This window comes from Curtobacterium sp. MCPF17_003 (assembly GCF_003224385.1).
Classification (GTDB): domain Bacteria; phylum Actinomycetota; class Actinomycetes; order Actinomycetales; family Microbacteriaceae; genus Curtobacterium; species Curtobacterium flaccumfaciens.
The window spans coordinates 172314-286363 of the sequence record NZ_QKLC01000002.1; the positions used below are offsets into that span (position 1 = coordinate 172314).

Annotated in this window: 103 protein-coding genes, 1 tRNA gene and 1 other RNA gene (2 of these 105 cut by a window edge); 33 read left to right on the forward strand and 72 right to left on the reverse strand. The window is 71.2% G+C overall.

Going from position 1 to position 114050, the window contains the following annotated elements; genetic code table 11:
* A protein-coding gene (locus DEJ30_RS03445; protein WP_027465832.1) for a hemolysin family protein crosses the window boundary here: on the forward strand, positions 1-135 show its 3' portion. 903 nt of this gene lie to the left of the window's left edge; only the last 135 of its 1038 coding nucleotides appear in the window; its start codon lies off the left edge, out of view; the stop codon is at positions 133-135.
* Between the two features lie 97 nt (positions 136-232).
* Here DEJ30_RS03445 and DEJ30_RS03450 read toward each other — a convergent pair whose 3' ends face one another.
* Positions 233-1672 (reverse strand): GuaB1 family IMP dehydrogenase-related protein, encoded by a 1440-nt coding sequence (locus tag DEJ30_RS03450; protein ID WP_110859154.1) that lies wholly within the window; start codon positions 1670-1672, stop codon positions 233-235.
* A 177-nt stretch (positions 1673-1849) separates the two neighbouring features.
* Here DEJ30_RS03450 and DEJ30_RS03455 point away from each other — a divergent pair, with 177 nt between their 5' ends.
* Positions 1850-5623: a multifunctional oxoglutarate decarboxylase/oxoglutarate dehydrogenase thiamine pyrophosphate-binding subunit/dihydrolipoyllysine-residue succinyltransferase subunit gene (locus DEJ30_RS03455; RefSeq protein WP_181419985.1), complete on the forward strand. Its 3774-nt coding sequence runs from the start codon at positions 1850-1852 to the stop codon at positions 5621-5623.
* Positions 5624-5702: 79 nt separating this feature from the next.
* Here DEJ30_RS03455 and DEJ30_RS03460 read toward each other — a convergent pair whose 3' ends face one another.
* Positions 5703-6143, reverse strand: a complete 441-nt coding sequence (locus tag DEJ30_RS03460) for a GNAT family N-acetyltransferase (RefSeq protein ID WP_110859058.1) — start codon at positions 6141-6143, stop codon at positions 5703-5705.
* 115 nt (positions 6144-6258) lie between these two features.
* On the opposite strand from DEJ30_RS03460, the gene DEJ30_RS03465 reads away from it, so the two are divergent.
* Together DEJ30_RS03465 and DEJ30_RS03470 are read left to right on the forward strand one after the other, a co-directional pair.
* On the forward strand, positions 6259-6840 hold the full coding sequence (locus DEJ30_RS03465) for a hypothetical protein (protein ID WP_110859059.1): 582 nt from the start codon (positions 6259-6261) through the stop codon (positions 6838-6840).
* A 56-nt stretch (positions 6841-6896) separates the two neighbouring features.
* Positions 6897-8345 (forward strand): LamG-like jellyroll fold domain-containing protein, encoded by a 1449-nt coding sequence (locus DEJ30_RS03470; RefSeq protein WP_110859060.1) that lies wholly within the window; start codon positions 6897-6899, stop codon positions 8343-8345.
* 6 nt (positions 8346-8351) lie between these two features.
* Here the strand turns inward: DEJ30_RS03470 and DEJ30_RS03475 are convergent, their stop codons facing one another.
* Both DEJ30_RS03475 and DEJ30_RS03480 read right to left on the reverse strand, forming a co-directional pair.
* The gene (locus DEJ30_RS03475; RefSeq protein WP_027465838.1) at positions 8352-8594 is read right to left on the reverse strand and encodes a zf-HC2 domain-containing protein; all 243 of its coding nucleotides are present in this window, start codon (positions 8592-8594) and stop codon (positions 8352-8354) included.
* A complete protein-coding gene (locus DEJ30_RS03480) occupies positions 8591-9388 on the reverse strand; it encodes a sigma-70 family RNA polymerase sigma factor (protein ID WP_375231864.1) in 798 nt (265 codons plus the stop codon). Before DEJ30_RS03480 ends, DEJ30_RS03475 begins: the two co-directional genes overlap by 4 nt.
* Positions 9389-9523: 135 nt before the next feature.
* Here DEJ30_RS03480 and aroA (DEJ30_RS03485) point away from each other — a divergent pair, with 135 nt between their 5' ends.
* From aroA (DEJ30_RS03485) to hisN, 4 genes are all read left to right on the forward strand, one after another.
* Complete coding sequence (gene aroA, locus DEJ30_RS03485; protein ID WP_110859062.1) at positions 9524-10909, forward strand: 3-phosphoshikimate 1-carboxyvinyltransferase; 1386 nt, start codon at positions 9524-9526, stop codon at positions 10907-10909.
* Positions 10910-10912: 3 nt separating this feature from the next.
* Positions 10913-11959 carry a ribosome small subunit-dependent GTPase A gene (gene rsgA, locus DEJ30_RS03490; RefSeq protein WP_110859063.1) on the forward strand — a complete coding sequence of 349 codons (1047 nt, stop codon included), beginning with the start codon at positions 10913-10915 and terminating at the stop codon, positions 11957-11959.
* A 257-nt stretch (positions 11960-12216) separates the two neighbouring features.
* Positions 12217-13389 carry a hypothetical protein gene (locus DEJ30_RS03495; protein ID WP_146238487.1) on the forward strand — a complete coding sequence of 391 codons (1173 nt, stop codon included), beginning with the start codon at positions 12217-12219 and terminating at the stop codon, positions 13387-13389.
* Between the two features lie 19 nt (positions 13390-13408).
* On the forward strand, positions 13409-14197 hold the full coding sequence (gene hisN / locus DEJ30_RS03500; protein ID WP_110859065.1) for a histidinol-phosphatase: 789 nt from the start codon (positions 13409-13411) through the stop codon (positions 14195-14197).
* Between the two features lie 17 nt (positions 14198-14214).
* Here hisN and DEJ30_RS03505 read toward each other — a convergent pair whose 3' ends face one another.
* A complete protein-coding gene (locus DEJ30_RS03505; RefSeq protein ID WP_110859066.1) occupies positions 14215-15774 on the reverse strand; it encodes an MFS transporter in 1560 nt (519 codons plus the stop codon).
* Positions 15775-16298: 524 nt separating this feature from the next.
* Between DEJ30_RS03505 and DEJ30_RS18595 the strand changes: the two genes are divergently transcribed.
* The 5 genes from DEJ30_RS18595 (at position 16299) to DEJ30_RS03530 (ending at position 24908) form a co-directional block, all read left to right on the forward strand.
* Entirely contained in the window at positions 16299-18998 is a 2700-nt protein-coding gene (locus DEJ30_RS18595) for a LuxR family transcriptional regulator (RefSeq protein ID WP_110859067.1), read from the forward strand.
* Between the two features lie 421 nt (positions 18999-19419).
* Positions 19420-21234, forward strand: a complete 1815-nt coding sequence (gene glmS, locus DEJ30_RS03515; RefSeq protein WP_110859068.1) for a glutamine--fructose-6-phosphate transaminase (isomerizing) — start codon at positions 19420-19422, stop codon at positions 21232-21234.
* A 163-nt stretch (positions 21235-21397) separates the two neighbouring features.
* Complete coding sequence (locus tag DEJ30_RS03520; RefSeq protein ID WP_181419986.1) at positions 21398-22111, forward strand: M50 family metallopeptidase; 714 nt, start codon at positions 21398-21400, stop codon at positions 22109-22111.
* Between the two features lie 88 nt (positions 22112-22199).
* Entirely contained in the window at positions 22200-23585 is a 1386-nt protein-coding gene (locus DEJ30_RS03525) for an O-acetylhomoserine aminocarboxypropyltransferase/cysteine synthase family protein (protein ID WP_110859070.1), read from the forward strand.
* Positions 23586-24908: an LLM class flavin-dependent oxidoreductase gene (locus tag DEJ30_RS03530; protein ID WP_110859071.1), complete on the forward strand. Its 1323-nt coding sequence runs from the start codon at positions 23586-23588 to the stop codon at positions 24906-24908. It begins immediately after the preceding gene.
* A gap of 16 nt (positions 24909-24924) precedes the next feature.
* On the opposite strand, the gene DEJ30_RS03535 is transcribed toward DEJ30_RS03530, so the two are convergent.
* From DEJ30_RS03535 to DEJ30_RS03565, 7 genes are all read right to left on the reverse strand, one after another.
* Positions 24925-25806, reverse strand: coding sequence for a hypothetical protein (locus tag DEJ30_RS03535; protein ID WP_110859072.1), 882 nt, complete (start codon positions 25804-25806; stop codon positions 24925-24927).
* Between the two features lie 161 nt (positions 25807-25967).
* Positions 25968-26344, reverse strand: a transfer-messenger RNA (tmRNA) gene (gene ssrA, locus DEJ30_RS03540).
* 95 nt (positions 26345-26439) lie between these two features.
* Positions 26440-26916, reverse strand: a complete 477-nt coding sequence (gene smpB, locus DEJ30_RS03545; RefSeq protein WP_027465851.1) for an SsrA-binding protein SmpB — start codon at positions 26914-26916, stop codon at positions 26440-26442.
* Positions 26917-27047: 131 nt separating this feature from the next.
* Positions 27048-27962: a permease-like cell division protein FtsX gene (ftsX, locus tag DEJ30_RS03550; protein WP_027465852.1), complete on the reverse strand. Its 915-nt coding sequence runs from the start codon at positions 27960-27962 to the stop codon at positions 27048-27050.
* Positions 27959-28714, reverse strand: a complete 756-nt coding sequence (ftsE, locus tag DEJ30_RS03555; protein ID WP_017888215.1) for a cell division ATP-binding protein FtsE — start codon at positions 28712-28714, stop codon at positions 27959-27961. Before ftsE ends, ftsX begins: the two co-directional genes overlap by 4 nt.
* A gap of 61 nt (positions 28715-28775) precedes the next feature.
* Positions 28776-29885 (reverse strand): peptide chain release factor 2, encoded by a 1110-nt coding sequence (gene prfB / locus DEJ30_RS03560; RefSeq protein ID WP_071244840.1) that lies wholly within the window; start codon positions 29883-29885, stop codon positions 28776-28778.
* 138 nt (positions 29886-30023) lie between these two features.
* On the reverse strand, positions 30024-30518 hold the full coding sequence (locus DEJ30_RS03565) for a GNAT family N-acetyltransferase (protein ID WP_220032925.1): 495 nt from the start codon (positions 30516-30518) through the stop codon (positions 30024-30026).
* A gap of 58 nt (positions 30519-30576) precedes the next feature.
* Between DEJ30_RS03565 and DEJ30_RS03570 the strand changes: the two genes are divergently transcribed.
* A complete protein-coding gene (locus tag DEJ30_RS03570) occupies positions 30577-31212 on the forward strand; it encodes a hypothetical protein (RefSeq protein WP_110859074.1) in 636 nt (211 codons plus the stop codon).
* Here the strand turns inward: DEJ30_RS03570 and DEJ30_RS03575 are convergent.
* From DEJ30_RS03575 to DEJ30_RS03585, 4 genes are all read right to left on the reverse strand, one after another.
* On the reverse strand, positions 31205-31690 hold the full coding sequence (locus DEJ30_RS03575; protein ID WP_110859075.1) for a hypothetical protein: 486 nt from the start codon (positions 31688-31690) through the stop codon (positions 31205-31207). The genes DEJ30_RS03570 and DEJ30_RS03575 overlap by 8 nt on opposite strands.
* A 2-nt stretch (positions 31691-31692) precedes the next feature.
* Complete coding sequence (locus tag DEJ30_RS17745; protein ID WP_111090468.1) at positions 31693-31890, reverse strand: hypothetical protein; 198 nt, start codon at positions 31888-31890, stop codon at positions 31693-31695.
* 197 nt (positions 31891-32087) lie between these two features.
* Entirely contained in the window at positions 32088-32270 is a 183-nt protein-coding gene (locus tag DEJ30_RS03580) for a hypothetical protein (RefSeq protein ID WP_110859076.1), read from the reverse strand.
* Positions 32271-32285: 15 nt separating this feature from the next.
* Positions 32286-33467, reverse strand: coding sequence for a cysteine desulfurase family protein (locus tag DEJ30_RS03585; protein WP_110859077.1), 1182 nt, complete (start codon positions 33465-33467; stop codon positions 32286-32288).
* 59 nt (positions 33468-33526) lie between these two features.
* Here DEJ30_RS03585 and DEJ30_RS03590 point away from each other — a divergent pair, with 59 nt between their 5' ends.
* The 3 genes from DEJ30_RS03590 to glgB all read left to right on the forward strand — a co-directional run bounded on the left by DEJ30_RS03590 (position 33527) and on the right by glgB (position 40341).
* Positions 33527-35635, forward strand: a complete 2109-nt coding sequence (locus DEJ30_RS03590; RefSeq protein WP_110859078.1) for a glycogen-debranching protein — start codon at positions 33527-33529, stop codon at positions 35633-35635.
* 174 nt (positions 35636-35809) lie between these two features.
* Positions 35810-37810, forward strand: coding sequence for an alpha-1,4-glucan--maltose-1-phosphate maltosyltransferase (locus tag DEJ30_RS03595; RefSeq protein WP_181419987.1), 2001 nt, complete (start codon positions 35810-35812; stop codon positions 37808-37810).
* Complete coding sequence (glgB, locus tag DEJ30_RS03600) at positions 37807-40341, forward strand: 1,4-alpha-glucan branching protein GlgB (RefSeq protein ID WP_110859079.1); 2535 nt, start codon at positions 37807-37809, stop codon at positions 40339-40341. The genes DEJ30_RS03595 and glgB overlap by 4 nt, the downstream gene beginning before the upstream one ends.
* Before the next feature lie 212 nt (positions 40342-40553).
* Here the strand turns inward: glgB and DEJ30_RS03605 are convergent, their stop codons facing one another.
* Both DEJ30_RS03605 and DEJ30_RS03610 read right to left on the reverse strand, forming a co-directional pair.
* Complete coding sequence (locus DEJ30_RS03605; protein WP_110859080.1) at positions 40554-41564, reverse strand: tetratricopeptide repeat protein; 1011 nt, start codon at positions 41562-41564, stop codon at positions 40554-40556.
* Entirely contained in the window at positions 41561-43303 is a 1743-nt protein-coding gene (locus tag DEJ30_RS03610) for a hypothetical protein (RefSeq protein ID WP_110859081.1), read from the reverse strand. The genes DEJ30_RS03605 and DEJ30_RS03610 overlap by 4 nt, the downstream gene beginning before the upstream one ends.
* A gap of 182 nt (positions 43304-43485) precedes the next feature.
* On the opposite strand from DEJ30_RS03610, the gene DEJ30_RS03615 reads away from it, so the two are divergent.
* A complete protein-coding gene (locus DEJ30_RS03615; protein WP_181419988.1) occupies positions 43486-45327 on the forward strand; it encodes a hypothetical protein in 1842 nt (613 codons plus the stop codon).
* Between the two features lie 86 nt (positions 45328-45413).
* Here DEJ30_RS03615 and DEJ30_RS03620 read toward each other — a convergent pair whose 3' ends face one another.
* From DEJ30_RS03620 to DEJ30_RS03665, 10 genes are all read right to left on the reverse strand, one after another.
* Positions 45414-46151, reverse strand: a complete 738-nt coding sequence (locus tag DEJ30_RS03620; RefSeq protein ID WP_110859082.1) for an alpha/beta hydrolase — start codon at positions 46149-46151, stop codon at positions 45414-45416.
* Complete coding sequence (locus tag DEJ30_RS03625) at positions 46148-46450, reverse strand: hypothetical protein (protein ID WP_110859083.1); 303 nt, start codon at positions 46448-46450, stop codon at positions 46148-46150. Before DEJ30_RS03625 ends, DEJ30_RS03620 begins: the two co-directional genes overlap by 4 nt.
* A gap of 12 nt (positions 46451-46462) precedes the next feature.
* Positions 46463-47362 carry a lytic transglycosylase domain-containing protein gene (locus tag DEJ30_RS18480; protein ID WP_258369801.1) on the reverse strand — a complete coding sequence of 300 codons (900 nt, stop codon included), beginning with the start codon at positions 47360-47362 and terminating at the stop codon, positions 46463-46465.
* Between the two features lie 147 nt (positions 47363-47509).
* Positions 47510-48058 (reverse strand): DivIVA domain-containing protein, encoded by a 549-nt coding sequence (locus DEJ30_RS03635; protein ID WP_071406375.1) that lies wholly within the window; start codon positions 48056-48058, stop codon positions 47510-47512.
* Between the two features lie 76 nt (positions 48059-48134).
* Entirely contained in the window at positions 48135-49079 is a 945-nt protein-coding gene (locus DEJ30_RS03640) for a phosphatidate cytidylyltransferase (RefSeq protein ID WP_110859157.1), read from the reverse strand.
* Between the two features lie 65 nt (positions 49080-49144).
* Positions 49145-49699, reverse strand: a complete 555-nt coding sequence (gene frr, locus DEJ30_RS03645; RefSeq protein ID WP_110859084.1) for a ribosome recycling factor — start codon at positions 49697-49699, stop codon at positions 49145-49147.
* Positions 49700-49745: 46 nt separating this feature from the next.
* Positions 49746-50465, reverse strand: coding sequence for a UMP kinase (gene pyrH, locus DEJ30_RS03650; protein WP_110859085.1), 720 nt, complete (start codon positions 50463-50465; stop codon positions 49746-49748).
* Between the two features lie 127 nt (positions 50466-50592).
* A complete protein-coding gene (tsf, locus tag DEJ30_RS03655) occupies positions 50593-51420 on the reverse strand; it encodes a translation elongation factor Ts (RefSeq protein WP_110859086.1) in 828 nt (275 codons plus the stop codon).
* Between the two features lie 87 nt (positions 51421-51507).
* Entirely contained in the window at positions 51508-52425 is a 918-nt protein-coding gene (rpsB, locus tag DEJ30_RS03660; RefSeq protein WP_027465874.1) for a 30S ribosomal protein S2, read from the reverse strand.
* Positions 52426-52747: 322 nt separating this feature from the next.
* Complete coding sequence (locus DEJ30_RS03665) at positions 52748-54190, reverse strand: sugar porter family MFS transporter (RefSeq protein ID WP_258369802.1); 1443 nt, start codon at positions 54188-54190, stop codon at positions 52748-52750.
* 335 nt (positions 54191-54525) lie between these two features.
* Here DEJ30_RS03665 and DEJ30_RS03670 point away from each other — a divergent pair, with 335 nt between their 5' ends.
* The gene (locus tag DEJ30_RS03670) at positions 54526-55083 is read left to right on the forward strand and encodes a murein hydrolase activator EnvC (protein WP_181419989.1); all 558 of its coding nucleotides are present in this window, start codon (positions 54526-54528) and stop codon (positions 55081-55083) included.
* Between the two features lie 33 nt (positions 55084-55116).
* On the opposite strand, the gene DEJ30_RS03675 is transcribed toward DEJ30_RS03670, so the two are convergent.
* The 9 genes from DEJ30_RS03675 to rplS all read right to left on the reverse strand — a co-directional run bounded on the left by DEJ30_RS03675 (position 55117) and on the right by rplS (position 62134).
* Positions 55117-56049: a tyrosine recombinase XerC gene (locus DEJ30_RS03675; RefSeq protein WP_258369803.1), complete on the reverse strand. Its 933-nt coding sequence runs from the start codon at positions 56047-56049 to the stop codon at positions 55117-55119.
* Positions 56050-56074: 25 nt separating this feature from the next.
* On the reverse strand, positions 56075-57313 hold the full coding sequence (gene dprA / locus DEJ30_RS03680; RefSeq protein ID WP_110859090.1) for a DNA-processing protein DprA: 1239 nt from the start codon (positions 57311-57313) through the stop codon (positions 56075-56077).
* Positions 57310-58833 carry a YifB family Mg chelatase-like AAA ATPase gene (locus DEJ30_RS03685; protein ID WP_110859091.1) on the reverse strand — a complete coding sequence of 508 codons (1524 nt, stop codon included), beginning with the start codon at positions 58831-58833 and terminating at the stop codon, positions 57310-57312. The genes dprA and DEJ30_RS03685 overlap by 4 nt, the downstream gene beginning before the upstream one ends.
* A complete protein-coding gene (locus DEJ30_RS03690) occupies positions 58830-59219 on the reverse strand; it encodes a YraN family protein (protein WP_110859092.1) in 390 nt (129 codons plus the stop codon). Before DEJ30_RS03690 ends, DEJ30_RS03685 begins: the two co-directional genes overlap by 4 nt.
* Before the next feature lie 151 nt (positions 59220-59370).
* Positions 59371-59721 (reverse strand): Lsr2 family protein, encoded by a 351-nt coding sequence (locus DEJ30_RS03695; RefSeq protein WP_017888250.1) that lies wholly within the window; start codon positions 59719-59721, stop codon positions 59371-59373.
* Positions 59722-59838: 117 nt separating this feature from the next.
* The gene (locus DEJ30_RS03700) at positions 59839-60162 is read right to left on the reverse strand and encodes a DUF2469 family protein (RefSeq protein WP_017888251.1); all 324 of its coding nucleotides are present in this window, start codon (positions 60160-60162) and stop codon (positions 59839-59841) included.
* Positions 60163-60207: 45 nt separating this feature from the next.
* Positions 60208-60915 (reverse strand): ribonuclease HII, encoded by a 708-nt coding sequence (locus DEJ30_RS03705; RefSeq protein ID WP_110859093.1) that lies wholly within the window; start codon positions 60913-60915, stop codon positions 60208-60210.
* Positions 60912-61655, reverse strand: a complete 744-nt coding sequence (gene lepB / locus DEJ30_RS03710) for a signal peptidase I (protein ID WP_110859094.1) — start codon at positions 61653-61655, stop codon at positions 60912-60914. The genes DEJ30_RS03705 and lepB overlap by 4 nt, the downstream gene beginning before the upstream one ends.
* Before the next feature lie 122 nt (positions 61656-61777).
* Positions 61778-62134 (reverse strand): 50S ribosomal protein L19, encoded by a 357-nt coding sequence (rplS, locus tag DEJ30_RS03715; protein ID WP_017888254.1) that lies wholly within the window; start codon positions 62132-62134, stop codon positions 61778-61780.
* 168 nt (positions 62135-62302) lie between these two features.
* Between rplS and map the strand changes: the two genes are divergently transcribed.
* Entirely contained in the window at positions 62303-63094 is a 792-nt protein-coding gene (gene map / locus DEJ30_RS03720; protein ID WP_110859095.1) for a type I methionyl aminopeptidase, read from the forward strand.
* A 149-nt stretch (positions 63095-63243) separates the two neighbouring features.
* Here map and trmD read toward each other — a convergent pair whose 3' ends face one another.
* From trmD to aroA (DEJ30_RS03760), 8 genes are all read right to left on the reverse strand, one after another.
* On the reverse strand, positions 63244-63936 hold the full coding sequence (gene trmD / locus DEJ30_RS03725) for a tRNA (guanosine(37)-N1)-methyltransferase TrmD (RefSeq protein ID WP_110859096.1): 693 nt from the start codon (positions 63934-63936) through the stop codon (positions 63244-63246).
* Positions 63937-63941: 5 nt separating this feature from the next.
* Positions 63942-64487: a ribosome maturation factor RimM gene (gene rimM / locus DEJ30_RS03730; protein WP_171907871.1), complete on the reverse strand. Its 546-nt coding sequence runs from the start codon at positions 64485-64487 to the stop codon at positions 63942-63944.
* 19 nt (positions 64488-64506) lie between these two features.
* Positions 64507-64743 carry an RNA-binding protein gene (locus DEJ30_RS03735; protein ID WP_017888258.1) on the reverse strand — a complete coding sequence of 79 codons (237 nt, stop codon included), beginning with the start codon at positions 64741-64743 and terminating at the stop codon, positions 64507-64509.
* A gap of 3 nt (positions 64744-64746) precedes the next feature.
* The gene (rpsP, locus tag DEJ30_RS03740) at positions 64747-65160 is read right to left on the reverse strand and encodes a 30S ribosomal protein S16 (RefSeq protein WP_027465884.1); all 414 of its coding nucleotides are present in this window, start codon (positions 65158-65160) and stop codon (positions 64747-64749) included.
* Positions 65161-65324: 164 nt separating this feature from the next.
* Positions 65325-67460, reverse strand: a complete 2136-nt coding sequence (locus DEJ30_RS03745; protein ID WP_110859097.1) for an FAD-dependent oxidoreductase — start codon at positions 67458-67460, stop codon at positions 65325-65327.
* A 4-nt stretch (positions 67461-67464) separates the two neighbouring features.
* A complete protein-coding gene (locus DEJ30_RS03750; protein WP_110859098.1) occupies positions 67465-68310 on the reverse strand; it encodes an SDR family oxidoreductase in 846 nt (281 codons plus the stop codon).
* Positions 68311-68398: 88 nt separating this feature from the next.
* A complete protein-coding gene (locus tag DEJ30_RS03755; protein ID WP_110859099.1) occupies positions 68399-69577 on the reverse strand; it encodes an acyl-CoA dehydrogenase family protein in 1179 nt (392 codons plus the stop codon).
* Positions 69574-72879, reverse strand: coding sequence for a 3-phosphoshikimate 1-carboxyvinyltransferase (aroA, locus tag DEJ30_RS03760; RefSeq protein ID WP_110859100.1), 3306 nt, complete (start codon positions 72877-72879; stop codon positions 69574-69576). The genes DEJ30_RS03755 and aroA (DEJ30_RS03760) overlap by 4 nt, the downstream gene beginning before the upstream one ends.
* A 119-nt stretch (positions 72880-72998) precedes the next feature.
* Between aroA (DEJ30_RS03760) and DEJ30_RS03765 the strand changes: the two genes are divergently transcribed.
* The 3 genes from DEJ30_RS03765 (at position 72999) to DEJ30_RS03775 (ending at position 76909) form a co-directional block, all read left to right on the forward strand.
* A complete protein-coding gene (locus tag DEJ30_RS03765) occupies positions 72999-74138 on the forward strand; it encodes a glutamate--cysteine ligase (protein ID WP_220032927.1) in 1140 nt (379 codons plus the stop codon).
* 291 nt (positions 74139-74429) lie between these two features.
* A complete protein-coding gene (locus tag DEJ30_RS03770) occupies positions 74430-75533 on the forward strand; it encodes a tetratricopeptide repeat protein (protein WP_146238488.1) in 1104 nt (367 codons plus the stop codon).
* 128 nt (positions 75534-75661) lie between these two features.
* Positions 75662-76909: a 26S protease regulatory subunit gene (locus DEJ30_RS03775; protein ID WP_110859102.1), complete on the forward strand. Its 1248-nt coding sequence runs from the start codon at positions 75662-75664 to the stop codon at positions 76907-76909.
* Between the two features lie 74 nt (positions 76910-76983).
* On the opposite strand, the gene ffh is transcribed toward DEJ30_RS03775, so the two are convergent.
* Entirely contained in the window at positions 76984-78534 is a 1551-nt protein-coding gene (ffh, locus tag DEJ30_RS03780; RefSeq protein WP_110859103.1) for a signal recognition particle protein, read from the reverse strand.
* Positions 78535-78700: 166 nt separating this feature from the next.
* On the opposite strand from ffh, the gene lipB reads away from it, so the two are divergent.
* A complete protein-coding gene (gene lipB / locus DEJ30_RS03785) occupies positions 78701-79432 on the forward strand; it encodes a lipoyl(octanoyl) transferase LipB (RefSeq protein WP_110859104.1) in 732 nt (243 codons plus the stop codon).
* Positions 79429-80412 carry a lipoyl synthase gene (gene lipA / locus DEJ30_RS03790; RefSeq protein ID WP_110859105.1) on the forward strand — a complete coding sequence of 328 codons (984 nt, stop codon included), beginning with the start codon at positions 79429-79431 and terminating at the stop codon, positions 80410-80412. Before lipB ends, lipA begins: the two co-directional genes overlap by 4 nt.
* Positions 80413-80594: 182 nt before the next feature.
* On the opposite strand, the gene DEJ30_RS03795 is transcribed toward lipA, so the two are convergent.
* Positions 80595-81620, reverse strand: a complete 1026-nt coding sequence (locus DEJ30_RS03795) for a TerC family protein (RefSeq protein WP_110859106.1) — start codon at positions 81618-81620, stop codon at positions 80595-80597.
* 217 nt (positions 81621-81837) lie between these two features.
* On the opposite strand from DEJ30_RS03795, the gene ftsY reads away from it, so the two are divergent.
* Positions 81838-82707 carry a signal recognition particle-docking protein FtsY gene (gene ftsY, locus DEJ30_RS03800; protein WP_110859107.1) on the forward strand — a complete coding sequence of 290 codons (870 nt, stop codon included), beginning with the start codon at positions 81838-81840 and terminating at the stop codon, positions 82705-82707.
* A gap of 83 nt (positions 82708-82790) precedes the next feature.
* On the forward strand, positions 82791-82949 hold the full coding sequence (locus DEJ30_RS18040) for a hypothetical protein (RefSeq protein WP_171907827.1): 159 nt from the start codon (positions 82791-82793) through the stop codon (positions 82947-82949).
* A gap of 98 nt (positions 82950-83047) precedes the next feature.
* Here DEJ30_RS18040 and DEJ30_RS03805 read toward each other — a convergent pair whose 3' ends face one another.
* From DEJ30_RS03805 to DEJ30_RS03835, 7 genes are all read right to left on the reverse strand, one after another.
* Positions 83048-86773, reverse strand: coding sequence for an AAA family ATPase (locus DEJ30_RS03805; RefSeq protein WP_110859108.1), 3726 nt, complete (start codon positions 86771-86773; stop codon positions 83048-83050).
* Positions 86774-86804: 31 nt separating this feature from the next.
* Positions 86805-87776: a bifunctional DNA-formamidopyrimidine glycosylase/DNA-(apurinic or apyrimidinic site) lyase gene (mutM, locus tag DEJ30_RS03810; protein WP_110859109.1), complete on the reverse strand. Its 972-nt coding sequence runs from the start codon at positions 87774-87776 to the stop codon at positions 86805-86807.
* Between the two features lie 4 nt (positions 87777-87780).
* Positions 87781-88506, reverse strand: coding sequence for a ribonuclease III (gene rnc, locus DEJ30_RS03815; RefSeq protein WP_220032926.1), 726 nt, complete (start codon positions 88504-88506; stop codon positions 87781-87783).
* 13 nt (positions 88507-88519) lie between these two features.
* Positions 88520-88723 (reverse strand): 50S ribosomal protein L32, encoded by a 204-nt coding sequence (rpmF, locus tag DEJ30_RS03820; RefSeq protein ID WP_017888273.1) that lies wholly within the window; start codon positions 88721-88723, stop codon positions 88520-88522.
* Positions 88724-88778: 55 nt separating this feature from the next.
* Positions 88779-89351 (reverse strand): DUF177 domain-containing protein, encoded by a 573-nt coding sequence (locus DEJ30_RS03825; protein WP_110859110.1) that lies wholly within the window; start codon positions 89349-89351, stop codon positions 88779-88781.
* A 116-nt stretch (positions 89352-89467) separates the two neighbouring features.
* On the reverse strand, positions 89468-89953 hold the full coding sequence (coaD, locus tag DEJ30_RS03830; protein ID WP_110859111.1) for a pantetheine-phosphate adenylyltransferase: 486 nt from the start codon (positions 89951-89953) through the stop codon (positions 89468-89470).
* Positions 89954-89991: 38 nt separating this feature from the next.
* Positions 89992-92220, reverse strand: a complete 2229-nt coding sequence (locus tag DEJ30_RS03835; RefSeq protein ID WP_258369804.1) for an ATP-dependent DNA helicase RecG — start codon at positions 92218-92220, stop codon at positions 89992-89994.
* 97 nt (positions 92221-92317) lie between these two features.
* On the opposite strand from DEJ30_RS03835, the gene DEJ30_RS03840 reads away from it, so the two are divergent.
* On the forward strand, positions 92318-92878 hold the full coding sequence (locus DEJ30_RS03840) for an RsmD family RNA methyltransferase (RefSeq protein ID WP_110859112.1): 561 nt from the start codon (positions 92318-92320) through the stop codon (positions 92876-92878).
* Between the two features lie 93 nt (positions 92879-92971).
* On the opposite strand, the gene thiL is transcribed toward DEJ30_RS03840, so the two are convergent.
* The gene (thiL, locus tag DEJ30_RS03845) at positions 92972-93967 is read right to left on the reverse strand and encodes a thiamine-phosphate kinase (protein ID WP_110859113.1); all 996 of its coding nucleotides are present in this window, start codon (positions 93965-93967) and stop codon (positions 92972-92974) included.
* 24 nt (positions 93968-93991) lie between these two features.
* Between thiL and DEJ30_RS03850 the strand changes: the two genes are divergently transcribed.
* Complete coding sequence (locus tag DEJ30_RS03850; protein WP_110859114.1) at positions 93992-94477, forward strand: DUF3515 family protein; 486 nt, start codon at positions 93992-93994, stop codon at positions 94475-94477.
* 106 nt (positions 94478-94583) lie between these two features.
* Here DEJ30_RS03850 and DEJ30_RS03855 read toward each other — a convergent pair whose 3' ends face one another.
* From DEJ30_RS03855 to leuC, 6 genes are all read right to left on the reverse strand, one after another.
* Positions 94584-95666, reverse strand: a complete 1083-nt coding sequence (locus DEJ30_RS03855; protein ID WP_071244873.1) for a D-alanine--D-alanine ligase family protein — start codon at positions 95664-95666, stop codon at positions 94584-94586.
* Positions 95667-95725: 59 nt separating this feature from the next.
* Entirely contained in the window at positions 95726-96739 is a 1014-nt protein-coding gene (locus tag DEJ30_RS03860) for an NAD(P)H-dependent glycerol-3-phosphate dehydrogenase (protein ID WP_110859161.1), read from the reverse strand.
* A gap of 79 nt (positions 96740-96818) precedes the next feature.
* On the reverse strand, positions 96819-97643 hold the full coding sequence (locus DEJ30_RS03865; RefSeq protein WP_110859115.1) for a 1-acyl-sn-glycerol-3-phosphate acyltransferase: 825 nt from the start codon (positions 97641-97643) through the stop codon (positions 96819-96821).
* Positions 97644-97648: 5 nt separating this feature from the next.
* Positions 97649-99016 carry a UDP-N-acetylglucosamine 1-carboxyvinyltransferase gene (murA, locus tag DEJ30_RS03870; protein ID WP_110859116.1) on the reverse strand — a complete coding sequence of 456 codons (1368 nt, stop codon included), beginning with the start codon at positions 99014-99016 and terminating at the stop codon, positions 97649-97651.
* Entirely contained in the window at positions 99016-99612 is a 597-nt protein-coding gene (leuD, locus tag DEJ30_RS03875; protein ID WP_110859117.1) for a 3-isopropylmalate dehydratase small subunit, read from the reverse strand. The genes murA and leuD overlap by 1 nt, the downstream gene beginning before the upstream one ends.
* Positions 99612-101069: a 3-isopropylmalate dehydratase large subunit gene (leuC, locus tag DEJ30_RS03880; RefSeq protein ID WP_110859118.1), complete on the reverse strand. Its 1458-nt coding sequence runs from the start codon at positions 101067-101069 to the stop codon at positions 99612-99614. Before leuC ends, leuD begins: the two co-directional genes overlap by 1 nt.
* A gap of 180 nt (positions 101070-101249) precedes the next feature.
* Here leuC and DEJ30_RS03885 point away from each other — a divergent pair, with 180 nt between their 5' ends.
* Complete coding sequence (locus DEJ30_RS03885) at positions 101250-102317, forward strand: FUSC family protein (protein WP_110859119.1); 1068 nt, start codon at positions 101250-101252, stop codon at positions 102315-102317.
* Positions 102318-102599: 282 nt separating this feature from the next.
* On the opposite strand, the gene DEJ30_RS03890 is transcribed toward DEJ30_RS03885, so the two are convergent.
* The 4 genes from DEJ30_RS03890 to DEJ30_RS03905 all read right to left on the reverse strand — a co-directional run bounded on the left by DEJ30_RS03890 (position 102600) and on the right by DEJ30_RS03905 (position 104216).
* Entirely contained in the window at positions 102600-103205 is a 606-nt protein-coding gene (locus DEJ30_RS03890) for a histidine phosphatase family protein (protein ID WP_027465908.1), read from the reverse strand.
* Positions 103202-103591: a fluoride efflux transporter CrcB gene (gene crcB / locus DEJ30_RS03895; RefSeq protein WP_110859120.1), complete on the reverse strand. Its 390-nt coding sequence runs from the start codon at positions 103589-103591 to the stop codon at positions 103202-103204. The genes DEJ30_RS03890 and crcB overlap by 4 nt, the downstream gene beginning before the upstream one ends.
* Positions 103588-104034 carry a CrcB family protein gene (locus DEJ30_RS03900; RefSeq protein WP_110859121.1) on the reverse strand — a complete coding sequence of 149 codons (447 nt, stop codon included), beginning with the start codon at positions 104032-104034 and terminating at the stop codon, positions 103588-103590. Before DEJ30_RS03900 ends, crcB begins: the two co-directional genes overlap by 4 nt.
* Before the next feature lie 106 nt (positions 104035-104140).
* Positions 104141-104216, reverse strand: a tRNA-Glu gene (locus DEJ30_RS03905).
* A 103-nt stretch (positions 104217-104319) separates the two neighbouring features.
* On the opposite strand from DEJ30_RS03905, the gene DEJ30_RS03910 reads away from it, so the two are divergent.
* Positions 104320-105225, forward strand: coding sequence for a DUF72 domain-containing protein (locus tag DEJ30_RS03910; RefSeq protein WP_110859122.1), 906 nt, complete (start codon positions 104320-104322; stop codon positions 105223-105225).
* A 110-nt stretch (positions 105226-105335) separates the two neighbouring features.
* On the opposite strand, the gene DEJ30_RS03915 is transcribed toward DEJ30_RS03910, so the two are convergent.
* The 6 genes from DEJ30_RS03915 to DEJ30_RS03940 all read right to left on the reverse strand — a co-directional run bounded on the left by DEJ30_RS03915 (position 105336) and on the right by DEJ30_RS03940 (position 110842).
* The gene (locus DEJ30_RS03915) at positions 105336-105971 is read right to left on the reverse strand and encodes an MBL fold metallo-hydrolase (protein WP_110859123.1); all 636 of its coding nucleotides are present in this window, start codon (positions 105969-105971) and stop codon (positions 105336-105338) included.
* Positions 105972-105981: 10 nt separating this feature from the next.
* Positions 105982-106998, reverse strand: a complete 1017-nt coding sequence (locus DEJ30_RS03920) for a LacI family DNA-binding transcriptional regulator (RefSeq protein ID WP_110859124.1) — start codon at positions 106996-106998, stop codon at positions 105982-105984.
* 21 nt (positions 106999-107019) lie between these two features.
* Positions 107020-107517, reverse strand: a complete 498-nt coding sequence (locus DEJ30_RS18045; RefSeq protein WP_181419990.1) for a hypothetical protein — start codon at positions 107515-107517, stop codon at positions 107020-107022.
* Between the two features lie 5 nt (positions 107518-107522).
* Positions 107523-108359 (reverse strand): carbohydrate ABC transporter permease, encoded by an 837-nt coding sequence (locus DEJ30_RS03930; protein WP_375231865.1) that lies wholly within the window; start codon positions 108357-108359, stop codon positions 107523-107525.
* A 71-nt stretch (positions 108360-108430) separates the two neighbouring features.
* The gene (locus DEJ30_RS03935; protein WP_110859126.1) at positions 108431-109456 is read right to left on the reverse strand and encodes a carbohydrate ABC transporter permease; all 1026 of its coding nucleotides are present in this window, start codon (positions 109454-109456) and stop codon (positions 108431-108433) included.
* A gap of 108 nt (positions 109457-109564) precedes the next feature.
* A complete protein-coding gene (locus tag DEJ30_RS03940; protein WP_110859127.1) occupies positions 109565-110842 on the reverse strand; it encodes an ABC transporter substrate-binding protein in 1278 nt (425 codons plus the stop codon).
* 295 nt (positions 110843-111137) lie between these two features.
* Here DEJ30_RS03940 and DEJ30_RS03945 point away from each other — a divergent pair, with 295 nt between their 5' ends.
* A complete protein-coding gene (locus DEJ30_RS03945) occupies positions 111138-112466 on the forward strand; it encodes a glycosyltransferase (RefSeq protein ID WP_110859128.1) in 1329 nt (442 codons plus the stop codon).
* Positions 112467-112551: 85 nt separating this feature from the next.
* Here DEJ30_RS03945 and DEJ30_RS03950 read toward each other — a convergent pair whose 3' ends face one another.
* The gene (locus tag DEJ30_RS03950) at positions 112552-113862 is read right to left on the reverse strand and encodes a glycosyltransferase family 2 protein (RefSeq protein ID WP_110859129.1); all 1311 of its coding nucleotides are present in this window, start codon (positions 113860-113862) and stop codon (positions 112552-112554) included.
* A 157-nt stretch (positions 113863-114019) separates the two neighbouring features.
* Between DEJ30_RS03950 and DEJ30_RS18050 the strand changes: the two genes are divergently transcribed.
* Positions 114020-114050, forward strand: the beginning of a protein-coding gene (locus DEJ30_RS18050; protein ID WP_181419991.1) for a hypothetical protein. The gene runs 143 nt beyond the window's last position; the window shows 31 of its 174 coding nt (coding positions 1-31); it begins with the start codon at positions 114020-114022; its stop codon lies off the right edge, out of view.

Genomic DNA, 114050 nt, shown 5'->3' on the forward strand with positions numbered 1-114050 from the left:
GCGACCATGCGGGCCGCGGGGCGCCACGTGGCCCGCGCCTTCGACGCGGACGGCCGCACGATCGGCGTGCTGTTCCTCGAGGACATCCTCGAAGAACTGGTGGGCGAGGTCGAGGACGCGACCCGACGCCGGTAGACGCACCGGCAGGACGGACGGGAGGCACGGGGCCAGCTGGCACCGTGCCTCCCGTCCGTTCGTGGTCGCGACCAGGGCGACGCGCGCCCCGCCCGCGCTACCAGCTGACGGGCAGGGGCTTGCCTTCCTCGTACCCGGCGGCGGACTGGATGCCGACCAGCGCACGCTCGGAGAACTCGGCGAGGGACGACGCACCCGCGTAGGTCGCGGAGCTGCGGACGCCGGTGGTGATCATGTCGAGCAGGTCCTCGACGCTCGGGCGCTCCGGGTCGAGGTAGATCGTCGACGACGAGATCCCCTCGGCGAAGAGCGCCTTGCGGGCACGCTCGTACGGGTCGAGCCGCTCGAACCGCTCACGCACGGCCTTGGCCGAGGCCATGCCCCAGCTCTCCTTGTACGCCTTGCCCGCGGCGTCACGACGCAGGACGCCGGGGGCCTCGAGCGTGCCGGCGAACCACGAGCCGATCATGACGGCGGACGCCCCTGCTGCCAGCGCGAGGGCGACGTCGCGCGGGTAGCGCACCCCGCCGTCCGCCCAGACGTGCGCGCCGAGGGAGCGGGCCGCCGCGGCGGTCTCGAGCACGGCGGAGAACTGCGGACGACCGACGGCCGTCATCATGCGGGTGGTGCACATGGCGCCCGGGCCGACGCCGACCTTGATGATGTCCGCTCCGGCTCCGACCAGGTGCGCGACGGCGTCGGCGGTGACGACGTTGCCGGCGACGAGCGGGATGCCGAGCTGCAGCGACGCGACCGTGCGGAGCGCGCGGAGCATGCCGTCCTGGTGGCCGTGCGCGGTGTCGAGGACCAGGACGTCCACGCCCGCGGCTGCCAGCGCCTTCGCCTTGGCTGCGACGTCGCCGTTGATGCCGAGCGCGGCGGCGACCCGGAGCCGCCCGGAACCATCGACGGCGGGCGTGTAGATGTCGGAGCGGATCGCGCTCGTCTGGCTCGTGGTGCCGACGACGCGGCCGTGCCGCACCACCGGCGCGAAGTCGACCTCGGCGGCCGAGAGCACGTCGTAGACGTGCCGGGGCGTGCCGGCGTCCTCGGCGTCGATCGCGGTCGAGGCGCCGTGCAGCAGGTCACCGAGGACGGCGTCGGGGCCGGCGGTGCCGAGGCGGGTCGCGGGCACGCAGCCGAGGTACTCCCCGTCGGCGTCGCGGACGACCACACCACGGCCGGCCACCGGCAGGAGCTGCTCGAGGGCCTCGGCGACGGTGGTCTGCGCGCCCATGTCGTAGGCGGTGTCGAAGTCGACCGGCTGGTCCTTCACCCAGCGGATCGCGGCGTCGAGGTCCTGCAGGTGCATGTCCTGCGGCAGCACGCCCAGACCACCGCGGCGGGCCAGGGTGGCGGCGAGCCGGGGGCCGGTGACAGAGTTCATGTTGGCGCTGACGATCGGGATCGTGGCACCGCTGCCGTCGTTCGCCGCGAGGTCGACGTCGAAGCGGCTCGTCACGCCGGAACGGCTCGGGACGAGGAAGACGTCGGAGTAGGTCAGGTCGTGCGTCGGCCGCGTCTCGTAGAACCTCATGCGCTCCACTGTACGGCTCCCGTCAGGGCCCCGACCGGGTGCTCGGGGGCTGCCGACTCGCGTCGCGGCTGACACGGAACGGACATGTCGGAGCGGCTAGGCTTGGCACCTGTGCGGCGCAGGGTTGCTCCGCACGACACACACGAGCATCTATCGACGGAGAGTGGGCGATCGGCTGTGTCGAGCCATCTGACCGGAACGGACGAGACCGCGGGCGAATTCGGGGCGAACGAGTGGCTCGTCGACGAGCTCTACGAGCAGTTCGTCGCGGACAAGGAGTCGGTCGACAAGTCCTGGTGGCCGGTCCTCGAGAGCTACCACCGCACGCAGGTCGGTGACGCTCCGGCTCCCGCGGCTCCGGCGGGGTCCCCCGCGCAGCAGGCAGCGGCTGCGCAGCAGGCACCGAGCCAGCAGCAGTCCTCGACGCAGCAGCCGGCCACCGGGGACACCCCGGGCGAAGCCAAGCCGGGCCCGATCCAGGCGAAGACCACCTCGCGCCAGCCGGCACCGCAGCCGATCCCGGCCGAGGCGAACGACGCCGCCGACGACCACGAGGAGACCCACGAGGACGTGGCGACCCCGCTCCGGGGCATGGCGAAGACGCTGGCGTCGAACATGGACGCCTCGCTGACGGTCCCGACCGCGACGAGCGTCCGGACCATCCCGGCGAAGCTGATGATCGACAACCGGATCGTCATCAACAACCACCTGCGACGCGCCCGCGGCGGCAAGATCTCCTTCACGCACCTGATCGGGTGGGCGATGGTGCAGGCGCTCAAGGACTTCCCGAGCCAGAACGTCTTCTACGAGGAGCGCGACGGCAAGCCGTTCGTCGTCGCCCCGGCGCACGTGAACCTCGGCATCGCGATCGACGTCCCGAAGAAGGACGGCACCCGCTCGCTCCTGGTGCCGAGCATCAAGCGCGCGGAGACCCTGACGTTCGGCCAGTTCCTCTCCGCCTACGAAGACCTCGTCAGGCGTGCCCGCGACAACAAACTCACCCCGGCGGACTTCCAGGGCACGACGATCTCGCTCACCAACCCGGGTGGCATCGGCACCGTGCACTCGGTCCCCCGCCTGACGAAGGGGCAGGGCTCGATCATCGGTGCCGGCGCCCTGGAGTACCCGGCGCAGTTCCAGGGCTCGGCGTCGAAGACCCTGGTCGAGCTCGGCATCGGCAAGACCATCACGCTGACGAGCACCTACGACCACCGCGTCATCCAGGGCGCCGGTTCGGGCGAGTACCTCAAGCACGTGCACGAGCGCCTGATCGGCGAGCACGGCTTCTACGACGGCATCTTCGCCGCGCTCCGGATCCCCTACAAGCCGATCCAATGGGCGAACGACATCAACGTCGACCTGGCGCACCGGGTGAACAAGACCGCCCGCGTGCAGGAGCTCATCAACAGCTTCCGAGTCCGTGGGCACCTGATGGCCGACATCGACCCGCTCGAGTACCGCCAGCGCACGCACCCGGACCTCGAGATCGAGAGCCACGGGCTGACCTTCTGGGACCTCGACCGCGAGTTCGTCACCGGCGGGCTCGCCGGCACCACCTCGGCACCGCTGCGCGACGTCCTCGGGATCCTGCGCGACGCCTACTGCCGCACGGTCGGCATCGAGTACATGCACATCCAGGACCCGGAACAGCGTCGCTGGGTGCAGGAGCGCATCGAGGTGCCGTACTCGAAGCCCTCGAAGGAAGAACAGCTCCGCGTCCTCGGCAAGCTCAACGAGGCCGAGGCGTTCGAGACCTTCCTGCAGACCAAGTACGTCGGCCAGAAGCGCTTCTCGCTCGAGGGCGGCGAGTCCACCATCGCCTTCCTCGACACCTTGATCCAACACGCCGCCGGAGCCGGGCTGGCCGAGGTCGCGATCGGCATGGCCCACCGTGGCCGCCTGAACGTGCTGACGAACATCGCCGGCAAGACCTACGGGCAGATCTTCCGTGAGTTCGAGGGGTCTTCGCTGCCGGGCACGGTGTCCGGTCAGGGCTCCGGCGACGTGAAGTACCACGTCGGCACCGAGGGCGTGTTCCGCACGTCCGACGGCTCGAGCATCCCGGTGACGATCGCCGCGAACCCGTCGCACCTCGAAGCCGTCGACGGCGTGCTCGAGGGCATCGTCCGCGCCAAGCAGGACCGCGAGGCCCCCGGTAGCTTCGGTGTGCTCCCCGTGCTCGTGCACGGCGACGCGGCGATGGCCGGCCAGGGTGTGGTCGTCGAGACGCTGCAGATGTCGCAGCTCCGCGGCTACCGCACCGGCGGCACGGTCCACCTCGTCATCAACAACCAGGTCGGGTTCACCACCCCGCCCGAGTCGGCGCGCAGCTCGGTGTACTCCACCGACGTCGCGAAGACGATCCAGGCGCCGATCTTCCACGTGAACGGTGACGACCCCGAGGCCGTCGCCCGGGTCGCCGAACTCGCCTTCGCGTACCGCGAGGAGTTCCACCGCGACGTCGTGATCGACCTGATCTGCTACCGCCGTCGTGGGCACAACGAGGGCGACGACCCCTCGATGACGCAGCCGCTGATGTACAACCTCATCGAGGCGAAGCGCTCCGTCCGCACGCTGTACACCGAGGCCCTCGTCGGCCGTGGCGACATCACGCAAGAGGAGTACGACGAGGCGCACCGCGACTTCCAGGACCGCCTGGAACGCGCCTTCGCCGAGACGCACGAGGCGCAGACCGGCACCATCCCGGTCATCGAGGTCGACGACGACGGCGCGGTGCAGGGTCTCGAACGCCCGGCCGCGCAGCGCGACGACTCCGAGGTCGAGGTGCACGAGACCGCCGTGTCCGAGGAGCTCGTCCGAGCGATCGGCGACGCGCACAGCAACCCGCCCGCCGGGTTCTCCATCCACCCGAAGCTGCAGCAGCTGTTGACCAAGCGCACCGAGATGACGCGCAACGGCGGCATCGACTGGGCGATGGCCGAGCTCATGGCGATCGGGTCGATCCTGGTCGAGGGCAAGCCCGTCCGCCTCGCCGGACAGGACGCCCGACGTGGCACGTTCGTCCAACGTCAGTCGGTGTTCCACGACCGGGTGAACGGCCAGGAATGGCTGCCGCTGTCGAACCTCACCGAGGACCAGGCCCGGTTCTACGTGTACGACTCGCTGCTGAGCGAGTACGCGGCGATGGCGTTCGAGTACGGCTACTCGGTGGAGCGCCCCGAGTCGCTCGTGCTCTGGGAGGCGCAGTTCGGCGACTTCGCGAACGGCGCCCAGATCGTCATCGACGAGTTCATCTCGTCCGCCGAGCAGAAGTGGGGGCAGCGCTCCGGCCTCGTCCTGCTGCTGCCGCACGGGTACGAGGGCCAGGGGCCAGACCACTCGTCGGCGCGCATCGAGCGCTACCTGCAGCTGTGCGCCGAGGACAACATGATCGTCGCGCGCCCGTCGACCCCGGCGTCGTACTTCCACCTGCTCCGCCGTCAGGCCTGGGCCCGTCCGCAGAAGCCGCTCATCGTGTTCTCGCCGAAGGCGATGCTCCGGCTCCGCCAGGCGACGAGCGCGGTCGAGGACTTCACGACCGGTACCTTCGAGCCCGTGCTGGACGACGCACGGATCACCGACAAGGGTGCCGTGCGCCGCGTCGTGCTGCACTCCGGCAAGGTGCACCACGACCTGCGCGCCGAGGTCGACAAGCGCGGCATCACCGACGTCGCACTGGTCCGCCTCGAGCAGCTCGCCCCGCTCCCCCTCGACCGCATCCTCGAGGTTCTGGCGGGCTACCCGGACGCCGACGTCGTGTGGGCGCAGGAGGAACCGGAGAACCAGGGCGCCTGGCCGTTCGTCTGCATGAACCTGTCGCCGCACCTGGGCGGCCGGCAGCTGTCTGTGGCGGCCCGCTCGGCGAGTGCCGCACCGGCCACGGGTTCCTCGAAGCGCTCCGCGCAAGAGGCCACCGAGGTCATCAACACCGCGTTGAGCGCATCGGCCTAGCCACGAGGAAGCGCCCCGTGCAGGAGTCCGAGGGACTCCGGCACGGGGCGCTTCGACGTTCGCGCGGAAGGCGGCGGCGCTACGCGATCTTCGTGTACCGCACCCCGGCGTCGTGGTACCCGCGCTTCTGGTAGAAGCGGTGCGCGCTGTCGGTGGCGGCCGCACTGACGGCGCTGAGGCGACGCGCTCCCTGCTCGACCGCCCATGCCTCGAACGTGCCGATGAGCGCCGAACCGGTGCCGAGCCTCCTGGCCGTGTCGTCGACGACCAGCAGCAGCAGCTGCGCCGTCGGCTCGTCGCTCGCGTACGCCCAGGTGACCTGGGCACCGGCGACGGCGACCACGCGACCGTCGTCACCCCGCACCACCCAGGTCCGGTGGCCGGCTTCGGGTGTGAGTCGAGCGAGGCGCGCACGCATCGACGCATCGTCGACGTCGTGACCGAGCAGACGGACGAGGGCGGCGACGTCGGCGACGTCCGTGTCGGACCAGGTGGAGGTCGACTCGACGGAGAGGGTCATGTCGGCCAACCTACCCGTGCGTTCGGTCGTGTTGCGACGGGGTTCCGTTGCAACTGATATTCATATACCCTGTTTGCATATCACCCGCCGGGTGATCCCGACCGACAGGACAGCCATGCACATCACCTCCCGCCACGGCCGCACCGCAGCCTGGATCGCGTTCCCGCTCGCCGTCGTCGCCAGCGGCGCACTCATCGCCGCGGCCTCGTACGCCGCCTTCTCGAGCAGCACCGACAACGCCGCGAACAGCTGGCGCACCGGTGCCGTCTCGCTCACCGACGACGACCAGGGCCTCGCGATGTTCGACGTCGACGACCTGGTGCCCGGGTCCGCCGGCTCCAACTGCATCACCGTCACGGCGAACACCACCAACGCCTCGACCGTGAAGCTCTACGCCGCAGACGCGGCCGACGCCGACTCCCTCGCTGAGCACGTCGGGCTGACCGTCGAGCGCGGCAGCCTCGGCACCGCGGGCGACTGCAGCACCTTCACCACGGGGACGACCGTGCACGACGGCACGCTCGCCGGTCTGATGGAACTCGAGTCGTTCGGCACCGGGGTCGATGCGTGGCAGCCCACCACGGGGACGACGAGCACGACCTACCGCTTCAGCTACGACCTGGGCGAGGGCGCGCCGAACACGGTTCAGTCGTCCGAGGCCGGCACCACGTTCGTGTGGGAAGCGCAGACCGACTGATCCCCGTCCCCATCCCGATCCCTCCCGCCCGACCCGACCGAACCGAGGAGCAGCCGATGTCCACCGCCACCCACCGACACGTCCGGTGCACCGGCGACGTACCACGGCTGCTCCTCGCGGTCGCGTCGCGCACGGTCCTGTGGTCCGTGCTGCTGCTCGCCGTCTGGGCCGCACTGCCGGCATCCCTCGGCTGGCACGTCACGACGGTGGTCTCGGATTCGATGGCCCCGGGCATCCGGACCGGTGACGTCGTCGCCGCCATGCCCGCCGGTCCCGATGCCGTCGATCCCGGTCGCGTGCTGCTCGTCGACGACCCCGATCACGCCGAGCGGCTCCGGCTCCACCGGCTGGAGCGCATCGAGCAGGACGGCCGCCTGCGGCTCCGGGGTGACGCGAACCCGACCGCGGACCGGACGGCGGTCATGCCCGAGGCCGTCCTCGGCGTCGGCGTGCTGCGCTTCCCCGGCATCGGGCTCCCGACCGTGTGGTCACGGCAGCAGTCCTGGGTGCCGATCGGCATCGCCGTCGTGGCGGCGCTCGCGCTCGTGCGGGCGGCACGGGCCGATCGCGACATCACCGCTGGCCGACCCTGTCGACGGTGTGGGACGCCGCGTTGGGACCTCGGCACGGCTGCCCTGACGCCCGGCACCGGAGCACCCGTGTCCGGAGCAGGGGGTACCGGCGCTCCGGACGTCGCGGCGAGCCTTTCGCTGTCCGTCGTCGCCGCGGTCACCGTCCTGACCATCGCACTCGCCGCCGGCTCTGCAGGGGCGGGGTTCAGCGGCACCACGGCGACCGCCACGACCCTCGGCACCGGTACGTTCCCGTGCTTCCACGAACCCGCTCCCGCCGGCAGCCAGCTGGCGTGGGACTTCGCCGAGAAACAGGGCGACATCGTGCAGGACAGCAGCGGACACGGCGCGGACGGACGCTTCGTCGGCGACGCGTCACGTGTCGACGGAAGCTGCGCGGCGAACCCGTGGAGCACCTACCCGGGCGCGGGCACCGACGACTACGCCGTCACCGACCGGCCCACCACCGGACCGCAGGTCTTCTCACTCGAGGTGTGGTTCCGGTCCGCCGATCCCGCGGGCGGCCGGGTGTTCGGCTTCACGTCCGACACCGCCCCCGCATCGACCTACCGCGACCGGCACCTGTACATCGACTCCGGCGGCGGCCTGCGCTTCGGCGTGCAGGGCGCCGGCAACCTCTTCAACTTCACGGTCGGCGGCGGTGACGTCGCGGACGGCGAGTGGCACCACGCCGTGGCGACGTTCGAGTCACGATCGATGACCCTCTACGTCGACGGCCAGCGCAAGGAGCGACGAACCGATGCCGTCGCCGCTCGGCAGTACGACGGACACTGGCGCACCGGCCGCGGAACCCTGGTCGGCTGGCCCGACTCGGGGAACTTCGGGTTCACGGGCGACATCGACTCGGCAACCGTCTACGACCGTGTCCTCGACGCCGAGACCGTCGCAGCCCGGTTCACCGCCGGCCGCTGACACCGGTCAGTGCGTGGCCTGCTCCACCCGGATGCGCGCGAGGATCTCGCTGCGCAGCTGGTCGGGAGCGGTCTCCTTGCAGGCGCGTCGCACGGTCTCCATGAGCACGACGCCGACGCGGTGCTCGGTCTGGCAGTCCTCGCACCCGTCCATGTGCTCGCGGATGTCCGCGGCGTCCTCGTGCCGGAGCTCGTCGTGCAGGAACTCCTCGAGCTCGGCCTTCGCCTTCGAGCAGTCGCAGCCGCTCATCGTGCGTCCTTCCGTCCGGTGCGACCCGTGGCCGCGATTGCCTTCGTCGTCTGTGCCGCGCCTCGGCCCCGTCCACGCATCGTCGCCGTCGACGCTGCGTCCGGGACGATGCCGGTCTCACGGGCGTGGTCCGCCAGGAGCCCACGGAGGAGCCGGCGGCCACGGTGGAGGCGGCTCATGACCGTCCCCACGGGGGTCTTCATGATGTCGGCGATCTCCTGGTACGAGAAGCCTTCGACATCGGCGAAGTACACGGCCATCCGGAAGTCCTCCGGGATGGCCTGCAGTGCGTCCTTCACGGCGGAGGACGGCAGGTGGTCGATCGCGTCGGCCTCGGCGGACCGGGCGGAGATCGACTGGGTGACGCTCTCCGCTCCGCCGAGCTGCCAGTCCTCGAGCTCGTCGATGGTGCCCTGGTACGGGTTCCGCTGGTTCTTGCGGTACGTGTTGATGAACGTGTTCGTGAGGATCCGGTACAGCCAGGCCTTCAGGTTCGTGCCCTGCTTGAACTGGCGGAACGCGGCGAAGGCCTTGACGAACGTCTCCTGCACCAGGTCCGACGCGTCGGCCGGGTTGCGGGTCATCCGCATGGCCGCGCCGTAGAGCTGGTCCATGAAGGGCAGCGCCTGGTCCTCGAACAGGGACCGCAGCTCCCCCTCGGAGACGGTCTTCGCGTCCACCGGCTCGTCTGCGGCGTCGTCGAGGGCTTCGTGCTCCTCTTCGACGGCGTCGAGCTGCACCTCGGTCTCGTCGACCAGGTGGTGCGGAGCTGCCTGCGGTTCGTCGGTCGTCATCGCCGCCAAGTCTAGGCCGAGCGTGCCGAGCGTCGTCGGCACCGCGGTCAGCACGGTTGCCGTGCCGGTCCGCTCTCGTGCGAGTGTTGCTGTCGCCACTGATCCTCCCGGTGCGTTCAGTACCCTGGTGAACCGATGGCAGACACGATGCATTCCCACAGCGGGGCCCAGCCCGCCGACCCCTGGATCGCCCCGGTCGCAGGGGGTCCGCTGCGCGGTGACGTCGCGCTGCCCGGGTCGAAGTCGCTGACGAACCGGGAGCTCGTGCTCGCGGCCCTCGCGGACGGCCCCTCGACGATCCGGCTCCCGCTGCACTCCCGTGACTCGGCGCTGATGATCGCGGGCCTCCGTGCGCTCGGCGTCGGCATCGAGGAGCTCGAGCCGGCGGCCGGCACCGCCCCGAACCCCTACGGTCCGGACCTCCGGATCACGCCCGCCCCGATGCACGGCGACGTCCGCCTGGACTGCGGGCTGGCCGGCACCGTGATGCGCTTCCTGCCACCGCTCGCCGCCCTGGCCGTCGGGCCCGTCACGGTCGACGGCGACCCCTACGCCCGCAAGCGGCCGATGCACGCCATCGTGCAGGGACTCGTGGACCTCGGTGTCGACGTCACGGACGACGGCGGCGGGTCGATGCCGTTCTCGTTCACCGGCACCGGCTCGGTCCGCGGTGGGGCCCTGACGATCGACGCGTCGGCGTCCTCGCAGTTCGTCTCCGGGCTGCTGCTGTCGGCGCCCCGCTTCGACGAGGGCCTGCACCTCACCCACGTGGGCGAACGCCTGCCGAGCATGCCGCACATCGAGATGACCGTCGCGACGCTCCGCGCCCGCGGCGTCCGGGTCGACGAGCCGTCGGTCGGCGAGTGGGTCGTGCACCCCGGCCCGATCGGCGCGCGTGACGTCACGATCGAGCCCGACCTGTCGAACGCGGCGCCGTTCGCCGTCGCCGCGCTCGTCGCCGGCGGCACGGTGCGCATCCGCACCTGGCCCACCGAGACGACGCAGGTCGGTGCCGACCTCGAGACGCTCCTGCCCCTGTGGGGGGCGAGCGTGGTCCGTGACGGTGACGACCTGGTCGTCGACGGCGGCGTCGGGATCCGGGGTGGGGCCTCCTTGCCGGGTCTCGAACTCGACCTGAGCCGCGGCGGCGAACTGGCCCCGGCGCTCGTCGCGCTGGCCGCGCTGGCGGACGGCCCGAGCGAGATCACCGGGATCGGCCACCTGCGGGGGCACGAAACGGACCGCCTGGCCGCGCTGGCGGCGGACCTCAACCGGTCTGGAGGCGCGGTGCACGAACTCGACGACGGCCTGCGGATCGAGCCGGCGCCGCTCCACGGCAGCGCCTGGGGCGCGTACGACGACCACCGGATGGCGACCGCCGGGGCGATCGTGGGCCTCGTCGTCGACGGCGTCGCCGTCGACGACATCGGGTCGACCGCGAAGACGCTGCCGCAGTTCCCGGAGCTGTGGGCGGCGCTCGTGGCGTCCTCGGTGGCCGCGGCACCGGTGAGTGGGGACTGACGCATGAGCTGGTGGGACGACACCGACGGTGACGACTCCGACGCGGACGAGCCGTACGGGCAGTACGACGAGTCGAGCGTGCGGGTGCGGCCGAACCCGAAGGGCAACCGGCCGCGCACGAAGACCCGGCCGACGTACGACGACGCCCCCGTGGGGTGGGTGACGAACGTCGACCGCGGGCGGTTCGGCGTGCTGATCGACGACCACGTCATCACGGCGACGAAGGCCCGCGAGCTCGGCAAGAAGTCCGTCGTCACCGGCGACCACGTGTCGCTCGTCGGGGACGTCTCGGGCGACCCCGGGTCGCTGGCACGAATCGTGAAGGTCGCCGAACGCACCACACTGCTGCGACGGAGCGCCGACGACTCCGACGAGGTCGAGCGCGTCATCGTGGCGAACGCCGACCAGATGCTCATCGTGGTGGCCGCCGCCGACCCCGAGCCGCGCACCCGCCTGATCGACCGGTACCTGGTGGCCGCGTTCGACGCCGGCCTCGACCCGATCCTCTGCATCACGAAGACCGACCTCGCCGACCCCGCTGCGTTCCTGGCGCACTTCGCGTGCCTCTCCTTACGGATCGTGACGAGCCGCTCGGACGACGTCCCGTTCGAGGCGCTGCACGAGCTGCTCGACGACAAGGTGACCGTGACCGTCGGGCACTCCGGTGTGGGCAAGTCGACCCTGGTGAACGCCCTGACCGGGTCGACGCGCGCGATCGGCGTCGTGAACTCGGTGACCGGTCGGGGGCGGCACACGTCGTCGTCGTCGATCGCGCTGCGGGTCCGCGACGGCGGGTGGATCATCGACACGCCCGGTGTGCGGTCGTTCGGCCTCGGGCACGTCGACCCCGCGAACGTCTTCCGGGCGTTCGCGTCGCACGCCGTGCCGGTGCTGCCCGCGCGGGACGGCATCCCGCTGGCGCAGGCGCACGACTGGGAGATCGTCGACCGGGTGCAGGACGGGGAGCTGGGGCCGACCGGTGTCGAGCGGCTCGACTCGTTCCGGGCGCTGCTGACCGGGATGGGCGCGTCCGACCCCGGTTCCGAGTAGCGCGCGGTGCGGTGATGCCGGCCGGTCGGCGGCCGGTCGGCGGCTGGTCGGCGGCTGGTCGCAACACCCCGCGGTGCGTGCGGCGAGTGGTCACGAACTGTCGGCTGGGGGTGCGGCAACCGACAGTTCGTGACCACTCGAGCGTCGGCGCGCGGTGAGTCGTGACCACTCCGGTTCCCGCGCAACCTCGCACCGGACGGCGCCTCGGCACCGGGCCGCCGTCGACAAGCACGCATCGGGGTTGTACAGTTGCGGTCGTGTCTGAAGTTGCAAAGTACAACTTTGCGCCGACCCCCGCTGTCGACGCCCCGTCCCCGAGCACGACGACGACGTCGCACGCGCACCACTCCCCCACCCACAAGTCCCCCCGGCCCACGAAGCCGCAGCGCTCCGACAGCGTCGTGCGCCCCGCCGGCCTCGGTCGCGTGCTGCTGACCTTCGCCTCGCACATCCTCGTGCCGCTGTTCCTGGCCGCCGGCATGGGCCTGGCGTACCTCGGCGCGTTCCACGCCCCGGCACCGCAGGAACTGCCCGTCGGCATCGTCGGTCAGGGCGCGGCCACCCAGGTGTTCGCCCAGACCGTGACCGACCAGTCCGACGGGGCCCTCGTGGCCCACGTCGTCGGCTCGACGAAGGCGGCCGAGCAGCAGGTGCGCGACCGCGACCTCGCCGCGGTGTACGCGCCGACGGCGACGGGTGCCACGCTCTACGTCTCGACCGCCGCGTCGGAGACGACCGCGAGCGCCGCGCAGAAGGTGTTCCTGCCGATCGCCTACGACCAGCACGTGCCGTTCCGGGTCGTCGACGTCGTGCCCACGGGCGACCAGGACACCACCGGCCAAGGGCTGTTCTTCCTGCTCGTCGCCCTGAGCGTCGGCGGGTACGCGTCCGCGATCGCCGTGGCCTCGGTCGCGACGAAGCTCCGTGCCGTGTGGACCGCGGTCATCGGGCTCGCCACCGCGGGGGTAGTCGCCGGCATCGGCGTGATCGTCGCCGGACCGATCTACGGCGTCATCACCACCCACCACTGGCAGGTGTTCCTGTTCGCCTGGCTCTACGACGCGATCATCGTCGCGCTCGGCGTCGGGCTGCACCCCGTGCTCGGACGGTGGACCACCCCGATCCTCACGATGCTGTTCGTGATGCTGAACTTCACGTCGTCCGGCGGGATCTTCCAGCCGGCCTTCCAGCCCGGGTTCTTCGCCGCCCTGCACACCTTCTGGAGCGGTGCCGCGTGGCTGCAGGCCGCACAGGACCTGCAGTACTTCCCGGACGCCTCGCTCGGCCGGTCGTCGCTCGTGCTCGCCCTCTGGCTGGCCGCCGCGCTCCTGCTCTGCGTCGTCGTGCACGGGCTCGTCGCCCGCCGGACCCGCATCGCCCGCGAGCGCGAGGCCACCCGGCTCGAGGAAGAAGAGGTCGTCGCCGCGTAGCGACGGTAGGTTGGGCGACGTGGACCTCAGCGCCGACCTGGACTTCGCCCGCTCCCTCGCCGACACCGCCGACGCGATCAGCCTCGAGCGCTTCCGTGCCGCCGACCTGCACGTGACGAAGAAGGCCGACAGCACGCACGTCACCGACGCCGACCAGGCCGTCGAACGGGCCCTGCGCGCGCGACTCGCCGCCGAGCGACCGGACGACGCGTTCCTCGGCGAGGAGACGACGGCGGACACCGGGGCCGAGGCCGTCAGCGAAGGGCACCGCCAGTGGGTGGTCGACCCGATCGACGGCACCGCCAACTACCTGCGTGGTGTGCCGGTGTGGGCGACCCTCATCGCACTCGCGGTCGACGGCCGCCCGGTGCTCGGCGTCGTCAGCGCTCCCGCCCTCGGCAAGCGCTGGTGGGCGGCCGAGGGCTCCGGCGCGTTCTCGCTGGACGGGCCGCTCCGGGTCTCCGGGGTGTCCGAGCTCGCCGACGCGAGCCTCAGCTACAACAGCATCCAGCAGTGGGACGACGACGACCGCCTCGAGCCGCTCGTCGACCTGTCGCGCCGGGTCTGGCGAACCCGGGCCTACGGCGACATGTGGTCGTACATGATGGTGGCCGAGGGCGTCCTCGACGTCGCCGGCGAACCGGACCTGAAGCCGTGGGACATCGCGGCCCTCGTCCCCATCGTGGAAGAGGCCGGCGGCCGCTTCACCTCGCTCGACGGTGACCCCGGGCCGTGGCACGGCAGCGCCCTCGCCTCGAACGGCCTGGTCCACGACGCCGTCGTCGAGGTCATCCGCCGCGACGCCTGAGCACGGTCGGCGGGCGATCAGCCGCGCTCGGCGGGACCCGACGCCTCGGTCTGCTCGGCGGACCCCGCAGCCGAGCTGGAGTGCTCGGACTCACCGTCGGAACGCCGCGCCGCGCGCCGACGCGCCACCAGGTCCGCACCGGCCAGCACCAGCGCCAGCGCCATCAGCGACACCGTGAACGTCGTGCCACTGCGGAACGCGTCGTGGTACGCGTCGAGACGCCCGCCCGACCCGCCGGATCCCGACCCCGCCGCCTCGCTCCGCACGATGCCGTAGAAGATGCTCGTCGCGACCGCGGTGCCGATCGCGGTGCCGACACGCTGTCCGAGCTGCTGCATCGAACCCGCCACCCCGGACTGTTCGACCGGGATCTCGGCCAGGGTCAGGGTCTGGTTCGGCGACACCACGAACCCGCCACCCAGTCCGCCCACCAGGAACGCACCGGCCATCGCCCACGGGGTGACCTCCGGAGGGGTGGCGACGGCGGCGACCATGAGCAGCAGGAAGCCGACGACGACCATCCCGAGCCCGGCGACGACCAGCGCCCGCCCGACCCGGTCGACGATCCGTCCGCCGATGTAGGAACCCACGGCACTCGTCGCGGCGAAGGGGATGCTCACCATGCCGGCGAACAGCGGTGCGAGCCCGAGGCCCTCCTGCAGGTACAGCGTCACCATGAGGAACGACGCCGGCAGGGCCGCGAAGTAGACGGCGACGATCGACAGCCCGTTGCGGTACGACGACAGCCGGAACAGCTCGAAGTGCACCACGGGCGACTTGCCCTGCCGCTTGAACCGCTGCTCCCAGAGCACGAACAGCACGAGGAACACCGCGAAGCCGACGAGCCAGAACCAGCGGGTCGCGGAACCACCGCCGCCGCTGGTCAGCACGAACGGCAGCATCAGGGTGATGATGGCGGCACCGAGCAGCAGGATGCCGACGACGTCCAGTTCGCGGTCCTGCGCCTTCCCCTGGGCACCTCTCGGCAGCAGGCGGACGGCGAAGAGCAGTGCGGCGATCCCGAGGGGCACGTTCATCCAGAACAGCAGCCGCCAGCCGGACTCCTCGCCGCCGATCGCGATGAGGCCACCGCCGATGGTCGGCCCGAGGGCGGTGGAGATGCCGATCATCGCCCCGAACAGTCCGAACGCGCGGCCCCGCTCCGGCCCGCGGAACAGCTGCTGCACGAGTCCGATGACCTGGGGCATCTGGATCCCGGCGGCGAAGCCCTGCAGGATCCGGGTGACGATCAGGACCTGGATGTTCGGTGCGACCGCGCACAGCAGGCTCGATCCGGTGAACGCGCTGAGCCCCACGATGAACATGACGCGCCGGCTCTTCAGGTCCCCGAGCCGACCCGCGGGCACGAGGGCGAGGCCGAACGCCAGCGCGTACCCCGCCACGATGAGCTGGAGCGACGAGCTGGTGGCCCCGAGCGACTGCTCGATCGAGGGCAGCCCGACGTTCACCTTGGACAGGTCGAGGATCGTCAGGGCCGCGACCGCCACGCACACGGCGAAGGCACGCCACCGGGTGCGGTCATCGAGGCGGGCGTCGGTCGGTTCGGCGTTGGACATCCCGTCCGTGCTACACCTGCGACGACGAACGAGGTCCGGACAGACCTGTACCCCGGTTCCGTCCGGCGGACCCGGATCGGGGTGCAGAGGGCGGGTGTCACACCCCCTCGTGGCCCCCCGTACTGGGGGCACCGTTCTGGACATCTGCTCGCCGGAGTCCGCTCGGCGGGCCGGTACCTGAGTTATCGTGCTCCAGACGGCAGGTCACGTGATGCTCTCGGATTCCCTAGATCCGGACGGCGGAACAGACCGGTCGTGTTCGTCCGAAGACCCTAACCCGAGGGGTGATACAGACGATGACATCATCGTTCCCGAGCGGAACCGAGTGCACCCACACTCGTCGACCGCATCCAATCCACGACAGTTCCGGCGCGCGCTCAGTCGCCGCCGCTCGTCCGCACTCCGCCACGGTCACCCGCCGTGCAGCAGTCCGGTCCGCCTCCGTGCGCCCCGTCGCAGCGACCCCCGTGTTCGCCGACGCCCTCCTCGCAGCATCCACCTCCGGACCCGGAGGCCGGTGAGTCATGGCACTCACCGGTCGACGTCTCGAGGTCGACCGGATCGCGACCCTCGCAGTGCTCCCACGGGAGTCCGCGATGGTCGTGGTCGGCGACCCTGGTTCCGGACGCAGCAGCGTCCTCGACGCGGTCTCGAACCGCGTTTCCCTCCCCGTCGTCCGGGTCGGTGTCAACGGGAGTGAATCCCGCTGGCCACTGGCCGGGGTGACCTCCCTGTTCACCGCGCTCGACGACCCCCGAGCGACCGCGCACATCGCCCACCTGCTGCAGGCAGGCGGGACCGCGGCCGCCGTGACGGCCGGGCTGGCGGCGGCGCACGACTTCCTCGACGCCGTGCACGCCCTGACCCTCCCGCCGACGCTCGTCCTCATCGACGACCTCGACCGGATGGACACGGAGAGCCAGGAACTCATCGCGTTCCTCGCCGGACGACTCGCGGGCACCGCCCTGCGCGTCGTGGCGACGGTCCGCTCGGTGCCGTCGGACGGTCCGCTCGCGGCCCTGCCGACCCTGCGCATCGAACCGCTGCCGTCGGACGAGGCCCTGGTCCTCGCCCGGGCCATGGCACCGGCCGAGGCGAACGACGGCGTCCTCGCCGTCCTCGCCGAGGAGACCGGTGGCAACCCCGGCGCGCTCCGCGAACAGCTCGCGGTGCTCACCCGGGAGCAACTCACCGGTGCGGAGCCGATCGTGCTCCCGCTCCGACCCACTCCGATGACCGAGGCCATCGCGGCACTCGCACTCGGGCCCGCCGCGGGACGCGATCTGGACGTCCTCGCGAAGCTCGCCCTGGTGCCCGTCGCGAAGACCACGGCGTGGGACCGGGACGAGCTGGACGACCTGGTCGGGGCCGGTCTCGCGACCGTCCGCGGACAGAGCGTCACCGTCCGGCACCCGCTGGTCCGTTCCGCGCTCTACTGGCGGATGCCCGCCCGTGACCGTCGTGCGGCACACGCCGAGCTGGCCACGGCGAGCGCGGAGAGCGACCCGCGGTCGGCCGCGTGGCACCGGAGCTTCGTCGACGACGTCCCCGACGTGGTCGCACTGCTCCAGGCTGCACGGTCGTACGTCGTGGACGGCAACGTGCACGCTGCGATCGCGCTGACCGAGCGTGCCCTGCACGTCGGTGGCGGGACCGAGGACGAGCACGTCGCGCTCCTCGGGGTCGCGGAGGCCATGCTCGGCAAGCGCTTGCTCGGCTTCGCCGCGCGGTACCTCGCGGCGCTCCGTCCGTTCCGGACGACGCCGGACGAGGTCCGCCGGCTCCGGCTGCAGTACTCGGCCGAGTACCTCAGCGGTGACGCCGTGCACGCGGACGAGCTGCTCGTCCCCGTCGACGCGACCGACCCGGCGGAGGTGGACGCCGTCGCCGGTCTGATGGCCATGGTGGCGTGCTTCCGTGCCGAGGCGTGGGAGCTCGACCAGGCGAAGGATCTGCTGCACCGGATCGAACCGCTCGAGGGGTCGGCGTCCGCGCACACCCTCGAGATCGCGACGACCGCGCGGGAGCTCATCGCTGCCGTGGACGGCGTGCTGCCGCCCGACACGGAGCTGCACGACGGGCTCGCGACGTCGGAGCTCGTGGCGATGTCCGACCCGGCCCTGCTGCTGCTCGCCCACGCGCTGAGCATCGGCGAGCGCTACCGGAGCGCGCGACGGGTGTTCGCACTCGTGCTCGCCCGGGGGCAGGAGACCGCAGCGGTGTGGACCGAGGCGGCGCGCTACCTGACGGCCGAGAACGAGGTGCGCTCCGGCAACTTCCGGCAGGCGCTCCGCGCGATCGACGTGTGGGAGTCCGGTTCGTCCGTCGCCGAGCGGTTGCGTGAGCCCTCCCGGGCGATCGCCGTCGCGTGGCGGCACTTCGCCGAGGGCCGTTCCGCCGAGGCGCTCGACGTCGTGGACCGGTGCCTCGAGCACCGTTCGACGAGTCGGCTCTGGGGTGCGACGGCGAAGCTGCACGCGCTCCGCGGCAAGGTCCTGCTGCTCGACGGCCGCCTCGACGAGGCAGCCACCGCGCTCGAGGCCGCCGACGCCATCGGTCGGTCGCTCCGGAACCCCGCGGTGCTCCGGCACCTCGGTGACCTGGTCGAGGCGTACGTGCGTCTCGGACGGATCGACGACGCGCGGGCGATCACGGCCCGTCTGGCGGCGGACCACCATGCCCGTCCCGGGCGCTGGGGTGCCCTCGTGCTGGCGCGGAGCCTCGCGCTCGTCGCCGACGACACCACCCGCGAGACGGCTCGTCGCCGTGCGCTGGAGCTGTTCCAGCCGCACGACTCGCAGTACGAGCGGGCTCGCACGTTCGCGGCGCTGGCCGCGGTCGGCAACCCGGCTGAGCGTCCGCGCCTCGGTGCGGCGGCGGCGGCGGCGTACGAGGCGGCCGGCCTGCGTCGACCGCTGGTGACGCCGGCGCCGGCTGCGGCGATGCCGCAGTTCGGCACGGGCTCGTCGTCGATCCGGTCCGCACCGGTGCTCTCGCCGGCGTTCCCGGGGACGCCGCGCAGCGCCCCCGACGCGTCGGCGGTGCTCACGTCGCTGACCGCCGAGGAGCGTGCGGTGGTGCAGAAGGTCACCGAGGGCTACCGCAACCGCGAGATCGCCTCGTCGCTGTTCATGTCGCAGCGCACGGTGGAGCTGCGGCTCACGCAGATCTACCGCAAGGTCGGCGCGCGGTCGCGATCGCACCTGGTCGCGCTCCTCACGTAGGAGACGCACCACAGGACGGAGGGGAGGCCCGGTACCAGCTGGTACCGGGCCTCCCGTCCGTCGTCCCTCGCTTGGTGCGCCGGCGGTTGCGGGAGTCCGCACGCGACCGCAGCGCGGTGTGCCCCCGCACGCGGGGAACCGCAAGAGCGTCCGACGGGTGTTGCCGTGTGGTCGGCGGCGGGTGAGGCTTCTCCTGCACCGACCGCCGTGCCCCTCCCCCGGGGGCCAGCCCGCGGTACCTCGTCCGGTACCCGAACCCCTCGGCCCAACGACACCGACGTCCGTCCTCGCCTGATCCGAGGACGGGCGTCGGTTCCCGGGCCGGGAGGCCCCGGACGCGCGGCAGACCCGACGGCGGTCGGTGCCGCACCAGTCCCACCTCCCCGTTCCACCCACCCTCGTTCCCCCGAAGGGACAGCCGATGTGCGGCATCATCGCGGCCCGCGTGTCTGACGACGCGACCCCCTACCTGCTCGACGGACTCGAACGACTCGAGTACCGCGGGTACGACTCCGCCGGCATCGCCGTCCGGACGGCCGCCGGCCGCACCGAGACGATCCGCTCGGTCTCCCGCGTCGGCGACCTGCGCACCCTCGTCGCTGCACGCTCCGGTGACGCGCTCACCGGCGTCGGCATCGGCCACACCCGCTGGGCCACGCACGGTGCCGTGCGTGAGGCGAACGCGCACCCGCACGCCGACTGCACCGGCCGGATCTCGATCGTGCACAACGGCATCATCGAGAACGCGGACCGGCTGCGGCAGACGCTCGAGGCGCAGGGCCACCGCTTCCGGTCCGACGTCGACTCCGAGGTCATCGCGCACCTGGTCGAGCGGGCCCTCGCGGTCGACCCGGACCTGATGCTCGCGGTGCAGATCGCGACGGCGCAGCTCGAGGGCTCCTGGGCGATCGTGGTCCTGGACGCCCGGGACGGCCGCATGGTCGTGGCGGCGGACCGTTCGCCGCTCGTCGTCGCCCGCTCCGGCCGTGGTGACTTCGTGGCGAGCGACATCGGCGCGATCGCCGAGTGGTGCGAGACGTTCGTGGCGCTGCGCGACGGCGACGTCGTCGAGCTCGGTGAGGCCTGGACGTGGTCGTCCGACGGCATCACGGTGCCCGTGCCGTTCCCCACGCCGTCCCCGTTCGCCGCCGCCGCGCTCGACCTCGGCGACCACACCGACCACATGGCGAAGGAGATCGACGAGCAGGCCGACGTCGTCGCCACGATCCTGGACCGGGTGGCCCGGCGCACCGCCGACGGCAGCATGTGGGTGGGTCTCGGCCTGGCCGGCTTCCACCGGCTGGCGATCGTCGCCTGCGGCACGTCGTTGAACGCCGGTCAGGTGATCGCGACCGCACTGCGCGGGATCGGCGGGGTGCCGACCGACATCGTCGTCGCGAGCGAGGCCGAACAGGCCGTGCTCGGTCCGGGCACCCTGGTCGTCGCGATCAGCCAGTCCGGTGAGACCGCGGACGTGCTCCGCGCCCTGGACCGGTTCGAGGACCGCCACCCGGTGCTCGCACTGACGAACAACATGCACTCCTCGCTCGCCCGACGGGCCGACGCCGTGCTCGACTGCCACGCCGGCCCGGAGATCGGGGTCGCCGCCACGAAGACGTTCACGGCGCAGGTCGTCGTCGGCGTCGCGGCGATGATCTCCGCGATGGTGGCCTCCGGCCGCATCGAACCGTCACGCGCGCAGGTGCTCGTCGACGAGCTGCTCGACCTGCCGGCCCGGATCGAGCACGCTGCGCGGGTGTCCGCCGAGCGGATGCCGCTGCTGGTGTCGAGCGTCAAGGAGGCGACGGGCTTCCTCTTCCTCGGCCGCGGCGCCGGGTTGCCGTACGCCGCCGAGGGCGCCCTGAAGCTCAAGGAGCTCAGCTACCGTTGGGCCGAGGCGTACCCCGCCGGCGAACTCAAGCACGGGCCGCTCGCGCTGGTGGACGACGGCACCCCGGTGGTCGTCATCGACCACGGCGAGCCGAAGATCCAGTCGGCGATCGCCGAGGTCCGGGCCCGCGGTGGCTTCGTCATCACGATCGGCGGCGAGACCGCGGACATCCCCGCGCTCGGCCGCCGTGGCACCGGCGACCTGGCCTGGGGCGCGATGACCGCGCCCTGGGGGCCGCTCGAGGCCGTCGTGCCGCTGCAGATGCTCGCGCGGGAACTGGCCCTGCAGCTCGGGTGCGACGTCGACAAACCCCGGAACCTCGCGAAGTCGGTGACGGTCGAATAGCCGGGCGCCGACGCGTGAACCGTCTGACGGTGTTCCTCGCCGTCCTCACCGCCCTGGCGATCACCGGCACCGTGGTCCTGGTCACGGTGGTGCTGACGACGCCCGTGCTCCCCTGACGCCGATCCCGCAGGGTCTTCCTGGGCGGGGCTGCGATGCTGGTCCCTTGACCACAGCAGCCCCGCCCCTCGTCTTCGTCGCGCTCCTCGTCGGCGCCGTCCTGCCGTTCGTGCCGTTCGTCGGCCGGGTGGCCCGCATCGCGGCGACCATCGCGCACGAGGTCGGTCACGCGATCGTCGTCGTGCCGTTCGGCGGGCGGATCCAGCGGATCGAGCTGCACCCGGACGGGTCCGGCGAGGCCTGGGTCCAGCTCGGCCGGGTGCCCGGCGGTGTCCGGTGGCTCGTCCGGATCCTGAACCTGTACGCCGGCTACAGCGCACCCCTGTGGGCGGGGGTGCTCCTGGTGACGGGGGTGCTGCACGGCGCACGGTGGCTGCCCGTGGTGGTGCTCGCGGTCATCGGGCTCGTCGCGCTGGCGTTCGTCCGGAACTGGTTCGGCCTGCTCGTCGTGCTCGGCTTCGACGCGCTCGCCCTGTGGGTGGCCGTGCGCCCGTCCGAGACGACCGTCCTGGTGGTCGCCGCCGTCGGGGCCTTCTTCGTCGTCGACGGCCTGCGCTCGGTGGTGCAGGTCGGGCGCTGGCTGGTCACCGGCGCCCGGGTGCAGACCGACTTCCACATCGCCGCAGCCGAGATGCGGGTGCCGGCGTCCCTGTGGTTCGTGCTGTTCGTCGCCGTGAACGCCGTCGCGGTGTGGCTGGCGCGCGAGCCGCTGCTCCAGGTCTGGGACACCGTCGTCACCGGGGTCGGCGCGCTCGTCTGAGGCTGCGCTCGCGTAACCGGGGGCCGCAATCGCCTGTCCGCGCCGAGGGGCTGCGAGGCTACCGCCAGATGACCCCCGGAGGTGTCCCATGGCGACCGACGACCACGGCTTCGCGACCGAGCAGGTACACGGCGGCTTCGTGCCCGACGCCGGGCACGGCGCCCGGGTCCCCGCGATCCACATGTCCTCCGGGTTCCTGTTCGACGACTTCGACCAGGCCCGCGACCGCTTCGCCGACACCGACGACGGCTACACCTACACGCGCCTCGGCAACCCCACGAACGCCGACGTCGAGCGTCGCGTGGCGCTGCTCGAACGCGGTGTCGCAGCGATCCTGGTCGGCAGCGGTCAGGCAGCGGCCACCGTGGCGTTCCTCGGCCTGCTGCAGGCCGGCGACCACGTCGTCAGCGCCCGGAGCATCTACGAGGGCACCCGCGGCCTGCTGCTGCAGAACCTCGGCCGGCTCGGCATCGAGGTCGACTTCGTCGCCGACGCCCGCGACCTCGACGCCTGGGCCGCCGCGGTCCGACCGAACACGAAGGCGTTCTTCGCCGAGACGATCCCGAACCCGAAGAACGACGTCCTCGACATCACCGGCGTCGCCGAGACCGCGCACCGCGCCGGCGTCCCGCTGATCGTCGACAACACCCTGGCCACGCCGTACCTGGTGCGCCCGGTCGAGCACGGTGCGGACATCGTCGTGCACTCGGCGTCGAAGTTCCTGTCCGGCCACGGTGCCGGACTCGGCGGCGTGGTCGTCGACGGCGGCCGGTTCGACTGGACCGCGGCCCCCGAGCGCTGGACGCACCTGACCAGCCCCGAACGGTCCCTCGGCGGCGAGAGCTACGTCGAGCGGTACGGCAACCGGGCGTTCGCCGTGTTCGCCCGCGACGTCGTCGCCGCACGCATCGGTCCGGCGCCGTCCCCGTTCAACGCGTTCCTGCTCCGCCAGGGCATCGAGACGCTGTCGCTGCGGGTGGAACGCCACTGCGCGAACGCGCTGGCCGTGGCGTCCTGGCTGGACCAGCAGCCGGAGGTGACGAGCGTCGACCACGCGGGCCTGGCCTCCAGTCCGTTCCACGACCTCGCCCAGCGCTACCTGCCCCGCGGGGCCGGGTCCGTCTTCGCCTTCACGCTCGCCGGTGGCGAAGCCGCCGCGCGGGCGTTCATCGACGCCGTGCAGCTGTTCAGCCGGATGACCCACCTGGGCGACGTGCGCTCCCTGATCCTGCACCCGGCCACCACCACGCACGTCGGCCGCACGCCGGAGGAGCGAGCTGAGCAGGGGATCAGCGACGGCTTGATCCGCCTGTCGGTCGGCATCGAGGACGTCGCGGACCTGCTCCGCGACCTGGAACGCGGGTTCGCCGCGGTGCGGTCCTCAGACGCCGCCGCCGGCCTGGAGGCGCGTGGAGCGTCGGACGCGCAACGCACAGCGGTCGGTGGGCCGGCCCTCGACCGGCAGGAGCGCTGAATGGCCGGGCTGCAGCACTTCGGGTACTTCTTCTCGCGCGGCTTCGGCCCCCAGGCGTGGGGGCGGTCCGACTGGGACTGGGGCCACGACTGGACGAAGCCGGACCTGTACCAACAGTCCGTCCGGACGCTCGAGCAGGCCGGCATGGACCTGGTCATCGCCGAGGACGCCGTCTCGCTCGGCTCCCCCGCGACCCTCGACCTGCGCATCCGGCAGGCGTACGGCGGCCCGAAGCACGACCCCCTCCTGCTCGCCCCGTACCTGTTCGCCGCCACCTCGCACATCGGCATCGCGCCGACCGTCAACGCGGGCATCACCCCGCCGTACCTGGCGGCACGGCAGTTCGCGACCCTGGCGCACCTGTCCTCGGACCGGCTGGGCATCAACGTCGTCACCGACGTCGGCAGCGCACGCCACGCCGGCCTGCCGCCGCTGCCGCACGACCAGGCGTACGACCGCGCCGAGGAGTGGATCACCCTGCTCCGCCGGCTCTGGCACTCGTGGGGCGACGCGTACGTCGGCGCACCGGACTCCTGGCACTTCGCGGACGGCGACGCCCTCGACGCGTTCCACCACGAGGGCGCCCACTTCACCGCTGACGGTCCGCTCAACGCCCTGCCGTTGGCGTCGGACCCCGTGGTCGTCTCCCCCGGTGGCTCGGGCCGGGGGCTCGCGTTCGCCGGCACCCACTCGGACGTGCAGCTCGCGCTCGCGCCGCTGTCCGCCGCCGCGGTGACGGACTACCGCGCCCGGGTGATCGCGGCAGCCGAGGCCGCAGGGCGGTCCACTGCGGACCTGCGGATCCTGTTCGTGCTCAAGCCCGTGATCGTGTCCTCGCCGGAGGAGGCCGACCGCATCGTCGCGGCGTCCGAGCACCCCACCGACGACGCGCTGCGTGCGGCGGCGGTCGCGTGGTCGAGCGACTCCGAGACCGACCTGCTCGCGCTCGACCTGGACGCCCCGGTGCCCGACGGGACCTTCGGTGAGCACGTCTCGGCCGGCACGATCCGCGGGCTGCTCGGGGACACCCCGGACGCACCGCTGCGGGAGCTGCTCACCCGCAAGGCGCGGCAGGGGCGGATCGCGTCGGGCTCGGGGTCCGGATCGCGGTCCGGGTTCGTCGGGACCGCGGACGAGTTCGCGGACTTCATCGAGGAACTCGGCAGCGACGCCGACAACGACGGGATCATCTTCTCGGGCGACCTGCACCCGGTGCAGATCCACCGGATGTTCGGCGACCTGGTGCCCGTGCTGCGGCGCCGCGGGCTGCTGCGACGGGAGTACGGCGCCGGAGGGATCCGGGGGAACCTGTTCGACTTCTAGCGGGAGCGGCTGCGAGCTACTTCTTCTTCTTGGACTTCTTCTTCCCGTCGTCGTCCTTCTTCTTGGACTTCTTCTTGTCGTCGTCCTTCTTCTTGGACTTCTTCTTGTCGTCGTCCTTCTTCTTGGACTTCTCCTTCTTCCCGTCGCCGTCCTGCTTCGACGTCGCCTTGCTCGCACCCGCCGGCAGCGGCAGGACGGCCGACACAGCCTCCGGCTCCGCCTGCGCGGCGTCAGCGTCAGCGTCAGCGTCAGCGTCAGCGTCAGCGTCAGCGGACGCAGGCTCGTTCTCGGGCGACTCCACCCCGTCGATCGGCTCGACGACCACGGCCGACCCGGTGTCCAGCTCGACGTCGACCGCGTGCTCCTCGAGCACCGGCGCCAGGGCGTCGGCGACCCGTTCGACCGTCAGCACCGCGTCCGCCTCGGCGAGCCGGAGCAGGGCCTGCGCGGCCCGCACCCGGGTGGTCGCCTTGCGCGCGAGGACGTCCGACCGCGCCCCCTCGAGGAACGTGCGCAGCTCGCGTTCCACGGCGGAGCGTCCGCGCGGGGCAGCGCGGTCGAGCCGATCGAGTTCCCCGGCGACCCCGGAGACGTCGTCGGCGACGTGCTCGTGGCGGACCGACTCGACGAGCGCGGCGATGGCGGACGCGGCACGTTCGACCCCGGCCGAACGCTGGTCGAGCACGACGAGCATCTCGACCACCGAGCCGTACGTGACGGTCTCGAGCCGCACCGGTTCGGCACCGCGACCGCGCACGACCAGGCGGGCGTCGGGGTTCGGCAGCCAGGCCGCGAGGGCCGCGACCGTGGCGACGGAGCCCACGATCCGCTCGTACTCGCTGAGCACCACTCGTTCCTGCTCCCGCAGACGGACACGGATCGCGATCTCCTGCACCACGTGCTGACCTCTCGTTCGGGTTCGACGCGAGCGTGTTCTGCGCGCCTGCTCCGGAGCGTAGTCCTCGGACGTGGCGGAACAGCGAACGCCCCGGCACTGTCCAGGGACGGTGCCGGGGCGTTCAGGTGGCGCAGCGTGACAGCGGTTCGTCGTTCGGCGAATGGTGGAGATGGGGGGAATCGAACCCCCGTCCATCGCTGCAATTCGACGTCTTCTACGGGCGTATCCGGATAGTTCGTTCTGCTCGGCCCCGTCCTTTGCTACCGGCTTCTAGGACGACGGGCCCAGTCTCAGTGCAAGTCCCGCACGGCCCTGAGGCGCAACCGTGCAGCAAGTCCTCTGGATGACGCCGGTATCAGGTTAGAAGACGATCACCTGGCCGACGGACTTCATGTGCTGGGCTGCTTACGCAGCGAGAGCGAAGTCAGTGCGCTTGGAATTGGCACTTGTTGTTTTCCACGGATCGTTAACGAGATAACCGTGGGTCCTCGGCCCGCTTCCCGTCGGCACACAGGCAATGTCGAAACCGATCATCCCCATGCGGGCCGGACGTGCGAGCCGCTGTCACGCTGTTGAGTTGCCAATGCCCCTGTCGGAGCAGTCCCTCAGTCTAGCCGAGGAGATACGTCGGCGCTACTCGCCGACGCGGTTCCGGGTGCGCATGGCCCGCTCGGCCTCACGCTTGTCGGTCTTCTCGCGCAGCGCCTGGCGCTTGTCGAACTCGCGCTTGCCCTTCGCGACAGCGATCTCGATCTTGGCCCGACCGTCGTGGAAGTAGATCTGCAGCGGCACGAGCGTGTACCCGCCCTGGGCCGTCTTGTGCGAGATCTTCACGATCTGCTGCTTGTGCAGGAGCAGCTTGCGCTTCCGTCGGGGCGAGTGGTTGTTCCACGTGCCCTCGGTGTACTCCGGGATGTGCACGGCGTCGATCCACGCTTCGCCACCGTCGATGTAGGCGTACCCGTCCACCAGGGACGCCCGCCCCATCCGCAGGGACTTCACCTCGGTGCCGGACAGGACCATGCCCGCTTCGTACGTGTCCTCGATGAGGTAGTCGTGCCGGGCGCGACGGTTCGTCGCGACGATCTTCTCCCCGCGTTCCTTCGCCATGACGACTCCTCTCGATGGTGACCGGTGCAGTGTGCTGCGTGGGTCTTCCCGCGCAGCCCTACAGACTACTCAACACGAAGCGGGCGGCGCACCTTCCCGGCGCGCCGCCCGTTCGCGGATGCTGTGCTGGGTCAGACCTTCAGGTACCGGCGGATGGCGATCGACGCCGACGCCGCGGCGAGGAGCACGCCGATCACGATCACCGCCGGGACCACGATGGCCGCGTCCCCCATGCCGATGAACGCCGTGCCGGTGAAGCGCTCCGCCAGGAAGTTCCGGACGAAGAACCAGACCACGGCGGTGATCGCGCCACCGGCCAGGACGGCTCCGATGGCGGCGGCGATCACCCCCTCGAGCACGAACGGTGTCTGGATGAACCGGTTCGACGCACCGACGAGCCGCATGATGCCGAGCTCTCGCCGTCGACTGAACGCCGACAGACGGATCGTCGTCGCGATGAGCAGCACCGCCGCCACGAGCATGAGGGCCGCGATGCCGATCGCCGTGTACGACGAGGCGTTGAGCAGGTTGAAGATCGGCTGCAGGTACCCGCGTTGGTCGACGACGCTCTGCACGCCGGCGACCTTCGACAGGCTCTCGACCAGGACGTCGGCCTGCGAGGGGTTCTTCAAGTTCACCCAGAAGGTCTCGTTCAGGTACTCCGGCTTGACGAACTCCGTCGCGGCCGAGTCCTTGAACTGCTCCTTGAACCGGGTGAAGGCCTGGTCCTGGTTCTCGTAGTAGGTCTTCTCGATGTACGGCTTGAGCGTCGACGAGTCGAGCTGCGCCTGGACCTGCTCGCGCTGGTCCGCGGTGGCCTTCGCGCCGGTGCAGTTGCCCGTGGTGTCGGTGTCGGTGCACAGGTAGACGGCGACCTGCGCCCGGTCGTACCAGTACCCCTTCATCTGGTTGATCTGCATCTGGAGCAGGATCGCCGTGCCGACGAAGGTCAGGGAGATGAAGGTCACGAGGACGACGGAGACGACCATCGACGCATTGCGCCGCAGGCCCGAGCCGACCTCGGACATGACGAGCCCGAGCCTCATCGGATGAGCCCCGGGATCGTCTGGATGCCGGTGGTGTTGGACACGGTGCCTCGCTGGATCGGGACGGCCTGGGTCTGGTAGCCGCCGGACTGCTCGTCGCGCAGGACGGTGCCGTTCGAGAGCTCGATGACCCGACGCTGCATCTGGTTCACGATGCTGGCGTCGTGCGTCGCCATCAGCACGGTGGTGCCTCCCTGGTTGATGCGTTCGAGGAGCGCCATGATGCCGGCGGAGGTGGTGGGGTCCAGGTTTCCGGTGGGCTCGTCGGCCAACAGGATCGCCGGCTTGTTCACGACGGCGCGGGCGATGGCCACACGCTGCTGCTCACCACCGGAGAGTTCGTGCGGCATGCGGGTGGCCTTGCCGGCGAGCCCGACGAGCTTCAGCACGTCGGTCACGGCCTCGCTGATGAAGCCCTTGCTCTTGCCGATGACCTGCAGCGAGAACGCCACGTTGTCGAACACGTTCTTGTTCGGCAGCAGACGGAAGTCCTGGAAGACCACACCGAGGTTGCGGCGGAAGTACGGGACCTTCCGCGATGCCAGGGACCCGAGGCGCTGCCCGAGCACGTGGATCTGCCCACTGGTGGGCTTCTCCTCCTTGAGCACGAGGCGCAGGAAGCTGGACTTGCCGGAACCGGACGCGCCCACGAGGAACACGAACTCGCCCTTGAGGATCTCGAGGGTGAGGTTGTCGAGCGCCGGACTCGGGTTGCCCGAGTAGACCTTGGTGACCTGGTCGAATTTGATCATGACCGGATCAGGGTAGGTCGCCCCGCTTGGAAAGCAAGCGAGGCGCGCGGCTCACGAACCCCTACTCGGCGGCGGATTGCTTGCGCCAGCGGATGCCCGCGTTGATGAAGCCGTCCAGATCACCGTCGAACACGGCTGAGGGGTTGTTCACCTCGTGCTCCGTCCGGAGGTCCTTGACCATCTGGTACGGCGCCAGCACGTAGGAGCGGATCTGGTCGCCCCAGCTCGCCGTGATGTTGCCGGCGAGTTCCTTCTTCTTCGCGTTCTCCTCTTCCTTCTTCAGGAGGAGCAGGCGCGACTGCAGCACGCGCATGGCGGCAGCACGGTTCTGGATCTGCGACTTCTCGTTCTGCATCGAGACGACGGTGCCGGTCGGGATGTGCGTCAGGCGCACCGCGGAGTCAGTCGTGTTGACGGACTGCCCGCCGGGGCCCGACGAGCGGAACACGTCGACGCGGATGTCGTTCTCGGGGATGTCGATGACGGCGGTCTCCGGCATGAGCGGGATGACCTCGACCGCGGCGAAGGACGTCTGGCGCTTGCCTGCGGCACCGAACGGCGACATCCGCACCAGGCGGTGGGTGCCGGCCTCGACCGACAGCGTGCCGAACGCGTGCGGGGCGTCGATCTCGAACGTCGCGGACTTGATGCCCGCTTCTTCGGCGTACGAGGTGTCCATCACGGTGGTCTTGAAGTTGTGCTGCTCGGCGTACCGCAGGTACATGCGGAGGAGCATCTCGGCGAAGTCCGCCGCGTCGACACCGCCCGCGCCGGCACGGATCGTGATGACCGCGGGACGGTCGTCGTACTCGCCGTCCAGGAGCGTCTGCACCTCGAAGTCGCCGATCATCTTCTGGATCGCCTTGAGCTCGGCGAGGGCTTCGTCGGCGGACTCCTGGTCGTCACCCTCGTTCGCCATCTCGACCAGCACCTCGAGGTCGTCGATGCGCTGCTCGGTGTCGGTGATCTTCTTCAGCTCCGACTGGCGGTGCGAGAGCGCGCTCGTCACCTGCTGCGCGTGGTCGACGTCGTCCCAGAGGTCCTGGGCCCCGGCCTGCTCGCTGAGGTCGGCGATCTCACGCTGCAGGCGGTCGACGTCGACCACCGAGCGGATGTTGCCGAAGGTCTCGCGAAGGGCGGAGAGCTGCTCGGTGAAGTCCAGTTCGACCATGGTCATCGATCCTACCGGCGCGAGTCCGACTCGGCCGACCGGGAGGCCCGGTGTCGGTCCGTCCCGCTGGTCGCGGTCTTCCCCCACGCGCCCTGCACCCCCGCTCCGTCCCCGCAGCACCGGATGACCGGCGCTTCGTCATCCGGGCCTCCGGTGCGACCTGGCGATGGCGTACCGTCGCAGCCGCACGCCTCCGCGGCGCTCGGTCGACAGCAGGACGGCGTCGTAGTGCTCCAACACCCCGATGGAGCCGTCGTTGTCATCGCGGCAGACGGCGATCACCGGGTCGATCCCGACGCGCGATGCGTGCGCGAGCACCTGGCCCAGCGCCCACGTCGCCACGCCTCGGCCCCTCGCCGACGGGCGGATCCCGTACCCGACGTGGCCGAACCGCTGCACGCCGTCCGCGTCTCCCGGAGCCCGGAGTGCGATCCCGCCCAGGACGCGGCCGTCCTCGACGATCCACCAGAGCGCTCCGGGTCTGGCGTGCAGTCGTCCGACCCAGGTGCGGAACCCGTCCTCGTCGCCGACGTCGTCGTGGGCGGTGATCCCGAAACCGTCCTCGTGCACGCCCGGCCCCCACTCGGCATGCGCTTCGGCCCACGCCTCGTACAACGCCGTCTGCGGTCTCACCAACTCGAGCATGTCCAAGTATCACAACGAAGCGGGTCGGTACGTCAGGACCAGAACCATGACCAGCCCCGCAACCGACCCAGCCGGAGCCGATCGATGGGCAGCCGCCGCCCGGCTCGCCGACGGCCAGAGCGACGACGGGTTCCACCGTCGCCGGACGCGCGTGTTCGTGTGGGTGGGGGCACTCGTCCTGGTCTCGTGGGCGGTCGGGGTGGTCCTGGCGCTGGTGCTGGTGCCGGCCACCGGGAGCAACCACGCGAGTGGCGGCGGTGGCGTGCAGCTGCTCCTCCAGCTCCTGCTGTTGCTGCTCGGGCTGGTCGTCGGCATCGTCGGTTTCGTGTGGGCGTACCGCTCCGGTCACTACGTCACTCGCTGGCGATCGGTGAGCAGCCCGCTCTCGCGCGCTGAGCAGCGGTCGGTGCGGCGTCAGATCGCCGGCAAGGAGCCGGTCGACGACGAGCACGCGGACATCGTCACCGCGGTCGCCGTGCAGAACCGTCGAGCCACGCTCGGCATCCTGCCGATCTTCGGCGCCCTGATGCTGTTCGCCGCGTCGACAGCGGTGAGCACGGACAGCGTGGCCATCAAGCTGCTCGAGCTCGTCGCGTCGCTCGCGTTCGTGGTCGGGCTCGTGCAACTCGCCTTCCAGTACCGGCGTGCCGGGCGCTTTCTCTCGGAGCGGCCGCTCAGCTGACGCCGTCCGCAACACTCGGCCGTCGGCGGCGTCGGCGCCTCAGGGCCAGCAGGAGAATGACCAACGACGCGGCTCCCCCGAGGAAGACCCCCGCTCCGATCCACGTCGTGACGAACGTGCCGTGCCCGAAGAGCGCGTTGATGAGCATGCCGAGCCCCACTGCCACAGCCGTGAGCAAGCCCGCGCAGGTCGGTTCGAGCCACGGAGGCGACAGGAGCGACCGTCGGTCGACCGGCAGGCCGCGGTCCAGTCGAGCGCGCGCAGCTTTCTCGCGGTCCTGGATCGCGATCCCGATCGTCGGTCCCCAGAACGCCACCGTCGCCTGGCTGCCGTCGGGATCGACCAGGATCAGGATCGCCATCGTCGCCACCGCGCCGCTGAGGTACCACCAGGGGAAGACCCGACGGATCGGGACGGCCCAGCGGCTGTCCGGCCGGGTGCCGTTCCGAGGGTGGCGCTCACCGCTGTTGGTGGCCATGGTCAGCGCTCCCGGCGCAGCCCTCGGATGAGCAGAGCGGTGCACACCAGCATCGTGCCGGAGAGGAGCATCGCGGCCCCGAGGACGGCAGTCGGTGTCCTTCCTGCGGCCACGAGCAGGACGATCCCGATGAGAGCGAGCGGATCACCGACGAGCAGGCCCACCAGGTCGGCGCTGCCCTCTGGTCTCGGAGTGGTCACGAGATCAAGCTACTGGCGCGCACGTGCGAGCTTCGCTTCGAACGCCGCAGCGATCTCGTCGTTCCACTCGGTCGAGCGGTACCAGTTGTCGTCCCGCGGCGGTCTGACGCGCGCTGGACGGCGGACGTCCCCTGCGTCGTGTACGTCGTCCTGCCCCAGCACCACGAGCAGCAGTATGCCCTGGAAGGGGACCGGCGTCAGCGTCGCAGCCGAGATCGCCGGTGTCCCACCCAGGCACTGACCAGGACGACGACCGCGCAGACGAGGGTGACGAACCCGAAGGGCCGGGATCCCGCCTGGGCGAACAGCGCGACCGAGACCCCGAAGAACACGATGCCGAGCAGGGCGAAGACGACCCACACGGCGGACGAGCGAAGCATGCCCGGAGTCAACCACTACCGCCCGAGCAGCGGCTCCCTCGATGCCATCCCCGCGGCACCGGCCCGTGCGACGGCATCCGGCAGCGCCGCCAGGAACGCGTCGACGTCGGCATCGGTCGTCGTGTGGCCGAGCGTGATCCGGAGCGCACCACGGGCGTCCTGCTCCGACAGCCCCATCGCGAGCAGCACGTGCGACGCCTCGGGCACACCGGCCTGGCACGCCGATCCGGTCGAGACCGCGACCCCGGCGGCGTCGAGCAGGAACAGGAGCGAGTCGCCCTCGCACCCGGGGAACGTGAAGTGCGCGTTGCCCGGCAGCCGGTCGACGGGGTCCCCCATCAGCACCGCTGACGGCACGGCTGCACGGACCCCGGCGATCAGCCGGTCCCGCAGGGCGACGAGCGACGGGTGCGGCATCGGCTCGGCGACGACCGCGCTGGCCGCCACGCCGAAGGCCGCAGCCGCCGGGGCGTCCTGCGTGCCGCTCCGCACCTGCCGCTGCTGCCCACCACCGTGGATGAGGGGCTCGACGGTGGCCTTCCGTCCGAGCACGAGCGCACCGATCCCGACGGGCCCACCGACCTTGTGCGCGGAGACGCTGAGCGCGTCGAGGCCGGACCCGGCGAACGACACCGGCACCTGCCCGTAGGCGGCGACCGCGTCGCTGTGCACGGGCACGCCGGAGGCGTGCGCGAGCTCGACGATCCGTGACACAGGCTGGATGGTGCCCACCTCGTTGTTCGCCCACAGGAACGTGACCAGGGCGACGTCCGAGGCGTCGGCGAGCCGCGCCTCCAGTCCGGCGAGGTCGACGCGACCCTGCGCGTCCAACGGGACCACGTCGATGACGGCGCCCTCGTGCGTCTCCAGCCAGGTCAAGGTGTCGACGGTGGCGTGGTGCTCGCCACCCGGGACGACGATGCGGGGCCGCCGGCGGTCGCGCTGGCGAGCCCAGAACAGGCCCTTCACGGCGAGGTTGATGCTCTCGGTGCCGCCGGAGGTGAACACGACCTCCACCGGGTCGGCGTCGAGCGAGCGGGCGACGGCGGCGCGGCCGTCCTCGAGCAGCATCTTGGCGCGCTGACCGGCGCTGTGGATGGACGACGGGTTGCCGACGGTGCCCAGGGCATCGGTGAAGGCGGCGAGCGCCTCCGGCAGGATCGGCGTCGTCGCGGCGTGGTCGAGGTAGACCGACAAATGCACCCCCTGGATCGAGCAGTGTCCAGGATACGCGCCGGTCCTCGTACCCTTGTCGCGTGCACGAGACAGCGATCGACCTCACACCGGGGTTCTCCCTGGGCGGGACCGTCCCCCGGTTCACCCTGCGGTCCGCGACGGCGACGGGCGTCGTCCTGGTCGTGGCGAGCGCGGGAAGCGCCGACGGCGCGGACGGTGCCGACCGCACCGACGGCGGGCCGACCCGGCACCCGCTCGAGCGGGTGCCGGACACGGACGTGTGGACCGGCGAGGTCCCCGGGATCATGCCCGGCGACCGCTACCACCTGCTCGTCGACGGGCCGGTCGGGCCGCGACACGAGTTCGACCCGACGCGTCCGCTGCTCGACCCGTACGCGCGGGGCATCCTGCCGACCGGCGACGAAGAAGCGGCCGGTCCCCGCTGGACCAGCGTGGTCGTCGACGACGCCTTCGACTGGGGCGGCGTCGTGAAGCCGCAGGTCCCGCTCGACCGCGCTGTCGTGTACGAGGCGAACGTCCGCACCCTGACGGCAGCGAACCCGCACCTGCCGCAGCACCTGCGCGGCACGTACGCCGGGGTCGCCCACGAGACCACGATCGCGCACCTGCACCGCATCGGCGTCACCACGCTCGAGCTGCTGCCCGTGCAGGCGTTCGACACCGAGCGGTGGCTCCGCGACGCCGGTCGTCAGAACGCCTGGGGCTACAACACGCTCGGTTTCTTCGCCCCGCACGCCGCGCACGCCTCGGCGCCTGCGCAGCAGGAGGGCGCCGACGCCGTCCTGCGCGAGTTCAAGGGCATGGTCCGGCTGCTGCACGAGGCCGGCATCCAGGTCGTCCTGGACGTCGTCTACAACCACACCGCGGAAGAGGGCCTGGGTGGTCCGACGACGAGCCTGCGTGGCATCGACGGTGCGAACCGCTACCGCTGGGCGCAGACCGACCCGCCCCGCCGGGACACGTACTACGACACCACCGGGTGCGGGAACACGCTCGACACCTCGGTCGAGGCGACGGCGGACCTCGTCGTCGACAGCCTGGTGTACTGGGCGCGCGAGGTGCAGGTCGACGGGTTCCGCTTCGACCTGATGGCCGCCCTCGCCCGCGACGGCGAGCACCGGTTCGACCCGTCGCACCCACTGCTCGAGCGCATCCGGAACCACCCCGACCTGCAGGACACCCTGATGATCGCCGAGCCGTGGGACGTCGGCCCGGACGGCTGGAAGACCGGGGCGTTCGGCGCGGCCGGCCAGCGCACGAGCGAGTGGAACGACGGGTTCCGCAACACGGTCCGCCAGTTCTGGCTCACCGACATCGCCGAGGAGCGCCGCACCGGCCTGCCGCAGACCGGGATCGGCGCGCTCGCCGGAGCCCTGACCGGCTCGCGTCACGTCTTCGGCGCCGACCGCGGCCCGCTGGCGAGCGTCAACTTCGTCACCGCGCACGACGGCTTCACCCTGCTCGACCTGGTGTCGTACGACGGCAAGCACAACGAGGCCAACGGCGAGGACAACCGTGACGGCTCGAACGACAACCGCTCGTTCAACCACGGCATCGAGGGTGACACCGCCGACCGCGGGGTCCGCGCCGCGCGTGGTCGGTCGATGCGCAACCTGCTGGCGACCCTGATGCTGTCCGCCGGGGTGCCGATGCTCACCGCCGGTGACGAGCGGAGCCGCACGCAGCACGGCAACAACAACGCCTACGTGGTGTCCGACGACCTGACCCCGGTGGACTGGTCCGACGACGAGGACGCCGAGGCGATGACCGAGGCCGTCGCCGCGCTGGCCCGGTTCCGGCAGGCGCACCCGTCGCTCCGACCCACCCGCTTCGGCGTCGAGGGGCAGGAGACCCCGGGGGCCTCGCGGATGTCCTGGTACGGACCCGACGGGCACCCGATGACGATCGAGGGCTGGGACCAGCCGGTGCACCGCGCCCTGCAGTACTTCGTCGAGTCGACGCCCGAACACGAGCCCTTCGACCGCGTCCTGGTGGTGGTGCACGGCAGCGGCCGCACCCGCGACCTGACCCTGCCGGTGCGCGAGGACGTCCTCGGGTACCGGCTGGCCTGGTCGAGCGAGAAGCACCGCGACCACGAGCGCCTCCGACCTGCCGGGCAGGTCTTCACCGCCTACGGCCCCGGCATCCACCTGTTCGAGGTGGCGTAGCGCCGAGCAGTCGGGTGCGGCCCGGCGCCGCGACCGGCCGACGGACGGGAGGCCCGTGGCGGCTCCGCCACGGGCCTGGCGTCCGGTCCTCCACAGGCTCCACGGCGCGCCCGGCCCGCCACAGCGGGCCGATTCCGGGGAACGCGGAGCCGCCCGCCGGGTAGCGTCGCTTCCGTGGCCACCGCAGACCGACCCCGCCGCCCGAAGATCGGGCGCATCCCGATCACCGAGCTCGCCCCGAGGACGCCGAACGGCTTCCCCGGCAAGGCATTCGACGGCGAGGTGATCACGTTCGGTGCAACCGTCTTCCGAGAAGGACACGGCATCATCGGCGCAGACCTCGTCCTCGAACGCCCAGACGGTGGAACCCGCACCGTCCCCATGACCCTCGGTGCCCCCGGCACCGACCGCTACGAAGCCACGGTGCAGGTCGACCACGTCGGCGTCTGGACCTGGCACGTCGAGTCGTACTCCGACGACTGGGCGAGCTGGCTGCACGGCGCACGCCTGAAGATCGCGGCCAGTGTCGACACCGAGGCGACCCTGCTCGACGGCGCCGTGCTGCTCGACCGGCTGGCCGAGGAGACCGACTCCCCCGCCGCCACCCGTGCCGCCGCGCGCGTCCGTGACACCGACCTCGACCCGGCCGAACGCCTGGCCGCCGTCGACGACCCGCGCATCGTCGCCGAGGTCGAGGAAGCACCGCTCACCTCGCTCCGCACGCACTCCGCCACCCAGCTGCTCGACGTCGAACGCACCCGCGCCGGCGTCGGTGCCTGGTACGAGTTCTTCCCCCGCTCAGAAGGCGCGAAGAAGAACCCCGACGGCTCCTGGAAGAGCGGCGACTTCCGCACCGCGGCCCGCCGTCTGCCCGCCGTCGCCCGGATGGGCTTCGACGTCATCTACCTGCCGCCGATCCACCCCATCGGCACCACCGCCCGCAAGGGGCCGAACAACACCCTCACGCCCGGGCCGAACGACCCCGGCAGTCCCTGGGCGATCGGCTCTCCCGAGGGCGGGCACGACGCGATCCACCCCGACCTCGGCACCGAGGACGACTTCCGCGGCTTCGTCGAGACGGCGAAGAACACCGGCATGGAAGTGGCGCTCGACTTCGCACTGCAGTGCTCCCCCGACCATCCCTGGGTCACCCAGCACCCGGAGTGGTTCACACAGCGTGCCGACGGCTCCATCGCGACCGCCGAGAACCCGCCGAAGCGCTACCAGGACATCTACCCGATCCAGTTCGACACCGACCCCGAGGGCCTGGTCACCGAGGTCGAGCGCGTGCTGCGCCACTGGATCGACTTCGGCATCCGGATCTTCCGCGTCGACAACCCACACACCAAGCCGCTCTGGTTCTGGGAGCGGGTCATCCGTGAGATCCGCGACGAGCACCCCGACACCGTGTTCCTCGCCGAGGCGTTCACCCGCCCGGCGATGATGCGCGCGCTCGCCGAAGCCGGGTTCCAGCAGTCGTACTCGTACTTCACCTGGCGCAACACCAAGGACGAGATCGAGGACTACTTCACGGAGCTCTCCCACGAGACGAGCGACTACCTGCGCCCGAACCTCTTCGTGAACACCCCCGACATCCTCACCGAGTACCTGCAGTTCGGCGGCCGTGCCGGCTACAAGGTGCGCGCGGCGCTCGCCGCCACCGGTGCACCGACGTGGGGCATGTACGCCGGCTACGAGCTCTTCGAGGACGTCGCCCGACCGGGCTCCGAAGAGAACATCGACAACGAGAAGTACGAGTACAAGCCGCGTGACTTCGCCCTGGCCGAGGCCGAAGGTGCGTCGCTCGCGCCGTACGTCACGATGCTCAACCGCTTCCGGCAGGCGCACCCCGCGCTCCGACAGCTGCGGAACCTGCACGTGCACGCCGCCGAGGACCCGGCGATCGTCGTCTACTCGAAGCACCTGTCGGGCGAGTACATCCGGTCAGGACGCCCCGACACCGTGATCGTGGTCGCCAACGTCGACCCGCACTCCGCCCGTGAGACCACCGTGCACCTGGACCTCGCCGCACTCGGTCTGCCGACCGAGGGCCTGTTCGACGTCCGTGACGTCGTGACCGGTCAGCGCTGGACCTGGGGCGCGTCGAACTACGTCCGCCTGGATGCGTTCCAGGAGCCCGTGCACCTGCTCGTCGTGGAAGGACCCCACCGATGATTAACGACCCGACCGACCCCACGAAGCGTGGACCGGCCGTCCCGCCGGTGCCGCCTCCGCCGCCGGCCGTGCCGCGGTACGAACCGAAGGTGTCCGCGCCCGACGAGGACCTGCCCGGAGCCCCGCCGGCGCAGCGCGAGGCGCCCGACCGCGGGGTGGCGGAGTCCGCCACGCTCGCCGGGCACCCCGCCGATCCGACGCACCCGCGGCAGCCGTCCGTCGCAGCCGCCTCGGCGTCCGACACCCCGACGGCCCCGACCGGGGGCGCCGCGCCCGTGGTCCGGCCGGCCTCCGTCGAGGCTCCGGTCGCCCCGACCGCTGCTGCCTCGGCTCCGGCCGCCGCCGGTACGTCCACGGATCCGCGTCCGGCTCCGATCGAGGACTGGCTGCGTCTGCAGGTGGCCGAGGGCCGCTGGTCCCAGCCGCACGACGTGCTCGGCCCGCACCCGGTCGACGGCGGCACCAGCGTCCGCGTCGTCCGGCACCTGGCGCGTGCGGTGCGGATCGTCCGCCCCGACGGCGACGACATCGAGCTCACGCACGAGGGCGACGGGCTCTGGGCCGGTGCCACCGCCGGCCCGCTCGGTCGCTACCGCGTCGAGTCGGAGTACGACTACGACGAGTCCACGGACGAGGACGACGCCACGTGGACCACCGACGACGCGTACCGGTTCGCCCCGACGCTCGGCGAGCTCGACCTGCACCTGTTCGGCGAGGGCCGTGACGAGCAGCTCTGGCACCACCTCGGCGCACACGCCCGCACCGTCGACGGGGTCGACGGCGTCGCGTTCGCCGTCTGGGCACCTCGGGCGACCGCCGTCCGGGTGATCGGCGACTTCGAGGGCTGGGAAGGCCGCACCACCGCGATGCGCCGTCTGAGCGACCTCGGCGTCTGGGAGCTGTTCTGGCCCGGCGCCGTCGTCGGCCAGCGCTACAAGTTCCAGATCCTCACCGACTCCGGGTGGGTGGAACGCGCCGACCCGTTCGCCCGCGAAGCCGAGATCGCCCCGGCGACGGCTTCGGTCGTCACCGAGTCCACGTACACGTGGTCCGAGGGCGACGCCGCCTGGATGGAGCGCCGCGCCCAGACCACCACGCACGACGCTCCGATGAGCGTCTACGAGGTGCACCTCGGCTCCTGGCGCCCCGGCCTGTCGTACCGCGAGGTCGCCGACCAGCTCATCGGCCACATGGAGTACACCGGCTTCACCCACGTGGAGTTCCTGCCGCTCGCCGAGCACCCGTTCGGCGGCTCGTGGGGCTACCAGGTCACCGGGTACTACGCACCGACCGCGCGCTTCGGTTCGCCGGACGATCTGCGCTACCTGATCGACCGTCTGCACTCCGCGGGCATCGGCGTGATCATGGACTGGGTCCCCGGACACTTCCCGAAGGACGAGTGGGCCCTCGGGCGCTTCGACGGCTACGCGCTGTTCGAGCACCCGGACCCCCGCCGCGGCGAGCAGCTCGACTGGGGCACCTACGTGTTCGACTTCGGACAGCCGCAGGTGCGCAACTTCCTGGTCGCGAACGCGCTGTACTGGTTCGAGGAGTTCCACATCGACGGCCTACGGGTCGACGCGGTGGCCTCGATGCTGTACCTCGACTACTCCCGCACCGACTGGCTGCCGAACATCCACGGCGGCCGCGAGAACCTCGACGCGATCTCGTTCCTGCAGGAGACGAACGCGACGGCGTACAAGCGCTACCCCGGCATCGTGATGATCGCGGAGGAGAGCACCTCGTGGCCGGGCGTGACGCAGCCGACGAGCGCCGGCGGGCTCGGCTTCGGGCAGAAGTGGAACATGGGCTGGATGCACGACTCGCTCGAGTACGTGCAGCGCGACCCCGCGTACCGCAGCTACCACCACGACGAGATCACGTTCTCGTTCGTCTACGCCTTCAGCGAGCAGTTCACCCTGCCGATCAGCCACGACGAGGTCGTGCACGGCAAGGGTTCCCTGTACGGCAAGATGCCCGGCGACGAGTGGCAGAAGCTCGCCAACGTGCGCGCCTACCTGGCGTTCATGTGGGCGCACCCCGGCAAGCAGCTGCTCTTCATGGGGCAGGAGTTCGCGCAGCCCGCCGAGTGGTCCGAGGCGAAGGGCCTCGACTGGTGGCTCCTCGACCAGCCCGGCCACCGCGGTGTGCAGGACCTCGTCGCGGAGCTCAACCGCGTGTACAAGGACTCCCCTGCGCTCTGGACGCACGACTCGACGGCCGACGGCTTCGAGTGGCTCGAGGGCGGCGACGCACCGCACTCGACCCTCGGGTTCCTGCGGAAGGACGGCGACGACCGGGTTGCGGTGTTCGTGAACTTCTCCGGCGTGCCGGTGGAGCGTCGCTTCGGGCTGCCGACAGCGGGCGAGTGGCACGAGGTGCTCAACACCGACGCGGCCGAGTACGGCGGCTCCGGAGTCGGCAACCTCGGCGTCGTCACGGCGGAGGACACCCCGTGGGCGGGCCGCCCGGCCTCAGCGCACCTCGTGGTCCCGCCGCTCGGTGCCGTCTGGCTGAAGCTGGCCCAGTAGCCCGGCCAGCGACCGCGACGCGATCGACCGACAGACGGGAGGCCCGGTGCCAGCTGGCACCGGGCCTCCCGTCTGTCCGACGCTGCGTCCACCGTGATGCGCGAGACGCCGTCGTGTCCTCGAGACGCCCCGGACACACCGAGACGCCGCCGGATCCGGCGGCGTCTCGGTGTGACGACGGCGTCTTCTCCGCCGCGAGGACCCCTACGGGTCTAGTACAGGGCGTTCGCCAGGCGACGACGCGCCGCGACGACGCGCGGGTCCTCGCTGCCGATGAGCTCGAAGTACTCGACGAGCCGGACACGCAGGGCCTCGCGGTCATCGCCGAACACCGTCGGCACGAGGTCGAGCAGACGCCCGAATGCGTCGTCGACGTGCCCGCCCGAGATGTCGAGGTCGGCGACCGCCAGCTGCGCCTGGACGTCCTGCGGGCCGGCGGCCGCTGCCGCACGGATCTCGTCGGCCGTCCGGCCGTTGAGCCGGTCGAGCAGCGACACCTGTGCGAGGCCGGCGACGGCCATCTGGTCGTGCGGGTCCTGCAGGATCGCGGTCTTGTACTCCTCGATCGCGGTGGCGAAGTCGCCCCGCTCGATCGCGTCGTACGCGGCCTGGTGGTGCGGCGGGAGCGGCTCCGGCTCCGGCTCGCCCTGCTCGGCGTCGGTGGGGGCCGCTCCGCCGTCGACGGTGACGCGACCGGTCACGCCGTTCTGCTCGGCCGCCTGGAGCACCTGCTCGTAGACGTCGCGGACCTGCGCCTCGGGCAGTGCCCCGACGAAGAGCCCGAGCGGGCGTCCGCCGATCACGGCGGCCACGGTCGGGATCGACTGCGCCTGGAACGCCTGCACGAGCTGCGGGTTCGTGTCGGCATCCACCTTGGCGAGCACCACGCGGCCGTCGTACTCCGCGGTGAGCTGCTCGAGGATCGGCGAGAGCTGCTTGCACGGCCCACACCACTCGGCCCAGATGTCCACGATGACCGGGACGATGGTCGACAGCTGCAGGACGTCCTGGAACGTCGCATCGGTGACGTCGATCACGAGCGACGGCACCGTCAGGTCGGCGCCGTTCGCGGTGTCGGCTTCGGTACCGGGCACGGCACCGCCAGTGGAACCCGCCGGGGCCGGAGCACCGGACGGCTGGGGCGGCCGCTGTGCGCGGTCGACGAGGGACGACAGGTCCACGGCTCCGCGGAGCCCGGACGGGGTCGGGGGGATGTTGCTCATTGCACCTCACTCGCTGCGGTCAGGCCCTGTGTGAACCCGAGCAGGACCACTTTGCCATCCGAGGCGACCGGCGGCACGTAGAAGAGCAGCTGGACGCTGTAGGTCGCGCTGATGCCCTTCTTGCTCGTGTCCACGCCGGACAGTGCCTTGACGGCACCCTCGGTGTTCACCTCGGCGCCCGACGCGGTCGGGGTCACCTTCTCGACCTCGTCCAGGTCGGCGGAGACCAGGGCACCGGCGTCGTCGGTCGCGATGGCGACGGCGGAGTCGGCCGGGACCTCGGACGAGTACTCGATCTTCGCCGTGTCCGGCAGGGCCTTGGCCTTCTTGTCCTTGTACGCCTTGCCGATGGTGGTGCGGAGCGCATCACCCTCGCTCGCGAACAGGTCGGCGTACTCGCTGGCGGTGTCCTTCGACAGGATGTCGCCGTACGCGGTCGCGACCTGGTCGGGCTGGATCGTCAGGAGCTTCGACTCCGGCGCGAGCAGTGCGGCACCGATCGTCGTCGGCGCGAGGCTCGGGATCTTCGCGTCGGCCTCGAGCGAGACGTCGTACGCCACCTTGTACGGATCGCGAGCGGTGTCCTGCACCAGGGTCAGGGCCTGCGGGGCCGACTTGGCGTCGCAGTCCTCGGCGACGATCGTGAAGACCGTGCGCGGCCAGCTGTCGGTCTGCTGCGGCAGCGCGACGCACACCTGCGCGGCCGAGATCGCCGGCGGCGCCTTGACGTCCGTGTCCTTCGCGCGGATCGCGTAGTTCGCCTCGCGCAGCTCGAGCGCGGCGCCCGTGAAACGGGTCCCGGCGAGCCTGCTGTCGCGGGTCTCGTCAGCCTGCTTCGCCACGGCGGCGGTGCGCTGCACGACGCGGGTGATCTGCTGCTTGGTCGCAGCCGTCGGCTCGGTCGTCTCCGCAGCCCCCGTGGCAGTGGCCGTCGGGGTCGGCGTGGCGAGCGACGGGTCGCCGCCCTGCGGCCAGTAGTCCGAGGAACAGCCGGCCAGGGTCAGGGCACCGACGAGCAGCACCGGCACGCCGACGAAGGCGCGCGAGCCGCGGCGACCAGGACGCGGCACCTGCGCACCGGCTGCGGCAGCACGGCGCGAGGCGCGCACCCGCGGCGGCCGGCTGCCCCCACTGCGGCGACGGGGACCGCGGCCGCGGCGCTGGTGCAGGAACGCGAGGACGAGCAGCACGAGGCCTCCGACGACGAACACGCCACCGGCCACGAGCAGCGGACCGACCGCCGGGGTCGCGGTGTCCTGCGGCCAGGTGACGGACACGTCGTTCGGGGCCGCGGCCTTGCCGTCGCTGACGACCAGCACCGAGACGTCCTGCGGCAGACGCACGGTGAACTGCCCGGCGCCGTCGTACTCCTGGTACCAGAGGTCGCTGCCCCCGGGCGAGGGGACGCTGGTCTCGCTGCCCGTGGTCGACCCGACGAGCGAACCCTTCTCGGCGTCGAAGCGGAGCGTGGTGTGCTCGGCGTCACCGATCCAGGCGTCGACGTCGGCGGTCTTGCCGTAGGCCGCGAAGACCTTGCCGGAGCCGGACACGTTGATGCGCTGGTAGCCGGGGTTGGCGTTGAGGGTCGTCCCCGGGATCACCGTCACCGGGGCGGAACTGGTCGTCGAGCTCTCGGCCACGAGCGAGGACGGCGGCGCGAACACGGTCCGCTGTCCCACCGCCAGCGCCACGAGCAGCAGACCGATGACGAAACTGACGATCGCCAGGACGAATCGCACGAACTCTCTCCCTACCGCGCCGGGGTGGGGATGTCGGCGCGCGAATCAGCGACTCAGGATAGCGAGCAACGCTGGACAGTGCATCAATCCGCGCTGTCGCCGGACTCAGACGCCCCGCTCCGGCCCCCACTACAATCGGCAGCGGGCCGAACCTGGCCCGCTGCCGACCCCAGGAGCGACACGTGGCGAACGACGAGGCCGAGTTCGGAACCGAGCTGCGCGGGTACCGCCGCGACGAGGTGGAACGCGCACTGAACGACCTGCGCCGCGAGCTCATCAAGTCGAACAACGACCGCGCCGACGCCGCGAAGGAGATCCGTCTCCTGCAGGCCCGGGTCTCCGAGCTGCAGGGCGAGCTCGACGAAGCCGGCACCCCCACGTACAGCGGACTCGGCACCCGCCTCGAGTCCACCCTGCGCGTGGCCGAGGAGCAGTCGACCCGGCTCATCAGCCAGGCGGACATCGACGCCCAGCGGCTCCGTGCCTCGAGCCGCACCGAAGCCGAGCGCACCGTCCGCGAAGCACAGGAAGAAGCGCGCGACACCCTCGAGGACGCCCGTACCCGCGCCACCAACGAGCTCACCCGCGCCCGCGCCGAGGCAGCCGACACCGTCGAGCGCGCCCGCGCCGAGGCCGGCCTGCTCACGCAGGACGCCCGGAACGAAGCGGCCGCGATCCGCGGTGCCGCCGTGACCGAGGCCGCCGAGGTCCGCTCCATCGCCATCCGCGAGACGAACGCCCTGCGCGCCCAGGTCGAGCACGAGGTCGCAGAACTGCGCGAGATCGCCCAGCGGGAGTCCGCCGAGGCCCGCACCGCCGCCGCCGAGCTCGACCGCGAGACCGAGCACCGCCGGACGGTCTTCGAAGCCGACCACACCCGCCGTACCGAGGACCTCGACCGTGAGGAGACGACCCGGCGCGAGGCCCTCGAGCGCGAGGTCACCGAGGGTCGTGCCGCCTGGCACCGTGAGCGTGACGAGGAGCAGCAGGCACACGCGCTGGCACTCGAGACCGGTCGCGCCGAACTCGAGTCCGAGGTCACCCGCCGTCGCGCCGAACTCGACAGCGAGGTCGCCGACCGCCGCCGCGAGCTCGACGAGGAACTCGCCGCCGCCCGCGCCCAGTGGGACCGCGAACTCGCCGCCGCCCGCACCGCGCTGGAGCAGGAGGTCGAAGCGGCCCGCGCGCAGCTCCGCGTCGACGAGGAACAGACGCGCGTCGAGAACGCGCGCCTGGTGCAGGAGACCGCCGACCGGATCGCCCGTGAGCTCGAGGAGCACGACGCCCGGATCGCGCAGGAGCGCGCGGAGGCCGACGCAGCAGCCGAGCGAGCGCTCCGTGAGCACGAGAACGCCATCGCCGCCCGACGCGAGCGCGAGCACGCCGAGGTCGACACCGAGATCGCCGACCGCCGCACCACCGAGCTCGGGGTGCTCGAGGCCGAGCGCACCGCCCTGCGGCAGGAGATCGACACCGCCCGCGCCGCCCTGGTGAAGGAGCGCGACGAGGTCCGCGCCGAGATCGCCCGGGAGCGCGACGAAGCCCGCACGACGCTCGAGTCGGAGCTCGCTTCCCGACGTGACGACGCCGAGCAGGACTACCTGCGGAAGCACCACGAGACGGTGACCGAGACGCAGAAGTACCTGGACGAGGCGAACCTGCAGCTCGCCGAGGCCACGCGTCGCGCGACCGAGGCCCGCGAGCGCGCCGAGCGCCTGCAGCAGGAGGCCGACGACCTCGAGCGCACGAGCACGGCCGAGGCCCAGGAGCACGCGCGCACCATCGTCGCCGACGCGCAGGACCGCGTGCACCGGATGGTCGCCGACGCCGAGGAGCGCACCGCCGGCGTCATCGCCGAAGCCGAGGACCGCCTGGCGGCGATCCGGACCGAACGCGAAGCCGTCGCGGGGTACCTGGAGAACCTCCGCGGCGTCCTCACGAACGCCACGGGCCTGCTCGGCACGGCGCCCGCCGCAGCGTCGGATGCGGACGCTGACGACGACGTGGACGCGACCGAACGCTGACGGTCCACTGCCCGGAGGCGCGACCCGCGCCTCCAGGCAGTCCCACCTGGTGCAGGTGGGAGCCGCAGGGCGCCTTCCGGGCGTCGTCAGACGGGCCAGTGGGTCGGCAGCGGCGCGCTGCCCGGCACGACGAGGTCGGCGATCGCGTCGAGGACGATCCGCACGTACCGCTCCCCCACCCACAGGTGCTTCGCGCCCGCGACCGCCACGACCCGGACGTTCGGGGCGAGCGCGAACCGTGCCGCCGCGGCCTCGGGCTGCAGGAAGTCGTCGTGCTCCGGGACGAGCGCCACGACCGGGACCCCGACGGCAGCCCAGCGGACGAGTTCCTCGTCCGAGGTGCGGTGCAGCGGCGGGGACAGCAGGACGACCCCGGCGACCGTGCCTGCCTCGACGTGTTCGAGCGCGTGCTTGAGGATCACCTCGGTGCCGAACGACCAGCCGACCAGCCACGGGGTCGGCAGGCCGCGGTCGATGACCTCGGCGACGGCGGCTCGCAGGTCGAAGCCCTCGGACACACCCTCGCCGAAGACGCCCTCGGAGGTGCCGCGCGGCGACGTGACGGACCGGAAGTTGAACCGCAGCACCGCGATGTCGGCGAGGGCGGGCAACCGTGCGGCAGCCTTCTTGAGCACGTGCGAGTCCATGAACCCGTGCGCGGTCGGCAGGGGATGGAGCGTGACGATGGTTCCGCGAGCCGAGGTGTCGGCAGGCTCGGCGAGCTCACCGACGAGCGTCAGGTGGTCGTCCGTGACGAGCTCGACCTCGGTGCGACGGGCCGGCAACTCGGTGGCGGATCGGATCTCGGTGTCGTGCTCGGTCATGCGATGCTCCAGCAGTGGTTGTGCCAGTGCCGGCGCGACGCCAGGTCGGCAGCGTCACCGAGCACGCCGTCCGCGCGCCAGACGACCACGTGGGCGGTGCAGGGCAGGACCGTTCCGCCGCACCCCGGGCAGATGTACTCCTTCTGCGCCGACGCGGCCGAGATCGGCTGCACCTGGTACTCGCGACCGTGACGGACCTCGGTGCGCTTCCACGAGCTCATCAGCCGGTCGAGGGTGGTCTCCTCGTCAGGCTCGACGTCGCGACCACGGGGGCGCCGCGGTCGGTTGCTGCGCGGCACCCGAGCAGCCGATCAGTACCAGTTGTTGGCCTGGCTGTGACCCCAGGCACCACAGGGGGTGCCGTAGACGCCGGCGATGTAGTTGAGACCCCAGGTGATCTGCGTCGCCGGGTTGGTCTGCCAGTCGGCGCCGGCCGTGGCCATCTTGCTGCCGGGGAGGGCCTGCGGGATGCCGTACGCACCGCTCGGGTTGTAGGCGTTCACCCGCCAGCCGGACTCCTTGTTCCACAGCGAGACCAGGCAGTTGTACTGGTCGGTCCCCCAGCCACGAGCCGTGACCTGCTGCAGGGCGATCGCCTGCGCGCTGCCCGGGTCGGGCGTCGCGGCGGTGGCGGCGAGCGTGTTGGCGGCCGAGACCGGCTGGGTCTCGGTGGCCGCGGTGTCGTCGGTGGTCTCGGCGTCGGCCTCGTCCTCTTCGACGACGGGCTTGACGACCTTCGGGGCCGGGACGGTGACGTCGTAGCCGTCACGGTCGGCGGCGGCCACGGCGTAGGTGCCGTGCGCGGTGTACTGCTGCGGTGCCGGCGGCGTCTTCACGAGCACCGGGGTGTCGACGGCGGCCTGTGCGACGTCGGCCTGCAGCGGGTTGAACAGCGAGCCGCCGACGAACAGGAACACGCCGACGAAGGACATCATCGGGGCGGTCGCGCGCTTGCGGGCCACGGCGTTCACCGACGATGCGGCGGGCTTGACGAGCTTCGGCGTCGCACGGCGCTGCACCGTCGCGGTGCGCTGCTTCGCGGGACGCTGGTCGGCGTCGACGAGGGCATCGTGGGCGAAGGACGCCACACGCTCGTCGGAGACGCGGTTCGCCGCCACCGACTTCGGCGTGGCGACCGGACCCGTCGTCGCGGGCGCTGCCTGCGGGGTCACCCCGAACGCCGACGTCTCCGTCGTGCGGGTTCGCTGCATTGCCGCGCGGCGCTCACCGGAAGCCTGGAGGCTGAGGTGCTCGCGGGTATCGCGGTCGGAGCTTGAGTCTGCCGTGTGCCTGCCCATGAGTAGGACCAGGGTAACGGAACGATCACGGAAAGCGAAGCACCTGGGGACAGCGCGTCGTCACCGGACAGCGAGCATCACTTCGACGACGGCGTCGAGCAGCGCGTCGACCTGCGCCTCGCGGTACCCGCCGTGCTTCGGGCGGAAGACGATCGAACGGACCTCGGTGAGGCTGAGCGGCTTGCCCTCGCGGAAGTACCCGGCGAGCCGGGCGGCGAACGCGTCGACGTCCTTCGGGTGGTAGCCGGTGCCGAGCACGCTGACCCGGCTGAACCGCTGACCGTCCGGCCGCTCGAGCCGCGCCACGACGTCGGATGCCTTCGTCCGTGCTTCTGCGTACCAGGCCTTCTTGCCGACCTCGCTCATCTCCCGCTCACGCTCACGGGCCGCGAAGGCGTCCTCGAGCCGCTCGAGCGCAGCGTCGACGTGCGACGTGGAGTACCCGCCCTTGCGCATCGAGAAGGCCGTGGCGCGGATCTTCGCGGCCTCGATGCCGGGGGCGCTGTCGTCGGCGGAGTACGCGCGCCGGGCGTCCTCGAGGAAACGCTCGACTTCGTCGACGTCGTAACCGAGAGCGGAACGGGCTGCGGTCGGGAAGGTGGTGGCCACGGCGTCATTCTGCCAGTCCGGACCCGTGGCACAACCTGGACGCGCTGAGTGCGGCGTTCAGCCGACACGACCGCGGTCAGTGGTTGACGATGAGGTACAGCACGTAGGCGACCGCGGCGGACGGCAGGATGCTGTCGATGCGGTCGAGCAGGCCGCCGTGTCCGGGCAGGAACGACGAGATGTCCTTGATGCCCAGGTCGCGCTTGATCATCGACTCGGTCAGGTCACCCAGCGTGGCCGAACCGGAGATGAGCACACCGAGCAGGACACCCGTCCACCAGGGCAGCCCGAGCATGAACAGGGCCACCAGGATGCCGACGACGATGCTCGCCGCCACGGACCCGGCGAAACCCTCCCACGTCTTCTTGGGGCTGATGCGAGGTGCCATCGGGTGCTTGCCGAGGTTCAGCCCGGTGGCGTACGCGCCGGTGTCGACCGCGACGACGACGAGGATGAACCCGATCACCCAGAGGTTGCCGTCCGGCTGAGCGGAGAGCAGCACGACGCAGGCGCCGAGCAGCGAGATGTAGGCCTGGACGAACAACCCGTTGGTGAGGTCACGGGCGACGTTGCCGGCCGGGGGCTTCTGCCGCGCGACGGCGACCTCGACCAGTCGCCAGACGCTGATCAGGACGATGCCGCCGAGCAGGGTGAACAGCGCCGCCACCTGCCCGAGCAGGAACGCCGCCGGAACGATCGCGACCGCGACCGCGACGCTCGGGATCCGCGGGACGTCGCGCCCGGCGAACCGCATCGCGCTCGTCAGCTCGTAGACGCCGACGCCCAGCAGGAACGCCGCGACCACCATGAAGGACGGCGGCCAGAGGAGCAGCGTGCCGAGCATCACGACCGCGAACGCGAGCGCGATCCCGATCGCCGCCGGCAGGTTGCGCCCGGTCCGCGCGGTGAGCGCTTCGTTGCGCGCGCCGAATTCGGCCTTGCGCTGGCGGAGCTGCGCCTCGAAGTCGGTGCGCGCCGCTCGTGCACGCGCATCGAAGTCCTGACGGAGCCCCTTCTTCACGGGCCCGCTCGACGCGGGCCCGTGCTCTGCTGTGGGGCGGTCATCGCCCTGGTCGGAGCGACGCATCAGACCTCGAGGAGTTCGGCTTCCTTCTTCTTCAGCGCGTCGTCGATCTGGTCGACGTGCTTCTTCGTCAGGGCCTCGAGGTCCTTGTCGCCACGCGAGATCTCGTCGTCGGAGATCTCACCCTTGAGCGCGTCGAGGTCGTCCTTGGCCTTGCGGCGGATGTTGCGGATGACGACCTTGTGGTCCTCGCCCTTGCCGCGGACGAGCTTGACGAACTCCTTGCGGCGGTCCTGCGTGAGCTCCGGGATCGTCACGCGGACGATCTCGCCGTCGTTCGACGGGCTGGCGCCGAGGTTCGGGAACGTCGCGATGGAGCGTTCGATCTCCTTGAGCGCCGACTTGTCGTACGGCGTGACGATGAGTGTGCGGGCCTCGGGCGTCTGCAGGGACGCGAGCTGCGCGAGCGGCGTCGGCGTGCCGTAGTAGTCGACCGGGATCTTCTGGAAGAGCGCGGCGTTGATCCGGCCGGTACGGACGGTCGAGAAGTCGTCCTTGGCGACCTCCACGGCCTTCGCCATCTTCTCGGTGGCTTCGGTCAGGACATCACTGATCACGGTGTTACTCCTTCGGTACTGGCGTCGAGTCTAGTCAGCGCGGGGGTCAGTTGCTGACGACGGTGCCGATGCGCTCGCCACGGATCGCGGCCTGGACGTTGCCCTCGCCCTCCATGCCGAAGACGTGCATCGGCATGCCGTTGTCCATGCAGAGCGAGAACGCGGTGGCATCGACGACCTTGAGGCCCTTCAGCAGCGCGTCCTGGTAGGTCACGTGGTGCAGCTTCTCGGCCGTCGCGTCCTTCTTCGGGTCGGCGGTGTACACGCCGTCGACGCCGTTCTTGGCGACGAGGACCTCGTCCGCCTTGATCTCGAGCGCACGCTGCGCCGCGACCGTGTCGGTCGAGAAGTACGGCAGCCCGGCACCGGCGCCGAAGATGACGACCCGGCCCTTCTCGAGGTGCCGCTCGGCGCGCCGCGGGATGTACGGCTCGGCGACCTGGGTCATCGCGATGGCGGACTGCACGCGGGTTGCAGCTCCCGCCTGCTCGAGGAAGTCCTGCAGCGCGAGTGCGTTCATCACCGTGCCGAGCATGCCCATGTAGTCGGCGCGGCCGCGGTCCATGCCGCGCTGCGAGAGCTCGGCACCCCGGAAGAAGTTGCCCCCGCCGACGACGATCGCGATCTCGACCTCGCGCGCGGCGACGGCGATCTCCTTGGCGATGGTGCCGATCACGTCGGGGTTCACCCCGAGGGAGCCGGCGCCGAACGCCTCTCCCGACAGCTTCAGCAGAACGCGGCGTCGTCCGGTCTTCTCGTCGGTCATCTGGTCCGCACCCTTCGTCGTGGTCTCGTGGAAATGTACTCGCGGATGTGTCGCGCGCGTGCCGTGCCCGTGCGCGCGAAAAACGGGGCCAGGAACCTGGTTGGTTCCTGACCCCGTCACGGGTTCGTTACGCGCCGACCTTGACGCGGGCGAAGCCCTGGATCGTGATGCCGGCGTTCTCGGCGGCCTTCGCGACGGAGATCTTGTTGTCCTTCGCGTAGTCCTGGTCGAGGAGCGACACCTGCTTGATGTAGGCGTTCACCCGGCCCTCGACGATCTTCGGGAGCGCAGCCTCGGGCTTGCCCTCTTCGCGCGTGATCGCCTCGACGGTCGCACGCTCCTTCTCGATGGCCTCGGCCGGGACCTCGTCGCGGGTCAGGTACGTCGGGTTCGCGAACGCGACGTGCTGCGCGATCGAACGTGCCTCGGCGGCGTTGTCACCCTCGTACGCGATGACGACGGCGATCTGCGGCGGCAGGTCCTGGCTGGTCTTGTGCAGGTAGATCTCGAAGGCCGAACCCTCGACACGGCGGACCGTGCGGACCTCGAGCTTCTCGCCCAGCGCGGCAGCGGCCTCGTTGACGACCTCGAGGACGGTCTTGCCGTCCAGCGGCGCGGCGTTGGCGGCAGCGACGTCGGCGGCACCGACAGCGGCGACCGCGCCCAGCACCTTGTCGGCGAGGGTGGTGAACTTCTCGTTCTTCGCGACGAAGTCGGTCTCACTCGCGAGCTCGACGACCGTGGCGGCGCCGTTCTCGGAGGTCGCGACGACGACGCCTTCGGAGGTGGCACGGTCGTCGCGCTTGGCGACGGCCTTGGCACCCTTGATGCGGAGCAGCTCGACGGCCTTGTCGTAGTCGCCGTCGGCCTCGACGAGCGCGTTCTTCGCGTCCATCATGCCGGCGCCGAGGTCCTCGCGGAGCTTCTTCACGTCAGCAGCGGTGAAGTTTGCCATTGACTGGAGTCCTTTCTGGACTGTACGTGTGTGGAGAGTGGAGTGCAGTCGGGGCGCCGGACCCGGTGGGTCCGGCGCCCCGGCGACTCACTCGGCGGGGGTGGTCTCCGCGGCTGCCTCGGCCTCGGCAGTCGGCTCCGCGTTCTTCGCCTCGTCGGCGATCGGCTCACCGATCTCCTTCGCGGCGACCTGCGCGTCAGCGTCGTTCTCCTCGACGGGGGCGGCGGGCGCCTCGGTCGTGGCGGCGGTCTCGCCACCGAGGAGCTCCTGCTCCCACTCGGCGAGGGGCTCGCTGGCCTCGTCCTCGTCGCCACCGTTGTGGCGGGTCTTCAGGCCCTCGGCCGCGGCGTCGGCGACGATGCGGGTCAGGAGACCGACGGAGCGGATCGCGTCGTCGTTGCCCGGGATCGGGTACGTGATCTCGTCGGGGTCGCAGTTGGTGTCGAGGATGCCGATGATCGGGATACCGAGCTTCTGCGCCTCGTCGACGGCGAGGTGCTCCTTCTTGGTGTCGACGATCCAGAGCGCGCTCGGGGTCCGCGTGAGGTTGCGGATACCACCGAGGGTCTTGTGGAGCTTGTCCAGCTCGCGCTTCTTGATGAGGAGCTCCTTCTTGGTGAAGCCCTTCGTCGTGTCGTCGAAGTCGATCTCCTCGAGCTCCTTCATGCGCGCGAGGCGCTTGGAGACCGTCTGGAAGTTCGTGAGCAGACCGCCGAGCCAACGCTGGTTGACGTACGGCTGGCCGACGCGGGTCGCCTGCTCGGCGATGGAGCCCTGGGCCTGCTTCTTGGTGCCCACGAAGAGGATCGTGCCACCGTGCGCGACCGTCTCCTTGACGAAGTCGTACGCGCGGTCGATGAAGGCCAGCGACTGCTGCAGGTCGATGATGTGGATGCCCGAGCGCTCGGCGAGGATGAAGCGCTTCACCTTCGGGTTCCACCGACGGGTCTGGTGTCCGAAGTGGACGCCGCTGTCGAGCAGCTGGCGGATGGTGACGACGGCCATGTGCCGTCCTCCTTCTGTGTTCTCGGCGCGCAGCCGTGCTCTCGCACGTCCCTGCGGACCTGTTGCGGTTGTGTCGATCACGACCGTCGGTCGTGGTCCCTGGTGTCCTGGCACGCGACCGCCCGCTCGTGGGAGCGGGACCGGTGGTCGGGTACCGAGCCGGTGAGGGCCTGGTGGACACGCGAAGTCAGCGCGCATCAGCACGCTGCTGGATAGATGCTAACAGAAGGGAGGCCCGGATCACGCGCGCCTCGCGGCTGACGCGATCCGGGCCTCCCTTCCGGCGATCCGTGCGGAACTGACGCGGTGCGCGACCGGCCGATCAGGCCTTGGCGTCCACCGTTTCGCCGTCGGCGGAGATGCCCATCTCCTCGAGCGAGCGGCCCTTGGTCTCCGGGATCTTGGCGATGACGAAGAACAGCGACAGCAGTGCGAACAGCGCGTAGATGCCGTAGGTGACCGTCAGGTTGAAGCCCGAGAGCACCGGGAACGAGATCGTCACGATGAAGTTCGCGATCCAGTTGGCGGCCGAGCCGATGCCCAGCGCCGTGGCCCGGATGCGGTTCGGGAACATCTCGCCGAGCAGCACCCACATGAGCGGGCCCCACGTGGCGCCGAAGGACACCACGAAGAGGTTCGCGAAGATCAGCGCGATGACGCCCCACGAGCCGGGGAGGCTCGGGCTGCCGTCGACGATCGTCGCCTGCGAGAACGCGATGGCGACCATGGTCAGCGAGACGAACATGCCCGCCGAACCGGCGACGAGCAGCGGCTTACGACCGACCTTGTCGACCAGGAAGATCGCCACGAAGGTGACGGCGACGTTGACCACCGAGGTGATCGTGGAGATGAGGAACGAGTCCTCCTCCTTGAAGCCGACGGCCTGCCAGAGCGTCGTCGAGTAGTAGAAGATCACGTTGATGCCGACGAACTGCTGCAGCACGGCGAGGATGATGCCCACCCAGACGATCGGCTGGAGCCCGAAGCGGTTGCCCCGGATGGAGCCCTTCTTCTCGTTCGCTTCCTTCTTGATGCCGTCCTGGATCTCCTCCAGGCTCGTGTTCACGGTGTCGCGCGGGACGATCTTGCCCATCACCACGCGCGCGTCGTCAGCACGACCCTTGGTGAGGAGGTAGCGCGGGGACTCCGGCAGCGTGATCGCCAGGACGCCGTAGACGACCGAGGGGATCACCCCGACCAGGAACATCCAGCGCCAGGCCGCCAGGCCCCAGACCTCGGCCGAGGCGCTGCCCGCGGTGACGGCGAAGAGCTGGTCGGACAGGAGCGCGGCGAAGATACCGAGCGTGATCGCCAGCTGCTGGAACGAGGCCAGCCGCCCGCGGATCGCCTTCGGGGACACCTCGGAGATGTACGCCGGTGCGATGACCGAGGCAGTACCGATGCCGAGACCGCCGACCAGACGCCAGATCACGAGGTCCCACGTCGCGAACGCGAACGCCGACCCGATCGACGAGACGAAGAACAGCACGGCGGCCCAGAACATGATCCGGGTGCGGCCGTAGCGGTCGGCGAGGCGGCCTGCGAAGTAGGCGCCGAACGCGCAGCCGATCAGGGCCGAGGCGACCGCGAACCCGCTCGCCGCGTCGGAGAGGTCGAACTCGCCCTTGATCGCGTCGACGGCGCCGTTGATGACGGACGAGTCGAAGCCGAACAGGAAGCCACCGACCGCCGCCGCGATGGCGAACAGGGTGACCTTCCCCTTGAACGCACGGTCTTCGCCGTGCCCGGTGGTCGTGGTGGACACGATGCTCCTGGGTTCTGCCGCCGTGCCGGTGTGCAGCACGGTGCCCCGGCGGTCGGCTGGTTCGCCGTCCGAGCGGCGTTGCGTGTTCCGGAGCGGCCCCGACTGTACTCCTCGCTCGGGATCTGGTCATAACCGGGGCGTGATCGGCACGACTCGCTCCCGTGCGGAGGCGGATCGACGGTGTCGTTGTCGTACGACGTCGGTTCCGTCGCGCCCGTCGCGCCCGTCGCGCCCGTCGCTGCATGGTTCCTCCCCAGGGCCTGGAGGCGGGACTCACCCTCCACGGATCACCTCGGCTCCGCCCCGGGGCCGGTTCGACGGCCGAGGCTGGGGACATGCGATCGACTGCACGTTCCGTCTTGCTGTCCGTGGTGTGCGCGGCGGTGCTGAGCGGGACGGCGGTGCTCGGTGCATCGCCGTCGACGGGCGCCGGGGCGTTGGCGGGTGCTGCGACCGACTCGGGCCGGGTCGAGGCCCGCTGGGTCTGGCCCACCGGATCGCGGGTCGTCGAGCGCGCGTGGGAACCAGCGTCCTCGGACTACGCCGCCGGCCACCGGGGCCTCGACGTCCCGGCCGTCCTCGGGAGCACCGCCTCGGCGGTGGACGACGGCACCGTGGCGTTCGTCGGCGCGGTGGGCGGCCGCTCCGTCGTGACCATCGACCACGGCGACGGGCTGGTCAGCACGCTCGACTCGGTGACGCCCCTGGTCGCCGCGGGAGACGACGTCGTGCGGGGTGCGGCGGTCGGACGCGTCTCGGTCGGACACTGTCCGGCGTCGGCGCCGTGCCTGCACCTCGGTGCTCGCGTCGACGGTCGCTACGTCGACCCGATGGCGTACCTGCCACCGGCCGAGTGGCCGGTGCTGCTGCCCGAGTCGGCCTGGCCCGGGTGAGCGGAACCGACCGGGACGCACGTCGGCGCAGCGTCAGGCGCGCGGGTGCGCTGTCCGGTAGACCTCGCGCAGCCGGGCCGACGACACGTGCGTGTAGATCTGCGTCGTCCCGAGGCTGGCGTGACCGAGGAGTTCCTGCACCGCACGCAGGTCCGCTCCCCCGTCGAGCAGGTGCGTCGCCGCGGTGTGCCGGAAGGTGTGCGGGCCACTCGGGCCCTCGCCCGGCAGGTCACCGAGCAGCCGCGCCACCACGCGGTAGGCACTTCGGACGCCGAGTCGGGTGCCTCGGTCGCCGAGGAACAGCGCCGTGCCGGCCGGTCCCTCCGCCCGTGCCGCGAGGGCGGGCCGTCCGCGCTCGAGCCACGCCTCGAGTGCGTCCCGCGCCGGCACCCCGAACGGCACCACGCGTTCCTTGCCGCCCTTGCCGAGCACCCGCACGGTCAAGCGTCCGCGATCGACGTCGGTCACGTTCGTCCCGACGAGTTCGCTGACCCGGATGGCCGCCGCGTACAGGAGCTCGACGAGGGCCAGGTCCCGCAGCGCCGTCGGGTCCTCCGTCGCCGCACGGGCACCGAGTCCGTCGAGCAGGGCGCGCACCTGGTCGGCCGACACCACGCGAGGCAGGTGCGACCCACCCTTCGGCGCGCGGAGCCGGACCCCGGCGTCGGTCGTCGTCACCCCGGTCTCGCTCGCCCAACGCGTGAACGCCCGCACGGACGAAGACCGCCGGGCGATGGTCGACCGGGCGAGCCCGCGGTGATCGGCGTCCCACAGCCAGTCACGCAGGAGCTCGAGCTCGACGTCGGCGACGCGGTCGATGCCGCGACCGTCCGCGAACGCGACGAGCTGCTCGAGGTCGTTGGCGTACGCGCGGAGGGTCTGCTCGCTGAGGCCACGCGCGTGCCGGGCGTGCCCGAGGAAGGCGTCCACCGCCACCACGAGTCGACTGTCCGTCCGCGCAACCACGACGCCAGCGTACGGCGACCGGACGTCATGCCCGACCCCACCCGCCGCCGCTGGCGACGACGAGTCCCTGCAGCTGTGCGAGCGCGAGCGCGTCGGCGACGTCGGCCGTCGACATCCCGGCCCGGCGGGCGATCTCGGCCTCGGGCAGGGCGCGACGGCCGAGCGCGTCGAGCACCCGGAGCACCTCGGGATCCTGCCTGCCGGACAGGAGCGGTTCGTCGCGCACCGCTCCCCCGCTCGTCCCGGTCGCGGGCCTCACCGCCGCGACCGGATCCCCGGGGTGCACGACGATCTGTGCCCGCCCCTGTGCGATGAGTCGATGGCACCCGACCGACGCCGAGGACGCGAACGCTCCCGGCACCGCGAACACGGGCCGGCCGAGCTGTGCGGCGTGGTGGGCGGTGTTGAGGGCCCCGGACCGGGCGCCTGCTTCGACCACGACCGTGACGTCGGCCAGCGCGGCGGTCAGTCGGTTCCGGGCGAGGAAGCGCCACCGCGTCGGTCGCGTCCCCGGTGCCGACTCGGCGAGCAACGCCCCCTGCCGGGCCACGTTGTGGAGCAACTGCGCGTTCCCCACCGGGTAGAGCTGGTCGATGCCACCGGCCAGGACAGCGATCGTGGGCGTCCCGGCGGCGACGGCGACACGGTGCGCCACCGCGTCGATGCCGTAGGCGCCCCCGCTCACGATGCGGCACCCGGCGTCCGCCGCCGTCGACGTGATCTCCGCCGCGGCCTCGGCCCCGGCCACCGTGTTCGCCCGGGACCCCACGACGCCGAGCGCCGGCATCCCGTCGCCGAGGCACACGCCCGAGCTGCGCGTCCAGAGGACCACCGGGGCGTGCGGACCGAGGTCGTCCATCGCCGACGGCCACCCGTCGCTCGCGGGGACCAGCAGACCGGCTCCGACCGCTCCCGCCGCCGCCAGCACGTCGCCCACCTCGACGGCGGCCAGCCGGGGCCGCCAGCGTTCCACCGCGGTCTGCAGCACACCGAGCAGCACCGCGGGGTCCTCGGCACCCGGTACCTCGGCGTCGACGCAACATCCCAGCAGCGGATCGAAGTCCTTCTCGGCGGCGAGCAGCACCGCACCGAGCGCGCGCTCCGGTCCGAGTCCGGCGAGGAGCTCTCCGGCGACGGAGTCCCCCGGCTCGACGATGGCCGACCACGCGACGCGTGCCGCGGCCTGCACCGGGTCGGCCGCCGCACCGCTCGGCCCGAGCAGGCGCGCCACCGTGTCGAGGAGCTCGGTGCCCGCCGGGATCACAGGGCGCTCCGAAGTGCGAGGGCACCGCGGACGTGCGCACCCGTGGGCCGCTCCACCGCGTCGAGGTCGGCCAGCGTCCACGCCAGTCGCATCACGCGGTCCCAGCCGCGCATCGTCAGGGTGCCGAGGTCGAGTGCGCGGTCGAGGTCTGCCGTCGACCCGGGTTCGATGCGCCCCTCGGCCCGGAGCCACGTCCCGGTGACCTCGGCGTTGCGGGACCATCCCGTCCCGTGCAGTCGCTCCGCCATCCGGGCGCGGGCTGCCGCGACCGCCGCACGCGCGACCGCCGTCGTCGGGGTACTGCCGTCCGCGTCCCGCATCCGACCCGTCGTCACCCGGGGCACCAGCACCCGGATGTCCATCCGGTCGAGCAGTGGCCCCGACATCCGGCCGAGGTACCGGCGGACGGTGCTCGGCGAGCACTCGCACGGCTGCCCGTGCGCACCACCGGCGTTGCCGCACGGGCAGGGGTTCGCCGCCAGGACGACCTGGCAGCGTGCGGGGAAATCGGCCGCGCCCGCCGCACGGTGGATCGTGATCCGACCGGACTCGAGCGGCTGCCGGAGCGCATCGAGCACAGCCCGCGGGAACTCCGGCGCCTCGTCGAGGAACAGGATGCCCCCGGTGGCCCGCGACACGGCTCCGGGGCGAAGGACCCCCGACCCACCGCCGATGAGCGAGACCGCCGACGCGGAGTGGTGCGGGGCTTCCCAGGGTGGCTTCGTGCTCCACGACGCGGAACCCAGCCCGGCGACGGACCGGACCGCGGCGACCTCGAGCGCGGTCTCGTCGTCGAGGTCGGGCAGCAGCCCGGGCAGCCGCTCGGCGAGCATGGTCTTGCCGGCGCCCGGCGGCCCGAGCAGCAGTGCATGGTGTCCCCCGGCCGCCGCCGCGATGAGTGCTCGGACGCCGACCGGGTTCCCCACGACGTCCGACAGTTCGGCCACGGGACGCGGCACCGACGTGACCGGGACCGGCAGCACCGGATCGACCTCGACCGCCGGCAGGAGCGCCCCGGCGTCGATCGCCGCCGCCCGCAACGAGTCCACGCCCCGGATCCGCACCCCGCCGACCACGCGGGCCTCGGTCAGGTTGCCGACGGGCAGCACCACGCGGTCCGCACCGGCGTCGCGCGCGGCGACCAGCATCGGGATCACCCCGGGGACCGGACGCACCCGCCCGTCGAGGCCGAGCTCGCCGATGTAGACGATGCGCTCCGAGACGTCCGGCGCGAGACCGGCACCCGCGAGCACGGCCATCGCGATGGCGAGGTCGAACCCCGAACCGCGCTTCGGGATCGCCGCCGGGGTCAGGTTCACGGTGATCCGACGTGCGGGCAGCGGGCACCCCGCGTTCGCCGCCGCGGATCGCACGCGTTCGCGTGCCTCGCCCAGTGAGGTGTCGGGCAGACCGATGATGCTGAACGCCGGGAGCTGACTGGTCAGGTGCGCTTCGACCTCGATGCGACGACCGGTGACCCCGAGGAGCGCGACCGCGGCAGCGCGCCCGATGCCGGTCACAACACACCGGCCAGGTGCTCGACGACGGTGCGGGGACCGTCCAGGTGGACCGCGACGACGTCCACCCGGACCGCGCGCGCCGAGACCTCGGGATGCGCGTCGAACCACTCGGGCACGAGTCGCCGCATCCGGGTGAGCTTCGCGGCGGTGATCGCCTCGAACGGGTGGCCGGTCGCGGCCCCGGAACGGGTCTTCACCTCGATGAACGCGAGCGTGCAGGAATCCCACGCGACGATGTCGATCTCGCCGCGGGCACATCGCCAGTTCCGCTCGAGCACGCGGAATCCCCGCGCTTCGAGCCAGACCGCCGCTCGTTCTTCACCGAATCGTCCGAGTCGACCATTCCGGAGCGACCGCCCCGGTGGACGTTGCACGTCTTGTTCCATGTCGTTGCCTCCACGACAACGATCTCCGGAACGAACACCCCGATCGGCGGAGTCGGAGAGTCTGTGGAATCAGCGCGCGCGAATTGCCCCTGTGGAGGAAAGAAGAAGGACCCGGGCGATCGAGATCACCCGGGTCCTGCTGCGACGAGCGTCAGTGCGCTGCTGCGTAGGCTTCCTGCACCTGCGTCGAGATGCGGCCGCGGGACGAGACTTCGTACCCGTTCTCCTTGGCCCACTCGCGGATCTTGCCGAGCTCTTCCGAGTTGCCGCGCTTCGGCGCGGACTTCGGGGCGGAACCGCCGCCGGTTCGGCGACCGGACACCTTGCGCGCTGCGGCGATGTAGTCGGAGATCGCCTCGCGGAACTTGTCGACGTTGTCGTTCGACAGGTCGATCTCGTACGACGAGCCGTCGAACGCGAATTCGACCGTCCGACCTTCACCGGTGGTGATGGGGGAATCGTCGAGGTCGTCGACGAGCTGGACGGTGACCTTCTGTGCCATGGGGTGCTCCTGTTCGTGGGGCGGTTGAATCCCCATCAGAATAGCGCGAACAATTCACCGCCGGTTCGGATCAGCGGCGATTCACCGAGAAAGAAGCAGAAGAAAGCAAATTGACGATCACTCGTCGAGTGCGAGTTCCTTCGGCAGTTCGAGTTCCCGCGTCGTGAGTTCCTCGACATTCACGTCCTTGAACGTGAGTACCCGGACACCCTTGACGAACCGGTCGGAACGGTAGACGTCCCAGACCCAGACGTCGTTCATCGTCAGTTCGAAGTAGAAGTCGTGCTCCGTGTCACGGCGCACGAGTTCGACCTCGTTCGCCAGGTAGAAACGGCGCTCCGTCTCGACCACGTAACGGAACTGCGACACCACGTCTCGGTACTCGCGGTACAGGGCCAGCTCGACCTCGCGGTCGTAGTCGTCGAATTCGTCCTCATCCATTGCGCCCACAGTCTACGGCGACGGAGGGCCGAGCGGACGACGGGCTCAACCCGCGACGGCGTCGAGTTCGTCGAACCCGTCCAGTGCGACGCTCGAGGCCTGGTGCAGCCAGGACTTCCGGTGCAGTGCGTGCGCACCGATCGTCCGGATCGCGTCGTAGTGCGCCGTCGACCCGTAGCCCTTGTTCGACACCCACCCGTAGTGCGGAGCCTCGTCGTGCGCCGAGATCATGAGCGCGTCACGAGCGACCTTCGCCACCACCGACGCAGCAGCCACCGAGGCACAGTCGCGGTCGGCCTTGACCCGGACGACGACCTCGAGCGGATCGGCGGCCGGACGGAGCGCCTCGGGCAGGGCGCGGCTCAACCAGTCGAACGAGCCGTCGAGCACCACCACCGCGCCGTCGAGCGACACCCCGTCGGCGACCAGGGAGCCGAGCGCCTGCGCACCGGCCGCGCCGAGGGCCGGGACGATGCCCTGCTGGTCGACGAACTCCGCCGATGCCATGCCGACCGCCGTGCGTGCCCAGCGCTGCACGACGGGCACGAGGTCGGTCCGGCGCGCTTCGGAGAGCAGCTTGGAATCGGCGAGCCCCTGGGGCACACGACCGATGTCGAGCGTCACCGCGGCCACACCGACGCCGACCGGACCGGCGATGGCGCCACGGCCGACCTCGTCCATGCCGATGACCGTCACGCGGCCCTCGGCGAGCAGACGCTTCTCGACCCGGAGCGACGGACGGACGGCGGTCACTCGTCGCGCTCCTCCACGCCGGCGAACACCTCGGGGTGGTCGTCGAGCCACGTCCAGCGGCTCGCCGGCCAGGAGATGACGAACGCGCGGCCCGTGACGTCGGACATCGGGACGAAGCCCTTCGACGGGGTGTCGCCGTTGTACCGGGAGTCCTTCGAGTCGTTCCGGTTGTCGCCCATCACCCAGATGGTGCCCTTCGGCACGGTGACCGAGAAGTCGGTGGCCGAGGCCGGGGCGCCGGCGGGGAGCTTCAGGTACGGCTCCTTGATCGGCACACCGTTGACCGACATCTGTCCGAGGTCGTTGCAGCAGGACACCTTGTCGCCCGGCAGCCCGATGACGCGCTTGATCAGGTGGTCGTCGCTGTCACCGGTGCCGAGCCCGACCTGCGTGAGGAGCCAGTCGATGGCCTTGGCGGGCTGGGTGTCCGGCGTGACGCTCGGCACCTCGGACCCGGTGAGCCAGCCGCCCGGGTCCTTGAAGACGACGACGTCCCCCCGCTTCAGGGCCACGGCGCCGGGGACGAGCTCGTTGACGATCACCCGGTCGTTGATCTGCAGCGTGTTCTCCATCGACGCCGACGGGATGTAGAACGACCGGATCAGGAACGTCTTGACCAGGAACGACACGAGCAGTGCCGCGATGAAGATGATGACGAGGTCGCGGAGGAATGTGAGGACTCCGTTCCGTTGCTTCTCAGCACGTGGCCTGCGCCCGGAATCCTCTGTCGTGTCCGTCATTTCCGCTCTCGTTCGAACCGCTGACTCCCCGCAATGGGAAGAGCCCCCCGTCGATGCACAACCGTACATGGACGAGGGGCTCGCAGCGCCGTCCGGCTCGCGGACGTTCACTGTGAAGGCGATCAGGCGTCGCGCTTCTCCTTGATCTTGCGGCGGGCCGCCTTGCCGCGGAGCTCGCGCAGGTAGTAGAGCTTCGCACGACGGACGTCACCCTTGGTGACGATCTCGATGTGGTCGATGATCGGCGAGTGCACGGGGAACCAGCGCTCGACGCCGACCTGGAAGCTCACCTTGCGGACCTTGAAGGTCTCACCGATGCCGTGACCCTGACGGCCGATGACGACTCCCTGGAAGACCTGGATACGCGAGCGCGTGCCTTCGATGATGTTGACGTGCACCTTGATGGTGTCGCCGGGGCGGAAGTCCGGGACGTCGGTACGCAGCGATGCTGCGTCGACGTTGTCGAGGAGCTGGCTCATGGTGGGTTTCACTCTCTGCGGACGCGCACGGGTCGCCGCGGATCGAAGGTTCGGAAAGTGGTGGTGCGTGCCCGGTGTCGGCGACTCCCCCGTGGCAGAGTCCAGCCAGGGCACAGCGTTCAATACTGCCACAGAGAGCGCGGGAGACAAAACGACGAGGATGGACCCATGATCGAACTCCGCACCCCCGCCGAGCTGGACGGACTGCGCGTCGCCGGCCGGTTCGTGGCCGACGTCCTCGACGAGCTGCTCGAGACCGTCGACGTCGGCGTCAACCTGCTCGACCTCGACCGCGTCGCGGCCAGGATGATCGCCGAACGCGGGGCGGAGAGCTGCTACGTCGACTACCACCCGTCGTTCGGCATGTCGCCGTTCGGCAAGAACCTCTGCACCTCGGTGAACGACGCCGCCCTGCACGGCCTGCCGCACGACCACACCCTGCAGGACGGCGACCTGGTGAGCCTGGACTTCGCCGCGAGCGTGGACGGCTGGGTCGCGGACTCCGCCGTCAGCGTCCAGGTCGGCACGCCGCGCGACGAGGACCAGGCCCTGATCGCCACGGTCGAGCGAGCGCTGGCCGCCGGCATCGCCCAGGCGGCTCCCGGCAACAAGCTCGGCGACGTCTCGCACGCCATCGGTCACGTCGCGCACGAGGCCGGTCACGACGTGAACCTGCAGTTCGGCGGGCACGGCGTCGGTCGCACGATGCACGGGGATCCGCACGTGCCGAACGACGGCCGTCCGGGTCGCGGCCTGAAGCTCCGACCGGGGCTGGTCGTCGCGATCGAGCCGTGGCTCATGCAGACGACCGACGAGCTCTACCAGGACGATGACGGCTGGACCCTGCGCAGCGTCGACGGCTCACGTGCCGCGCACGTCGAACACACGGTCGCGGTCACCGAGGCCGGCCCCGAGGTCCTGACCCTGCGTCGCGCTCAGCGCGCCGACCCGACCGTCTGACGGACGGGAGGCACGGTGCGGGCCCGCCCCGTGCCTCCAGGCAGACCCGGCGGGGCCGGGTTTCGTGCTCAGCGACAGTTCACGCGGAACGAACCGCGAGGAGTGTCGCTCAGCCCGAAACGCGTTCAGCAGGCAGACGCGCCAGCCGATCACGCAGGCGGCAGCAGGTCCGGACGGACGCGCCGCGTCCGCTCCAGCTGCTGCTCGTGCCGCCAGGCACCGACGCGGGCGTGGTGCCCGCTGAGCAGGACGTCGGGGACGTCCAGGCCGCGCCACGACGCGGGCTTGGTGTACGAGGGGTACTCGAGCAGGCCGTCCTCGTGGGACTCCTCGACCAGCGACTCGGGGTTGCCGACGACCCCGGGGACGAGTCGACCGACGGCCTCGATCATCGCCATCGCGGCGACCTCGCCGCCGTTCAGCACGTAGTCCCCGAGCGAGAGCTCCACGACGGTGGCGTGCAACGACGCCCACTCGAAGACGCGGGCGTCGATGCCCTCGTACCGCCCGCAGGCGAACACGAGGTGCTCCGACGTCGACGCGAGCGACCGCGCGATGGACTGCGTGAAGGGCGTGCCGGCCGGCGTCGGGACCACCAGGGTCGACGAGCCGTCGGGCCGGAAGAGCGCCTCGAGCGCCTGCGCCCACGGCTCCGGCTTCATCACCATGCCGGCACCACCGCCGTACGGGGTGTCGTCGACGGTGCGGTGCCGGTCGGTGGTCCACGACCGCAGGTCGTGCACGTGCAGGTCGAGCAGACCGCCGGAGCGGGCCTTGCCCAGCAGGGACACGTCGAGCACGGAGAAGAACTCCGGGAAGATCGTGACGATGTCGATCCGCACGGGGACTAGTCCGTGACCGTCTCGGGGCGCGAGGTGTCCTCGGGGTCCTCGAACAGCCCCTGCGGCGGCGTGACCGTGACGGTGCCGGCCGCGATGTCGACCGCCGGCACGATGGCCGAGACGAACGGCACGAGGACCTCGCCGCGGGACGGCGTGTCGATCGCGAGCAGGTCCTGGGCGGGCATGTGGTCCACACGGGCGACCGTGCCGACCTCGACGCCGTCACGCAGGACCTTGAGCCCGACGAGCTGGTGGTCGTACCAGGCGTCGTCCTCACCGGTCTCGGCGTCGGCGTCCTGCTCGACCCAGAGGATGATGCGCGCCAGGGACTCGGCCGCGGTGCGGTCGTCGATCCCGGCGAAGAACGCGACGGGGTGACCGTTGTACCAGCGCAGTTCGTCCAGCTCGAGGGTCTTGCCCGACCACGGTGAGTCGTCGGGGACCTGGAGCGTGAACGTGGCGCCCGGGGTGAACCGACGATCCGGGTCGTCGGTGTAGAGCTCGAGCTTGATGCCGCCCTTGAGCCCGTGCGCCTTCGTGATTCGACCCACCCGGAGCTGGGTCGTCTCCCTAGGAATCGGTGTCCACCACGTCGACCCGCACGCGCTTGCCGTCGGCCAGGGCCGTGACGAGGGTGCGGAGCGCCTTGGCGGTGCGCCCGGCGCGACCGATCACGCGGCCGAGGTCCTCGGGGTGCACGCGCACCTCGAGGACCTCGCCGCGTGGGGAGGTGGAGCTGGCGACGCGCACGTCGTCAGGGTGATCGACGATCCCCTTGACGAGGTGCGTCAGCGCGGATTCGAGCAAGGACTACGCCTCGGTCGTCTCGTCGGCGGTCTCGGCGTCGTCGGCCTTGGCGGCGGGAGCCGTCTTCTCCGACTTCGGCTTGAGCACGGCCTTCTTCGAGGAGTCGACCTGGAAGGCCGGCTTCGGCTCGGCGACCTTGACCTTGGACTCGGTGTCCTTCTCGCCCTTGAACTTGGCCCAGTCGCCGGTCAGCTTGAGGAGGGCCGCGACCTGCTCGGTCGGCTGCGCGCCGACGCCGAGCCAGTAGAGCGCACGCTCGGACTCGATCTTGATGACCGAGGGCTCCTCGGTCGGGTGGTACTGACCGATCTCCTCGAGGACACGACCATCGCGCTTGGTGCGCGAGTCGGCGACGACGATGCGGTAGTAGGGCGCACGGATCTTACCGAGACGCTTCAGACGGATCTTGACAGCCACAATTGCTCCTGTTTGCTTTCGTTGTGGTTGAACTGGAACCGCGGGCGTGGGGGCACACACGGCGAAAGCTCGAGAGAGATCGCTCACAGCTGGATAGAGGGTCGAGCTGCGGCGATTCGACCGTTCATTCTTGCAGATTCCCGGCCGTGATGCGAGCCGACTCGCTACGGCGCGAGGCGCCGCACCGCTTCGAGGGCCTCGGACGTCGCCCGGACCGCGTCCACGCTCCGTGCGTCCCGCGCGCCGCCGACGACGGCGTACGGCACGCCGGCGGCCTGGAGGCCCGTGGCGAGTCCGTCGGGCGCGTCGCCCTCGGCGTCGGTCGCGCGCTCCTGCCCGGCGCAGACCACGACGGTGTCCGCCGGTACGCCGACCTCGTCCCCGTGCTCGTCGCGGATCCAGAGCACCCCGGGTTCGATGCGCAGGTACTCCTGCACGCCGCCGACCATCCGCACCCCGGCGTCCCGCAGCCGACCGATCGCGACCCAGCGCGAGGTGATGCCGATCCCCTGGCCGAACTTGCCCGAACGCCGGAGCACCGTCACCTGGGACCCCGGCCTCGTGGTGCGCTGTGCCGCGGGGAGCCGCTGCGGCACGTCGCCGACGAGCTCCTCGGACACGTCGAGGTCCCAGCGGGCCGCGAACTCGGCGGCCCGGACGACCTCGTCGGGCGACTCGGTCAGGAACGCCGCGGTGTCCACGCCGATGCCGCCGCCACCGATGATCGCGACGGTGCCCTCGCCGACCCCCTCGCGGAGTGCCTGCTCGTAGGACAGCACGTGCGGCAGGTCGCTGCCGGGGACGTCGATGCTCCGCGGGACCACCCCGGCCGCGAGCACGACGGCGTCGCTGTCGACGAGGTCCGCAGCCGTGGCCGGGCGTCCGAGGTGGATCGTGGCGCCCCGCTCCGCGAGCTCGGCACGGGCGGACCGCACCGTGGCGGCGTAGTCCTCCTTCCCCGGGACGAGTGCGGCGAGGCCGAACTGGCCGCCGAGGCGGTCGGACGCCTCCCAGACGGTGACGTCGTGGCCCCGGCGGGCGGCGTCCACCGCGGCGGCGAGCCCTGCCGGTCCGCCACCGACGACGTCGACGCGCTTCGGGTCCGCGGTCGGCCGTGCGGGGAAGGCCACTTCGCGGGCCGCCCGCGGGTTCACGAGGCACGACACCGGTGCGCCGATGATCGAACGGTCGAGGCATGCCTGGTTGCAGCCGATGCAGGTGTTCACCAGTGCGAACCCGCCCGCGAGCGAGCGCGACACGATGGCGGCATCGGCGAGGAACGGCCGGGCGAGGGCGACGGCGTCGATCAGGCCGCCGCTGAGCACGGCCTCGCCGTCGCGCAGGTCCGTCATCCGGTTCGAGGCGATCACACGGACGTCCGGGTACGCGGACGAGCGCACCACCGCGGCGATCCGTGCCGCGTACGCCAGCCAGGCCCCGTGCGGCACCGAGGCCTGCACGGTCGGGGTGCGGGACTCGTGCCAGCCGATGCCGACCGAGATGCCGTCGAGCCCGAGCGGCAGCAGGTCGTGCACGAGCGCGTCGACCTCGTCGTCGGTCGACGAGCCGGGCATCAGGTCCGCTCCGGACAGCCGGATCGTCACGGCGAGTTCGGGCACCGCGGCGCGCACCGCCCGGACGACCTCGATCGCGAAGCGCCGACGCCGTTCCGCATCGCCGCCCCACTCGTCGTCGCGCAGGTTCGTCAGCGGCGACTGGAACTGGTTGATCAGGTACCCCTCGGACGCCATGATCTCGACGCCGTCGAACCCGACCGCGCGGGCGGTGCGGGCAGCGGCGGCGAAGTCCTCGATGGTCCGCTCGACCTCGGCCGACGTCAGCTCGGTCGGCACCACGCCGCGGGCGGCCGCCCACGGCAGGGCCGAGGGTGCCACGACGCGCTGCGGGTCGCCGTGCCGGTCGACCATGCCCGACGCGAGCGCGTACCGCCCGGCGTGGAACAGCTGCGCGAGGATCGTCCCGCCCTCGTCGTGCACGGCGTCGACCGCCACCCGGAACCGCTCGTCGGCTCCCCCGACGCCGAACACCGCGAAGTCCGGACCGCCGCGCGCCTCGTCGTTCACCGCGATGCCGCCGGTGATGATGCACGCCGCCCCGCCGGCCGCCCGTTCGCGGTAGAAGGCGGCCATGCCGGCTCCGCCGTCGTCGTGCACCTCGAGCCCGGTGTGCATCGACCCCATCACCACCCGGTTCGCCAGGTGCAGGGGGCCGAGGGTCCATGGTGACGCGACGGTCCGGAGGGACTCCGGCACGACGGGGGCGGAAGCGACGCTGCTCATGCGCCTATTCTGCGGTGTCCGCGCCCGGAGCGTCGGCCGGCAGCACCGCGTCGCGGAGGGGCGACGTGGTGTCCGACCAGTACGGCGGGGCGATGACCGTCAGACCGCCGTCCACCGAGAGCACCTGCCCGGTGATGTACCCGGCCTTGTCCGACAGCAGGAAGTCGACGGCGTCGGCCATGTCGTCGGCCGTCCCGGGGCGCTGCAGCGGGAGCTTCTCGAGCACGGTGTCCATCGGCGCCTGGCCGGGGACCTTCGTGTAGAAGTACTCGAGCGAGTCGGTGTCGATGAGGCCGCCGTTCACCGCGTTGACGGTGATCTGGCGCGGACCGAACTCCACCGCCATGTACTTCATGTACGCCTCGCTCATGGCCTTGGCGGCACCGAGTGCGGCGTAGGTCGGGAACGCCCGGAGCGATCCGTACGACGTCACGACGACGATGCGACCGCCGCGGTCCATGAGTTCCGCGGCGCGCTGGGCCCCGAGCACGAACGAGCGGGCGTTCGTGGCGTAGCTGCGGTCGAGGTGGTGCAGCTTGAGGTCGGCGACGGGCTTGAACGCGCTGGCGGCGGCGTTCGCCACGAACATGTCGAGGCGTCCGTAGGTGTCGCGCACCAGGTCGAACAGGGCGTCGATCGACTCCGGCTGCTCGATGTCGACCTGCGCCGTGATGCCGTCGCCGCCGGCCGCCTTGACGTCGGCCAGGGACTCCTCGGCCAGGTCGGCGTTGCCCTTGTACGTCACGACGACGGTGACGCCGCGCTGGCCCAGCTTCTGGGCGAGCAGGCGGCCGATGCCGCGCGAGGCACCCGTGATGAGTGCGATGGGAGCGTTGGTGGAGTCGGTCACTGCAGTCCTTTGCTGACGGTGGTGGGTGACGGACGGGAGGCGCGGGGCGGGCCCGCACCGCGCCTCCCGTCCGGTACTGGGTTGCGGTCTAGAACCCGGCCTGGCCGGTGACGACGGCGCGGCCGACGATCAGTTTCTGGATCTCGTTGGTGCCCTCTTCGAAGCGCTGCGCGCGTGCGTCGCGGTAGACGCGCTCGATGGCGTTGCGCTTCCAGTAGCCCTGACCGCCGTGCACCTGCAGGGCCTTGTCGGTGACGCGGGCGAGCATGTCGACGGCGATCATCTTCGACGCGCTGGAGAGGGTGCCGGCGTCGGGACGGTCCTCCTCGTACGCGCGCGCGGCCTCGAGCACCAGGGCGCGTGCCGCGGCGATGTCGGCGTAGTTCTCGGCCAGGTAGAACTGGATCGCCTGGCGGCTGGAGAGCCGCTTGCCGAACGTCTCGCGCTTGTTCGCGTACTCGACGGCGAGCTCGTTCGCCCGCTCGGCGAGCCCGACGGCGCTCATCGCGACGGACACCCGGCTCGGCAGCAGGAAGCCGCCGAGCGCGACCTCGAGGCCCTGGCCTTCGTCGCCCAGGCGGGCACTGGCGGGGATCGGGGTCTCGGTGAACCGCAGGATCGCGTGGTCGGTGCCACGGATGCCCATGGTGTCGGAGTCGTCGATCACCTCGGCACCCGGCAGCCCGCTGTTCGGCATCAGGAACGCGACCGTGCCGTCCTGGCCGGTGGTGCCCTCCAGCCGAGCGGCGATGAGCCAGTGGTCGGCCTTGACCCCGAAGGTGATGAGGTGCTTCTCGCCGTTCATCACGTAGGTGTCGCCCTCGCGTCGGACCGTCGTGCGGATGTCCGCTCCGGTGCCCGCGGTGGCCTCGGTCAGGGTGAACGCGACGAGCGTGTCACCGGCGACGGAAGGCTTGACGACCTGCTCGATCTGCTCCGGCGTCGCGTAGGGGGCCATCGCGCGCCAGGTGCCGTTGATGACGTGCACGAGCATGCGGATGGAAGCGTGCGAGCGGGAGATGACCTCCATGATCTCGAGGTACCGCGAGAAGGGGATCGCCCGTCCGCCGAGCTCCGTCGGGGCGGCGAGGCTGAGCCACCCGTTCTCCTTGAGCTCCTGGAACAGCTCCGGGGCGACCCGGCCGGTGCGCTCGATCTCGTCCGCCCACTCCTCGCCGGGGCCGCGGACCCACTCGGTGACCTCGGCCTTGAGCTGCTGGAAGGCGGCTTCGTCGAAGCCCGTGCTCGTCTGCTCGACGGTCGTCATCGTGTCTCGTTCTCCTTCGTCGCGACGAGCGCGGCCGCCTGCTCGCGCAGGGTGTTCTTCTGGACCTTGCCGACCGCGTTGCGCGGCAGCTCGGTGGTGTACTCGAGTCGTTCCGGCCAGTAGTACTTGCTCACGCCGGCCGTGTCGAGGTACTGCTGCATCCCGGCGAAGTCGAGCGGCTCGTCCGCGCGGGCGTTCACGACCCAGGCGCAGGCACGCTCACCGAGCCGCTCGTCCGGCATCGCCACGATCGCGACGTCCGTGACCAGCGGGTGCTGGTACAGCAGGTTCTCGATCTCGACGACGGGGATCTTCTCGCCGCCGCGGTTGATGACGTCCTTCACGCGTCCGGTGATCGACAGGAAGCCCTTCTCGTCGACCTTCGCCAGGTCGCCGGTGCGGTACCAGCCGTCCGCGGTGAACACGTCGTCGGTCAGGTCCGGGCGGTCGAGGTAGCCCGCGAACATCGTCGGCGAGTGCAGCTCGAAGTTGCCCTCGGTACCGGCGGGCAGCTCGATCCCCGCGTCGTCGACGATGCGGATCGCGATGCCCGGCAGCGCCCGGCCGTCGTGGCCGTACGCGTCGGCGGGATCGTCGCTCGGGCTGGACAGGGCCCCGAGACACGTCTCGCTCGTGCCGAAGGCGCCGAGGATCGCACTGCCGAGCACCGTGCTCGCTCGCTGGGCCAGTGCACGGGGCACCGCGGCGCCCGTCGGCACGAAGATCCGGAGCGACTCGGGCTGCGGAGCACCGGCCTCGACCAGGTCGACGAGGTCGGTCAGGAACGGCGTCGCGCACTGCACGAAGGACGCCCGGGCGACGCCGAACGCCTGCTCGAGTGCGACCCGGCCGTCCCACACCGGCTGGATGACCTGCGGCGCACCGAGCCGGAACGCCAGCAGCATGCCGTACAGGAACCCGGTCTGGTGGGCGAGCGGGGACGGGATGTAGATGCGGTCGGCGCTGGTCAGACCGGACTGCGCCACGTGCATGGCGGTCGCGAGCCCGAGCGTGCGGTGCGGGTGCTGCACGCCCTTCGGCTCCCCCGTGGTGCCGGAGGTGAAGAGCAGCTGGCAGACGTCGTCCGGCCCGGGAGCGTGCGACGCGATCTCGTCGACGTCGACGTGCACGGCAGCGAGGGCGTTCTCGAAGTAGCGCCAGTGCCAGTCGCTCGCCACGACCCGCTCCAGGGCGTCGGCGGGCAGCGGCGGCTGGTTCGTCGGGGTGTCCCCCTCCCCGCGGGCCTCGGCGCGGAGCACGATGACGTGCTCGAGCGCCAGGCGGCGGTCCTGCGCGGCGGCCTCGTCGATCACGTCGAGGAGTTCGAGCGCGGGACGGCGCTTCCGGAACACGTTCGGCAGGAACACCACGCGGGCCTTCGAACGAGCCAGCGTCATCGTGGTCTCGCGGGGACCGAACACCGGCAGGATCGGGGTCGCGACGGCACCGATCTGGATCGCACCGAGGGTGATCGAAACGAACTCACGCCAGTTCGGCAACTGCATGGCGACGGATTCACCGGTGCGCACGCCGAGTTCGAGCAACAGGGCGGAGACCCGGTCGGCCTCGTCCTGCAGCTCCTTCCACGTGGTGTTCGCGGGGGTCGCACCGCCGACCTCGATCACGGCCAGGCCGTCGGGGTCGGTCTGCGACAGCGCGCGGACCCGCTCGCTCAGGACGAGCGGGTCGGCGTCGACGCCGGCGAGCTCGGGCACGGCGACGGCGGGCTGCGGGGCGGTGGGCCGCGGCGCGGTGGGCTGGGCGGCGGCAGGCTGCGCGGTGCTCTGGGCAACCGGCTGGCCGACCGGCTGGCCGCCCAGTCGGTCGGCGGGCTCCGGCACCGTCGACGTCTCGACGTCCGCGGTGGCCGTGCCGACCGGAGGCGTGCCCAGGTGCGTGCGGACCCCGTCGGCCTCTGCGGCGTCGATCCGGTCGTCCCGCGCCACCTGGGCTGCGAGCCGGTCGCCGACGGACATGTCGAGCCCGACGGAGTTCATCGCCTCGAGGAACGTCGGGTAGGAGATCCGGTAGGCACGCGGGTAGGTCAGGCCGGACACCCCGTCGGCACCCGACGCCGCGACCGCGAGGGACATCAGCACGCGGTGGTCGTTGAACGAGGACATCGGCGCACCGTGCAACCCGGCCGCGCCGACGCCGGTGACCCGCAGCTCGTCCGCGCCCTGCTCGGCGCGGCCGCCCATCCGGTTCAGCTGGAGCATCGCCGCGACCCGGTCGGATTCCTTCAGCCGGATGTGGGCCACGTTCCACAGTCGGCTGGTCCCCTCGGCGAAGGTGGCCATCGTCGACAGCACGGGCAGCAGGTCCGGGATCGGACGGCAGTCGACGTCGAGCGGCCGGAGCGGGGACCCGTCGTGCTCGATCCGGACGAAGCCGGTCTCCTCGTCGATCCGCATCGGGACACCCATCGCGGTCGCGAGGTCCAGGAACTCGCTCTCCGGGTGGTCCGTCTCGGCCGTCGTCGTGGCCGTCATGCCGCGCAGCAGCACGTTCGACTGGCGGGTGCCGGCCGCCGCGATGCCGAACGCTGCGGAGCCGATGTCGGGCGGGATCACGTAGTCGTGCGGGGTGGCCTGCTGACCCGCCGGGATCCGGTACTCGAGCCAGTCGTCGGAGACCTCCACCGTCAGGCCGAACTGCCGCATCATCCGCACGGTGAGCTCGACGTAGGGCTGCTCGTTGAGCCGCCCGCCGGTGATGTGGATCCGGGTCTCGTGCTCGGCGAACGGTGCCACCAGCAGCAGCCCGGACACCCACTGCGACAGGGTGCCGGCGATCGTCACGTCGCCGCCACGCGGACGCCTCGGCTGCACGGTGACGGGCGGGCAGTCGTTCGTCGCCTCGAGTTCCACCCCCATCTGCGTCAGCGAGGTGAGCAGCGCCTTGATCGGGCGGCGCTGGAAGTACTTCATGCCGGACAGGGTCATCGGGCGGTCGGCCAGCGAGGCGAGCCCGGTCATGAAGTAGAGCGTGGTGCCCGAGGACCCCATGTTGAGCAGTCCGTCGGCACCCCGTGACCCGTGGTCCACGATGTCGGTCGCCTGGTACCGGCCGCCCAGTCCGGTCACGTGGTACGCGTTCCCACGACGCTTGACGTCGACGCCGAGCGCGCGGAGCGTGCCCACGGTCCACTCGACCTGTCGCGTCGCGCTGACCCCGGAGACGACACTCGTCCCCTTCGCGAGCGACGCGAGCACCAGCGCGCGGTGCGCGTGGTACTTCGAGACCGGGATGTCGAGTTCTCCGACGAGCGGGGCGTTCGTCCCGCGCACCACCAACTGCATGCGTACCTCTTCCCTGTAGGAACATTTCAACGGTACGCCCGGAGTGGAACTAGTTGCAGGACGATCCGCACGATCGGGACACCGCTTCGTTGTGCGTGTCCGACAAGGACCCGGGCAGGATGGACGGCATGGACATCCGCTTCACCGAGTCCCGCCGGTCGACCATCGGCGTCGAGTGGGAACTCCCCCTGGTCGACCGGGCGACCGGCGACCTCGCGCCCCGTGCCCCCGCCGTCATCGCCGCCGTGCACGAGCGGCTCGGTGACCACGACCGCGTCACCGAGGAGCTGCTGACCAACACGGTCGAGGTCGTCTCGAGCGTCCACGACCGCGTGGGGGCTGCGACGAGCGAGCTGTCCGGCATCATCGGCGAGGTCATCGACGCCGCCGAACCGCTCGACGCCCAGGTGATGTGCTCGGGAACGCACCCGTTCGCGGTGTGGGACCAGCAGGAGATCACCCCGGACAGCGAGCACTACACGACCCTGATCGACCGCACCCGCTGGTGGGGACGCCAGATGCTCATCTGGGGCGTGCACGTGCACGTCGGCATCGACGACCGCGACAAGGCGGTCCCGATCATGAACGCGATGCTCGCCTACGTCCCGCACCTGCAGGCGTTCACCGCGTCGAGCCCGTTCTGGGGTGGCACCGACACCGGGTACGCCTCGAACCGCGCCCTCATGTTCCAGCAGCTCCCGACCGGCGGACTCCCGCCGCAGCTCGGCGCCTGGGCGAACTTCGAAGAGGTCGTCGGCGACCTCACGCACACCGGCGTCATCGACGGCGTGAAGGACCTGCGCTGGGACATCCGACCGTCACCGGGCTGGGGCACGCTCGAGAACCGGGTGTCCGACGGCATCTCGACCCTGCACGAGGTCGGCGCCGTCACCGCGCTCGTGCAGTGCCTGGTCACCGCCTGCTCGGACCGGCTCGACGCCGGTGAGACCCTGCCCACCATGCAGCCGTGGTTCATCCGCGAGAACAAGTGGCGCGCGGCCCGCTACGGCATGGAGGCCGAGATCATCACGAACGTCGCCGGCGACGAGCGGCTCGTGACCGACGAGGTGCACGACCTGGTGCAGCGGCTCGACCCGATCGCCGAACGGCTCGGCTGCCTCGACGAACTGCACCACCTCGACACGATGATCGAGCGCGGCGCCTCGTACCAGCGGCAGCTGCAGGTCGCGCAGGAGAACGGCGGCGACCTGCGCGCCGTGGTCCGCCACCTGGTCGCCGAGTTCCGCGACGCGCTCTAGCCGCGACCGGCCCGGATCGGGCGTACCCGGCCGAATCGGGCATACCCTGCCGAATCGGGCATACCCGGCCGAATCGGGCGTACCCGGCCGAATCGGGCGTACCGGGTCGAATCGGGCGTACCTCGTCGTTTCTTTCGACCAGGTACGCCCGATTCCACTTCCCATCGCGCGTGCGATGGGAAGGAACGTCGCGACGTGACCGGACGACGGACGGGAGGCCCGGTGCCAGCTGGCACCGGGCCTCCCGTCCTGGGGGCACCGGCAGTCCACGGCGAACGCTACAGTTCCCCTGTGGCGGGGGAGGCAGCACAGCGCGGACCGGCGACGGTGATCCGTGCCGGCGCGCTCGTCGACGCCGGCCGGCCGGAACAGGCACTCGCCGAGGTCACGGCGGCGGAACACGACGAAGGCGAATCGATCGCCGGACAGCGCGTGCGTGCCCTGGCGCTGCTCGCGCTCGACCAGCCGGACGCGGCGTGCGACGCTGCTCGACGAGCGGTCGCTCTCGCGCCGGGTGACAGCACCTCCCTCCGTGTGCTGTCGACCGCCCTGCTCCGCTCTGGGGACCGGATCGGAGCCGTCGAGGCCGCCCGCCGTTCGGTCGTCGCCGACCCGGGCTCGTGGCAGGCGCACGCTGCGCGAGTCGATGCCCTCTGGCTCGGCGAGCAGAACCGCCTGGAGGCGATGCGGGCGAGCTTCGAGGCCGTCCGCTTGGCTCCCACCGAACCGTTCGTGCACCGCCAGCACGGCGACCTCCTGCTCGCCGTCGGCCGGCAACGGGAAGCGCAGGACGCGTACCGCCGGGGGCTCGCGCTCGCTCCGGAGGACCGAGGGGCACGGCACAACCTGGCGGTGTCACGGCTCCGGCGTGGCCACGAGAGCGAGTCCGCGCTGGTCTTCGCGGGCATCCTGTCGACGAACCCGACGGACGCCACAGCACTGCGGAACCTCATGGTCGGCGTCGTCAACCCACTCGGCCGGATCGGGGTGGCCCTCGGCGGCGCCGCAGTGTTCACCGGCTTCGAGTTCCTGGCGACGATCGACAGCGGGGATCCGGCGATGGAGCGCTGGGCGACCACCTTCCCGCCGGTGATCGCCCTCGCCGTGATCGCCTTCATCGCCCTCCGGTTCACCTCCGAGGCACGGCCTCGCCTCGCCTTCCTCCTCTCGGTCGCTCGACGAGCGGTACCGGGTTGGGGACTCGTGGCGCTGGTGCTCGGTGTCGCGACCGCGATCTCCGTGACCGGGCTGTTCCTCCCGCCGGTCGTCGCCCTCGTCGCACAGGGTCTCGTGCTCGTCGGGGTCGTCATCGCCTCCGTGCTGATCAAGCGCATCCTGCGCGCCTTCCCGAGGACCCGCCCACCGGTGCACGAGGACGACGATGACGACGGGTGACGGGCTCGCCGTCGCGACCGAACTGCGCCCGGCCGGTAGTCCGCGCGACGCGCTCACCTCCACGACCGAACCGCACCACCGCCGCGTCGCGCGACACCACCGAACCGACCGCTCCGAGAGGACTCCCGATGAACGATGACCCGGTTCACGACGACCCGGTGATCGACGCGCTCCGACGCGCCGTCGACAGCGCGCCCCACGACGTCGCACTGCGTGTCCACCTCGGTCGTCTGCTCCTCGAAGCCGGACGTCCGGCCGAGGCGACCGCCGAAGCGGCGGCCGCACTCGCCATCGCACCGACCGACGATGCGGCGGGCGCCCTCATGCTCGCGGTGCTGCGCCCGCGCGCCGGCACGGCACTCCCCGCGGACGCACCGACCGACGCTCCCACCGCTGGTGTGCCGTCCGACTTCGACTGGCACGCGGCGGAACAGCAGGTCGAGCACATCGTCGAACCGTCCTTCGTCGAGGACTCGACTCCCGACCCGGACCTGCCGTCGGCGTTCTCGGTCGAGCCGTCGGAGGTCCGGTTCGGGGACGTGGGCGGGATGGAGGCCGTGAAGCAGCGGCTCACCGTCGCGTTCCTCGCCCCACTCGCGAACCCCGAGCTCCGAGCGTTGTACGGCAAGAGCCTCCGTGGCGGTCTGCTGCTGTACGGCCCTCCGGGGTGCGGGAAGACGTTCATCGCCCGTGCCGTCGCCGGCGAGCTCGGCGCACGCTTCATGAGCGTCTCCATCACCGACGTCCTCGACCCCTACCTCGGCGCGAGCGAGCAGAACATCAGGGCGGTCTTCGAGGCCGCACGCGCTGCGGCACCGTGCGTGGTGTTCTTCGACGAGGTCGACGCGCTCGGCCAGCGACGGAGCCAGACCCGCAGCTCGCACGTGCGCGGGATGGTGAACCAGCTGCTCACCGAACTCGACGGCGTCGACGGCGGGAACGAGGGCGTGTTCGTGCTGGCTGCGACGAACCAGCCGTGGGACGTCGACCCCGCGCTCCGTCGTCCGGGTCGGCTGGACCGGACGGTGCTCGTCCTGCCGCCGGACACCCCGGCACGTGAAGCGATCTTCCGCGGGCACCTCCGCGACCGACCGGTCGAGGGCATCGACCCCACAGCGCTCGCGAAGCGGACCGAGGGATTCTCCGGTGCGGACATCGCCTACGTGTGCGAGGTCGCCGCCGAGCACGCGCTCATGGACAGCATCACGACGGGCACTGCACGGCTCATCGGGATGCCGGATCTGCTCGCCGCCCTGAGTGAGGTCCGGCCCTCCACGAGCGCCTGGCTCGAGACGGCTCGGAGCGTCGTCCTGTTCGGCGAGGACGACGGGACGTACGCCGACCTGCGGGCGTACCTCAAGAAGTCCAAGCGCTGAGTGACGGACGGGAGGCCCGGTGCCAGCTGGCACCGGGCCTCCCGTCCGTCAGGTGGTCGCGATCGCGAGCCGCGTCAGCGACCCAGGAACTTCTGCAGCGACGCGAGCTCTTCCTCGGTCGGTGCCTTGCCGCCCTTGGCACCCCCGAGGCCGAGGCCGGACCCCTGCGGGGCCTGCTGCGGCGCAGCCGCCGCGCCGGCAGCCAAGGCCGCGCGCTTCGCTGGGTTGCCCACCTTCGACTTCTTCTTGCCGCCCTGCTGCTGCTTCTTGCCGCCGTGCATGCCCGGGATCGGACCCATGCCCGGCATCTGCGGCACGCCACCGCGGGCGACGGTCTTCATCATCTTGGCGGCCTGCTCGAAGCGGTTGACCAGGGCGTTGACCTCGGTGACCGTCGATCCGGCACCGCGCGCGATGCGCAGACGACGCGAACCGTTCAGGAGCTTCGGGAGCTCGCGCTCCTGGGGCGTCATCGACTGGATGATCGCCTCGGTGCGGACGATCTCGCGCTCGTCGAAGTTGTCGAGCGCCTCGCGCATGCCCTTGGCTCCCGGGAGCATGCCGAGCATGCCCTTGATGGAGCCGGCCTTGCGGAGCTGCTGCATCTGCTGCAGGAAGTCGTTCAGCGTGAAGTTGTCGGTCGCGATCTTGTCGGCGACCTTGCGTGCCTCTTCCTCGTCGAAGGCACCCTGCGCCTGCTCGATGAGGGACAGGATGTCGCCGAGGTCGAGGATGCGGCTCGCCATGCGGTCCGGGTGGAACGGCTCGAAGTCGTCGAGCGACTCACCGGTCGACGCGAACATGATCGGACGGCCGGTCACGCTGGCCACCGACAGGGCAGCACCACCACGGGCGTCACCGTCGAGCTTCGAGAGCACGACACCGGTGAAGTCGACGCCTTCCTGGAACGCACGGGCCGTGTTGACGGCGTCCTGACCGATCATCGCGTCGATGACGAACAGGACCTCGTCCGGGTCGACGGCCTTGCGGATGTTCGCGGCCTGCTTCATCAGCTCGGCGTCGACACCGAGTCGACCGGCGGTGTCGACGATGACGGTGTCGTACTGCTGGTCGATCGCGGCCTTGATGGCGTTCTTGGCGACCTTGACCGGGTCGCCGACACCGTTGCCGGGCTCGGGCGCGAAGACGTGCACGCCGGCCTGCTCGCCGACGACCTGCAGCTGCTGCACGGCGTTCGGACGCTGGAGGTCCGCCGCGACGAGCATCGGGGTGTGGCCGTCCTTCTTGAGCCACTTGCCGAGCTTGCCTGCCAGGGTCGTCTTACCGGCACCCTGCAGACCCGCGAGCATGATGACCGTCGGCGGCTTCTTCGCGAACTCGAGCCGCCGCTGCTGCCCGCCCAGGATGCCGACGAGTTCCTCGTTGACGATCTGGACGACCTGCTGCGCCGGGTTGAGCGCCTTGTTGACCTCGTCGGAGAGGGCACGCTCGCGCACCGATGCGGTGAACGCCTTGACGACCTCGAGCGCGACGTCGGCGTCGAGGAGCGCCCGCCGGATCTCGCGGACGGTGCCGTCGACGTCGGACGGAGTCAGCCGACCCTTGCTCCGCAGATTGCGGAAGGTCTCGGTCAGCCGATCGGAGAGTGAACCGAATTGCGCCATGATCCGTCGATTCTACAAGGCTCCCGCCGCCACCACCGGTCCGTTCACCGCAGGAGGACGCCCTCGGTCAGTCAGACCGGTGCGCCGAGCCCCACCGTCGCAACCGTTGTGGAGGTCGAGCACAACGTTGTTGGACCCAGTCCAGAAACTGTCGTACGCTCGCCGCATGCCGGGACTCGCGATCGTCCGCCACCACGGCCTGCTCGACTACGCGGACGGCCTCGCCCTGCAGCGGGACCTGCACGCCGACGTCGTCGCCGGCCGTTCCCCCGGGGCCCTCGTGCTGTGCGAGCACCCGTCCGTGTACACCGCCGGCCGCCGCACCGAACGCTCCGACCTGCCGACGAACGGCGCCCCGGTCGTCGACACCGACCGCGGCGGACGCATCACCTGGCACGGCCCGGGGCAGCTGGTCGCCTACCCGATCGTCCGGCTCGCCGAACCACTCGACGTCGTCGCGTGGGTGCGCGACCTGGAGCAGGTGGTCATCGACGCCGCGGCCGCCGTCGGGGTGCACGCCGAACGGGTCGAGGGTCGCAGCGGCGCCTGGGTGCCGGGCACGAACGGCTCGCCCGCCGCCAAGGTCGGGGCCATCGGGCTGCACGTCGCCGAGGGCGTGACGAGCCACGGCATCGCGATCAACTGCGACAACGCCCTCGACGCCTACGCCGCGATCGTCCCGTGCGGCATCGCGGACGCCGGGGTCACGACGCTGAGCGCCGCGGCGGCGCACGCGGGGCTCGCTCCCGTGACCGTCGACGTCCTCGCACCCGTGGTCGCGCACGGCGTCCAGCAGGCCGTCGACGGCATGCACAGCGGCCGCCGGATCAGCACGATGGCCCCCAGCACCAGCACGAGCACCAGCACCGCGACCGCCCGACAGGAGACCCTCGTATGACCCTCGCCCCCGAAGGCCGCCGCATGCTCCGGGTCGAGGCCCGGAACGCCGAGACCCCGATCGAGACGAAGCCCGCGTGGATCAAGACCCGTGCCACGCAGGGCCCGGAGTTCCGCGAGCTGTCCGGACTGGTGCGTGACAAGCAGCTGCACACCGTCTGTCAGGAGGCCGGCTGCCCGAACATCTTCGAGTGCTGGGAGGACCGCGAAGCCACCTTCCTGATCGGCGGCTCGCAGTGCACCCGACGCTGCGACTTCTGCCAGATCGACACCGGCAAGCCGGAGCCGCTCGACCGCGACGAGCCCCGCCGGGTCGCGGACTCCGTCGCGGAGATGGGCCTGAAGTACGCGACCGTGACCGGCGTCGCGCGCGACGACCTGCCCGACGGCGGATCGTGGCTCTACGCCGAGACCATCCGAGCGATCCACGAGCACTCCCCCGGCACCGGCGTCGAGATCCTGGTGCCGGACTTCAACGGTCGGCCCGACCAGCTCGGCCAGGTGTTCGACGCCCGCCCCGAGGTCTTCGCGCACAACGTCGAGACCGTTCCGCGGATCTTCAAGCGCATCCGCCCGGCCTTCACGTTCGAACGGTCCCTCGACGTCATCACCCAGGGCCGCGACGCCGGGCTCGTGACGAAGTCGAACCTGATCCTCGGCATGGGCGAGGAACGCATCGAGATCGAGGACGCCCTGCAGCGCCTGTTCGACGCGGGCACGGACATCATCACGCTGACGCAGTACCTCCGCCCGTCGCCGCGGCACCTGCCGGTCGCGCGCTGGGTCAGCCCTGCGGAGTTCGTCGAGCTCCGCGAGGTCGCCGAGCAGATGGGCTTCGCCGGGGTCCTCGCCGGACCGCTGGTCCGGTCGTCCTACCGGGCGGGCCGACTGTGGGCGCGGGCGACGGTGGCTCGCGGCGGCTCGGTGCCCGAGCACCTGGCCCACCTGCTCGACGCGACCCCTGGTCGCCAGGCCGTCTGACCCGCGCCGCGCGCGCGGCGCGCGCGGCGCGGCCGGCGTTTCGCGCTGGGCGACAGTTCACGGGCTGCGGAGCACGTGAACTGTCGCTCAGGCCGAAACCCCGTGCGTCCGGCCGACACGGAGACAGACGGGAGGCGCGGTGCCAGCTGGCACCGCGCCTCCGGTCCGTCAGGTGGTGACGGCTACTTCGCGTCGGCCTCGACCGACTCCTTCGGCTGACCGGTCGGGGTGAGCCCGCGCTCCTGGCGGCGCTTCGAGACCACCAGCGACGCGGTCGTGGCGACCGCGATCGTCAGCGCGATGAAGCCCAGCGAGAACCAGATCGGGATCTCCGGCGCCCACTCGATGTGCTCGCCACCGTTGATGAAGGGCAGCTCGTTGACGTGCATGGCGTGGAAGACGAGCTTCACACCGATGAACGCCAGGATGACGGCCAGGCCCTGACCCAGGTAGATGAGGCGCTCGAGCAGACCGGCGATCAGGAAGTACAGCTGCCGGAGGCCGAGCAGCGAGAACGCGTTCGCCGTGAACACGATGAAGGCGTCCTGCGTCAGCCCGAAGATCGCGGGGATCGAGTCGAGCGCGAAGAGCACGTCGGTCAGGCCGATGGCGACCATGACGAGCAGCATCGGGGTGAACAGGCGCTTGCCGTCGACACGGGTGGTCAGGCGGTCGCCGTCGTAGTGGTCCGAGGTCGGGATGATGCGCTTGAGGATCCGGATGAGCCGGGATTCGCCCTCGCTGCCGTGGTCGTTGCCGCTGCGGGCCTGCGACCAGGCGAGCCAGAACAGCAGCGCACCGAACAGGTAGAAGACCCACGAGAAGTTCTCGATGATGGTGACGCCGAGGGCGATGAAGACACCGCGGGCGACGAGCGCGATCGCGACGCCGACCAGCAGGACCTTCTGCTGGAACTCCTTCGGCACGGCGAAGCTCGACATGATGATGAGGAAGACGAAGAGGTTGTCGACCGACAACGCCTTCTCGGTCAGCCAGCCGGCGAAGTACTCACCACCGGCCTGTCCGCCGCCGAAGACCAGGATCCCGATGCCGAACAGGATCGCCAGCCCGATGTAGAAGGCCGACCAGAACGCGGATTCGCGGATGTGGGGCACGTGCGGGGTGCGCACGTGCGAGTAGAAGTCGAACACCAGCAGCGCGAGGATGCCGGCGATGGTGATGAGCCAGACGAAGAGTGGGACGTCCACGGTTTCCTTCAGGTAGGGCGCGCCGCTGATGTGCGGGTACGCCGAGGCCTGAAGGTCTCTTCCGTCGCACCGCACCGGAACCGGTGTCGCACGACCGGCGCCCCGGGGCCGGATCGTTCCGGACCGTACTGACGGGGTCACCGAGAGGGAATACTCCCCTTCGTGTTCCCGAGCATACCGGGCACAGCGGACATGCGCCGCGCTCTAAGCTGGGAGCATGGCGAGTTCCTGGTCACTGTCCTCACGGCTGCGCGGCCTCTTCCAGCGCAAGACGATCGACGAGACCACGTGGGAGGACCTCGAGACCGCCCTCATCGGGGCCGACTTCGGGCCCGACATCTCCGAGGAGATCATCGAGGACCTGCACGCCCGCGTCGACCGGTACGGCACGACCGACCCCGCCGACCTGCAGCGCATGCTCCGCGAGGTCCTCGAGGAACGGCTCTCGAAGCTCGACACCACCCTGAAGCTCAGCGCGCGGCCCGCCGTCGTGCTCGTCGTCGGGGTGAACGGCGTCGGCAAGACCACGACGATCGGCAAGTTCGCCAAGTTCCTGAAGACCTACGACCGCACGGTGCTCGTCGGCGCGGCGGACACGTTCCGCGCCGCGGCGGTCGAGCAGGTCGCCACCTGGGCCCAGCGTGCCGGGGTCGACGTCGTCCGTCCGTCGCAGCCCGGGCAGGACCCGGCGTCGGTGGCGTACCAGACCGTCGAGAAGGCGATCCGCGACCAGACCGAGATCGTCGTCATCGACACCGCCGGGCGCCTGCACACCAAGGCCGGGCTGATGGACGAGCTCACCAAGATCAAGCGCGTGGTCGAGAAGCAGACCGAGATCAGCGAGGTCCTGCTCGTCCTCGACGCGACGACGGGCCAGAACGGCCTCGCACAGGCCCAAGCCTTCATCGAGGGCGCCGGCGTGACCGGCCTCGTCATCACGAAGCTCGACGGCTCGGCCAAGGCCGGCTTCGCGCTGAGCGTGCAGGAGAAGACCGGCATCCCGATCAAGCTCATCGGGCAGGGCGAGGGCATCAACGACCTCACCGGCTTCACGCCGCACGTGTTCGTGCAGAACCTCGTCGGCTGAGCGAACGCGTCGGCACGCCGAGGAGTAGCGTCCCTGACGGTCCGGGCATCTGCTCGGTCTCGTTCCAGGGATAGGAGACCCTCATGCCCGCACTGCTGATCATCGCGATCATCGTCGGCCTCGTCCTGCTCTTCAGCGGCATCTTCGTCGGTGCGCTGAAGTTCCTGCTCTGGGTGGGCATCGTGCTCATCCTGCTGGCGGTCATCGGCTGGCTGCTCCGGACGATCCGCGGTCGCGCGTAGCGACCCGGCGTCCTGTCCGGACGCACCTGACACAACGGGAGGCGCGGTGCCAGCTGGCACCGCGCCTCCCGTCTGTACTCAGGTCGCGACCAGGACGCCTACGCGACCGCGTCCGCCGGCTCGCGCTTCTGCACCCGCTGCCCGACGACGGCGGAGACGCCGTCCTGCCGCATCGACACCCCGTACAGGGCGTCGGCAATCTCCATCGTCCGCTTCTGGTGCGTGATGACGATGAGCTGGGACGACTCGCGCAGACGCTCGAACACGGTCAGCAGGCGGCCCAGGTTGGCGTCGTCGAGCGCCGCCTCGACCTCGTCCATGATGTAGAACGGCGACGGCCGCGCGGTGAAGATCGCGACGAGGAGCGCCACCGCCGCCAGGGACCGCTCGCCGCCGGACAGCAGGGTCAGGCGGTCGATCTTCTTGCCGGCGGGTTTCACCTGCACGTCGATCCCGGTGCCGAGCAGGTCGGTCGGGTCGGTCAGGTTGATGGACCCCGAGCCGCCCGGGAACAGGATCGGGAAGATGACGTCGAACGCTTCCTTCGTGTCGTTGAACGCGGACTCGAAGATCGTCTGCATCTTCGTGTCGAGCTCGTCGATGATCGTCAGCAGGTCCGTCCGCGTCTTCTGCAGGTCCTCGAGCTGCTCGGCGAGGAACGCGTGACGCTGCTCGAGCGCCTGGAACTCCTCGAGCGCGAGCGGGTTGACCTTGCCGAGCTGTCCGAGGTCGCGCTCTGCGGCCTTGAGCCGGCGCTCCTGCTCGGCACGGACGTAGGGCACGGTCTCGACATCGGCGGGGTCGACTTCGTCGGTCGTGTCGAACTCGGGCAGCGCGGGGCCGCCGGGCAGGGTGGACTCGGCGTCGACGAGGGCCTCGTCGTCGGTGTCGGTACCCGCTTCTGCCGCTGCTTCCTCCGGCTCGGTCACGCCCGCAGCTTCGGCGGCGGCTGCCGCCGCGCGCTCCGCCTCGCGGTGCTTCCGCGCGCGCACCCGAGGGTCCACGAGCACGTCGACCGGCACCGGCACGTGCGGCCCGTACTCGGCCACCAGGACGGCCTCGGTCAGCCCGAGCTCGCTCTGCGCCCGGTCGAGGACGCCGGACACGTGCAGCTTCTTCTCGTAGATCTCCATCTCGAGCGAGTGCACGCCGTCGGTGATGGTCTGCAGGCGGTCCCGGAGCTCGCGCTCCTCGTTGCGGATCGTCTGCAGCTCGGTGTTGCGCTTCGACCGCTCGGCTTCTTCCGTCGCCAGCTGCACGCGGGCTTCGGCCAGCGAACGATCGACCGCACCGAGCACCCCGGGCAGGTCGGCGAGGACGGCTTCGGCGGTCCGGATCTGGCCGCGTCGGACGACGGCGAGCCGCGCGGCTTCCTCGGCAGCGGCGCGCTCGGCCTCGAGCTGGCGGTCGAGCTGGTCGGCGCGGTCCCGTTCGGCGCGCACCCGCTCGCGCACGGTCTCGACCTGGATCCGCTGCTCGACCTCGGCGGCACGTGCGGACTCGAGCGCGTCCTGCAGCGCGGGACGCTCGGAGGCGTCGACCACGGGACGCTCCTGCTCGGTGAAGGCACGGTGCGCCGACTCGGCCTCGGCCAGCACCGCCTCGGCGGTCTCGACGGCGCCGTCGGTCTCGGCCAGCGCGGCACGCAGCCGTTCGACCTCGGCCGCGGCGTTCTCCGCCTTCGCCCGTGTCGATGCGCTCGTGCGGTCGTACTCGGCCTTCGCCCGCGTGTAGGCGCGGGATGCTGCGTCGGCCTCGTCCGCACGGCGGCGTGCGTCCTCGACGGCGCTGCGCGCGGCCTGGAGGCCCGTGGCCGCGTCCTCGGCGTCGGTCGCGATCGCGTCGCGTCGCGTCACGGCGTCGTCGCGCTCCGCGACGAGCTCGATGCGCGAGGTCACGCGCTCTCCGCCGCCGGTCACGCGGACCGCACGGACGAGGTCGCCGGACCGCGTGACCACGGTGGCGTGCGGGGCGGCCGTGAGCACCGCCGCCAGGTCGAGGTCGTCGGCCTCCGCGACCAGCGTGTCGCGCAGGATCGACGCGAGCGCCGGCGGTCCCTGCACCAGGTCGGTGGCACGGCGGACGCCGGCCGGCAGGGTCTCGGGCAGGGCCGCGGGGACGGGCGCGGCGTCCGCGACGACGACGTCGATCCGGCCGAGGTCAGCAGCGCGGGCGTGGTCGACGGCGTCGAGCGCGGCACCGCGGTCATCGGCGAGGACGGCGTCGGCGAGTCCCTCGAGGGCGGTGGCGATCGCGGCCTCGAACCCGGGCGACACCGTCAGGCTGTCGGCCAGGCGACCGACGACGCCCGCGCGACCGGCGTCGATCAGGGCCTGCGAACCGTCGCGGACCTCGATCGACATGCCGAGCGCGGCGACCCGGGCGTCGAGGGCGTCCCGCTCGCGTTCGAGGGCGTGGAGGCGGTCGCGCTGCTCGTCGCGCGTGGTCTGGGCCCGTTCCAGCTCGGCGCGCGCCTGCTCAAGTGTCTGCGCGAGCGCGGTCTCGTCGACCCCCTCGGACGGGTCGACACCGAGTTCGGCGAGGGCCGCCGCGGCACGCTCGGCACGCTCCCCGGCCTCGGCCAGTGCCCGCTCCCGCCGCTCGCGGTCGGCGACGGCGGAACCGCGCTTCGACCGGGCGACGTCGACGGCGCTGGCGAGCCGCTGCGCCTCGAGGTCGTGCTGCGAGACCCGGGCCGCCTGGGCGGCGATGCGTTCGTCCAGGGCGTCCAGCGCGGCGCGGGCGTCCTGCACCGCGCGGGCGGTCGTCGCCGAGCCGCCCTGCATCTCGTCGGCTCGAGCGGCGAGGCGGTCGGCCTCGGCTCGGACCCCGGCGACCTGCTCCTGGGTGACGGTCGGGCCCTGCTGTGGAGCGTCGGCCTGCTGCGCGAGGAACATCAGGCGCTGGTTCGCCAGGCTCGACAGGCCGCGGAGGCGCTCCTGCACGCTCTCGAGCCGGTGCACGACGGTGCGGGCGCGGTCGACGTCGTCGCCGACCATGCTCTGCTCGACGTGCTGCTGGCGCACCCGGGTCTGGTCGAGCCGCTCGGTCAGGACGATGCGCTCGGACTTGCGGCCGGCCTCGACCTCCTGGTGCTCGTGCAGCTCGCGGCGCAGGCGCACCACGTCGTCGGCGAGGACGCGGGCCTTGGCGTCGCGGAAGACCGCGGCGACCGACTGGGCCTTGCGTGCGACCTCGGCCTGACGTCCGAGGGGTTTCAGCTGCCGTCGGATCTCACCGGCCAGGTCGGACAGGCGGGTCAGGTTCGTCTGCATCGCGTCGAGCTTGCGGAGGGTCTTCTCCTTGCGGCGACGGTGCTTCAGGATCCCCGCGGCCTCCTCGATGAAGCCGCGGCGGTCCTCCGGGGTGGCGTGCAGCACCTTGTCGAGCTGCCCCTGCCCGACGATCACGTGCATCTCACGGCCGAGGCCGGTGTCGCTCAGCAGTTCCTGCACGTCGAGCAGCCGGCAGTTCTCGCCGTTGATGGCGTACTCGCTGCCACCGTTGCGGAACAGCGTGCGAGCGATCGTCACCTCGGAGTACTCGATCGGCAGCAGGCCGTCGGTGTTGTCGATGGTCAACAGCACCTGGGCGCGACCGAGCGGACCGCGGGTCGAGGTGCCAGCGAAGATGACGTCCTCCATCTTGCCGCCGCGCAGGGTCTTCGCCCCCTGCTCCCCCATCACCCAGGCCAGGGCGTCCACCACGTTCGACTTGCCGGAGCCGTTCGGGCCGACGATGCACGTCACGCCCGGCTCGAACGCGAACGTCGTCGGCTGCGCGAAGGACTTGAACCCCTTGATGGTCAGGCTCTTCAAGTACATGCGGTCTCCGGATGCTCTGGTTGGCGTCAGGCTAACGCGTGCGGGCGCGGGGACGGAGTTGGCACACGGGGCAGATGTGGCTCGACCGGTTCATGAAGGCCTCGCGCACGATCGTCGTGCCGCAGCGCGGACACGGCTTCCCCTGCTGCCCGTAGACGTTCAGGCGCTGCGAGAAGTACCCGGACTGCCCGTTCACGTTGACGTACTGGGCGTCGAAGCTCGTGCCGCCGTCCTCGAGCGCCCGGCGCAGGATGGCGCGCACCTCGTCGAGCAGCCGTCGCAGGTCGGCACGGGTGAGGCGGTCGGCGGCGCGGTCGTAGTGCAGCTTCGCGGCCCAGAGCGACTCGTCGGCGTAGATGTTGCCGATGCCGCTCACGACGCCCTGGTCGAGCAGCACCCGCTTGATGCCGCTCGAACGCTTCCGCGCCATCGCGGCGAACCGGTCGTCGTCGAACGCGGGGTCGAGCGGGTCACGGGCGATGTGCGACACCTGCCCGGGCACCCACCGGCGCCACGCGGCGTCGGGGTCGATCGCGTCGACCTGCCCGCCGAACCCGGCGGGAGCACCGTCGATCGTCGGCACCATCGCGTCGATCGCCATCGAGCCGAACGTGCGCTGGTCGACGAACTCGAGTTCCACGGCGGGCTCCGCGGCACCAGTGCGGTCGGTGCCCGCGGGCTGCACGTCGATGAGGATCCGCCGGTGCTTGGCCGCCGGTCGACCACGGCCGAGCAGGATCTGCCCGCTCATGCCGAGGTGAGCGACGAGTGCCTCGGGGCGGTCCCCGTCGTGCTCGGGCTGCAGCGGCATCCAGAGGAACTTGCCCCGGCGGACGGCAGCGGCGATCGTGCGACCGGTCAGTCGGTCGGCGAAGTCCTCCGAGGGGCCGTCGTGCCGCGTGAGCGCACGGTCGTCGACCACGTCGACGTGCAGGACCCGCGCACCGCTGACGGCGGGTTCGAGGCCGGCGCGGACGACCTCGACCTCGGGGAGTTCGGGCACGCGGTCAGGCCGCTCGACCGGACAGCCGGGTCCAGGCGTCGAGCGCGGCGGCCATCTCGGCGGCCTTCTTGCTCGACCCGGTGCCGGTGGCGATGTCCTCGCCCTGCAGGACGACCGTCGCCGTGAAGGTCTTGTCGTGGTCCGGGCCGGTCTCGGTGACGCGGTAGGCCGGGTTGCCGAGCGAACGACTCGAGGCGAGCTCCTGCAGGCTCGTCTTCGGGTCCATCGCGGCGCCGAAGCGGTCCGGGTCGATCATGAGCGGCTCGACCAGGCGGAGCACGAGCTCGGTGGCCGGGTCGGGGCCGGCGGACAGGTACGTTGCGCCGATGACGGCTTCGACGGTGTCGGCCAGGATCGACGACTTGTCGCGCCCGCCGGTCTGTTCCTCGCCCTTGCCGAGGCGCAGGTAGCGGCCGAGCCCGATCATCCGGGCGATCTCGGCCAGCGCCACGGTCGACACCAGGCTCGCCCGACGCTTGGCGAGGTCACCCTCGTCGAGGTCGGGGAACGACCGGTAGAGCTTTACGGTCACGGCCTGGCCGAGGATCGAGTCCCCGAGGAACTCGAGGCGCTCGTTGTGCTTGATGCCCCCGTGCTCGTAGGCGTAGGAGCGGTGCGTCAGGGCGAGCTGGAGCAGCTCGAGGTCGATGTCGGCCCCGAGGATGCCCTGCAGACGAACGACGTCCGGCCCCGCGGGGCGAGACCCCGCAGCGCCGGACGTTGTCGTCATGCGTTCGGTCCGATCAGACGTCGGCGACCTTGCGGCCCTTGTACTCCATGTACAGGGGCGTGCCGGCCGAGTCCTCGACGACCTTCGCGCGGTGCGGGAGGCTGTAGGTGACCTGACCGTTCTCGATCGTCTTCACGAGCTGGATCGGCGTGGCCTTCCACTGCGAACGACGGGCGTGCGTGTTCGCACGGGACTGCTTGCGCTTGGGAACGGCCATGGTGAATCTCTTTCGGTTGGTCGGTGGTCGGTACGGGGGCTGGCGGTGTCGGGACCTACTCGGTCTCGGACCGCTCCTCGCCCTCGGTGGTCTTCGGTGCGGTGGTGTCACCGTCGGTGCTGGCGTCGAGCTCGATCGCGCTGAGCGCTGCCCAACGAGGATCCAGCACTTGACGAGCGGGCTGCTCGCCGAGGTCGGCCAGACGCTCGCCCGTCACCGGGTCGAGTCCTGGGCAGTCCGGTCGGCAGACCGGCTGGAACGGCAGCGACAGCACCACCGCATCTCGAACGACCTGTTCGGTGTCCACGTGGTCATCGCGAACGAAGAAGTCGAAATCCTCCGAGGCATCATACGCGAACAGCTCGGCGAAATCGACCTCGATCGGTTCGCTGATGTCGATGAGGCAGCGCGAGCACTCCCCCGTGGCGTCGGCCGAAGCGTGTCCGGACACGAGGACACCCTCGTGCAGGCCTTCGAGTTTGACGTCGATGTGCAGTTCGGCACCCTGTCGGACGCCGATCAGACCGGCCCCCATCGCGTCGGGCACCTCGATGTCGAGCGAGTGCTCGCGCATCTCACCCGGCCGGTGCGCGAGGTCGCGCACGCGCAGGGCGTAGGGGCTGTTCACGGGGGAAGACACGATCGACAAGCCTAGCGCGATCGGGGCCGAGAGTCGAGGTGGCGACAGGCGTGTCCGGACGCGGTGGGTTCAGTGAGCGTGCTGGGTGTGCTGGGCGGGCGTGCTCAGCGGGCCGCGAGCGCGTCGGCAACCGCCTTCGGCACGTACGGCGTGACGTCACCGCCGAGGGACGACACCTGGCGGATCAGCGAGCTCGACACGTGCGCCCGTGACGCCTCCGGCAGCAGGAACACCGTCTCGACGTCGGCCAGGTGGCGGTTCATGATGGCCATCGGGGTCTCGTACGCGACGTCCTCGCCGGACCGCACGCCCTTCACCAGGACCTTCGCCCCGACCTGCCGGCAGTAGTCCACCAGCAGACCGGACGTCCACTCGCCCACCGTGACCGTGTCCGGCGCGCCGACCTCGACCAGCGACTCGCGGATGAGCCGCACCCGGTCGACCGCCTCGAACATCGCCGGCTTCTTGTCGGGGTTGTGCACCACGAGGACGTGCACCTCGTCGAAGAGCCCGGCCGCGCGGCCGATGACGTCGAGGTGCCCGAGGGTGACGGGGTCGAAGGAACCGGGGACCACCGCGATCTGCGCCATGGCAGCGACGATACCGCGCGGGCCGTCGTGCTCCGGGGTCAGTTCTTGCCGAGGAACGCCGCGTCGGACTCGTCCAGGCGCCGGGCGAGGGCGTCACGGAGGGCCGGGGACCCCTCGAGTTCGGGATCGGGTTCGAGCACGCGCTCCGCTTCTTCGCGCGCGTCGACGATGAGGTCGGCGTGCTCGACCACCCGGAGCAGGTTGAGCGAGGACCGCCCACCGGACTGCCGTTCGCCCAGGACGTCGCCCTCGCGCCGGAGCTCGAGGTCGACCCGCGCGAGCTCGAACCCGTCGTCCGAGGCGGCCACCGCGTCGACGCGCTCGCGCGAGGTGGTCTCGAGCTCGGCCGAGGTGACCAGCAGACAGACGCCGGCCCACTGCCCACGACCGATGCGGCCGCGGAGCTGATGGAGCTGCGAGACCCCGAACCGGTCGGCGTCGAGGACGGCCATCATCGCCGCGTTCGGGACGTCGACGCCGACCTCGATCACGGTCGTCGCGACGACCACGTCGAGGTCGCCGGCGGCGAAGGACGTCATCACGCGGTCCTTCTCGTCGGCGGTCATCCGACCGTGCAGGACCGCGATCGAGCGCCCTTCGAGCACGGGCATGGTGCGCATCCGCTCGGCCGTGGCGAGCACGGTCGCCGGGGCGCGCTTCGGGGTGTCGTCCTGCCCCTCGGCCGGCTCCGGCTCGCCGTCGTCCTCGGTGTGGGCGTCGTCGATGGCCGGGCAGACGACGAACGCCTGGCGGCCCTTGTCCAGTTCTTCGGCCATGCGGGACCAGATCCGGGGTTCCCACCCGGGGTGCTCCGCCAACGGGACCGTGAAGGTCTCGACGCCGGCGCGCCCCGACGGCATGCCCGTGATGGTCGAGACGTCGAGGTCGCCGAACACCGTCATCGCGACGGTGCGCGGGATCGGCGTCGCCGTGAGCACGAGCACGTGCGGCGGGGTCGTGCCCTTGGTACGGAGGGCCTCGCGCTGCTCGACACCGAAGCGGTGCTGCTCGTCGACCACCACGAGCCCCAGCTCGGCGAAGTCCACCCGGTCCCCCAGGAGCGCGTGGGTGCCGATGACCAACCGTGAGCTGCCCGATGCCGCGGCGAGCAGGGCACGGCGACGTTCGTCGGTGGACTGCGACCCGGTCAGGATCACGGGTCGGAGCTCGGCGGCCAGGTCCGGCCCGAGGAACTTCACGATGGAGCGCAGGTGCTGGGCCGCCAGCACCTCGGTCGGGGCGATGAGCGCGGACTGGCCACCGGACTCGGCCACCGTGAGCATCGCCCGGATCGCCACGAGGGTCTTGCCGGACCCGACCTCGCCCTGGATCAGCCGGTGCATGGGCCAGGTGCGGGCGAGGTCCTGGTCGATGTCGGCACCGACGGCCCGCTGGTCGTCCGTCAACGTGAAGGGCAGGGTGGCGTCGAAGCGCTCGAGGATGCCACCGGGGGCGGCCACGCGCGGGGTGGCCGCGGTGCGACGGGCCGCGATCCGGCGCTGCACCAGGGCGGTCTGCAGCACGAACGCCTCGCGGTAGCGCAGGGCGTCCTGCGCGCGCTTGAAGTCCGCGACCTTCTCCGGGCGGTGCAGCAGCTCGAGGGCACGGCGGAACGGCACGAGGTCGAGCCGGGACCGCGCGGACGCCGGCACCGGGTCGGGCAGGTCCGGCAGGGTGTCGAGGACGATCCCGATGGACTTCGCGATCTGCCACGACGTGAGTGAGGCCGTCGCCGGGTAGATCGGGATCGGCTGGCGCGACCACCGGATCGCTTCGTCGGAACCGGGCTCCGCCGTGGCGCGGGGGTCGTCGGGGTCGAACAGCTCGTAGTCGGGGTGGGCGAGCTGCCGGGCACCCCGGTAGTCGCTGACCTTGCCGGAGAAGATGCCCCGGGCGCCGGGTACGAGGTCCTTCGTGCGCCACCCCTGGTTGAAGAACGTGAGGGTGAGCAGGCCCTTGCCGTCGCCGATCTTCGCTTCGAGGATCGAGCCGCGGCGCGCGCGCATGGTGCGTTCACGGACGTCGACCACCTCGGCCACGATGGTGACGGGTTCGCCGATCGCGAGCGAGTCGAGGGCCGTCAGTGCACCACGCTCGGCGTAGCGGCGGGGCGCGTGCTCGAGGAACTCCCCCACCGTGCGGTAGCCGAAGGCCTTCTCGATCGCGGTCGCCGTCCGACCGCCGAGCACGTTCGCGAGCCGCGCGTCGAGCGGCGCCGGACCGAGGTCGGGCGCGGCCGGCGCAGCGGGGGTTCCGGAGGTGACCACGCTCCAACGGTACCGGGCACGACCGACCCCACCCGCGCCTCCCGAGCGGCCTGTGGAGAACACCGGACCGGACCCGCCGGGCCGATACGGTGGCTGCATGACCCGCATCATCGCCGGCGCCGCCGGCTCCCTGACGCTCCGGGTGCCGAAGTCCGGCACCCGCCCGACGAGCGACCGCGTGCGCGAGGCGCTGTTCTCGTCGCTCGAGGCACGGGGGCTCGTCGAGGCCACGTCGGTGGCCGACCTGTACGCGGGCACGGGCGCGCTCGGGCTCGAGGCGGCGTCCCGCGGTGCGGCCGAGGTGGTCCTGGTCGACCGGGCATCCGCCGCCGCGCAGGCCTGCCGGGCGAACGCGAAGGCCGTGCAGCAGCGGGTGCCGGGCGTCCGGATCGACGTGCAGCCCCAGCCGGTGCTCGGGTACCTGCGCGGGACCGTCCGCACCTTCGACCTGGTGTTCATCGACCCGCCCTACGACGTCACCGAGCACGAGCTCGCCGAGGTGCTCGAGGCCCTGGCGCCGAAGCTCACGCCGGATGCCGTCGTGGTGGTCGAGCGGAGCAAGCGCTCCCCCGAGCCCACCTGGCCGGCGGGGCTGGAGCCGTTCAGCAAGCGCAGCTACGGCGAGACCGTCGCGTGGGAGGCCGTCGCCGCCGGCTGAGGCGTTCTGCGCGTGTGCACGCGCTCTGCGACAGTGCACCTGTCGAACGACGCGTGTTCTGTCGCAACACGGTCGTGCACCGACCGGGCCGGGTCAGCCGGCGGCGCCGTCCCAGTCGGCGTAGGGGTCCCAGCCGGTCGTCGGCACCGCGGCACCGGCGCGCAGCAGGTCCGCGTCGCCACGCTCCCGCACGACACCGATGCGCCGGAAGCCCCCGGGCAGGATCGCGTCGGCCGGGAACGTGGCGAGCAGTCCGTGGTCTTCGCCACCGTGCAGCGCGACCTCGTCGAGGTCGGTGGCGGCATCGAGTTCGAGCGTCACCCGGCTGGCACGGGCGAGCCGACCGGCGTCGATCGCCAGGCCGTCGGACAGGTCGAGCATCGCGGTGGCCCCGGCTCCGGCCGCGAGCGGCCCGTCGGCGATCGGGGGCACCGGGCGGCGCTGGCGTCCGACGTCGGGGTCGACGTCCGCGCCGCTCGCGACCGTCGCGGCACGGTCCGGCTCGCCCCGGCCGTCGACGCCGTCGCGGAACAGCCGGGACAGCCCGCGGGCGGCACGCCCGAGCTCGCCGGACACCGCGAGCACGTCACCGACGCTCGCGCCCGACCGCAGCACGGGCGCCCGGCCCAGCAGGTCACCGAAGGCGGTGACGGCCACCGTGAACGTCGCCGAGGTGGAGAGGTCTCCCCCGACGACCCCGCACCCCGGCGCGAGTGCGTCGACGGCGAGCCGGAAGCCGTCGGCGATGCCCTCGAGGACGGACACGGGGGTGTCCTGCGGTGCGGCGAGGGCGATCACGAGGCCGCTCGGCACGGCACCCATCGCGGCGACGTCGGACAGGTTCGTGGCGGCCGCCTTCCAGCCGATGTCCGACGGCGACGACCACGCCCACCGGAAGTCCGGACCGTGGACCATCATGTCCGTCGTCACGACGAACCGGCCGTCGGGGGCGGCCACGACCGCGCAGTCGTCTCCGGGGCCGAGGATCGGCGACCCTGCGGGCAGGCGGCTCGTGATCCGCTCGAGGACGACGAGTTCGCCGAGCTCCCCCACCGTCGGTCCGGCCCAGGCGTCGTCCGTCGCATCCACACGAGAACGGTAGCCTGGACGGCGATGGACACCGCGCGCCGCACCCCTCGCACCCTCGCGATCCTGGGGGCCGTGATCACCCTCGCCGCCGGGCTGACCGGGTGCACGAACGCCGTGTCGATGTCCGCCGCGCCGTCGGCGAACGCAGCGGCGTGCGCCGCCGTGCAGGTCCGGTTGCCCGCGACCGTGGACTCGAAGTTCGACCTGCGGAACACGAACGCGCAGGCGACCGCTGCTTGGGGCGACCCCGAGGTGGCGATCTACCACTGCGGTGTCGCCGTCCCCACCGTGTCCGACCTGCCGTGCTTCTCGCAGGGCGGCGTGGACTGGATCCGCGACGACCGGGGCGACCAGGTCGTCTTCACGACGTTCGGTCGGTCACCGGCAGCGCAGGTCGTGGTCGACTCGACGAAGACCACGTCGACGGTCGTGCAGGAGCTGTCCGACGCCGTGTCGTCGCTGCCGAAGGACGGTCACGAGTGCCTCGACCCCGACGACGTGCAGGGTTGACCCAGCGGACGGAGCAGCGCCAGCTCAACCAGCGCCTCGACCCCGACGACGTGCAGGGCTGAACCCCGCCTGACGCTCGCGCGCCGATCGGGCCAGCACGGCCTGGTCAGCGGACGGCCGCGCGACCCAGCTCGATGAGCTCGGTGATCAGCTCGCCGTAGGACACGCCCGACGCCGCCCAGCAGCGCGGGTACATCGACAGCGGCGTGAAGCCCGGCATCGTGTTGACCTCGTTCACGACGAAGCCGTCGTCGGTCAGGAAGCAGTCGACACGGGCCAACCCGGAACCACCGATGGCCTCGAACGCGCGGGCACCGATGGAGCGGATCTCGTCGGTTTGGTCGTCGGTCAGCGGTGCCGGGCAGAGCAGCGACTCGTCGCCGCCCAGGTACTTCGACGCGAAGTCGTAGAAGCCGTCCTCGGCCACCACGATCTCGCCCGGCAGGCTCGTGCGCGGCACACCGTCACGCCCCTCGAGCACGGCGACCTCGACCTCGCGGCCGACCACACGGGGCTCGACGATCACCTTGGAGTCGTGCTCGAACGCCAGGTCCATGGCGGCACCCAGCTGCGAGGGCTCGTCGACGCGTGAGACACCCATGCTCGACCCGGCGCGAGCCGGCTTGACGAACAGCGGCCAGCCGTGCGCGGCGATCGTCTCGGCGACGTCCACCGGGTCGGCCGCCCACTGCCGGCGGAGCACGGTGGTCCACGGTGCGACCCGCAGCCCGGCGTGCTCGAGCACGGCCTTGGCGACGTGCTTGTCCATCGCCAGGGCGCTCGCGAGCACGCCGTCGCCGACGTACGGCAGCCCGGCGATCTCGAGCAGGCCCTGGATCGTGCCGTCCTCGCCGAAGGGGCCGTGCAGGATCGGGAACACCACGTCGACCGGGATCGCCGTGACCGTGCCGTCGGGGTGGGACACGACGAGTTCGTTGGTGGCCGGCGAGGTCGGGAACGCGATCCGCGTGCCGTTGTCGGGCACGGTGGGCAGCGCGCCGTCGCGGATGGTCCACTGCGCCGGGTCGTCGGACTGCAGCGTGAAGGCACCGTCCTGGGTGATCCCGATCGGCACGAGGTCGTACTCGGCCCGGTCGACGACGTCCATGATGCCGCCGGCGGTCACGCAGCTGATCTCGTGCTCGCTCGAGCGACCGCCGAAGAGCACGGCGACGGTGGTCCTGGGCATGGGGGTTCCCTCGGGGATCGTGGGCACGGGAGTCCCTTCGTGACTCGGTGCGGGACCGGTCACTCGCCCTGCGGCTCGTCGGTCTCGGTGAGGTGCGGCGCGATGTTGCGCGGATCGAGCCTACCGGCGAGGACCTCGCCGACCTGGCTGACGATGGGCATGTCGACGCCGTTCGCCGCGGCCAGCTCGAGGATCGGTGCGACCGAGGCCAGCCCCTCCGCCGTCTGGTTCATCTGGCGGACGACCTCGTCGAACCGGTAGCCCTGGCCGAGCAACCGCCCGGCGGTGTTGTTCCGCGACAGCGGTGACTGGCACGTGGCGATGAGGTCGCCGAGGCCCGCGAGCCCGGACAGCGTGGACGACTGCGCGCCGAGCGACACCGCGAAGTCGGTCATCTCGGCGAGGCCGCGCGTGATGATCGAGGCCTTGGTGTTCTCGCCGTAGCCGACCCCGTCGACGATGCCGATCGCGACGGCGATGAGGTTCTTCAGCACGCCGCCGAACTCGGTGCCGATGACGTCGGTGTTGATGAACGACCGGAAGTACGGGTTCGTCGCGACTGCGGCGACCTCGGTGGCGGTCTCCAGCGAGGACGACGACACCACGGCAGCGGTCGGCTGCCGTCGGGCGATCTCGAGCGCCAGGTTCGGGCCACTGGCCACCGCGATGCGGTCCTGGTCGATGCCGAGGCCCTGCAGCAGGACCTCGCTCATCCGCAGTCCCGTGCTCTTCTCGACGCCCTTCATCAGGCTGACGACCGGCACGTCCGCGGGCAGCAGCTCGCGGATCGCGGCGAGGTTCGAGCGCAGGGTCTGCGAGGGCACCGAGACGTACACCTGCGAGGCGCCGTCGAGCACGCGCTCGAGGGACGTCGACGCGGTCAGGGTGCGGGGCAGGTTGATGCCGGGCAGGTAGTCCGAGTTGCGCTTGGTCTCGGTGATCTCGCGGGCGACCTCGGGGCGGCGGGCCCACACCACGGTGGACGCACCGCCCTCGGCCAGCACCTTCGCGAACGTGGTGCCCCAGCTGCCGGCACCGATCACGGCCACCCGGGGCTTGTCGGTCGACTGCATGACCACCCGGATCGCGGCGGTGTCGAAGGCCCCCGGAGCCGCGGCGGCGGGGTCGGGTCGGTCGTCGTGGGGTCGGAGGTCACTCAAACCGGCCGGTCTCCTTCTGGTTGTTCGCCGCCGGGTCCCAGCGGGTCGCGGGTGCCCGCTCGCCACGGAGCACCTCGAGCAGCGCGGTGATCTCGCGCATGACGAGTTCGGTGGCCGCGCCGAGCATCTGCTGGTCGATCTGCCGGCCGCGGTACGCCGACAGGTCGACCGGGTCACCGATGATCACGTCGACGCGGGACGGCGGGAACAGCCGGAGCTTCTTGCCGTACCGCGCCATGATGTTCTGCGTGCCCCAGTGGGCCATCGGGATGAGCGGCACGTCGTTCTCGAGCGCGATCCGCACCGCACCCGTCTTGCCGCGCATCGGCCACAGGTCGGGGTCGCGGGTGAGCGTGCCCTCGGGGTAGACGATGATCGCCCCGCCCTGCTCGACCAACGAGCGTCCGCCCCCGAGCGGGTCGCTCAGGCGCGTCCGGCCGGAGCGTTCGACCGGGATCTGTCCCATGCCGGACATGAGCTTGCCGACCACGGGGACCTTGAACAGCGACGCCTTCGCGAGGAACCGCGGCGCCCGCTTCGAGATGTACACGGCGGTGCCCACGACCAGGGGGTCGATGTTCGTGAAGTGGTTCGGCGCGAGCACGAACGCACCCTCGGCCGGCAGGCGGTTCGGGCCGTGCCAGTGGTAGCGCGCCGAGAACCGGAACGTCGGGATGACGATCGAGGCGACGATCCGGAACGCGGTGTTCAGCTCACCGCGGCGCCACCGGCGCCCTCGCACGGGGAGGCCGGTCGTGACCTGCGCGTCGGAGCCGCCACGGGCCTCCAGACCGTCGCCCTTTCCTGCAGCCCGCACTGCGCCTATCCAGCGAAGTCGAAGTCGGCGCCGAGCTTGCGCAGCTTCGGGATGAAGTGCTCGTAGCCGCGGCTGATGATGCCGACGTTGGTGATGTGCGACTCGCCGTCGGCGGTCAGCGCCGCGATGAGGTGGCTGAACCCGCCGCGCAGGTCGGGGACGCGGACGTTGGCGGCGTGCAGCTTCGTCGGACCGGTGATGACGGCGGCCTGCTCGAACGGGCGGCGGGCGACACGACGGTCGTGGCCGGGCAGCCCCTCCTTGTGCACGACGATGTCGGCACCCATCTCGTTCAGGGCGTCCGTGAAGCCGAAGCGGTTCTCGTAGACGGTCTCGTGCACGATGCTCCGGCCGTCGGCCTGCGTCAGCGCGACGACGAGCGGCTGCTGCCAGTCCGTCATGAAGCCGGGGTGCACGTCGGTCTCGATGACCACGGGCTTCAGGGTGTCCAGCTCGCGGTAGAACCGGATGCCGTCCTCCTGGATGTCGAACCCGCCGCCGACCTTGCGAAAGACGTTGAGGAACGTCATGAGCTCCTGCTGGTTCGCACCCTCGACGAAGATGTCGCCGTTCGTGGCGAGCGCGGCGGAGGCCCAGCTCGCGGCCTCGTTGCGGTCGTTGATCGCGCGGTGCGTGTAGCCGCGGAGCGACTCGACGCCCTCGATGAAGATGACGCGGTTCGGCTCGACCGAGACGATGGCGCCCATCTTCTGCAGGATCGCGATGAGGTCCATGATCTCGGGCTCGATCGCGGCGTTCCGCAGCTCGGTGACGCCCTTGGCGAGGGTCGCCGAGAGCAGGACCTGCTCGGTCGCGCCGACGCTCGGGTACGGCAGCTCGATCGACGCGCCCTTCAGGCCGTCCGGGGCCGTCAGGTGGATGCCGTTGACCTGCTTGTCGACGACCGCACCCATGGCGCGGAGGGCGTCGAGGTGGAAGTCGATCGGGCGGTCGCCGATGCGGCAGCCGCCGAGGTCGGGGATGAACGCCTCGCCGAGCTTGTGCAGCAGCGGACCGCAGAACAGGATCGGGATGCGGCTCGAACCGGCGTGCGCGTCGATCTCGGCGAAGTGCGCCGACTCGACCCGCGACGGGTCGAGGATGAGTTCGCCTCGTGCAGGATCGGTGATGCGCACGCCGTGCACCTCGAGCAGCCCGCGGACCACCTTGACGTCGGAGATGTCCGGCACGTCACGGAGGATCGACGGGGTGTCACCGAGCAGCGACGCCACCATGGCCTTGGTCGCGAGGTTCTTCGCCCCACGGACCTCGATGCGTCCCACGAGCGGCTTGCCCCCGCGGATGACGATCTCGTCCGACTTGAGGCCCACGCGCGCCCCTGCGGCCGCTGCGTCCTGTACGAGAGAGTTCACTACTTCACCGGCAATGTCTTCGGCCGCCAACTGGAGCGGCGGGATTCGAACTCCGTGATCGAGGTCTCGTCACGGAGGGTGAGCCCGATGTCGTCGAGCCCTTCCATCAACCGCCAACGAGTGTAAGCGTCGATCTCGAAGGGGACGTCCACATCCCCCAGCGACACGCGCTGCGTCACGAGGTCGACCGTCGCCTCGATGCCCGGGTTCGCCTCGATGGCGGCCCACAGACGCTCGACCTCCGGTTCGGTCACGATCGCCGTGACCAGGCCCTGCTTGCCGGCGTTGCCCTTGAAGATGTCCGCGAAACGGGGTGAGACGACCACCGTGAAGCCGAAGTCGCGGAGCGCCCAGACGGCGTGCTCGCGGGACGATCCGGTGCCGAAGTCCGGCCCGGCGACGAGCACACGGGCACCCTGGTAGCGCTCCTGGTTCAACACGAAGTCGGGGTCCTGCCGCCAACCGGCGAACAGGGCGTCCTCGAAGCCGGTCTTGGTGACGCGCTTCAGGTAGACCGCGGGGATGATCTGGTCGGTGTCGACGTTGGACCGCTTGAGCGGCGCGGCGATGCCGGAGACGGTGGTGATCTTGTCCATCAGAAGGTCCCCTCGGTGGCGGTGGCGGACGTCGCCGCCGCGATCTCGTCGTCGGTCTCCAGGTCCCACGGGCTGGACAGCGTGCCGCGCACCGCGGTGGCCGCGGCGACGAGCGGCGACACCAGGTGCGTGCGGCCGCCCTTGCCCTGGCGACCCTCGAAGTTGCGGTTCGAGGTGCTCGCGCAGCGCTCCCCCGGTGCCAGCTGGTCCGGGTTCATCCCCAGGCACATCGAGCAGCCGGCGAACCGCCACTCGGCACCGAACTCGGTGAACACCTGGTCGAGCCCCTCGGCCTCGGCCTCGAGCCGGACCCGCGCGGAGCCGGGCACGACCATCACCCGGACGCCGTCGGCCTTGGTGCGGCCCTTGATGATCGACGCGAAGGCCCGCAGGTCCTCGATGCGCGAGTTCGTGCAGGACCCCATGAACACCGCGTCGACGGCGATGTCCTTCATCGGGGTGCCGGCGGTGATGTCCATGTACTCCAGCGCGCGGCGAGCAGCGGCCTGGTCGTTGGGGTCGCTGTAGGCGGCCGGGTCCGGCACGCTCTCGGACAGCGAGACGCCCTGGCCGGGGTTCGTGCCCCAGGTGACGAAGGGCTCGAGCTCGTCCGCGTCGATGAACACCTCGGCGTCGAACACGGCGTCGTCGTCGGTGGCGAGGGTCTCCCAGTACGCGACGGCGTCGTCCCAGTCCTGACCGGTGGCCGCGTGGTCGCGGCCCTGCACGTAGTCGTAGGTGGTCTCGTCGGGGGCGACCATGCCGGCGCGGGCACCGGCCTCGATCGACATGTTGCAGATCGTCATGCGGCCCTCCATCGAGAGCGCGCGGATCGCGGAGCCGCGGTACTCCAGCACGTAACCCTGTCCACCGCCGGTGCCGATCTTCGCGATCACGGCCAGGATGATGTCCTTCGCCGTCACCCCCGGGCGCAGCGTGCCCTCGACCGTGATCGCCATCGTCTTGAAGGGCTTGAGCGGCAGGGTCTGCGTCGCGAGGACGTGCTCGACCTCGGACGTGCCGATGCCGAACGCCATCGCGCCGAAGGCCCCGTGGGTGCTGGTGTGCGAGTCGCCGCAGACCACGGTGATGCCGGGCATGGTCAGGCCGAGCTGCGGACCGACCACGTGGACGATGCCCTGCTCCTTGTCGCCCAGGGAGTGCAGCCGGACGCCGAACTCCTCGCAGTTGCGACGGAGGGTCTCGATCTGGATCCGGCTCGTCGGGTCCGCGATGGGGCGGTCGATGGCGAGCGTCGGGGTGTTGTGGTCCTCGGTCGCGATCGTCAGGTCGAGGCGACGCACCGGACGCCCGGCCTGCCGCAGGCCGTCGAACGCCTGCGGACTCGTCACCTCGTGCACGAGGTGGAGGTCGATGTAGAGGAGGTCCGGGTTGCCGTCCTCGCCCTTGACCACGACGTGGTCGTCCCACACCTTCTCGGCGAGCGTCTTTCCCATGAGCTCAGCCCTCCTCGTCCTCGTCGTTGCGCCGCGACCGCGGCCCGATCAGGCGACTCTACCATTGGTATACCAACGCGGGACACCCGGCCCGCCGCAGGCCCGGCACCCCGCCACGGCGTGGCCTGGAGGCCCGTGGCGACTCCCCGAGACCCGTCGCGGTGGGAGGATGGTGACGCCATGACGACACCTGCGCACTCGACCCGGACCATCAACCTCGAGGGCGCGGCACGCGCCGCGATCGCCGGTGGCGCACCGCTCGCGCTGCTCATCGCCCTCGGCATGCCGGGGTACGCCGCCTTCGCCATGTTCGCCGGGTTCACCGCCATCTTCGGTGCGACCGAGCCCTACCGGCAGCGTGCCGTCACCACCGGTGTCGCGGGTGCACTGCAGGCGCTCTGCATGTTCGCCGGCATCGGGGTCGGGCTCGTCGGGTCGCCGCTCTGGCTGCAGGCCGTGGGTCTCGTCGTCGTCCTGGTGGTCGCGGTCTGCACCCTCTCCACGCTCCGGGCGATCCCCGCGCAGCCGATCTTCCCGGTGTTCGCGTTCGTCGTGTCCGCACTCGTGCCGATGCGCCCGGCGGACGTCCCGCTCGTCACGACGATCATCGTCTGCTCGGTGGTCTGGGCCTGGCTCGTCGCGATGTCCGGTGCGGTGCTCCGCCGGTTGTTCCACCCGCACGCCCCGCACCGGTTCCGCCCGCTGGCCGACCGCAAGCACCGGTCGCTCGCGGTCCTGCGGACACCGGCGCTGTGGGAGACCGTCGCGCTCAACGTCGTCGGGTCACTCGTCGCCGGTGCCGTCGCGGAGTCGATCCCCGGGCTCGGGCACCCCTACTGGGCGGTCATCGCGGTGGTCTCGACCCTGCCGGCGATCCGCCAGCGGCACACCGTGGTCCGCGCCGGGCAGCGTGTGGTCGGCACGATCGGCGGCACGGTCATCGCGGTCGGCATCCTGCTGCTCGAGCCGTCGGCGTGGTGGATCGTCGTGCTGGCCGTCGTCGGGCAGTTCTTCGCCGAGATCTTCGTCGCCCGGAACTACGCCGTGTGCCTGCTGTTCCTCACCCCGCTCGCCCTGGCGGTGTCGTGGTTGAGCCTGCCCGAGGCACCCCAGCTGCTGGCGCTCGACCGCATCGCGCAGACCGTCCTCGGTGCCGTGGTCAGCGTGGGGCTGCTGCTCGTCGGGCGTGCGATCGAGCGCCGGCGTGGCCGTGCCCTGGGTGCGACGAGCGCGATCCGGACCGTCTGAAGCGCCCGGTCGTCCCGGGCGTACCGGGTCGAACCGGGCGTACCTGGTCGAACCGGGCATACCGGGTCGAATCGGGCGTACCGGGTCGAAACCGGGCGTACCTGGTCGTTCGTTTCGACCAGGGACGCCCGATTCCGCCTGCCATCGCGCGTGACAGGGGAAGGAACGGGCGCAGACGGCGGACGGGAGGCCCGTGGCGGCGCCGCCACGGGCCTCCCGTTCGTCCGTGGTCGCGATCACCGCGTCCGTCGCGGTCGCGAGCCCGTCCGGCCCACCACGGCGTCAGTCGCGCGGCTGGATGTTCCAGGCGTCGATGACGGGGCGGCCGTGCTCGTAGCCGAGGATGCTGACCGAGGCGGTGCCGAGCTTCAGCACGGCGCCGTCCTGCGGCGCGAGCCGGATCCACGCGGCACCGAGCGCCCGCAGCACGTGGCCGTGGGCGATGAACACGGCGTCGTGGCCCTCGGCGAGCACCGGACGGGCACGGTTCAGGATGCGCTCGACGCGGACCCGCACCTCGGCGGCGTTCTCACCGGGGGTGTCACCGGCGGGGACCCCGTCGGTCCAGAGGTCCCACGGCCCGTGGCGCAGCACCTTGATCTGCGGGGTGGTGAGGCCCTCGTACGCGCCGTAGTCCCACTCGTACAGGTCCTCGTCGAGCTCCGGCTCGACGCCGATCAGGTGCGCGGTGTCGCGGGCGCGCTGCAGCGGGCTCGACAGCGCCAGCGCGAACGACCGGTCCCCGAGGTACCGGCCCGCGCGCTTCGCCTGCTCGACACCGTTGTCGGTGAGCGGGATGTCGGTGCGGCCGGTGTGCTGCCCGCTCTTCGACCACTCCGTCTCTCCGTGACGGACGAGGACGAGTTCGCCGGGGCGTTCCGAGGTCATGAGTTCCTTCCGATCCAGAGGCCGAGCGCAGCTGCGCCGACCGAGACGACGAGCATCCCGAGGCCGTTCAGGACGGCGAGCCGGGTCTTGCCGGATCGGAGGAGCTGTACGGTCTCGACGCTCGCCGTCGAGAACGTCGTGTACCCGCCCATCATGCCCGTCCCGAGCACAGCGACCGTCGAGGCGGGGATGGTGCCGGCCTGCCCGAGGCCCGTCAGGACCCCGAGCACGAGCGATCCGGACACGTTGATGAGCAGGGTCCCGACCGGGAACCCGGCGAACCGCGAACCGGCGACGCGGCCCTTCACGACGCCGTCGAGCACGAAGCGCAGGGCGGCGCCGGCTCCCCCGCCGACGGCGACCAGGACCAGTTCGGCCGGGCTCATCGGGCGTCCTGCAGCGGTTCGGGGCGGGTGCGGGGCCGGGTGGCCGCGGCGACCCACAGACCGAGGACGACAGCGACGAGTCCGAGCACGACCGACAGCAGGGCGAACCCGCTGCCGGCCGTCCAGTGGCCGAGGTCGAGCAGCTGCGCGGTGTCGTCCGCGAGCGTGCTGTAGGTCGTGAAACCGCCGAGGACGCCGGTGCCGACGAACAGCCGGACCGCGCGACGACGACTGACGTCCGGGCCGCGGCGTGCGAGCGCGTCGAGCAGGAACCCGAGGCAGAACGCCCCGACGACGTTGATCACGAGGATGGTCCAGCTGATCCCGTCGTGCGCGGGGAACGCCGTGGCGAGGAGTGCGCGGACGGCCGTCCCGATCGCGCCGCCGAGGGCGACGAGGGCGACGAGCCTCCAGCGCAGGTGCGGTGGGCGTTCGGCGTGCATCGTGCTCCCGTCGCGAGGCGATCGTCCCCCGGACGACGGGGTCGATCCAGGCTAGTCGAGACGACGAAACCCCCGCCGAGCCGGAGCTGGACGGGGGTTTGCGTACTGGTGACCCCAGCGGGATTCGAACCCGCGTTACCGCCGTGAGAGGGCAGCGTACTAGGCCGCTATACGATGGGGCCGTTCCGACAACTCGACAAGTATTGCACAAGGCTCGCATCCGCACCAAAACGGGGCGTGTCGCCCGGGTGTGCCGCCGTGTCGGAGCTGGCATACGGTGGATCGATGACGGCCGACCACGACGCGATCGCAGCGCCACGACACGTCGGCGGCAGCCCCTCGGCGACGGTCCGGATCGGCCTGTCCGGGTGGCAGTACGACGGCTGGCGTGGGGACTTCTACCCCGAGGGCCTCGCGAAGCGGCGGTGGCTCGAGCACGTGGCGTCGCGGTTCCCGACGGTGGAGCTGAACGGATCCTTCTACTCGCTGCAGCGTCCGGCGCGCTACCGGGCGTGGCGTGCGGCCTCGGGCGGGCAGCCGTTCCGGTTCGCGGTCAAGGGCGGCCGGTACGTCACGCACATGCTGCGGCTGCGGAACGTCGAGACCGCGCTGGCGAACTTCTTCGCCTCGGGTCCGCTGGAGCTCGGGGACACCCTCGGACCGGTGCTCTGGCAGCTGCCCGAGCGCCTGCTGCCGACGCCGGAGGTGCTCGACGCGTTCCTCGGGGTGCTCCCCCGGACGCACGGTGCGGCCGCTGAACTCGCACGCCACCACGACGACAAGGTCACCGAGGAGCCGGACGGTCTCGTGGAGCCCGAGGAACCGGCGTGTTCGATCCACCACGCGCTCGAGGTCCGGGCAGCCGGCTTCGGCGACGAGCACCTCGACGTGCTGCGCCGACACCGCGTCGCCCTCGTCGACTCGCACGCCGGCGACTTCCCCCGCTTCCGGGCGGACACCGGGGCACCGCTCGCGTACCTCCGGCTGCACGGTGCACCCCGGACCTACCACGACGGGTACTCGCCCCGGGCACTCGGCGGGTGGGCGACGACGGTCCTCGAGCACGCCGAGGCCGGCCGTGACGTCTACGTGTACTTCGACAACGACGCCGAGCGGCACGCTCCGTGGGACGCCCTGACGCTCGACCGCCTGGTCGCGGCGCGACTGCGCCGGCGGGCGCCCGACCAGTGAGCAGAAGAAGCCGGGTGCGTGGACGCGACCCGTCGCGTTCTGCTCACTCGGTGACGGACGGGAGGCCCGCGGCGGCGCCGCCACGGGCCTCCAGGCCGCGCAGCGCAGCCCTAGAGCGTGAGCGACTCCCCCGGGCGCAGCACGACGAGCGACCCGGCGGGCTCGACGGCCTCGCGGAGCCGCCCCGTGTGCATGCCGAAGCCGACCTCGGACAGGGTGGCCTCGTGGATCGGGTACGCGCGGGACGGCGCGATCGCGGCGACGTAGTCCATCATCTCGGCGACCTTGAGCCACGGCGCCCCGACGGGTGCCGCGAGGACCTCGACCGGAACGCCCGGGTCCGTGTAGGAGTCGCCCGGGTGGAACAGCCGGCCGTTCACGAGCACGCCGGTGTTGTCGACGATCGGCACCGAGGCGTGGATCAGCTGGTGCCGCGTGCCGTGGAAGGTGAGCGCGAAGGGGCCGACCGTCCGGTGGTCGCCGTCCGTGACGACGTCGACGGTGATGTCCACCTCGGCGAGCGCCGCGCGGACCCCCTCCGGTCCGATGACGACGGCACCGGGGTTCGCGTCGAGGATCCGGCGGACCTGTTCGGGGGTGACGTGGTCCGGGTGCTCGTGCGTGACGACGACGGCGACGACCCCGGTGGCGTCGACCGGTCGGGTGAAGTTCCCCGGGTCGAGGACCAGGCGGGCGTCACTCTCGGCGATGACCTGGCAGGCGTGTTCGAGTTTGGTGACCTCCATGCGGGCGACCCTACGCGGCACCGTGCGGGCAGGGCCCCGTGGTCGCGCGGACGACCAGGTGCGCGGGTGCCGCCGCGATCGGGCCGGCGACACCGCCGTCGACCTCGGCGAGCACCGCCCGTGCAGCGGTCCGTCCGTGCGCCACCGGGTCCTGCGCGACGGTGGTGAGTCCGACCGTGGCGCCGTACTCGTGGCCGTCGATCCCCATCACGGACACGTCCTCCGGTACCGCGAGACCGGCTCGGCGCGCGGCCAGCAGGACACCGAGGGCCATCTCGTCCGAGGCGCAGAGCACTGCCGTCGGTCGTTCCGACGCCGGCTCGGCGAACAGCCCGGCCCCGGCGGCGGCACCGCCGGGGAACGAGAAGCGGCCGTCGAGGGACCACCGTTCCGGCACGGCCTGTCCGCCCGACCGCACGGCGTCGAGGAACCCGTCCCGCCGCAGGTGCGGCACTGCGACGTTCATGCCGGCCTCGTCCTGCCCGCCGACGTAGGCGATGCGCCGGTGGCCGAGTCCGTGCAGGTGCTCGACCGCGATCCGGGTGACCTCGCGGTCGTCGACGCCCACGTTGCGCAGACCCGGTGCGGGGCCGCCGATGACGACCATGGGGTGCCGACTGAGTTCGAGCTCGGCCCGTTCGGTGGCGTCGAGCACCAGGGAGAGCAGCACGAGGCCGTCGACCCGGTGCCGCAGCATCGAGCGTCGGAACGCCCGGTCGCGGTCGCCGCCCGGGCCGCCGAGGTTGTAGAGGACCAGGTCGTACCCGGCCCGGCGGAGCTCCGCGTCGACGCCGCCGAGCGCCTTGACGTAGAACCAGCGATCGATGACGGGCACGACCACCCCGACGGCGCGCTGACGACCGGTGGCCAGGCCGGCCGCTGCCGAGCTCGGGACGTACCCGAGTTCGTCGGCGACCCGCCGCACCTGCTCGATCGTGGTGTCGGCCACGTTCGACATGCCGCGGAGCGCCCGCGACACGGTGGACTTCGACAGCCCCGTGACGGTCGCGATCTCCTGGATCCCCATCGGTGCGACCCGGGAGGCCCGTCAGCCGTCCGTGCCGTGCGTCACGTCCGCCGGTGCGTCGGGTCCACCCCGTCGGTCCGCCACCGCGGGCACGCCGCGGTCCGCCCTGCGTTCCGGCACCCGTGCGGTGCGCGCCGGCCGTCGTGCAGCCGGTGCGACCTCGTCCCAGCCGGCGTGCTGGTGCACCCGTCCGTCCGCGCCGGGTCGGGGCCGGCGACCGGTGGGGTCGGTGACCGACGTGTGCACCGGGGCCACCGCGGGCGCAGCACCGACGCCCCGGGGCACGGATCCACCCGTGCCGTCCTGCGCCGTGGTCCGGCGGAGGACGGCGACCCGCCACCGGTCCAGGGCGACGACGCCGAGCACGCACACGAGCAGGGTGAGCGCCCAGCCGAGCGCCGGTCGCCCGGTGAGCTCGCAGAACACCGTCACGCCGAGGAACAGGACGCCGAACATGCCGACGAAGCCGATCGACTCCTCGATGTGGGCGGTGGGACGGGTGGGTCCGCGCTGGGCCATGGTCGTCAGCCCTTCACGCCGCCGGCGGTGAGCCCGGCCACGATGCGTCGCTGGAAGATCAGGACGAGGACCACGAGCGGGATCGTGACGATCGTGCCGGCGGCCATCACCGCCGTGTAGGGCTCCTGGTGCGGCTGCGACCCGGCGAACGAGGCGATCGCCACGGTCACCGGCTGTGTCGCGTCGCTCGACAGCTGCGACGAGATGAGGTACTCGTTCCAGCTCGAGATGAACGCCAGGATCGCCGTGGTGAACACCGCGGGCGCCGCGAGCGGCAGGATGATCCGCCGGAACGCCTGCACCCGGGTGCACCCGTCGATGCGGGCTGCTTCTTCCAGGTCCCACGGCATCTCGCGGAAGAACGACGCGAGCGTGTACACGGTCAGCGGCAGCACGAACGAGATGCTCGGCAGGATGAGCGCCTGGTACGACCCCATCCACCCGATGTCGGTGAACAGCTGGAACAGCGGCGAGATGAGGGCGACGCCGGGGAACATCGACGCGGCCAGGATCGCGCCGGCGATGAGGGACTTGCCGCGGAACTCGAGCCGGGCGAGCGCGTACGCCGCCGTGGTGCCGACGAGCAGGGCGATGATCGTCACGACCCCACCGATGAGCAGGCTGTTGAGCAGTGCCCGTCCGAGGTGGTTGCCGAGCGAGGTGGAGAACGCCGTCGCGTAGTTGTCGAGCGTCACGTGGGTCGGCCACGGGGTGGCGTCGAACGTGAAGCCGACGTCACGGAAGCTCGTGACCACCATCCAGTAGAACGGCAGGAGGCACCACACGGCGATGACGACGGCCTGCAGGGCGGTGCGGATCCGCGGCCCGGTGTCCCGGCGCACGCGCACCTCGGTGCGGTCGACGGCGCGGTCGCGGCGCACGGCCCCGGACCGCGGACGGTCTGCTGCGAGCGTCACTTGAGTTCACCCTTCTGCTGGGCGGCCTGCGTCTGGACGACGTTGGCGCCGAGGAACCGCACGAACAGGAACGCGACGACGAAGATCACCAGGAAGGTGAGTGTCGACAGCGCCGACGCGGAGTTGAAGCCCTGCCGGATCTGTTCGACGACCAGGATCGACAGGGTCGTGGTGGCGTTGCCGGAACCACCGCCGCCGCCGGTGAGGATCGCGGGCAGGTCGTACATGCGCAGCGCGTCGAGCACGCGGAACAGGATCGCGACCATGAGCGCGGGCTTGATGAGCGGCAGGGTGATGAGCACGAACCGTTGGAAGGTCGAGGCGCCGTCCATCTTCCCGGCTTCGTAGACCTCCTCCGGGATCAGCTGGAGCCCGGCCAGGATGAGCAGCGCCATGAACGGCGTGGTCTTCCAGGTGTCGGCGATGATGACCGCCCACCGGGATGCCCACTCGCCGCTGGTCCAGAGGATCTGGTGGCCGATCACCTGGTTCAGCACGCCGTTCGCGTCGAAGATGAAGTACCAGAGCTTCGCGGTGACGGCCGTCGGGATCGCCCACGGCACCAGGATCGCGGCACGGACGAGGGCGCGGCCCTTGAAGTTGCGGTTCATGATGATGGCCATCCACACGCCGATCACCGTCTCGGCGAGCACGGTGACGACGGTGAAGAAGAACGTGTTGCCCATCGACACCCAGAACTGCGAGCCGAGGCTGCCGGGCGGGCAGGTGACCTCACCGCACCGCTGGCCGAGCCAGTGCACGTAGTTCGTCACGCCGGCGAAGCCGCCCTCGACGAACAGGCCGGTCGCCTTGTCGAGTCCCTGGTCGAGCTGGAACGACTGGATGATCGCGCTGACCAACGGGTACCCGATGACGACCGCCAGGAGCGCGATCGTCGGGCCGATGAGGTAGACGGCCCAGCGGCCGTGCTCGGCGTTGAGTCCGCCCTTGCGCCGCTGGCGCTTCGGTTCGAGCCCGGTCGGGTTCGGGATGGCTGCGGGGATCTCGGTTGCTGCTGACACGTGTCGGCCTCCTTGCCGGGGGTGTCGGAACACAGGTGGGAACGGAGGGGAGGCCCGTGGCGGACCCGCCACGGGCCTCCCCTCCGACGCGGCGTGAGCCGCTGTGTGTCAACTGCTGGTCGCGGCCGTGAGGGCGTCCTGCATGTCCTTCATGGCTTCGTCGACCGACTTCGATCCCTTGAGCGCCGCGTAGGTGTTGTCCTGGATCGCCTTCGTCACCGCCGGGTAGAACGGCGTGACCGGGCGCGGCTCGGCCGACTCGATCGACTTGAGCAGCGTCGGCAGGTAGGGCAGCTCCTTCGTCAGCTCGGGGTCGGTGTACAGGTCACCGACGACCGGGGCGAGCGAGCCCTGGGTCGCGAAGAACTTCTGCGTCTCGTCCGAGGTCAGGAACTCGAGGAAGTCGTGCGCCGTGGCCTTGTGCTTCGAGTACACGCTGATCGCCGCGTTGTGCCCACCGAGCGTGGAGGCACCGACGCCGTCGGCACCGGGGATCGGCGCGATGCCGAAGGTGTCCTTGACCTTCGACGAGCCGTCGGTCTTGGCGAGGCTGTAGACGTACGGCCAGTTGCGCAGGAACAGGAGCTTGCCGTCCTCGAACGCGGTGCGGCCCTGCTCCTCCTGGTAGGTGATCGCCTCGGCCGGGATGTTCCCGTCCTCGAACGCGTCCACCAGGTTCTGCAGGCCGGCCTTCGCCTTGTCGGTGTCGACGTCGGGTGCACCGTCGTTGCTGAGCACCGAACCGCCGGAGCCGTTGATCGCCTCGGAGGCGTTGACGGTGAGTCCCTCGTACTTCGCGAACTGCCCCGCGTAGCAACCGATGCCGGCGTCCTTCGCGATCTTGCAGTCGTCCATCATCTCCTTCCACGTGGTGGGAGGCGTCTTGACGAGGTCCTTGCGGTAGTAGAGCAGGGCGCCGTCCGAGGTCTGCGGTGCGGCGTAGAGGGTGTCGTTGTAGGTGGCGGTCTTCACCGTCGACGGCAGGAGCTTCGAGGTGTCGAGCTCCATGTCGCCGGTGAGCGGGGTGAGCCACTTCTTCGCGGCGAACTCGGCGGTCCAGACGACGTCCACGTCGACGACGTCGTAGTTCTCGTCCTTCGCCTGGAAGTGCTGCACGAGGTCGTCGTGCTGCTGGTCGGCCTGGTCGGACTGTTCCTTGAAGGTGACCTTCTCGTCCGGGTGGGCCTTGTTCCACTTCGCGATGAGCGGACGGACGACGTTCGAGTTGTCCTTGCCCTGCACGTAGGTGATGGGTCCGCGGCTGTCCTGGCCGCTCTTGGCGTCGTCGTCCGCCGAACTGCCGCTCGAGCAGCCGGTCAGCACGAGCCCGATGACCGCGACCCCCGCAACGGACGCGAACCGCACCCTGGCGCGTGTTGTCTTCACAGCGTTGTCTCCTCGTTGAGATCACCAGGACGGCTCGGTCGGATCACGACACCGCTGGCCTGGAGCAGGCGACACTGCCTGCTGGAGGAGGAAGCTACGCCCGGTCCAGCGGGAGCGCAACCGGTTGCATCGGTTCCGTGACCTGAGCGTGACCCATGAGGTTCCCGTGGCTTCCTGGGTGAGCGCTCACCCCCGTCGGGGGCACACGCACCGCACTGCGGAACCCCGCACGAACCCCGCCACTGCTGGTCCGGTCCGTTGTCCGGACACCGCGGGCGGTCGTAGCGTCCCGACCATGACCCTGCAATCCTCCGTCACCGTGCCCGGCCCCCGTCGGGTCGTCAGCGTCGACCTCGACGCACCGCTGCCGCGCCTGGTCGCCGACGAGTCGGGTTCCTCCGCGCTCGTCGTCGGCTACCGCGACGGCTTCCCCGTCACCACCCTCGACGTGCTGCTCACCGCTGACCCGGCCGACGCCGCCCGCGCGATGGAACCCCTGGTGGACGGCCTCGCACGGACCTCCGGTGCGACGGAGACCCCGATCCCCGACCTCGACCTCCCGCTCATCTCGATCGTCGTGTCGACCATCGTCACCCGGGTCGAGGACATCCGGAAGCTGCTCGACTTCCTCGAGCACCTCGACTACCCGCGGTACGAGGTCATCCTCGTCGACAACCGCGTGAAGCTGCCCGAGGTCGACGCCCTGCCGGGGCTGCTCGAGGGCCGCGACGTCCGGCTGGTCACCGAACGCCGTCCGGGCTGCTCCGCCGGTCGCAACGCCGGGGTCGCCGCGGCGCACGGCGAGATCATCGCGTTCACCGACGACGACGTCCGGGTCGACGCACAGTGGCTCCGGTCCATCGGCACGCGCTTCGTCCGCGAGCCCGAGGTCGCCGCGGTCACCGGGATGATCCTGCCCGTCGAGCTCGAGACCCCCGCGCAGATCTGGTACGAGGCGTACTACGGCGGCTTCAGCGGCGAGCGCACCTTCCAGCCGGTGACGATCGTGCCGGACGACGTCCCCGGGGTCATGCGTCACGCGCAGGCCCGGGCCGTCCGCCCCGACGGCTCGGTGCAGAAGCACTTCGCCGTGTACGGCATCGGCGGCTACGGTGCCGGCGCGAACTGGGCGGTCCGACGTTCGGCGTTCGACGCCGTCGGCGGGTTCGACCCCGTGTTGGGTGCCGGTGTGCCCGCCCGCGGTGGCGAGGACCTGGCGATCTTCATCGACATCCTGTGGAGCGGTGGCCGGATCGGCTTCGAACCCCGCGCGGTCGTGCACCACCGGCACCGGCAGGACCTCGCCGGGCTGCACGGGCAGCTCCACTCGAACGGCGTCGGGTTCACGGCGCTGATGTGCGAGCTCATCGCGAAGGACCGCCGGCACGCGCTCGTGCTCGCGCGGCTGATGCCCCGGGCAGGCAAGATCAAGCTGAAGCAGCTGGTGTCACGACTGGCCGGCCGGCGCGACGCCGCGGCCGAGAGCATCACCGAGGCCTCCACGACCCGGATCCCGCGCTCGCTGGCGTACCACGAGTTCCGCGGCTTCCCGGCGGGTCCGGCGGCGTACTTCCGCAGCCGTCGGTTCTGGCGCGAGGTCGAGGAGGGCCGTTTCCGCCCCTAGGCGGCGCGCAGGAGACGTCCGTCCCGGTGCGTGCGGTACGCGCGGTGCGATCGGTGCACGCGGAGTGCGGTCGCCCGCACCGCGGTCACCCGCGCCGCGACCGCCCGACGACGTACCGCCACGGTCCGCCCAGCGCCGCCACGAGCTCGACGCGCTTGAGGCCGGCCGTCGCCTCGCGGAACGCGTCGTCGACCGGCCACCCGCCGACGGCGTCCACCGCGGCGGACACCTCATCGGCGCCGCCGCCGCCCTGTCCGAGCGCCCCGAGCTGCCGCAGCGCCCCGACCGCCCGACGGAGCACGGCCAGTGCGGTGCGCGGTCGCAGCATGAGCTTCGTGACCCACGCACCGAGGCCGGTGCCGTAGCCGAGCGCCTGCGAGCGCAGCGCCGCACGGTCCGGCCGGTGCTTGTGCCAGACGACGGCCGACGGCTCCACCGCGAGCGCGCCGCCGGAGAACAGCACCCGGGTGAACAGGTCGGGGTCCTCGCCGGCGCGGGCCAGGGTGCCCGGGCCGAGCGCGACGTCGAACCCGCCCAGGGCGAGCGCGGCCGAACGACGGAGCGACATGTTGGCACCGGTGCCGAACGCGCCGACGGAGAACGGGAACAGCGGCAGGTCCGCCGGCGGCGCCGACGTGCGGAACACCCGGCGGTCGGTGTTGCGCGCCCAGGTCACGCGCTCGTCGAAGTACCGCTGCGTGGGGGTCCGGAGTTCGCCGCTGGGCACGAGGCCGGTCACGCAGACGACGTCCGCGTCGCGGGCGTAGGCGTCGGCGAGCGCTGCGAGCCAGTGCCGGTCGACGACCACGTCGTCGTCGACGAAGGCGACCACGGCCCCGGACGCGAGGGCGAGTCCGGCGTTCCGTGCGCGCGAGACGCCGGGTCGGGCCTCCAGGACGTACCGCAGGCGCGGGTCCGCGAGCGACGTGACCACGTCGCGGGTGGCGGTGGTGGTGGGCGCGTTGTCGACGACCAGCACCTCGAAGTCGTCGTGCTCGGACGCGAGCACCGAGCGCACGCAGCGACGCAGGTCCTCGGGCCGGTCGCGGGTGCCGATGACGACGGAGATGCGTCCGACCGGCGTCCCCGCGGGGGCGGCCGGGAGGCCCGTGGTGCGCAGGGCGCGCAGGGCCGGTCCCAGCTCGGCCGGGTCCACGCCGCCGTCCGCGTCGACGCTGACGTCGACGAACCCGGCGATCTCGCGTCCGTCGCGGACGAGCAGGCGGGCGCGGCGGAAGCCGGTGGGGCCGGCGAGTTCGACGGCGGACGCGGCGAGCGCCTCCTGCCGGTCGACGGCGCCGACCCAGGCCGCGCCGGCCCAGGCGGGCACGTCCGGGGACGGCATCGCGGGCGTGAGCGTGAGCACGCGGGTGGTGGTGGCCTGCTGGTCGGTCATGGTCCGATGCTCCGGTGGGGCCGCTGCAGGGTCAACGGCGGCCGCCCGCGGTTGCGGCGACGGTCGTCCGACTTGCGGTTTGCCGCCAGCACACGCCCCTGGACGGTAGGATCGTGAGGACGACTCGGCGGCAGCACGCCGGGCACGAGGAGGACGCATGTCGATGGGCCCCGCCGACGAGCTCGGCG

Bases quoted from the DNA above. Each gene is read 5' to 3' on its own strand.
- DEJ30_RS18480 (WP_258369801.1), bottom strand. From the start codon at position 47,362: ATGCAGCGAACCCGCACGACGGAGACGTCGGCGTTCGGGGTGACCCCG.
- DEJ30_RS03605 (WP_110859080.1), bottom strand. From the start codon at position 41,564: ATGAGCAACATCCCCCCGACCCCGTCCGGGCTCCGCGGAGCCGTGGAC.
- DEJ30_RS03945 (WP_110859128.1), top strand. From the start codon at position 111,138: ATGACCCTGCAATCCTCCGTCACCGTGCCCGGCCCCCGTCGGGTCGTC.
- aroA (WP_110859062.1), top strand. From the start codon at position 9,524: ATGGCAGACACGATGCATTCCCACAGCGGGGCCCAGCCCGCCGACCCC.
- ftsX (WP_027465852.1), bottom strand. From the start codon at position 27,962: ATGAGGCTCGGGCTCGTCATGTCCGAGGTCGGCTCGGGCCTGCGGCGC.
- glgB (WP_110859079.1), top strand. From the start codon at position 37,807: ATGATTAACGACCCGACCGACCCCACGAAGCGTGGACCGGCCGTCCCG.
- DEJ30_RS18045 (WP_181419990.1), bottom strand. From the start codon at position 107,517: ATGGCCCAGCGCGGACCCACCCGTCCCACCGCCCACATCGAGGAGTCG.
- ftsY (WP_110859107.1), top strand. From the start codon at position 81,838: ATGGCGAGTTCCTGGTCACTGTCCTCACGGCTGCGCGGCCTCTTCCAG.
- DEJ30_RS03775 (WP_110859102.1), top strand. From the start codon at position 75,662: ATGAACGATGACCCGGTTCACGACGACCCGGTGATCGACGCGCTCCGA.
- DEJ30_RS03460 (WP_110859058.1), bottom strand. From the start codon at position 6,143: ATGACCCTCTCCGTCGAGTCGACCTCCACCTGGTCCGACACGGACGTC.
- lipA (WP_110859105.1), top strand. From the start codon at position 79,429: ATGACCCTCGCCCCCGAAGGCCGCCGCATGCTCCGGGTCGAGGCCCGG.
- pyrH (WP_110859085.1), bottom strand. From the start codon at position 50,465: ATGACCGACGAGAAGACCGGACGACGCCGCGTTCTGCTGAAGCTGTCG.
- tsf (WP_110859086.1), bottom strand. From the start codon at position 51,420: ATGGCAAACTTCACCGCTGCTGACGTGAAGAAGCTCCGCGAGGACCTC.
- DEJ30_RS18595 (WP_110859067.1), top strand. From the start codon at position 16,299: ATGGCACTCACCGGTCGACGTCTCGAGGTCGACCGGATCGCGACCCTC.
- ftsE (WP_017888215.1), bottom strand. From the start codon at position 28,714: ATGATCAAATTCGACCAGGTCACCAAGGTCTACTCGGGCAACCCGAGT.
- DEJ30_RS03580 (WP_110859076.1), bottom strand. From the start codon at position 32,270: ATGCTTCGCTCGTCCGCCGTGTGGGTCGTCTTCGCCCTGCTCGGCATC.
- DEJ30_RS03745 (WP_110859097.1), bottom strand. From the start codon at position 67,460: ATGAGCAGCGTCGCTTCCGCCCCCGTCGTGCCGGAGTCCCTCCGGACC.
- DEJ30_RS03670 (WP_181419989.1), top strand. From the start codon at position 54,526: ATGCGATCGACTGCACGTTCCGTCTTGCTGTCCGTGGTGTGCGCGGCG.
- DEJ30_RS03855 (WP_071244873.1), bottom strand. From the start codon at position 95,666: ATGCCCAGGACCACCGTCGCCGTGCTCTTCGGCGGTCGCTCGAGCGAG.
- rpmF (WP_017888273.1), bottom strand. From the start codon at position 88,723: ATGGCCGTTCCCAAGCGCAAGCAGTCCCGTGCGAACACGCACGCCCGT.
- rpsB (WP_027465874.1), bottom strand. From the start codon at position 52,425: ATGGCCGTCGTCACCATCCGCCAGCTGCTCGACAGCGGCGTCCACTTC.
- glmS (WP_110859068.1), top strand. From the start codon at position 19,420: ATGTGCGGCATCATCGCGGCCCGCGTGTCTGACGACGCGACCCCCTAC.
- DEJ30_RS03755 (WP_110859099.1), bottom strand. From the start codon at position 69,577: ATGACGACCGTCGAGCAGACGAGCACGGGCTTCGACGAAGCCGCCTTC.
- rplS (WP_017888254.1), bottom strand. From the start codon at position 62,134: ATGAGCCAGCTCCTCGACAACGTCGACGCAGCATCGCTGCGTACCGAC.
- DEJ30_RS03920 (WP_110859124.1), bottom strand. From the start codon at position 106,998: ATGGGGATCCAGGAGATCGCGACCGTCACGGGGCTGTCGAAGTCCACC.
- DEJ30_RS03525 (WP_110859070.1), top strand. From the start codon at position 22,200: ATGGCGACCGACGACCACGGCTTCGCGACCGAGCAGGTACACGGCGGC.
- DEJ30_RS03765 (WP_220032927.1), top strand. From the start codon at position 72,999: ATGGACGGCATGGACATCCGCTTCACCGAGTCCCGCCGGTCGACCATC.
- DEJ30_RS03900 (WP_110859121.1), bottom strand. From the start codon at position 104,034: ATGCACGCCGAACGCCCACCGCACCTGCGCTGGAGGCTCGTCGCCCTC.
- DEJ30_RS03890 (WP_027465908.1), bottom strand. From the start codon at position 103,205: ATGACCTCGGAACGCCCCGGCGAACTCGTCCTCGTCCGTCACGGAGAG.
- coaD (WP_110859111.1), bottom strand. From the start codon at position 89,953: ATGGCGCAGATCGCGGTGGTCCCCGGTTCCTTCGACCCCGTCACCCTC.
- DEJ30_RS03860 (WP_110859161.1), bottom strand. From the start codon at position 96,739: ATGCAGTCGACCGACAAGCCCCGGGTGGCCGTGATCGGTGCCGGCAGC.
- DEJ30_RS03530 (WP_110859071.1), top strand. From the start codon at position 23,586: ATGGCCGGGCTGCAGCACTTCGGGTACTTCTTCTCGCGCGGCTTCGGC.
- rnc (WP_220032926.1), bottom strand. From the start codon at position 88,506: ATGACGACAACGTCCGGCGCTGCGGGGTCTCGCCCCGCGGGGCCGGAC.
- DEJ30_RS03910 (WP_110859122.1), top strand. From the start codon at position 104,320: ATGACGGCCGACCACGACGCGATCGCAGCGCCACGACACGTCGGCGGC.
- DEJ30_RS03575 (WP_110859075.1), bottom strand. From the start codon at position 31,690: ATGGCCACCAACAGCGGTGAGCGCCACCCTCGGAACGGCACCCGGCCG.
- rsgA (WP_110859063.1), top strand. From the start codon at position 10,913: ATGAGCTGGTGGGACGACACCGACGGTGACGACTCCGACGCGGACGAG.
- map (WP_110859095.1), top strand. From the start codon at position 62,303: ATGATCGAACTCCGCACCCCCGCCGAGCTGGACGGACTGCGCGTCGCC.
- DEJ30_RS03950 (WP_110859129.1), bottom strand. From the start codon at position 113,862: ATGACCGACCAGCAGGCCACCACCACCCGCGTGCTCACGCTCACGCCC.
- DEJ30_RS03480 (WP_375231864.1), bottom strand. From the start codon at position 9,388: ATGACGACCGACGAACCGCAGGCAGCTCCGCACCACCTGGTCGACGAG.
- DEJ30_RS03915 (WP_110859123.1), bottom strand. From the start codon at position 105,971: ATGGAGGTCACCAAACTCGAACACGCCTGCCAGGTCATCGCCGAGAGT.
- DEJ30_RS03475 (WP_027465838.1), bottom strand. From the start codon at position 8,594: ATGAGCGGCTGCGACTGCTCGAAGGCGAAGGCCGAGCTCGAGGAGTTC.
- lipB (WP_110859104.1), top strand. From the start codon at position 78,701: ATGCCGGGACTCGCGATCGTCCGCCACCACGGCCTGCTCGACTACGCG.
- DEJ30_RS03805 (WP_110859108.1), bottom strand. From the start codon at position 86,773: ATGTACTTGAAGAGCCTGACCATCAAGGGGTTCAAGTCCTTCGCGCAG.
- prfB (WP_071244840.1), bottom strand. From the start codon at position 29,885: ATGGTCGAACTGGACTTCACCGAGCAGCTCTCCGCCCTTCGCGAGACC.
- DEJ30_RS03505 (WP_110859066.1), bottom strand. From the start codon at position 15,774: ATGTCCAACGCCGAACCGACCGACGCCCGCCTCGATGACCGCACCCGG.
- DEJ30_RS03470 (WP_110859060.1), top strand. From the start codon at position 6,897: ATGTCCACCGCCACCCACCGACACGTCCGGTGCACCGGCGACGTACCA.
- DEJ30_RS03450 (WP_110859154.1), bottom strand. From the start codon at position 1,672: ATGAGGTTCTACGAGACGCGGCCGACGCACGACCTGACCTACTCCGAC.
- ffh (WP_110859103.1), bottom strand. From the start codon at position 78,534: ATGGCGCAATTCGGTTCACTCTCCGATCGGCTGACCGAGACCTTCCGC.
- leuC (WP_110859118.1), bottom strand. From the start codon at position 101,069: ATGGGAAAGACGCTCGCCGAGAAGGTGTGGGACGACCACGTCGTGGTC.
- DEJ30_RS03700 (WP_017888251.1), bottom strand. From the start codon at position 60,162: ATGGATGAGGACGAATTCGACGACTACGACCGCGAGGTCGAGCTGGCC.
- DEJ30_RS03690 (WP_110859092.1), bottom strand. From the start codon at position 59,219: ATGGAACAAGACGTGCAACGTCCACCGGGGCGGTCGCTCCGGAATGGT.
- smpB (WP_027465851.1), bottom strand. From the start codon at position 26,916: ATGGCGAAGGAACGCGGGGAGAAGATCGTCGCGACGAACCGTCGCGCC.
- DEJ30_RS18040 (WP_171907827.1), top strand. From the start codon at position 82,791: ATGCCCGCACTGCTGATCATCGCGATCATCGTCGGCCTCGTCCTGCTC.
- crcB (WP_110859120.1), bottom strand. From the start codon at position 103,591: ATGAGCCCGGCCGAACTGGTCCTGGTCGCCGTCGGCGGGGGAGCCGGC.
- aroA (WP_110859100.1), bottom strand. From the start codon at position 72,879: ATGCAGTTGGTGGTGCGCGGGACGAACGCCCCGCTCGTCGGAGAACTC.
- DEJ30_RS03570 (WP_110859074.1), top strand. From the start codon at position 30,577: ATGACCAGCCCCGCAACCGACCCAGCCGGAGCCGATCGATGGGCAGCC.
- DEJ30_RS03885 (WP_110859119.1), top strand. From the start codon at position 101,250: ATGACGACACCTGCGCACTCGACCCGGACCATCAACCTCGAGGGCGCG.
- leuD (WP_110859117.1), bottom strand. From the start codon at position 99,612: ATGGACAAGATCACCACCGTCTCCGGCATCGCCGCGCCGCTCAAGCGG.
- DEJ30_RS03840 (WP_110859112.1), top strand. From the start codon at position 92,318: ATGACCCGCATCATCGCCGGCGCCGCCGGCTCCCTGACGCTCCGGGTG.
- lepB (WP_110859094.1), bottom strand. From the start codon at position 61,655: ATGACGGACACGACAGAGGATTCCGGGCGCAGGCCACGTGCTGAGAAG.
- DEJ30_RS03620 (WP_110859082.1), bottom strand. From the start codon at position 46,151: ATGACCGAGCACGACACCGAGATCCGATCCGCCACCGAGTTGCCGGCC.
- DEJ30_RS03850 (WP_110859114.1), top strand. From the start codon at position 93,992: ATGGACACCGCGCGCCGCACCCCTCGCACCCTCGCGATCCTGGGGGCC.
- DEJ30_RS03695 (WP_017888250.1), bottom strand. From the start codon at position 59,721: ATGGCACAGAAGGTCACCGTCCAGCTCGTCGACGACCTCGACGATTCC.
- DEJ30_RS03465 (WP_110859059.1), top strand. From the start codon at position 6,259: ATGCACATCACCTCCCGCCACGGCCGCACCGCAGCCTGGATCGCGTTC.